The organism is Rhizobium sp. CBN3, assembly GCF_030518245.1.
Classification (GTDB): domain Bacteria; phylum Pseudomonadota; class Alphaproteobacteria; order Rhizobiales; family Rhizobiaceae; genus Rhizobium; species Rhizobium aethiopicum_A.
In genome coordinates this window covers 1-111284 of record NZ_JAULSE010000012.1, presented here as the reverse complement: position 1 = coordinate 111284, position 111284 = coordinate 1, and the positions used below count along the sequence as shown (strand labels likewise).

The 111284-nt window shown below is 62.1% G+C and carries 109 protein-coding genes, 3 tRNA genes, 1 pseudogene and 1 riboswitch (1 of these 114 running past the window's edge); of the genes and pseudogenes, 55 read left to right on the top strand and 58 right to left on the bottom strand.

Annotation, left to right across the window (positions count from 1 at the left end):
* The 3 genes from QWJ46_RS19215 to QWJ46_RS19205 all read left to right on the top strand — a co-directional run.
* Window positions 1-112, top strand: partial view of a hypothetical protein gene (locus tag QWJ46_RS19215; RefSeq protein WP_302753069.1) — the 3' end only. Its footprint begins 269 nt before the window's first position; only the last 112 of its 381 coding nucleotides appear in the window; its start codon lies off the left edge, out of view; its stop codon occupies window positions 110-112.
* Window positions 113-197: 85 nt separating this feature from the next.
* Entirely contained in the window at window positions 198-2747 is a 2550-nt protein-coding gene (secD, locus tag QWJ46_RS19210; RefSeq protein WP_184457239.1) for a protein translocase subunit SecD, read from the top strand.
* A 172-nt stretch (window positions 2748-2919) separates the two neighbouring features.
* Window positions 2920-3636: an ATP-binding protein gene (locus QWJ46_RS19205; RefSeq protein ID WP_184457237.1), complete on the top strand. Its 717-nt coding sequence runs from the start codon at window positions 2920-2922 to the stop codon at window positions 3634-3636.
* A 125-nt stretch (window positions 3637-3761) separates the two neighbouring features.
* On the opposite strand, the gene QWJ46_RS19200 is transcribed toward QWJ46_RS19205, so the two are convergent.
* The 3 genes from QWJ46_RS19200 to QWJ46_RS19190 all read right to left on the bottom strand — a co-directional run bounded on the left by QWJ46_RS19200 (window position 3762) and on the right by QWJ46_RS19190 (window position 5789).
* Window positions 3762-4199, bottom strand: coding sequence for a response regulator (locus QWJ46_RS19200; protein WP_302752949.1), 438 nt, complete (start codon window positions 4197-4199; stop codon window positions 3762-3764).
* A 29-nt stretch (window positions 4200-4228) separates the two neighbouring features.
* Window positions 4229-4933, bottom strand: coding sequence for a helix-turn-helix transcriptional regulator (locus tag QWJ46_RS19195; protein ID WP_302752948.1), 705 nt, complete (start codon window positions 4931-4933; stop codon window positions 4229-4231).
* 478 nt (window positions 4934-5411) lie between these two features.
* A complete protein-coding gene (locus tag QWJ46_RS19190) occupies window positions 5412-5789 on the bottom strand; it encodes a response regulator (protein WP_302752946.1) in 378 nt (125 codons plus the stop codon).
* A 194-nt stretch (window positions 5790-5983) separates the two neighbouring features.
* On the opposite strand from QWJ46_RS19190, the gene QWJ46_RS19185 reads away from it, so the two are divergent.
* Genes QWJ46_RS19185 through QWJ46_RS19170 form a run of 4 tightly spaced genes read left to right on the top strand, consistent with a single transcriptional unit; the run spans window position 5984 to window position 11841 of the window.
* Window positions 5984-8128: a PAS domain S-box protein gene (locus QWJ46_RS19185; protein ID WP_302752944.1), complete on the top strand. Its 2145-nt coding sequence runs from the start codon at window positions 5984-5986 to the stop codon at window positions 8126-8128.
* The gene (locus QWJ46_RS19180; RefSeq protein WP_064800648.1) at window positions 8115-8540 is read left to right on the top strand and encodes a response regulator; all 426 of its coding nucleotides are present in this window, start codon (window positions 8115-8117) and stop codon (window positions 8538-8540) included. Before QWJ46_RS19185 ends, QWJ46_RS19180 begins: the two co-directional genes overlap by 14 nt.
* A 4-nt stretch (window positions 8541-8544) precedes the next feature.
* Window positions 8545-10140 carry a response regulator gene (locus QWJ46_RS19175; RefSeq protein WP_302752942.1) on the top strand — a complete coding sequence of 532 codons (1596 nt, stop codon included), beginning with the start codon at window positions 8545-8547 and terminating at the stop codon, window positions 10138-10140.
* Between the two features lie 21 nt (window positions 10141-10161).
* Complete coding sequence (locus QWJ46_RS19170) at window positions 10162-11841, top strand: VOC family protein (protein WP_302752940.1); 1680 nt, start codon at window positions 10162-10164, stop codon at window positions 11839-11841.
* Here the strand turns inward: QWJ46_RS19170 and QWJ46_RS19165 are convergent.
* The 3 genes from QWJ46_RS19165 to QWJ46_RS19155 form a co-directional block, all read right to left on the bottom strand.
* Complete coding sequence (locus tag QWJ46_RS19165) at window positions 11807-12712, bottom strand: DMT family transporter (RefSeq protein WP_302752938.1); 906 nt, start codon at window positions 12710-12712, stop codon at window positions 11807-11809. The two genes, QWJ46_RS19170 and QWJ46_RS19165, sit on opposite strands and share 35 nt — an antisense overlap.
* 110 nt (window positions 12713-12822) lie before the next feature.
* A complete protein-coding gene (locus tag QWJ46_RS19160) occupies window positions 12823-14307 on the bottom strand; it encodes an FAD/NAD(P)-binding protein (protein ID WP_302752936.1) in 1485 nt (494 codons plus the stop codon).
* Between the two features lie 50 nt (window positions 14308-14357).
* Window positions 14358-14786, bottom strand: coding sequence for an OsmC family protein (locus QWJ46_RS19155; RefSeq protein WP_184457221.1), 429 nt, complete (start codon window positions 14784-14786; stop codon window positions 14358-14360).
* A gap of 144 nt (window positions 14787-14930) precedes the next feature.
* Here QWJ46_RS19155 and QWJ46_RS19150 point away from each other — a divergent pair, with 144 nt between their 5' ends.
* The 4 genes from QWJ46_RS19150 (at window position 14931) to ligD (ending at window position 18873) form a co-directional block, all read left to right on the top strand.
* On the top strand, window positions 14931-15191 hold the full coding sequence (locus QWJ46_RS19150) for a hypothetical protein (RefSeq protein WP_302752934.1): 261 nt from the start codon (window positions 14931-14933) through the stop codon (window positions 15189-15191).
* A 69-nt stretch (window positions 15192-15260) separates the two neighbouring features.
* Window positions 15261-15491, top strand: a complete 231-nt coding sequence (locus QWJ46_RS19145; RefSeq protein WP_184457217.1) for a DUF2188 domain-containing protein — start codon at window positions 15261-15263, stop codon at window positions 15489-15491.
* A gap of 18 nt (window positions 15492-15509) precedes the next feature.
* Window positions 15510-16361, top strand: a complete 852-nt coding sequence (locus QWJ46_RS19140) for a Ku protein (RefSeq protein ID WP_302752932.1) — start codon at window positions 15510-15512, stop codon at window positions 16359-16361.
* 1 nt (window position 16362) lies between these two features.
* Window positions 16363-18873, top strand: a complete 2511-nt coding sequence (gene ligD, locus QWJ46_RS19135) for a DNA ligase D (RefSeq protein ID WP_302752930.1) — start codon at window positions 16363-16365, stop codon at window positions 18871-18873.
* 80 nt (window positions 18874-18953) lie between these two features.
* Here ligD and QWJ46_RS19130 read toward each other — a convergent pair whose 3' ends face one another.
* From QWJ46_RS19130 to QWJ46_RS19110, 5 genes are all read right to left on the bottom strand, one after another.
* Window positions 18954-19757 carry a Ku protein gene (locus QWJ46_RS19130; RefSeq protein ID WP_302752928.1) on the bottom strand — a complete coding sequence of 268 codons (804 nt, stop codon included), beginning with the start codon at window positions 19755-19757 and terminating at the stop codon, window positions 18954-18956.
* Between the two features lie 93 nt (window positions 19758-19850).
* A complete protein-coding gene (locus tag QWJ46_RS19125; protein ID WP_302752926.1) occupies window positions 19851-20996 on the bottom strand; it encodes a right-handed parallel beta-helix repeat-containing protein in 1146 nt (381 codons plus the stop codon).
* Window positions 20997-21218: 222 nt separating this feature from the next.
* Window positions 21219-22241, bottom strand: coding sequence for an ABC transporter permease (locus tag QWJ46_RS19120; protein WP_302752924.1), 1023 nt, complete (start codon window positions 22239-22241; stop codon window positions 21219-21221).
* Window positions 22225-23760 carry a sugar ABC transporter ATP-binding protein gene (locus tag QWJ46_RS19115; protein ID WP_302753067.1) on the bottom strand — a complete coding sequence of 512 codons (1536 nt, stop codon included), beginning with the start codon at window positions 23758-23760 and terminating at the stop codon, window positions 22225-22227. The genes QWJ46_RS19120 and QWJ46_RS19115 overlap by 17 nt, the downstream gene beginning before the upstream one ends.
* Window positions 23761-23912: 152 nt before the next feature.
* Window positions 23913-24899, bottom strand: a complete 987-nt coding sequence (locus tag QWJ46_RS19110) for a sugar ABC transporter substrate-binding protein (RefSeq protein ID WP_302752922.1) — start codon at window positions 24897-24899, stop codon at window positions 23913-23915.
* A gap of 324 nt (window positions 24900-25223) precedes the next feature.
* Between QWJ46_RS19110 and QWJ46_RS19105 the strand changes: the two genes are divergently transcribed.
* The 9 genes from QWJ46_RS19105 to QWJ46_RS19065 all read left to right on the top strand — a co-directional run bounded on the left by QWJ46_RS19105 (window position 25224) and on the right by QWJ46_RS19065 (window position 34552).
* Window positions 25224-26234, top strand: coding sequence for a LacI family DNA-binding transcriptional regulator (locus QWJ46_RS19105; protein ID WP_302752920.1), 1011 nt, complete (start codon window positions 25224-25226; stop codon window positions 26232-26234).
* A gap of 218 nt (window positions 26235-26452) precedes the next feature.
* Window positions 26453-27184, top strand: coding sequence for a FadR/GntR family transcriptional regulator (locus QWJ46_RS19100; protein ID WP_302752918.1), 732 nt, complete (start codon window positions 26453-26455; stop codon window positions 27182-27184).
* On the top strand, window positions 27181-28767 hold the full coding sequence (locus QWJ46_RS19095; protein ID WP_302752916.1) for an ABC transporter substrate-binding protein: 1587 nt from the start codon (window positions 27181-27183) through the stop codon (window positions 28765-28767). The genes QWJ46_RS19100 and QWJ46_RS19095 overlap by 4 nt, the downstream gene beginning before the upstream one ends.
* Window positions 28768-28849: 82 nt before the next feature.
* The gene (locus tag QWJ46_RS19090) at window positions 28850-29809 is read left to right on the top strand and encodes an ABC transporter permease (protein ID WP_302752915.1); all 960 of its coding nucleotides are present in this window, start codon (window positions 28850-28852) and stop codon (window positions 29807-29809) included.
* A gap of 3 nt (window positions 29810-29812) precedes the next feature.
* Window positions 29813-30688 carry an ABC transporter permease gene (locus QWJ46_RS19085; protein ID WP_302752914.1) on the top strand — a complete coding sequence of 292 codons (876 nt, stop codon included), beginning with the start codon at window positions 29813-29815 and terminating at the stop codon, window positions 30686-30688.
* 19 nt (window positions 30689-30707) lie between these two features.
* Complete coding sequence (locus QWJ46_RS19080) at window positions 30708-31625, top strand: dihydrodipicolinate synthase family protein (protein ID WP_184457191.1); 918 nt, start codon at window positions 30708-30710, stop codon at window positions 31623-31625.
* A gap of 8 nt (window positions 31626-31633) precedes the next feature.
* A complete protein-coding gene (locus QWJ46_RS19075) occupies window positions 31634-32653 on the top strand; it encodes an ABC transporter ATP-binding protein (protein ID WP_302752913.1) in 1020 nt (339 codons plus the stop codon).
* Entirely contained in the window at window positions 32650-33603 is a 954-nt protein-coding gene (locus QWJ46_RS19070; protein WP_302752911.1) for an ABC transporter ATP-binding protein, read from the top strand. Before QWJ46_RS19075 ends, QWJ46_RS19070 begins: the two co-directional genes overlap by 4 nt.
* Window positions 33604-33613: 10 nt before the next feature.
* Window positions 33614-34552 (top strand): dihydrodipicolinate synthase family protein, encoded by a 939-nt coding sequence (locus tag QWJ46_RS19065; RefSeq protein WP_184457185.1) that lies wholly within the window; start codon window positions 33614-33616, stop codon window positions 34550-34552.
* A gap of 23 nt (window positions 34553-34575) precedes the next feature.
* Here the strand turns inward: QWJ46_RS19065 and QWJ46_RS19060 are convergent, their stop codons facing one another.
* Complete coding sequence (locus QWJ46_RS19060) at window positions 34576-34968, bottom strand: RidA family protein (RefSeq protein WP_184457183.1); 393 nt, start codon at window positions 34966-34968, stop codon at window positions 34576-34578.
* Between the two features lie 148 nt (window positions 34969-35116).
* On the opposite strand from QWJ46_RS19060, the gene QWJ46_RS19055 reads away from it, so the two are divergent.
* On the top strand, window positions 35117-35710 hold the full coding sequence (locus QWJ46_RS19055; RefSeq protein WP_184457181.1) for a TetR/AcrR family transcriptional regulator: 594 nt from the start codon (window positions 35117-35119) through the stop codon (window positions 35708-35710).
* Window positions 35711-35784: 74 nt separating this feature from the next.
* On the opposite strand, the gene QWJ46_RS19050 is transcribed toward QWJ46_RS19055, so the two are convergent.
* Window positions 35785-36012 (bottom strand): hypothetical protein, encoded by a 228-nt coding sequence (locus QWJ46_RS19050; protein WP_184457179.1) that lies wholly within the window; start codon window positions 36010-36012, stop codon window positions 35785-35787.
* Window positions 36013-36223: 211 nt separating this feature from the next.
* Here QWJ46_RS19050 and QWJ46_RS19045 point away from each other — a divergent pair, with 211 nt between their 5' ends.
* Window positions 36224-37480: an arsenic transporter gene (locus tag QWJ46_RS19045; protein WP_302752907.1), complete on the top strand. Its 1257-nt coding sequence runs from the start codon at window positions 36224-36226 to the stop codon at window positions 37478-37480.
* A 167-nt stretch (window positions 37481-37647) separates the two neighbouring features.
* The gene (locus QWJ46_RS19040; protein WP_302752905.1) at window positions 37648-37965 is read left to right on the top strand and encodes an ATPase inhibitor subunit zeta; all 318 of its coding nucleotides are present in this window, start codon (window positions 37648-37650) and stop codon (window positions 37963-37965) included.
* Between the two features lie 136 nt (window positions 37966-38101).
* On the opposite strand, the gene QWJ46_RS19035 is transcribed toward QWJ46_RS19040, so the two are convergent.
* From QWJ46_RS19035 to QWJ46_RS19010, 6 genes are all read right to left on the bottom strand, one after another.
* On the bottom strand, window positions 38102-38599 hold the full coding sequence (locus QWJ46_RS19035) for a DoxX family protein (RefSeq protein WP_302752904.1): 498 nt from the start codon (window positions 38597-38599) through the stop codon (window positions 38102-38104).
* Between the two features lie 17 nt (window positions 38600-38616).
* Window positions 38617-39372: a DUF2063 domain-containing protein gene (locus QWJ46_RS19030; protein WP_302752903.1), complete on the bottom strand. Its 756-nt coding sequence runs from the start codon at window positions 39370-39372 to the stop codon at window positions 38617-38619.
* 2 nt (window positions 39373-39374) lie between these two features.
* A complete protein-coding gene (locus QWJ46_RS19025) occupies window positions 39375-40262 on the bottom strand; it encodes a DUF692 domain-containing protein (protein WP_302752902.1) in 888 nt (295 codons plus the stop codon).
* Window positions 40263-40324: 62 nt separating this feature from the next.
* A complete protein-coding gene (locus QWJ46_RS19020) occupies window positions 40325-40612 on the bottom strand; it encodes a DUF2282 domain-containing protein (protein WP_302752901.1) in 288 nt (95 codons plus the stop codon).
* Between the two features lie 199 nt (window positions 40613-40811).
* The gene (locus QWJ46_RS19015; RefSeq protein WP_302752899.1) at window positions 40812-42164 is read right to left on the bottom strand and encodes a GAF domain-containing protein; all 1353 of its coding nucleotides are present in this window, start codon (window positions 42162-42164) and stop codon (window positions 40812-40814) included.
* Entirely contained in the window at window positions 42161-42625 is a 465-nt protein-coding gene (locus tag QWJ46_RS19010) for a pyridoxamine 5'-phosphate oxidase family protein (protein ID WP_302752897.1), read from the bottom strand. The genes QWJ46_RS19015 and QWJ46_RS19010 overlap by 4 nt, the downstream gene beginning before the upstream one ends.
* Before the next feature lie 307 nt (window positions 42626-42932).
* Here QWJ46_RS19010 and QWJ46_RS19005 point away from each other — a divergent pair, with 307 nt between their 5' ends.
* The 5 genes from QWJ46_RS19005 (at window position 42933) to QWJ46_RS18985 (ending at window position 47392) form a co-directional block, all read left to right on the top strand.
* Window positions 42933-43394, top strand: a complete 462-nt coding sequence (locus QWJ46_RS19005; RefSeq protein WP_302752895.1) for a cupin domain-containing protein — start codon at window positions 42933-42935, stop codon at window positions 43392-43394.
* An 87-nt stretch (window positions 43395-43481) separates the two neighbouring features.
* Window positions 43482-44297, top strand: a complete 816-nt coding sequence (locus tag QWJ46_RS19000; protein WP_302752894.1) for an arylamine N-acetyltransferase — start codon at window positions 43482-43484, stop codon at window positions 44295-44297.
* A 38-nt stretch (window positions 44298-44335) separates the two neighbouring features.
* On the top strand, window positions 44336-44953 hold the full coding sequence (locus QWJ46_RS18995) for a YceI family protein (protein ID WP_302752892.1): 618 nt from the start codon (window positions 44336-44338) through the stop codon (window positions 44951-44953).
* Window positions 44954-45129: 176 nt separating this feature from the next.
* Window positions 45130-46311: a Na+/H+ antiporter NhaA gene (gene nhaA / locus QWJ46_RS18990; protein WP_302752890.1), complete on the top strand. Its 1182-nt coding sequence runs from the start codon at window positions 45130-45132 to the stop codon at window positions 46309-46311.
* 259 nt (window positions 46312-46570) lie between these two features.
* Window positions 46571-47392 carry a hypothetical protein gene (locus QWJ46_RS18985; protein ID WP_302752889.1) on the top strand — a complete coding sequence of 274 codons (822 nt, stop codon included), beginning with the start codon at window positions 46571-46573 and terminating at the stop codon, window positions 47390-47392.
* A gap of 184 nt (window positions 47393-47576) precedes the next feature.
* Here the strand turns inward: QWJ46_RS18985 and QWJ46_RS18980 are convergent.
* The 10 genes from QWJ46_RS18980 to QWJ46_RS18935 form a co-directional block, all read right to left on the bottom strand.
* Window positions 47577-47652: transfer RNA gene (locus QWJ46_RS18980), tRNA-Phe, on the bottom strand.
* 180 nt (window positions 47653-47832) lie between these two features.
* Window positions 47833-48045: a DNA gyrase inhibitor YacG gene (yacG, locus tag QWJ46_RS18975; RefSeq protein ID WP_302752888.1), complete on the bottom strand. Its 213-nt coding sequence runs from the start codon at window positions 48043-48045 to the stop codon at window positions 47833-47835.
* Window positions 48046-48176: 131 nt separating this feature from the next.
* Complete coding sequence (locus QWJ46_RS18970; protein ID WP_011423951.1) at window positions 48177-48797, bottom strand: Maf-like protein; 621 nt, start codon at window positions 48795-48797, stop codon at window positions 48177-48179.
* A 33-nt stretch (window positions 48798-48830) separates the two neighbouring features.
* Window positions 48831-49049: a translation initiation factor IF-1 gene (gene infA / locus QWJ46_RS18965; RefSeq protein WP_003545338.1), complete on the bottom strand. Its 219-nt coding sequence runs from the start codon at window positions 49047-49049 to the stop codon at window positions 48831-48833.
* 123 nt (window positions 49050-49172) lie between these two features.
* The gene (locus tag QWJ46_RS18960) at window positions 49173-49649 is read right to left on the bottom strand and encodes a low molecular weight phosphatase family protein (RefSeq protein ID WP_184457153.1); all 477 of its coding nucleotides are present in this window, start codon (window positions 49647-49649) and stop codon (window positions 49173-49175) included.
* A gap of 5 nt (window positions 49650-49654) precedes the next feature.
* Window positions 49655-50128: a UPF0262 family protein gene (locus tag QWJ46_RS18955; RefSeq protein ID WP_184457151.1), complete on the bottom strand. Its 474-nt coding sequence runs from the start codon at window positions 50126-50128 to the stop codon at window positions 49655-49657.
* 8 nt (window positions 50129-50136) lie between these two features.
* A complete protein-coding gene (gene hisD / locus QWJ46_RS18950) occupies window positions 50137-51432 on the bottom strand; it encodes a histidinol dehydrogenase (protein WP_302752859.1) in 1296 nt (431 codons plus the stop codon).
* Window positions 51433-51489: 57 nt separating this feature from the next.
* Entirely contained in the window at window positions 51490-51921 is a 432-nt protein-coding gene (locus tag QWJ46_RS18945; RefSeq protein ID WP_064800610.1) for a DUF2948 family protein, read from the bottom strand.
* Window positions 51922-52078: 157 nt separating this feature from the next.
* Window positions 52079-53371, bottom strand: coding sequence for a UDP-N-acetylglucosamine 1-carboxyvinyltransferase (gene murA, locus QWJ46_RS18940; RefSeq protein WP_184457147.1), 1293 nt, complete (start codon window positions 53369-53371; stop codon window positions 52079-52081).
* A 92-nt stretch (window positions 53372-53463) separates the two neighbouring features.
* Complete coding sequence (locus tag QWJ46_RS18935; protein WP_010034782.1) at window positions 53464-53658, bottom strand: hypothetical protein; 195 nt, start codon at window positions 53656-53658, stop codon at window positions 53464-53466.
* Between the two features lie 156 nt (window positions 53659-53814).
* On the opposite strand from QWJ46_RS18935, the gene QWJ46_RS18930 reads away from it, so the two are divergent.
* Window positions 53815-53889, top strand: a tRNA-Thr gene (locus QWJ46_RS18930).
* A 22-nt stretch (window positions 53890-53911) separates the two neighbouring features.
* Here the strand turns inward: QWJ46_RS18930 and QWJ46_RS18925 are convergent.
* Window positions 53912-54352, bottom strand: coding sequence for a hypothetical protein (locus QWJ46_RS18925; RefSeq protein ID WP_302752854.1), 441 nt, complete (start codon window positions 54350-54352; stop codon window positions 53912-53914).
* A 261-nt stretch (window positions 54353-54613) separates the two neighbouring features.
* Here QWJ46_RS18925 and QWJ46_RS18920 point away from each other — a divergent pair, with 261 nt between their 5' ends.
* Window positions 54614-54856 (top strand): DUF982 domain-containing protein, encoded by a 243-nt coding sequence (locus tag QWJ46_RS18920; protein WP_285193378.1) that lies wholly within the window; start codon window positions 54614-54616, stop codon window positions 54854-54856.
* A 224-nt stretch (window positions 54857-55080) separates the two neighbouring features.
* On the opposite strand, the gene QWJ46_RS18915 is transcribed toward QWJ46_RS18920, so the two are convergent.
* Window positions 55081-55344 (bottom strand): hypothetical protein, encoded by a 264-nt coding sequence (locus QWJ46_RS18915; protein ID WP_302752850.1) that lies wholly within the window; start codon window positions 55342-55344, stop codon window positions 55081-55083.
* Between the two features lie 153 nt (window positions 55345-55497).
* Here QWJ46_RS18915 and QWJ46_RS18910 point away from each other — a divergent pair, with 153 nt between their 5' ends.
* Window positions 55498-55764, top strand: a complete 267-nt coding sequence (locus tag QWJ46_RS18910; RefSeq protein ID WP_302752848.1) for a hypothetical protein — start codon at window positions 55498-55500, stop codon at window positions 55762-55764.
* Between the two features lie 102 nt (window positions 55765-55866).
* Window positions 55867-57927, top strand: a complete 2061-nt coding sequence (locus tag QWJ46_RS18905) for an ATP-dependent helicase (RefSeq protein WP_302752846.1) — start codon at window positions 55867-55869, stop codon at window positions 57925-57927.
* A 48-nt stretch (window positions 57928-57975) separates the two neighbouring features.
* Here the strand turns inward: QWJ46_RS18905 and QWJ46_RS18900 are convergent, their stop codons facing one another.
* The 6 genes from QWJ46_RS18900 to mscL all read right to left on the bottom strand — a co-directional run bounded on the left by QWJ46_RS18900 (window position 57976) and on the right by mscL (window position 65332).
* On the bottom strand, window positions 57976-58914 hold the full coding sequence (locus QWJ46_RS18900; RefSeq protein ID WP_302752844.1) for an MBL fold metallo-hydrolase: 939 nt from the start codon (window positions 58912-58914) through the stop codon (window positions 57976-57978).
* Between the two features lie 241 nt (window positions 58915-59155).
* A complete protein-coding gene (locus QWJ46_RS18895; protein ID WP_302752843.1) occupies window positions 59156-60208 on the bottom strand; it encodes an enoyl-CoA hydratase/isomerase family protein in 1053 nt (350 codons plus the stop codon).
* Between the two features lie 83 nt (window positions 60209-60291).
* Window positions 60292-62253, bottom strand: a complete 1962-nt coding sequence (locus QWJ46_RS18890; protein WP_184459317.1) for a bifunctional diguanylate cyclase/phosphodiesterase — start codon at window positions 62251-62253, stop codon at window positions 60292-60294.
* Between the two features lie 115 nt (window positions 62254-62368).
* Window positions 62369-63403 (bottom strand): UDP-glucose 4-epimerase GalE, encoded by a 1035-nt coding sequence (gene galE, locus QWJ46_RS18885; RefSeq protein WP_184459318.1) that lies wholly within the window; start codon window positions 63401-63403, stop codon window positions 62369-62371.
* Window positions 63404-63607: 204 nt separating this feature from the next.
* Entirely contained in the window at window positions 63608-64774 is a 1167-nt protein-coding gene (locus QWJ46_RS18880; RefSeq protein ID WP_302752841.1) for a pyridoxal phosphate-dependent aminotransferase, read from the bottom strand.
* A gap of 120 nt (window positions 64775-64894) precedes the next feature.
* Entirely contained in the window at window positions 64895-65332 is a 438-nt protein-coding gene (gene mscL, locus QWJ46_RS18875) for a large conductance mechanosensitive channel protein MscL (protein ID WP_302752840.1), read from the bottom strand.
* A 221-nt stretch (window positions 65333-65553) separates the two neighbouring features.
* Between mscL and QWJ46_RS18870 the strand changes: the two genes are divergently transcribed.
* The gene (locus tag QWJ46_RS18870) at window positions 65554-69057 is read left to right on the top strand and encodes a hybrid sensor histidine kinase/response regulator (protein ID WP_302752839.1); all 3504 of its coding nucleotides are present in this window, start codon (window positions 65554-65556) and stop codon (window positions 69055-69057) included.
* A gap of 1 nt (window position 69058) precedes the next feature.
* On the opposite strand, the gene QWJ46_RS18865 is transcribed toward QWJ46_RS18870, so the two are convergent.
* The gene (locus QWJ46_RS18865) at window positions 69059-69616 is read right to left on the bottom strand and encodes a TetR/AcrR family transcriptional regulator (protein ID WP_302752837.1); all 558 of its coding nucleotides are present in this window, start codon (window positions 69614-69616) and stop codon (window positions 69059-69061) included.
* Between the two features lie 190 nt (window positions 69617-69806).
* On the opposite strand from QWJ46_RS18865, the gene QWJ46_RS18860 reads away from it, so the two are divergent.
* Window positions 69807-71009 carry an MFS transporter gene (locus QWJ46_RS18860; protein WP_302752836.1) on the top strand — a complete coding sequence of 401 codons (1203 nt, stop codon included), beginning with the start codon at window positions 69807-69809 and terminating at the stop codon, window positions 71007-71009.
* Between the two features lie 8 nt (window positions 71010-71017).
* Here the strand turns inward: QWJ46_RS18860 and QWJ46_RS18855 are convergent, their stop codons facing one another.
* Both QWJ46_RS18855 and QWJ46_RS18850 read right to left on the bottom strand, forming a co-directional pair.
* The gene (locus QWJ46_RS18855) at window positions 71018-71461 is read right to left on the bottom strand and encodes a nuclear transport factor 2 family protein (protein WP_302752835.1); all 444 of its coding nucleotides are present in this window, start codon (window positions 71459-71461) and stop codon (window positions 71018-71020) included.
* Between the two features lie 77 nt (window positions 71462-71538).
* Window positions 71539-71943, bottom strand: a complete 405-nt coding sequence (locus tag QWJ46_RS18850) for a GFA family protein (RefSeq protein WP_302752833.1) — start codon at window positions 71941-71943, stop codon at window positions 71539-71541.
* Window positions 71944-72001: 58 nt separating this feature from the next.
* On the opposite strand from QWJ46_RS18850, the gene QWJ46_RS18845 reads away from it, so the two are divergent.
* A complete protein-coding gene (locus QWJ46_RS18845; RefSeq protein ID WP_302752831.1) occupies window positions 72002-72502 on the top strand; it encodes a MarR family winged helix-turn-helix transcriptional regulator in 501 nt (166 codons plus the stop codon).
* A 369-nt stretch (window positions 72503-72871) separates the two neighbouring features.
* On the opposite strand, the gene QWJ46_RS18840 is transcribed toward QWJ46_RS18845, so the two are convergent.
* From QWJ46_RS18840 to QWJ46_RS18825, 4 genes are all read right to left on the bottom strand, one after another.
* Complete coding sequence (locus QWJ46_RS18840) at window positions 72872-73081, bottom strand: cold-shock protein (protein ID WP_003545273.1); 210 nt, start codon at window positions 73079-73081, stop codon at window positions 72872-72874.
* 327 nt (window positions 73082-73408) lie between these two features.
* On the bottom strand, window positions 73409-75625 hold the full coding sequence (locus QWJ46_RS18835; protein ID WP_302752777.1) for a 3-hydroxyacyl-CoA dehydrogenase NAD-binding domain-containing protein: 2217 nt from the start codon (window positions 75623-75625) through the stop codon (window positions 73409-73411).
* A gap of 67 nt (window positions 75626-75692) precedes the next feature.
* On the bottom strand, window positions 75693-76901 hold the full coding sequence (locus QWJ46_RS18830) for an acetyl-CoA C-acetyltransferase (RefSeq protein WP_184459328.1): 1209 nt from the start codon (window positions 76899-76901) through the stop codon (window positions 75693-75695).
* A 103-nt stretch (window positions 76902-77004) separates the two neighbouring features.
* Window positions 77005-78801, bottom strand: coding sequence for an acyl-CoA dehydrogenase C-terminal domain-containing protein (locus QWJ46_RS18825; RefSeq protein ID WP_302752776.1), 1797 nt, complete (start codon window positions 78799-78801; stop codon window positions 77005-77007).
* A 241-nt stretch (window positions 78802-79042) separates the two neighbouring features.
* Here QWJ46_RS18825 and QWJ46_RS18820 point away from each other — a divergent pair, with 241 nt between their 5' ends.
* The 4 genes from QWJ46_RS18820 (at window position 79043) to QWJ46_RS18805 (ending at window position 85853) form a co-directional block, all read left to right on the top strand.
* A complete protein-coding gene (locus tag QWJ46_RS18820; RefSeq protein ID WP_302752775.1) occupies window positions 79043-79726 on the top strand; it encodes a DNA-3-methyladenine glycosylase I in 684 nt (227 codons plus the stop codon).
* A gap of 337 nt (window positions 79727-80063) precedes the next feature.
* Window positions 80064-83831 (top strand): peptidoglycan-binding protein, encoded by a 3768-nt coding sequence (locus QWJ46_RS18815; protein WP_302752774.1) that lies wholly within the window; start codon window positions 80064-80066, stop codon window positions 83829-83831.
* A gap of 298 nt (window positions 83832-84129) precedes the next feature.
* Window positions 84130-85053 (top strand): sulfite exporter TauE/SafE family protein, encoded by a 924-nt coding sequence (locus QWJ46_RS18810; protein ID WP_184459332.1) that lies wholly within the window; start codon window positions 84130-84132, stop codon window positions 85051-85053.
* Window positions 85053-85853 carry a TIGR02186 family protein gene (locus QWJ46_RS18805; RefSeq protein WP_085858019.1) on the top strand — a complete coding sequence of 267 codons (801 nt, stop codon included), beginning with the start codon at window positions 85053-85055 and terminating at the stop codon, window positions 85851-85853. Before QWJ46_RS18810 ends, QWJ46_RS18805 begins: the two co-directional genes overlap by 1 nt.
* A 36-nt stretch (window positions 85854-85889) precedes the next feature.
* Here the strand turns inward: QWJ46_RS18805 and QWJ46_RS18800 are convergent, their stop codons facing one another.
* Both QWJ46_RS18800 and QWJ46_RS18795 read right to left on the bottom strand, forming a co-directional pair.
* Window positions 85890-86177 (bottom strand): YciI family protein, encoded by a 288-nt coding sequence (locus tag QWJ46_RS18800; RefSeq protein WP_302752771.1) that lies wholly within the window; start codon window positions 86175-86177, stop codon window positions 85890-85892.
* A gap of 12 nt (window positions 86178-86189) precedes the next feature.
* Window positions 86190-86798 (bottom strand): TetR/AcrR family transcriptional regulator, encoded by a 609-nt coding sequence (locus QWJ46_RS18795; protein ID WP_302752770.1) that lies wholly within the window; start codon window positions 86796-86798, stop codon window positions 86190-86192.
* Window positions 86799-87003: 205 nt separating this feature from the next.
* Here QWJ46_RS18795 and QWJ46_RS18790 point away from each other — a divergent pair, with 205 nt between their 5' ends.
* Both QWJ46_RS18790 and QWJ46_RS18785 read left to right on the top strand, forming a co-directional pair.
* Window positions 87004-87561, top strand: coding sequence for a dihydrofolate reductase family protein (locus tag QWJ46_RS18790; protein ID WP_302752768.1), 558 nt, complete (start codon window positions 87004-87006; stop codon window positions 87559-87561).
* Between the two features lie 312 nt (window positions 87562-87873).
* On the top strand, window positions 87874-88455 hold the full coding sequence (locus QWJ46_RS18785) for a transglycosylase SLT domain-containing protein (RefSeq protein ID WP_064800586.1): 582 nt from the start codon (window positions 87874-87876) through the stop codon (window positions 88453-88455).
* Between the two features lie 38 nt (window positions 88456-88493).
* Here the strand turns inward: QWJ46_RS18785 and pdeM are convergent, their stop codons facing one another.
* From pdeM to QWJ46_RS18770, 3 genes are read right to left on the bottom strand one after another with little or no spacing between them, the layout of a single operon-like run.
* Window positions 88494-89219, bottom strand: a complete 726-nt coding sequence (pdeM, locus tag QWJ46_RS18780) for a ligase-associated DNA damage response endonuclease PdeM (RefSeq protein WP_302753065.1) — start codon at window positions 89217-89219, stop codon at window positions 88494-88496.
* A 26-nt stretch (window positions 89220-89245) separates the two neighbouring features.
* Window positions 89246-91750 carry a ligase-associated DNA damage response DEXH box helicase gene (locus QWJ46_RS18775; protein ID WP_302752766.1) on the bottom strand — a complete coding sequence of 835 codons (2505 nt, stop codon included), beginning with the start codon at window positions 91748-91750 and terminating at the stop codon, window positions 89246-89248.
* A gap of 49 nt (window positions 91751-91799) precedes the next feature.
* Window positions 91800-92432, bottom strand: a complete 633-nt coding sequence (locus QWJ46_RS18770) for a YitT family protein (protein ID WP_184459336.1) — start codon at window positions 92430-92432, stop codon at window positions 91800-91802.
* Window positions 92433-92560: 128 nt separating this feature from the next.
* Here QWJ46_RS18770 and QWJ46_RS18765 point away from each other — a divergent pair, with 128 nt between their 5' ends.
* Window positions 92561-93061: an Rrf2 family transcriptional regulator gene (locus QWJ46_RS18765; RefSeq protein WP_302752764.1), complete on the top strand. Its 501-nt coding sequence runs from the start codon at window positions 92561-92563 to the stop codon at window positions 93059-93061.
* 21 nt (window positions 93062-93082) lie between these two features.
* Window positions 93083-93544, top strand: coding sequence for a carboxymuconolactone decarboxylase family protein (locus tag QWJ46_RS18760; RefSeq protein ID WP_184459338.1), 462 nt, complete (start codon window positions 93083-93085; stop codon window positions 93542-93544).
* 50 nt (window positions 93545-93594) lie between these two features.
* Here QWJ46_RS18760 and QWJ46_RS18755 read toward each other — a convergent pair whose 3' ends face one another.
* The 3 genes from QWJ46_RS18755 to QWJ46_RS18745 all read right to left on the bottom strand — a co-directional run bounded on the left by QWJ46_RS18755 (window position 93595) and on the right by QWJ46_RS18745 (window position 95852).
* Window positions 93595-93762 carry a hypothetical protein gene (locus QWJ46_RS18755; protein ID WP_184459404.1) on the bottom strand — a complete coding sequence of 56 codons (168 nt, stop codon included), beginning with the start codon at window positions 93760-93762 and terminating at the stop codon, window positions 93595-93597.
* 311 nt (window positions 93763-94073) lie between these two features.
* Window positions 94074-94709, bottom strand: a complete 636-nt coding sequence (locus QWJ46_RS18750) for a YitT family protein (RefSeq protein ID WP_184459339.1) — start codon at window positions 94707-94709, stop codon at window positions 94074-94076.
* A gap of 210 nt (window positions 94710-94919) precedes the next feature.
* Window positions 94920-95852 carry a methyltransferase gene (locus QWJ46_RS18745; RefSeq protein ID WP_302752761.1) on the bottom strand — a complete coding sequence of 311 codons (933 nt, stop codon included), beginning with the start codon at window positions 95850-95852 and terminating at the stop codon, window positions 94920-94922.
* A 142-nt stretch (window positions 95853-95994) separates the two neighbouring features.
* On the opposite strand from QWJ46_RS18745, the gene QWJ46_RS18740 reads away from it, so the two are divergent.
* Genes QWJ46_RS18740 through QWJ46_RS18730 form a run of 3 tightly spaced genes read left to right on the top strand, consistent with a single transcriptional unit; the run spans window position 95995 to window position 98133 of the window.
* Window positions 95995-96261: a DUF6460 domain-containing protein gene (locus tag QWJ46_RS18740; protein WP_184459341.1), complete on the top strand. Its 267-nt coding sequence runs from the start codon at window positions 95995-95997 to the stop codon at window positions 96259-96261.
* A gap of 1 nt (window position 96262) precedes the next feature.
* Window positions 96263-96781, top strand: coding sequence for a CAP domain-containing protein (locus tag QWJ46_RS18735; RefSeq protein ID WP_302752760.1), 519 nt, complete (start codon window positions 96263-96265; stop codon window positions 96779-96781).
* A gap of 8 nt (window positions 96782-96789) precedes the next feature.
* Window positions 96790-98133: an MATE family efflux transporter gene (locus QWJ46_RS18730; RefSeq protein WP_302752758.1), complete on the top strand. Its 1344-nt coding sequence runs from the start codon at window positions 96790-96792 to the stop codon at window positions 98131-98133.
* Here the strand turns inward: QWJ46_RS18730 and QWJ46_RS18725 are convergent.
* Together QWJ46_RS18725 and QWJ46_RS18720 are read right to left on the bottom strand one after the other, a co-directional pair.
* A complete protein-coding gene (locus QWJ46_RS18725; protein WP_302752757.1) occupies window positions 98109-99197 on the bottom strand; it encodes a quinone-dependent dihydroorotate dehydrogenase in 1089 nt (362 codons plus the stop codon). The two genes, QWJ46_RS18730 and QWJ46_RS18725, sit on opposite strands and share 25 nt — an antisense overlap.
* The gene (locus QWJ46_RS18720) at window positions 99194-99547 is read right to left on the bottom strand and encodes a DUF952 domain-containing protein (RefSeq protein ID WP_302753064.1); all 354 of its coding nucleotides are present in this window, start codon (window positions 99545-99547) and stop codon (window positions 99194-99196) included. The genes QWJ46_RS18725 and QWJ46_RS18720 overlap by 4 nt, the downstream gene beginning before the upstream one ends.
* Window positions 99548-99667: 120 nt before the next feature.
* Here QWJ46_RS18720 and QWJ46_RS18715 point away from each other — a divergent pair, with 120 nt between their 5' ends.
* From QWJ46_RS18715 to QWJ46_RS18695, 5 genes and pseudogenes are all read left to right on the top strand, one after another.
* Window positions 99668-100066 carry a hypothetical protein gene (locus QWJ46_RS18715; protein WP_184459345.1) on the top strand — a complete coding sequence of 133 codons (399 nt, stop codon included), beginning with the start codon at window positions 99668-99670 and terminating at the stop codon, window positions 100064-100066.
* Between the two features lie 89 nt (window positions 100067-100155).
* Entirely contained in the window at window positions 100156-100803 is a 648-nt protein-coding gene (locus tag QWJ46_RS18710; RefSeq protein WP_302752754.1) for a response regulator transcription factor, read from the top strand.
* A 341-nt stretch (window positions 100804-101144) separates the two neighbouring features.
* Window positions 101145-101816: a helix-turn-helix transcriptional regulator gene (locus QWJ46_RS18705; protein WP_302752753.1), complete on the top strand. Its 672-nt coding sequence runs from the start codon at window positions 101145-101147 to the stop codon at window positions 101814-101816.
* An 11-nt stretch (window positions 101817-101827) separates the two neighbouring features.
* Window positions 101828-102537, top strand: a pseudogene (locus QWJ46_RS18700) (thermonuclease family protein).
* Window positions 102538-102625: 88 nt separating this feature from the next.
* Window positions 102626-103039, top strand: a complete 414-nt coding sequence (locus QWJ46_RS18695; protein WP_064800572.1) for a tellurite resistance TerB family protein — start codon at window positions 102626-102628, stop codon at window positions 103037-103039.
* A 10-nt stretch (window positions 103040-103049) separates the two neighbouring features.
* Here the strand turns inward: QWJ46_RS18695 and QWJ46_RS18690 are convergent, their stop codons facing one another.
* Entirely contained in the window at window positions 103050-103925 is an 876-nt protein-coding gene (locus QWJ46_RS18690) for a transporter substrate-binding domain-containing protein (RefSeq protein WP_302752751.1), read from the bottom strand.
* A gap of 726 nt (window positions 103926-104651) precedes the next feature.
* Between QWJ46_RS18690 and QWJ46_RS18685 the strand changes: the two genes are divergently transcribed.
* Window positions 104652-106658 (top strand): methyl-accepting chemotaxis protein, encoded by a 2007-nt coding sequence (locus tag QWJ46_RS18685; protein ID WP_302752750.1) that lies wholly within the window; start codon window positions 104652-104654, stop codon window positions 106656-106658.
* A gap of 248 nt (window positions 106659-106906) precedes the next feature.
* On the opposite strand, the gene QWJ46_RS18680 is transcribed toward QWJ46_RS18685, so the two are convergent.
* A complete protein-coding gene (locus tag QWJ46_RS18680; protein ID WP_302752748.1) occupies window positions 106907-107287 on the bottom strand; it encodes a VOC family protein in 381 nt (126 codons plus the stop codon).
* Between the two features lie 351 nt (window positions 107288-107638).
* On the opposite strand from QWJ46_RS18680, the gene QWJ46_RS18675 reads away from it, so the two are divergent.
* On the top strand, window positions 107639-107926 hold the full coding sequence (locus tag QWJ46_RS18675; protein WP_302752746.1) for a hypothetical protein: 288 nt from the start codon (window positions 107639-107641) through the stop codon (window positions 107924-107926).
* A 23-nt stretch (window positions 107927-107949) separates the two neighbouring features.
* Here the strand turns inward: QWJ46_RS18675 and QWJ46_RS18670 are convergent.
* Window positions 107950-108023 (bottom strand) — tRNA-Gly (locus QWJ46_RS18670).
* Between the two features lie 61 nt (window positions 108024-108084).
* Window positions 108085-109179 (bottom strand): 2'-deoxycytidine 5'-triphosphate deaminase, encoded by a 1095-nt coding sequence (locus QWJ46_RS18665; protein WP_184459360.1) that lies wholly within the window; start codon window positions 109177-109179, stop codon window positions 108085-108087.
* 74 nt (window positions 109180-109253) lie between these two features.
* Window positions 109254-109332: riboswitch (SAM riboswitch) on the top strand.
* A gap of 42 nt (window positions 109333-109374) precedes the next feature.
* Here QWJ46_RS18665 and QWJ46_RS18660 point away from each other — a divergent pair.
* Window positions 109375-110559 carry an O-succinylhomoserine sulfhydrylase gene (locus QWJ46_RS18660; RefSeq protein ID WP_302752745.1) on the top strand — a complete coding sequence of 395 codons (1185 nt, stop codon included), beginning with the start codon at window positions 109375-109377 and terminating at the stop codon, window positions 110557-110559.
* 224 nt (window positions 110560-110783) lie between these two features.
* Window positions 110784-111176 (top strand): Co2+/Mg2+ efflux protein ApaG, encoded by a 393-nt coding sequence (gene apaG / locus QWJ46_RS18655; protein ID WP_011423893.1) that lies wholly within the window; start codon window positions 110784-110786, stop codon window positions 111174-111176.
* The last annotated feature ends 108 nt before the right edge of the window (window positions 111177-111284 follow it).

Genomic DNA, 111284 nt, shown 5'->3' with positions numbered 1-111284 from the left:
CGTCGATTTCACCGGCTGGAACGTGACCGCTCCTGTTGCGGCATTCGAACCTGCGCTTCATCCGGCAGTTTCCGGGACCCATCAGCCGCGCGCACCGCCGATCGCCGCCTGAGTCTGGCGCCGCGCGGCGCTTCCGACCATTGACGACATGCCGCCAGCGCTCGCGCGCCGGCCCCCGATTATCTAAGGAATACAACATGCGTACTTCACCATGGCTGGTGTTCACCTATACGGTGATCATCGTGATCGGCCTATTCATCGCCCTGCCGAACGTCCTGCCGCAGTCCGTCCTTCAGCGCATTCCGGCATGGCTGCCGCATGACCAGGTGTCGCTCGGCCTCGACCTTCGCGGCGGCTCCCACCTCGTTCTGGAAGTTGACGAAGCGGATCTGACCAAGGAGCGGCTGCAATCGCTGCTCCAGGACGCGCGCCGCGTGCTGCGTGAAAAGGGCATCCAGCCGAAGGCCGTCGTGCGCAGCCAGAACCAGATCGTCGTGACGCTCGCCGATGCCGGGCAGAGCGATGCCGCCGTCACCGAACTTAGGACGCTCGCCAATCCGATCAGCACAGGCCTCAGCGCTGGGAAGGCCGATCTCGATGTCACCGCGAACGGCGCGACCATCACCGTTGGCTTCTCGCCGGCCGGCATCTCCGCCAATGTCGACAACGCCGTCCAGCAGAGCCTTGAAGTCATCCGCCAGCGCGTCGACCAGGTCGGGGTCGCCGAGCCGACGATCCAGCGCATCGGCGGCAACCGCGTGCTCGTCCAGCTTCCCGGCGCGCAGGATCCGTCGCGCCTGCGTGAACTTCTGGGCTCCACGGCCAAGATGTCGTTCCACATGTTGGCGCCGAACAATCAGCCCGGCCCCGGCGTCACCATGATGCAGGATAACGAAGGCCGATCCTATCCGGTGCTCGACCGCGTCGAAATCTCCGGCGACCGCCTTTCGGATGCCCGCGTCAGCTTCGATCCCAACACGCGCGAACCCATCGTCAGCTTCCGCTTCGACAGTGCCGGCGCCACCCGCTTTGCCGAGATCACCCGCCAGAACGTCGGCAATCCCTTTGCCATCGTCCTCGACGACAAGGTGCTGAGCGCTCCCGTCATCCGCGAGCCGATCACCGGCGGTTCCGGCCAGATCTCCGGCAACTTCTCGGCCGACAGCGCCACGACGCTTGCCGCCATGCTGCGCGCCGGCGCGCTGCCCGCCAAGCTGACCGTCATCGAGGAGCGCACCGTCGGCGCCGACCTCGGCGCTGACGCCATCAAGATGGGCATCTATTCCGGCATCGTCGGCTTCGTCCTCGTCGCGGCCTTCATCTTCGTGCTCTACGGCACCTGGGGCATCCTGGCCAACGTGGCGCTGCTGATCCACACGATCCTGACCTTCTCGGCCCTGACGCTGGTCGGTGCGACGCTGACGCTGCCGGGTATCGCCGGCGTCGTTCTCGGCATTGGTCTTGCGGTCGACGCGAACGTTCTCATCAACGAGCGTATCCGCGAGGAAACCCGCAAGGGCCGGAGCGCCTTCGCAGCCATCGATACCGGCTTCCGCCGTGCCTATTCGACCATCATCGACGGCAACATGACAGCTCTGATCGCTGCGGCCATCCTGTTCTGGTTCGGCTCCGGACCCGTCCGCGGCTTTGCCGTGACCATGGCGCTCGGCCTGATCATCTCGATGTTCACCTCCGTCGCCTTCGTGCGCGTCGCGATGATCGAGATCACCCGCCGCAGCAAGGTGAAGGTGCTGAACATACGGCCGTTGATCCCCTTCAGCCCTTATGACAAGCACATCCAGTTCATGAAGGCGCGCTTCTTCGGCGTCACTGTTTCGGCGCTTCTTTCGATCGCCTCGGTCGTGCTCTTCATCCATCCGGGCCTCAATTACGGCGTCGACTTCCGCGGCGGCATCCAGATGTCCGTCAAGACCCAAGGGGCGGCTGATCTTGCGAAGTTCCGCGAGGGTCTCGATAGTCTCGGCCTCGGCGAAATTACGCTGCAGTCCTTCGGCGACAAAAACAGCATTCTCGTTCGCGCCCAGCGGCAGGAAGGCGGCGAAGAGGCGCAGACGGCGGCGGTGACCAAGCTAAAGGCCGAAGTCGCCAAGATCGATCCGAGCGCCACTGTCGAAGGCACTGACGTCATCGGTCCGAAAGTCAGCGGCGAGCTTGCCTCGGCCGGCATTCTGTCGGTCGTAATCGCCAGCTTGGCTATGCTGATCTATATCTGGGTGCGGTTCGAATGGCCGTTTGCCGTCGGCGCCATCGTTACGCTGGTGCTCGACGTCACCAAGGCGATCGGCTTCTTCGCCATCACCGGGCTCGATTTCAACCTGACGGCCATCGCCGCCATCCTGACGCTCGTCGGCTATTCGGTGAACGACAAGGTCGTCGTCTACGACCGCATGCGCGAAAACATGCGGCTCTACAAGTCGATGCCGCTGCGCGAGATCATCGACAAGTCGATCAACGAGACCCTGGCGCGAAGCCTTTACACCAATGCGACGGCCTTCCTCGCCCTGGTGCCGATGGCGATCTGGGGCGGCAGCGCCGTTTCGAGCTTTGCGATCCCGATGGTCTTCGGCATCCTGGTGGCCGGCGCCTCGTCGATCTTCATCGCCGCGCCGATCCTGCTGTTCCTCGGCGACTGGCGCCGCCGCCACGCCAAGGCGGCAGCGGCAACCGAGGCGGCGGGCGAAATCATTCCGCCGGAAGAGGGTCGCTCGCGCAAATCAGCGAGCTGAAAACGGGTTGTTAACGCATCCTTGAAGAGGGCGCCGGTTGCAGAGCCGGCGCCCTCTTTTTATTGTTGCCTATTGCCAGGATAAAATTATGCAGCAATTCAAGATATTACAGCGTCCGTCGCGCGGCTGAAAAGGGGCGCGACGCCGCAGCAGAGATCGGGGAAACCGCGAGATGTCACCCAACCCGACGAAACCACTTGAGACCACTATTGCCGGCGACAACGAGGAGCGCATCAAGCGCTTTCTCGCAATCGCCTCGCACGACCTGCAATCGCCGCTGCGCCACATCGCCATGTATGCCGAGCTGCTGCTCGACGATCTCGAGGAGACACTCGACGGCGAACAGCTTCAGAGCCTCAAGATGATCCTGGAAAAGGCGCAAGCCGCACAACGCCTCACCAAGGCGCTGATGAGCCTTGCCGGCGGAGCGCCGCAGGTAACGCTGGAAAAGGTCGACCTGAAGGCCGTGGCCGAACAAATCTGGAGCGAACTCATCGAGGAGGCGGGAGCGCGCGACGCGACGCTCGCCGGTCAGGGACTCCCCTCCATCCGCACCGACCCCGCGCTGTTCGGCCTGGTGCTGAGGCAGCTCATTTCCAACGCCCTCACCTATCGCAGCGCATCGCCGCTGCATGTGGCGATCGCGGCTGAGCAAGAGGGGGCGAACTGGTTCATCCGGATTTCCGATAACGGGACCGGCATCGATCCCGCCTATCGAGAGCGGATCTTCGAGCCATTCTGGAAATTGCCGAAGGCCGGGGCAGCCCCTGGCGCCGGCCTCGGCCTGACGACAGCGCAGGAGCTTCTGAAGGCGCTTGGCGGCGATATCAGTCTCGAGCATTCCGACGCAAACGGCAGCCGCTTCACCATCCGCCTTCCCGCCGGCTGAGGCAACATGTTGCAATCGCTCACCTTCGTTTGCCGTGCTTGAAGCGCATCGCCATCTCAGATTCGGTGGACGTGCTTCCTTTGCGCATGTCGCTACCGTAAAACCTTCGCGCTGTTTTGCGCGGCTCAAATGCTGTAATCGTCCTTCCAGAAATCCGGCACATCGTAGTGCACATATTCGCGGATGATGTGCTGCAGCGTCTGGACGTCGATTTCGTCCTTGCCGATGCGGAAGTCGACGCCGTAATCCGGGAATTCCTGGAAATAGCCGCCCGATATGTCGGTCGAGACGACGCCGATCGGGCCGGTATAGCCGATGCCGCGCAGCTCCGGCACCGTCTCGCGGAAATCGGCATTGGGCAGAAGGCGATTGTCGAGCAGGATGAGATCGAAGCCCGCCGCGCGGATCTTTTCCAATGCGTCTCCGATCGACGGCGAATATTCGACTTCGACCGCCGGCTCGGAGAGATCGGCGATCTTTTTTTTGAGCGCGCGGAATTCGATGAACTCGTCGTCAACGAAGAGAACCTTGACGGCATTCTGTCGGACCGTTTTGGTGATCATTTCATTTTCCCCAGTCCCGAAGCCGATTGTCACGAAACCAAACCATTCCTCAAGGCGATTGCCACCATGTGGACGCGGTTCACGGCGTCGAGCTTACGCGCGGCCGCAGTGATATGCGAATTGACCGTATGTTCGGACAGACCGAGGATGATGGCGATTTCGGCCGAGGTTTTGCCTTCGCTTGTCCACTTGACGATTTCCGCTTCGCGCTGGGTCAACCGCCCGGACATCTCAGGCGTCAGGATTTCCTCGTAGAGCTTGTCGAAAATGCGCATGGCATCAAGAAGCATGTCGGCGATCTCACCCTGATCCGGCTCTTCACGCTCGCCGCTCAGCACGAGGCAATATCGCCGCCCTTCGGGCGTGAACAGCGGAATGAAGAGGAAGACGCCACTGCGGAATTCGTTGAAAAGCCGATCGGAGGGATAGGTGTCCGGCTGCGCACTCCTGCCATGAACCGGCGTCGCCAAAAACTGGGCGCTCTTTGCCCGGACGGTCCCGAGCGCCTCCCTCAACGTGGCAATGAAAAGGCCGACCCGTCGCTCGGCGACATTGGTGATGACGATATCGCGCTCGCCAAAAGGAGTCGAAGCCTCGGAAATGCGGGCAAGCGCGAAATTATCGAAGTGGTAATGCTGCGCCGCCGCTTTCAGCAGACGGAAAAAATCGGTGCGGTTGATCGCCCGGCTCAGCTCCGGTCCGGCATGAAAAGGAGTTGCCGCGGCATTGTTCATTCCCACTCTTCCTCTCCTCCCGCCATGCCCCCGATCCCCAAATCTTGGGATATACGTCTTAAACGTGAACAGCTACAAAAATTGCGAGACGGTTGATGAGAGATATCGAAACGGGGACTTTCGGTATACAAGGCGGATATCATCAATTATCTCAACTACAGGTGATGCACGGGCAGATATACTGAGGGGCAGTAATTCTTACCTGGGTGTCGTAAATCTTCCGCGTTCAACATCCATGAATGCGAGAAGGCAGTGCCAGACGTAAGCGCGAGAGAGCCGACAGGCCCATTCAGCTAAGGGGTTGGCTGGAAGTTCGTGGCGGCGAACACGGGTCAATCGGCTCTCTCAGCGCTTATTTTACGTTCCGTCCGTTTCGTTTCGGTTGCATCTTGGGATGCGCACTCGGCCTTGTCAATTGCGGTTCGTCACGTCGCCAGGACCAACGCCAGGAAACTCACCATTCGGCTTCCGCTGTTTCCTACACTTCCAGATTGAGAAGGATCGCAGCGAGGTCAAGCGGCTTCTCAAGGTAAAAATCGGCACCGGCTTCGAAAGCACGCATGCGATCCTCATCGGCATCCGACCCGCTGCAGACAGCGAGACGCATTGTTCTGAACCGGTCATCGCCGCGCAGCGTGCTTACCAGGCTGATGCCGCTGTCGAGGGGCATATAGAGATCGGCGACCAGCAGCTCCGGCGGAGCCCAGCCTTCAGCCACGCGCTGCTTCAGCGCCTCCAGCGCCGTCTCGGCGGTCGAGAAACAAAATAGATCGACGTCTATATGCTGCTTCTTGCGGATATAGTCGAGATAGAAGAGATCATCCCTGCTGTCGTCGACGTAAACTATCGTAGGCATCCGGCACCGTGATCTGGGTATAGTTCGAATGAACCTCGTTGTCTTCCGACGTCACGATATCGCGATTTCACGAAAATTCGATCTGTCCGATCGAAAAATCATTTCGGAAAAAGCGCGACGGCGGCGGCCGCTGCCTATTGAGTATTCCTCGATTTCGGAAAAAATGGCCGCGCGAACCGAGAGAGGATACACGGGTGCAGGATAAGGGCAACGTGGACCTGCAGGACCAGCGGAGGCGATGGCGCTACCGTGCCTTTGCAATTGCAGTCGGCTGCCTGCTGTTCCTTCTCGGGGTGAGCGCCCTTGCCGGCTGGCTGTTGCAGATCAAGCTCATCATTTCGCTCTTCCCCGGCTTTCCGTCAATGGCCTTCAACACCGGGGTCTGCTTCATACTATCCGGCCTTGGGCTTGCCGCCTCGATGCTTGATGGCCGCCGCTCTCGGATAGCGGCAACGATCATGACAGGGGTCGCAGCGGCGATCGCGGCGGCCCGGCTGGTGGAAATCGCTACGGTTGGGCGTGCCGTCCATAACGTCGACCAGTTGGTCACCCGCCTGGTGATTCCGCCCGATTTCATCGCCGAGATCGGCGGCGGCATGGGCCCCAATACGGCGCTGATCTTTCTCATTGCCAATCTTTCGCTGCTGCTCTCGCTTCATGTGGAGAAGTCGAAAAACCAGGTCGTGCAGGAGCTGACGAGCTATGTCGTCGTCACGCTCGGCATGATCGCGCTCGCCGGCTATCTCACCGATGCCGAACAGGGCTACCGCTGGGGTCCCTATGCGGCGATGGCGTTGCACACGGCGGTCGGCATGGTGCTTTTCGGCGCGGGCCTGCTTGCCCGCGCCTGGTGGATGCAGCCGGCAAACCGGGCGCAGATTCCGCTCTGGATTCCGGCGGCGGTCTGCTTCACCGGCCTCGTCGTCGATCTTTATACGCCGCTCGGCCTTGCCAACGGCATTCTTTACGTGCCGCTGGTGCTGACGGCGCTCTGGTTCGGCAACAGGAATGCGCCGCTCTTCTTCGCCTTTGCCTGCACCGTGCTCCTCATGCTCGGCTTCTTCGCCGTCAGGCATGACGAGGCGGCATTCTGGCAGGAGATCGCCAACCGCACCATCACCGCCGCCACGCTCTGGCTGATCGCCATCCTCGTCTTCTATTTCCTGCGCAACAACAACAACCTGGAAGCCGAACGCGTTCGCTTCGGCGCGCTGGCGCGTAGCACGCCCGATGCCGTCCTCGTCATCGACGGGCGCGGAACGATCAAGAGTTTCAATCCGGCAGCCGAAAGCATGTTCGGCTATTCGCCGCAGGAAACGGTCGGCCGGAACATCAAGATGCTGATGCCTGAGCCTTATCATTCCGAGCATGACGGCTATCTCGCCCACTACCGGCAGACCGGCGAGGAGCGCATCATCGGCACGACGCGCATGGTCTCCGGGCGGCGCAAGAACGGCATCGTCTTCCCGATCGAAGTGTCCATCAGCGTTGTCGTCAGCGGCGACACCAAGACCTTCGTCGGCATCGTACGCGATATCAGCGAGCGCGTGCGGCAGGAAGAACGGATGAAGACGACGCTCGCCCAGCTCGAGGCCTACACGGCCGAGCTCGAGCGCAGCAACCACGACCTCGACGAATTCGCCTATATTGCCTCGCATGACCTGAAGGAACCGCTGCGCGGCCTGCACAACCACTCGCGTTTTCTCCTCGAAGATTATGAGGACAAGCTCGACGCGGACGGCGTGCGCCGGCTGAACCGGCTCGTGCGTCTGAGCCAGCGGATGGAGAAGCTTGTCAACGACCTGCTCTACTTCTCCCGGCTCGGGCGGCAGCAGCTGGCAGTCAAACGCACCGATATCAGCCTGATCGTCAAGGATGTGGTCGCGACAATGGAGCTGCTGCTGGAAGAGCGGCATGCCAGGGTCGTCACCGACGGCCGGCTCCCTGACGTGGTCTGCGACGCGCCGCGGCTGACCGAAGTGTTCCGCAATCTCATCACCAATGCGATCAAGTACAACGACAAGCCGGCGCCGCTGGTCTCGATCGGCTATCTCGAGCGGTTCGTTGGCAAGGACGGCACGGTTGCCCGCAACGTGTTTTTCGTTAGGGATAACGGCAAGGGAATACCCCAGGAATTCCATGAGGATATTTTCCGCATTTTCAAACGGCTCGAAAAGTCGCAGGATTCCGACGACGGAACTGGAGCAGGCCTTACCTTCGTCCGCAAGATCATCGCGCGGCACAACGGCGATATCTGGCTGGAGTCCGAAGTCGGCGTCGGCACTACGTTCTATTTCACCCTGGGAAGAAAACGCGAGGGGCAGAATGCAGCAGCGTGACACGCAACCGATTTTGATCGTCGAAGACAGTGAAGACGATTTCGAAGCGACGATGCGGGCCTTCAAACGCACCAACCTGCGCAACTCGATCCGCTGGGCCGCCTCGGGTCAGGAAGCACTCGACATGCTCGGCGTGATGGTGCCGAAACCAGGGCTGATCCTGCTCGATCTCAACATGCCGGGACTCGACGGCCGCAAGACGTTGGAAGCGATCAAGTCGAACGACGGCTGGCGCAAAATTCCGGTGGTGATCCTGACGACGTCAGACGATGAACGCGACATCGAAGGCTGCTACGCGCTCGGCGCCAACACCTATGTGCAGAAGCCGGTCGATCTCGACGGTCTCTTCGCCGCGATCCAGCGGTTAAAGGAATATTGGTTCGAAATCGCGATCCTGCCGCTCGAGGACTGACGGTTTGGCGGAAGACTGCTGCATTCTCATCATCGACGACAACATCGACGACCGCGAGGTCTATCGGCGCATTCTGGGCCGCGTCTCCAGCACGGCCTATAACGTCCTCGAGGCGGAGACGGGTGAAGAGGGCCGCGCTCTCAACAGCCGGAAACGGCCGAACTGCATCCTGCTCGACTATTCGCTGCCGGGGCGCGACGGGCTCGGTGTTCTTGCCGATATTTTGGAGGACGATCCCGTCGCCAACGTCATCATGCTGACCGGTCAAGGCAGCGAAACCGTCGCCGTCGAGGTGATGAAGAGCGGCGCGCGCGACTATCTCACCAAGGATTCCCTTTCACCCGAAACGCTGCATCGCTGCATCCAGAACGCCATCATGCACGGCATGCTGGAAGCCCAGCTGGAGCAGAAGCGGCAATCGCTTGAGATCTTCACACGCGCCATGGCGCATGATCTGAAGGAGCCGCTGAGGACGATCAAATCCTTCAGCCGGATCCTGCACGGTTCTGCAGTGCTTCCGGCCGAAGACCGCGAGCTGCTCGATTATGTCTTGAGCGCCGCCGACCATATGGAGGACCTGATCGTCAAGGTCTCGAATTTCACCAAGCTCGAGGCCTATGGCGGGCCGCAGCTGACGCAGGTCTCGCTGTCCGATGTACTCAACCAGGTGGAAGACAATCTGCGCCAGCAGATGGAGAGCCGCGGGGCTGTCGTCATTCGCGGTGTGCTGCCGGAAGTGATGGGTGATGCGACGCTGCTGACCCAGCTTCTGCAAAACCTGGTGTCGAATGCCATCCGCTATTGTGATCAAAAGATTCCGGAGGTCCAAATCTCGGGCGAAGCGCATGGGGATAGCTGCCGCCTGACGGTGCGTGACAACGGACCGGGCATCGATCCCCAGCACCGCGAGCTGATCTTCCAGCCATTCAAACGGCTCGTCGGCCGCGGCATCGAGGGCACCGGACTCGGCCTGGCCATCTGCCGCCGCATCGCGCAGCTGCATGGCGGCTCGATCTGGTGCGAAGCGGACAAGGGACCCGGCGCCGCCTTCATCGTCGAGATGCCGCTCGCCGAGGCACGGCCCGCGCCGCCCACCGCGTCAACCGTTCCGCCCAGCCTGAAGCCCGCGGAGCAGCCGGGCGAAGGTTCCGGCAGGCTTGCCGAAGTGCTGCTGGTCGAAGACAGCCCCGCCGACATCCAGATTCTGAAGATCAAGCTGATGCGGCGGGAGAAGGTGACCTTCAACCTGCATGTTGCCACCAACGGGCGCGAGGCGATGCGGCTGCTCGAAGAGCGCGCCGGCATAGCCGATGTGCCGCAAATCGACCTGATGCTGCTCGACATCAACATGCCGATCATGGACGGTTTCGAGGTGCTGAACGCGCTTTCGGCCGATGCCCGTCTGAAACGGATTCCCGTCTGCATTCTCAGCACATCAAGCGATGAGACCGACAAGCAGCGGGCAAGAAATCTCGGCGCGCGCGCCTATATGGTGAAGCCGCCGACCCTGCAGCAACTGGAAGAGGCGCTCGAAGATGTCGATCATTTGGAACTGCTGCAGCGCGGCGATTCGCTTGCGCTTTGCGCGGAACAAAACTAAGCGGTGGTCATTGGCAACGGTATGACTTTCGCAGCTCTCATACTCGCGCTCCTGACGACGCTTCAATCAGGACAGCTCTCGATGGTATCAGGCATACATCACGTTACAGCCATCACCCGAAAGGTGCAGGCGAACGTAGATTTTTACGCCGGCTTTCTCGGCATGCGCCTCGTCAAGCAGACGGCCGGCTACGAGGATGCGACGCAGCTCCATCTGTTCTACGGCGATTCGGCAGGCACGCCGGGTTCGCTCGTCAGCTTCCTCGTCTGGGAGGATGGCGCGCCCGGCCGGGCGGGTTACGGCCAGATCAGCGAAATTTCGCTGGCGATCGATCCGGCGAGCGTCGGCTACTGGTTGACGCGCGCCATGAGCTTCGGCCTGCGCTCGGAAGGACCCGCCGATGAATTCGGCGAGCCCGTTCTCAGGCTGAAAGACCCCGACAATATCATCCTCAAGCTCGCGGGCGCAAAGAACCTCACATCGCCTGCTGTCTGGGACGGCGCCTCGATCCCGGTCGAGCATGCCGTCAAGCGTGTGCGCGGCGCAACCATGCTGACGGAAAAGCCGGCCGAGAGCCGCAGCTTCCTCGAGCGCCATTTCGGCTACCGCTTCCAGGCCAACCGCGGCACGATCGACAGGCTGGTGTCGCAATCGGGCGACGTCATCGACGTGCGCGATGCGCGCGGTTTCTGGTCCGGCGCGCCGGGAACCGGCACTGTCGATCATGTCGCCTTCCGGGCCGCCGATGAGGAGGAGCTGCGTTCGGTTTCCGAGGCGCTTGAGAAGACCGATGCATCGCCGACCAACATGCACGACCGCAAGTATTTCCGCTCGCTCTATGCCCGCGAGCCGGGCGGAACGCTGGTGGAGCTTGCAACCGACAAGCCCGGCATGACTGTCGACGAAGAGCATGCGGCCCTCGGCACCAAGCTCTTCGCGCCGCCGGGCGCGATCACCAGTCTCGACGACCTCAAGGTGGTTCTGCCGCAATTTTCGATGCCCGGCCAGCCGCGCATCAATTACCGCGAGCTGCCGTTCGTCCATCGCTTCTACACGCCGCCGAATCCCGACGGCAGTGTCTTCGTGCTGCTGCACGGCTCGGGCGGCAATGAGACGACACTGATGCCGCTCCTCAACAAGGCGGCGCCGCGCGCGACCCTGCTCGGCGTCCGTGGCCGTGCGACGGAAGAGGGTTTTCCGCGCTGGTACAAGCGCATCACCCCCTTCTCCTTCGACCAGAACGACATCAAGACCGAGGCCGAAGCCTTTGCGGCCTTTATCGAAGGCGCCGTCAAATCCTATGGCCTCGATCCCAAGAAGATCGTCTATGTCGGCTATTCCAACGGCGCCAACCTGTTGAACTCGCTGCTCTACCTGCACCCGAACCTCGTTCACAAGGCGGTGCTGCTACGCTCCATGCCGGTGCTCAGCGACTATCCGCATGCCGATCTGAAGGGCACGGACCTGCTGGTCATCAGCGGCAAGACCGACGCCTACGGCAAATATGCGAGCGAGCTGGAGGAAAGGCTGAAGAGTTCGGGCGCCACCGTCGATTCCGGCGTTATCCCCGGCGGCCATGATCTCGGCGACGCAGATGTGCCGATCATCCAAAAGTGGCTGCTTCAGAGGATGGGGGATGATCCATCGCCGCTAGAGCAGCAGGCGGTCAGGCCGACGAGCGAGCCGTTCGAGCAACCATGATGCCGGCGAGTACCACCGCAGCACCCAGCGCCTGCATCGTCCCGATCGCCTCGTTGAGCAGCGCCCAGGCGAGGATTGCTGCGACGACCGGCTGCAACAGCAGCGTCAGCGATGAAAAGGCGGGCGGCAGATAGGCCAGTGCATAGGTGATCGCCACCTGCCCGCCGGCATGGCTGACAAAGGCGAGGCCGAAGAGGATCGACCAGCCGTAGAGGGTCGCCGGCAGCATCTGCCCTTCGAAGAAGAAGGCTATCGGGAAGATGCAGACGGCAGCCGATGCCGTGCTCCACAGCATGATGCGGATCGTATCGAACCGGCTGCGCAGCCTGCCGATCGCCAGGATATAGCAGGCATAGAAGAAGGCGGCGATCATCGCTGTGCCGTCGCCGCTCAGATCCCCGTGGCCGAGCCCTGCCGGTCCGCCTTTCAAGATAACGACACCGGCGAGCGCCAGGCCCAGTCCCAGCAGGAAAACGCCGCTGGTTCGCGCCTTAAAAAACAGGACGGCGATCAGTGTGACGAAAACAGGCGCGAGGTTTGCAAGCAGCGTCGCGTTGGCGACCGAGGTCATGGTGAGCGAAAGATGCCAGGCGGCGAGGTCGAGCGCCAACATGAGGCCCGGAAGAGCCAGCAGGCCATAATCGGAAAGGCTTTGCGGCTTCGGCCCCGCATCCTTCTTCACGAGCGAGACGATCAAGATCGGGATCAGCGCCAGTGCCACACGCCAGAAGGCAGTGGCCATCGGCCCGGCTTCGGACAGTCGGACGAAGATCGGCGAACCGCCGATCGCCGCCCCGCCGAGAACGAGCGCCGCAAGGGCCAGACGATTGGAAGGCGAGGCTTCGGCGAGGGTGAAAGCAGGCTGCGACATGATCTCGATATTTCTGATTGCCCGCAGACCGGCGGCGAGCCATTAACTGCCGAGTGAGTAGCAGAAGTCGTCCGCCGGCGACAGTCGAAGAGCGACATCGGGACAAAAATTCAGACCGGATGCCTGCTCTCCACGATCAATCGCAGCTTTGCGGCGATTTCGCCTGCAACGAAGAAGGCATGCTCGGTCACCTGCGGCAGCCCCATCAGTTCGCCGAAAGTGCCGCGCGCCAGCGGGCCGGAGATCAATAACGAAGGCTCCGCCTTGCCCGACGGACCAATCGCCTCCGACTGCTCGGTGCAGGCAAGGCCGAGGCCTGTGGGATCGAGCGACAGGTGGCCTCTTGCGGCAAGCGCCGCGAGCCAGGGCTGGGTTTCGAGAATGCCGCCATGCGCCGGCCCGGTGGTGACGACGACGGCGTCATAGCTCCGCTCCAACGGCTGGCGCCGGTGGCGCGGCTGCAGGCTGCAAACGATAAGCTCGCCTTCAATGCGCGCATCGGCGACCGACCCGGCAAGGATTTCCAGGCGGCCGGCGGCAGTCGCCGCGTCGAGCACGGCTTCCACCTGCGGCGCGATGCGGAACCGATGCACATCCCAATAGGGACGCAGATGACGGACGAGACGGCGCCGTTCGGCGACCGGCAGCGCCTGCCAGAGATCGTGTCCCTGCGCCCGCACCTGATCAATCACGCCGTGCCAGCTTATGCCCTGCGCCTTCGCGGCCTCTATGTCGGCGCGGATCCTGACAAGCAGCGCAAGGGCGGAATGCGCGGCATGGGAGACGAAGTCTCCAAAGAGCTGCTGCGGTATCGGCGCATGGCCGCGCGAACGCAGGCCGCGGCGCGAGATCGCCGTCACAGGCCCATCATGACCGCACTCGGCAAGAGAGGCGATGACATCGGCGGCGGTCAAGCCGTTGCCGATGACCAGCACCCGGTCATGCCGGCCGATCACGCCGAGCGCGCCCGGCTTGGTGGTATCGGCGACGAAGCGGGGATGGGCCGCCAAGCTGGCGGCAAGCCGGCCGGGCGCTGCCGGCGGCGGATGGCTGGTGGCGATTGCAACTATATCGGCCTCAGTCACCCCGCCTTTGTCGTCCTGGATCGACCAGCGGCCGCCCCGGCGCTCAAGACCGATCACGCGGGCGCGGTTGTGCAGCACGACGCCTTCTTCCTGCAGCGGCTTGAGAAGCGAGGCGACATATTCGCCGAAGAGCCGGCGCCGGGGGAAGAGCATGCCGTCCGGTTGCCTCGCCCCTGGATCGTCCGCGACGGCATCGCGGGCTTCGATCCAGGCCTGGAACTCGCCCAGATCGTCGGGCTGCAGGCTCATCTTGGCGGCGGGAACATTGATACGGTGTGCCGGATCGTCCGTATCATAGGCAAGGCCGCGGCCGAGCTCCGCGCGCGGTTCGAAGACCATGATGACCGGGGGCTCACCGCAATTTGCCCTGGCGAGATGATAGGCGACGCCCGCGCCGGAGAAGCCGCCGCCGATAATGGCGACGACGGGTTGTTCAGACATCGGGAGAGGCTTCAGATGCATGACGGCCGGGATATTCACTTTCGATGCCCGAGCATAGATGCCGGACATTTCCCACGCAATCTCCCTCTCCCCAATTGTCTAGGTTTCGAGTGCGGCCCCTATCTCGCTATCGTGGTCGAGAATTCGGGAGTGCCGCGGATGGTGTTGCTGACCGTGCAGATCTCGTCTTCGGCGGCATCGACGATCTTGCGGCGGGTCTGTTCGTCGACATCGCCCTTGATCGAGAAGACGATGTTGAATTTCGCAACGCGTGAGAGCCCTTCCGGCGCCTTCTCGCCGGTGACGTCGGCCGTGATCTCGCTGATCCTGTCGAGAACCCCCATCTGACTGGCTGCAATGCGGGCACTGAGCACGAGACAGGCCGAGAGCGAGGCATAGAGCAGATCGAGCGGACTGAAGCCCGGCTGAGAGGGTGCGGTGACGATATCGATCTCACCCTTGGTGGTGGACGTGACATGCGGAAAGCCGGTACGGCCGAGAGTGGCGATAGCACCTGTCGGACGGGGGCGAGCCTTGAGATCGGCCATGAAAAAATCCTCTGACAACAGCCTCGCAGAGATAGCGAGTTGCGCCTCGGCCTGCAACGGCGGCGCAACGCTTGGCAACGGAACCTTTCCATTCGTTATCAGTTCACTACACCTGAACGAAATCAGTGACAAAGGTGCATAGCGATGCCGCATGCCCGCAACATGCATCGCCAGAACCGGCGGATGGACGCCCGCGACCGGCTGATCGTCGCGCTCTATGCACAGCTGAAGGCAGAGCGGGAAACGCGCGAGACGCTGGAATGGGCGATCCGCAACGGCGCCATCTCGCAGGAGGTGCTTGAGGCTATCGCGGCCGATCCGGTTCCCGTCGTCACCAGCGAGGACATCGCCTCCCTCGAGAAAATCATCGCGCTCGATGAAAGGCGCAAACCAAATCGGAACTAGGCGTGATGCCGAAGCGTGCGCGGTTTTCGGCCGGCATCATGCCATCGAACTGAAAAGAGGAGATCCGAAATGGCTGACATCACCTATCAGGTCGTGCCGCATGACAATGGCTGGGCCTACAAGCTCGGCGACACGCTGTCGGAAACCTATGCGACGGCCGAGGAAGCAATTATCCACGCCAAGGATGCTGCGTCACGTCAGAAAATCGGCGACGGCGACGCGTTGCTCGCCTATCCTGCACCCGACGGCGGCTGGGCGTTCCAGGAACTCGAAACAGATAAGAGCAACAGTCGTCTGTGATTTGCAACGGAGGATGGCATGGCCGCGCGGGCAAGCTGGAAGGGTCATCTGAAGGTAGGCGACCTTGCTTGCGCCGTCGGGCTCTACACAGCCATCTCCTCCTCCGACCGCGTTTCCTTCAACATCATCAACCGCAGGACCGGCCACCGGGTGGAACGGCAATTCGTCGACAGCGAGACCGGCAAACCGGTCGAGCGGGACGATCAGGTCAAGGGTTATCAGATGGAGAATGGCGACTACATCGTCATCGAAGGCGATGAGATCGCAGAGATCGTGCCGGAGAGCGACAAGGTGCTCAACGTCAAGGCTTTCATCGCCTATGACGATATCGACAAGCTTTATTTCGATCGCCCCTATTACCTCGCACCTGCCGACGAACATGATGAAGAAACGCTGTCGCTGATCGTCCGCAGCATGCGCGACGGCAAGGTCGCGGCGCTCGCCCAAGCCGTGCTTTTCCGGCGCATCCGAACGCTGCTGATCCGGCCTCATGAGGGCCACATCATCGCGACCACGCTGAACTTCGACTATGAGGTGCGCTCGGCCGAGGCAGTCTTCAAAGACATTCCCGACATCAAGTTCGACAAGGAGATGCTCGAGCTCGCCGGTCACATCATCGAGACCAAGCACGGGAGCTTCGATCCGAGCGCCTACGAGGACCGCTACGAGGCGGCCCTCGTCGAACTGGTGAAGGCAAAGATCGACGGCCGGGCGCCGCCGAAGAAGAAACCGGCGCCCGAAGGCAAGGTCGTCGACCTGATGGAGGCGCTGCGCCAAAGCGCGGGGATGAGCGGCAAGACGGCGAAGAAGGCGTCGGCAAAGAAGAAGGCGCCGGCGCGCAGCGATAGCCAAAGGAAGAAGGCAGGCTGAGATGGCCCTCGAGACCTATCAGGCGAAGCGCAATTTCAAACTCACTCCGGAGCCACGTGGTCGCTTGGGCCGCAGCAGCGGCAACAGTTTCGTCATCCAGAAGCATGACGCAACGAGGCTGCACTATGACTTCCGGCTGGAGATGGATGGGATGCTGAAGAGCTGGGCGGTGACCAAAGGGCCGAGCCTCAACCCCGAGGACAAGCGCCTTGCCGTACACGTCGAAGATCACCCGCTTTCCTATGGCGATTTCGAAGGCATCATTCCAAAAGGTCAATATGGCAGCGGCACTGTCATCGTCTGGGATCGCGGCACCTGGACGCCGCTCGGCGATGCGCACATGGACTATCGCGAGGGCCATATGGAATTCGAGCTCGATGGCGAAAAGCTGAAGGGTCGCTGGCACCTCGTGCGCATGCATGGCCGGCCGGGGGAAAAGCGGGAGGACTGGCTGCTGATCAAAGGAGACGACGCCGAGGCGCGTCGCGACGGCGACATTCTCAAGGAGCGGCCGGAATCGGCAAAGACCGGCCGCCAACTCGAAGAGGTGGCGGAAAATCCGGATGCGACCGGGGAGTTCAAGTCGAAAGACGGCAAGGCGATTGCCGCCAAAACACCGGCGGCAAAGGCCAAATCTCCGGCGCCCCGAGAACGCGACTGGCCGAAGGGTGCACGCAAGGGCGCAATGCCCGATTTCATCGAACCGGCGCTTGCCAAGCTGAAGCCGAAGCCGCCGGCTGGTGACCGCTGGATCCATGAAATCAAGTTCGACGGCTACCGGCTGCAGGTCAGGGTCGAGAACGGTAAGGTCAAAATGTTGACCCGCAGCGGCCTCGACTGGACGGAGAAATTCGGCAGCGAGGTGCTCGAGGCCTTTGCCGCCCTGCCGGTGCAATCGGCGGTGATCGACGGCGAAATCGTCGTCGAGCGCGATACCGGCGCCTCGGATTTCTCAGCGCTCCAACGCGATCTCAGCGAAGGCCGTGATGATCGCTTCGTCTTCTATGCCTTCGATCTTCTGCACCTCGACGGCCACAGCCTGGTCAATGTGGCGCTGATCGATCGCAAGCAGTTGCTCGAAAGCCTGCTGCCCGACGACAACGACAAGCTGCGCTACAGCGGGCATTTCAACGAAAGCGGCGGCCTGGTGCTCGACCATGCCTGCCGGCTCAGCCTCGAAGGGGTGATTTCCAAACTGCGCGACAGCAAATACACGTCGGGACGCAAAGGCGATTGGATCAAATCGAAATGTTCGCACCGGCAGGAATTCGTCGTCGGCGGCTACGTGCCGTCGACATCGATGAAGAATGCGATCGGCTCGCTGGCGATGGGCTATTACCAGGACGGCGAACTCAGGCATGTCGGGCGCGTCGGCACCGGGTATACGGCGGCAACCGCTCAACTGCTTTACGAGAAATTGTCGCGTCTGACGCAGAACGAGAATTCATTTGACGACAAGCTGACATCAGAGGAGCGGCGCGGGCTGATCTATGTGAAACCGCAGCTGGTTGGCGAGGTCGAATTCCGCGCCTGGTCGGCTGATGGCAATCTGCGCCATGCGGCCTTCCGCGGCCTGCGGGAAGACAAGCCTGCGAAGGACGTGACGCGTGAGACGGAAAAGACCATGGCCCCTGCCCTGCCGAAATCGGCTGTGAGACTCACCCATCCCGACCGCATCTACTGGCCGGACGAGGGTGTTACCAAGGAGGGGCTGGCCAATTATTACGCCCAGGTCTGGCGCTTCATGGCGCCTTTTGTCGTCAACCGGCCGCTGGCGCTCCTGCGCCTGCCGGACGGGATCAATGGCCGGCAGCGGTTTTTCCAGAAGCACGCCTGGAAGGGCATGAACCCGCATATCCAGGAGATTACCGACCCCAAGGACAAGCAGGGGGAGAAGCTGCTCAGAATTACCGATTTCGACGGCATCGTGGCGCTGGTGCAATCGGCCGCGCTTGAAATCCACCCCTGGGGCACAACGACCGGCAATTGGGAAAAGCCCGATATGATCACCATGGACCTCGATCCCGGCGACGAGGTGGCGTGGGCAGATGTGATCGCCGCTGCTTACCAATTGAAGGAGCGGCTGGAGGCCGAAGGCCTCGCCGCCTTCGTCAAGACCTCGGGCGGCAAGGGGCTGCATGTGGTGACGCCGCTCACGCCGAAGGCCGGCTGGGCCGAGGTGAAGGGCTTCGCCAAATGGCTTGCCGACAGCATGTCCGCCGACGATCCCGACCGTTATCTGGCGACGGCGACGAAGGCCAAACGCAAGGGGAAGATCTTCATCGACTATCTCCGCAACGGTCGCGGCAATACGGCGGTCGCACCCTATTCGACACGGGCACGGCCGGGTGCTGCGGTCTCGATGCCGCTGGAATGGAGCGAACTCACGGCCGATGTCGGGCCAGCCTATTTCACGGTTGATAATACGCCAACCCGGCTCGACGCGTTGCCGCAAGATCCCTGGGACGGATTTTTCGCCGCGGCGAAGCCGTTGGAAAAGAAGAAGCGGTAGAAGAAGCCTTCCCAGCTCCAACCTTTTGGATTTACGCAATTCCGGACGGAAAACCGCTTCGCACTTTTCCTGGAATTGCTCTAACGCGACTTCCGCCCGCCTTCCGCCGTCAGGCTCTTCTTCAGCGCATCCATGATGTTGATGACGTTGCCGGTCGATTTTACTGGTGCGGGTTTTTTGGCGGGTGCGGCCTTCTTCAGGCTCTTCTGCTTGTTGCGGATGATCGATTTCAGCTGCTTCTGGATCGGGTCCTGCACCATGGTCGGGCTCCAATCCTTCGTCTCTTCCTTCACCAGCCGCTTCATCAGCGTCAGCAGCTTGCTGTCGACCTTCGCCTTATCGTCGATTTCGGCCGAGGGTTCGCGCACCTCGTCGCCATAACGCAGAGTCCAGAGCACGATGCCCTTACCTTGAGGCTCCAGGAGAACGGCGCGCTCGCGGCGATAGAGAACAAGGCGGGCAATGCCGACGACGTCATTTGCCTTCATCGCCTCGCGGATGACGCAGAAGGCTTCCACTCCGACCTTGTCCTCCGGCGCCAGGAAATGCGGCTTGTCGTACCAGACCCAATCGATCGAGCCGCGCGGGACGAAACTCTCGATATCGATGGTGCGGGTGCTTTCGAGCCCGACCTCCTCGATCTCCTCATCTTCGAGAATGACATAGTCGTCCTCCCCGCGTGGGAAACCCTTCACCTGGTCACGGTCAGCCACCGGCTTATGGGTGACGCTGTCGACATAGCGGCTTTCGACACGATTTTTCGTCTGGCGATTGAGGACGTGGAAGCGCACCTTGTTGCTTTCGGTTGTCGCCGGCGTCAGCGAGACGGAGGCGGTGACGAGCGAGAGCTTGAGATAACCTTTCCAGAACGTCTGACGTGCCATGACTGTCCTGCCCTCCCGAAGCGATGGAACTTGGCAATCAACGGCAAAAACCGGCCTTCGGTTCCAGGCCCGGCATTGCCGGCAGCACTTGGCTCAGATCGAGAGATACCGCTTCTGCCACGGCAGCTTCTTTTCCTCCCATGCGCGCGGCGTGAACTTGTCATAGGCGGTTTCGGCGATCGCGAGCATCCAATTGCGGCCCTTACGGGCCAACAGCACGCAAGACAATTCCATGCCAGGCGCGACGGCAATCGACGGCCGGTTGGCGCCAGGAATATCCAATCCCTTGTCGCGCCACTGGATGACGATCTCATCGGGCTCGGATGTCCATTCCCCCGAGGCAACCGAGGCCTTGCCGTCGGAATTGAAGCGGAGCGGCGGCGCCACGACGTTCAGAAAGCTGCCGTCATTATGATAATTGCCGTCGATCTGACCGCTGGTGGCTTCACCCTTTCCCTTCAGAACCATGTCCTGGCCGCATCGCATGAATATGTTGCGCCGGAAGCTCCCCGACCATGGCCGATTGGCGAAGAAGGCGATGTCGCATCCGTTGATGACGTTGTCGTGGATGTCGATGTCCTTGCGAAAGGCCCGCTCCTGGTCGGAAAAGCCGCTCAGGCTGATGCCGCGATTGTTGTTCTCGATCCAATTGTCATAGACATGATGGCCGGTACGGTCTGCCTTGTCGCCGATGCCGTAGCCGAAGGAATAGTCGTTCATCCTGCCGTCGCGCATGATGTTGCTGCGCACCACGGCATCATCGCCGACCGATGAAAAGGAGAAGTTCTTGCCGCCGATGAAATTGTACTCGACGAGATAGTTGCGGGTTTTATCGCAGACCAGGGCACCTTTGTTCGAGGTGCTCGTCGGCGACTGCAGGAAGAGGTTGCCGCGGATCACGACGTCCGAACTGATATTGTCGTCGCTGTTCTGATAGGCGAACTGGCAGCAGTCCGCGCCCTCGCCCGGAGCCGCCCCCATGCGATTGTTTTCCAGAAGAACGTTCTTCGTCTTCGTCAGATAGATGCCGTCGCCCTTGACATTCTCCGTTTCACAGCGCCTGACGACGAGGTTGTTGCCGTTGTGAAACTTGAAGCCACGAGGCGAGTTCTTGACGATGACGTCTTCGACCACCGTATCGGAAAACACCTGATAGGCGACGCCGATATCCTCTGCCCCGTCGATGACCTCAGCCCGGGTAGACGCGCCGTGAACTTTTTTTCGCAGGACTGCAGGCATCGGATCTCCATCGACGCGGTTACCGCAGCGCTGCGCATCTTCTCAGATGCGCCAAGGGTGCGGCTAGGCTTTGAGCTGCTGCAGCATTATCCTTAAATCAATTCCGATCTAAGACATACGCTGTCGCGTTGAATTAATGCAGGGCATGTGGCAGGAGTTTGACGGCCTGCCTCGACTTCACACGCTGCCATGCGACCTCAGAGGCCCACGCCTGGCGGTCGGTCACCGCGTTTCGAGTATCCGCATCAACCGGCCGCGATAGCTGTCCAAGATGACGGCAAGCACGATGACGGCGCCGATGACGATCGGCTTGATGTTGTCGTCGGCGCCCAGCAGCTGCAATCCCGTCGACAGCACCTGCAGAATGCAGGCACCGACCAGCGTTCCGACGATCGAGCCCTTGCCGCCCGAGAGGCTGGTTCCGCCGATGATGACCGCGGCGATCGCATTCAATTCATAACCGATGCCCGCAACCGGACTGCCGACATTGAGGCGGAGCAGATAGACCATGGCCGCGATGCCGGCCGTCAGGCCGGAGATGGTGAACACCGCGATCTTGTAGCGTTTCGGCTCATGTCCCGACAGCCGCACAGCCTCTTCGTTGGTGCCGATCGCGAAGACGAAACGCCCGAACACGGTGTAACGCAGCACGAACCAGCCGACGAGGACGACGACGATCGCAATCAGAAAGATCGACGGGAAGATCCCCCCGAAGATCAGATTTCCGAAATCGACAAACGGCTGTGGCAGGCCGGTGATGGTGGAGTTGTCGCTGACGACGCGGGCGAGACCGCTGGCGACATTCAGCATGCCGAGCGTGACGATGAAGGACGGCAGCTTCCACTTTTCGCAGACCCAGCCGTTGATGGCACCGAGGACCGCGCCGGTGCCCATCGAGGCGAGTGAAGCGAGCACAATCGCCTGCCAGGGCGAGAGCCTGGGGTCGTTCATGATCGTCGCGCCGATCACCGTGCAAAGGGCCAGCAGCGAACCGACCGAGAGATCGATGCCGCCAACCAGGATGACGAAGGTCATGCCCGAGGCAAGCACAGTGTTGATGGCAATCTGCACGAAGATCTTCAGGAAATTCTCCGGCGTGGCGAAATAGGGCGCCGTCGCCGAGAAGAAGATGACGATCAGGATGAGGGCGATGGCAACGCCTGCCTCTTTCATCGAGATCCGGATCAGCTTGTCCCAGAAGCCTGTTTCTTTCGCTTCGACCTTGGTTTCAATGTTGCCGGACACGACTGTACTCCTTGTAAGCGAGTGAGAGGATCCTGCTCTCTTCGAATTGACCCCGCGCGATTTCGCCGGCGATCTTGCCGTCCGACAGGACGATGATGCGATGGCAGATGCCGATGAGCTCCGGCAGATCCGAGGATACGACCAGAACACCCTTTCCTTCCGCGGCAAACTTCCAGAGAAGCTCGTAGATTTCTGCCTTGGCGCCGACATCGATGCCGCGGGTCGGCTCATCGAAAATCAGCACTTTCGGACCACGGAACAGCCATTTGGCGATGACCACCTTCTGCTGGTTGCCGCCCGAAAACGTTCTGACCAGCTGATGGACGGATGGCGTTTTGATGCGCAGCTCGCGCACGAGGCGCTGTGCGTTTTCGTTCTCCATCCTGCGGCTGATCAGCCCCTTGCGGGAGATCTTGCCGAGATCGGTGACCGTGGTGTTTTCCGCGCAGCTCATGTCGAGCATCAGGCCCTGCAGCTTGCGGTCTTCGGTCGCCAGGCACAGGCCGGCGGCAACCGCATCTTTCGGCGAATGGATCGCAACCGGCTCGCCATCGATGCGGATTTCGCCGCCGGCTTTGGCGTCGGCGCCGAATATGGCGCGGACCGCCTCCGTCCGGCCGCTGCCGACAAGCCCGGCAATGCCGACGATTTCTCCCTTTGCCACCGAAAACGACAATTCCGGGCTGTTGCGCGTCACCTTCAGGCCGGAGACGCCAATCGCCTCGCCGAACACTGCGCTGTCGCTGCGAAAGACGCCGTGATCCGAGAGCGTTCGCCCGACCATCAGCTCGACGATATCGGGGATGGCCAATCCCGACAGCGGACGCGTGATGACATGCTGGCCGTCGCGCAGCACCGTGACATCGTCTCCGACTTCGAAAATCTCCTCGAGCCGGTGCGATATGTAAAGCGTCGTCACCCCACGCGCCTTCAGACGCTTCAGGATTTCGAACAGCCGGTCGACTTCCTTGGACGTCAAGGTTGCCGTCGGCTCGTCGAGAACCAGCAGCTTGCTTTCGTAGCAGAGCGCCTTGGCGATCTCGAGCAGCTGCAGCTGCGCGACGCTGAGGCGACTGGCGAGCGTCGTCGGCGCCACATCAAGGCCGACTTCCGCCAGCAGTTCGGCCGCCCGGCGGTTCATCTGTCGGTAATCCACCAGGCCGTATCGACGCGGAAGATGCTCGAATAGCAGATTTTCGGCGACGCTGAGATTGGAAAGGGGGTGGAGTTCCTGATGGATGATGCGGATGCCGGCCTTGAAGGCCTCCAGCGGCGAGGCAGGATGATAGGGCCTGCCGTCAAACGAAATGTGGCCATCGTCCGGCTTGAAGACGCCGCCCAGCAGGTTGATCAAGGTCGACTTGCCTGCGCCGTTTTCGCCAAGCAGGACGTGGCCCTTGCCGCGGCCGATCCGCATGGAAACGTTCCTGAGCGCGACGACGCCCGGGAAGCGCTTGCCGATCCCTTCCAGCTTCAGGATGTGGTCATCTGCTGCGTCCGACACGTCCACCTCGTGCATGATCTGTTTGAATTCGATGGCCATCATCCACACATGCGCACTCCGAAAGCCGCAACGAGCGCCATCGGGGTGATCACCATGCAGTCGGGTGGCAGCGGAGCGCCGGCAGCAGCCGGCGCTTCCTTTTGTCTTAAACCAGTCGGCGATGGCGATTATTTGAGGTCGCCTGACGTGACGAGCTTGATGTCGGTCTTGACCCAGCCGGTGAACTTTTCGCCGGCAAGTTCACGCATGCCATAGTCGATGCCCATGACCGCCATCTGCGCGCCATATTGCTCGACGGTGGCAAGCATCTTGCCGTCCTTGATCAGCGGCTGCACCGGCGGGATGTTGTCGAAGCCGACGACCTTGATCTTGCCGGCCTGGCCGGTTGCATCAAGAGCCTTGACGACGCCCAGCGCCATGGAATCGTTGGCCGCCATGACACCTTGAATGTCCTTATACTTCGTCAGGAAATTCGTCATGACGGTGTTGGCTTCTTCCGTCTCCCAATGGGCGGTCTTGCTGTCGAGAAGCTCGAGCTTGCCCGACTTGACGGAGTCCATGAAGCCTTCCTTGCGCTCCTTGGCGTTGTCGGCCTCAGGATTGCCCTCGAGAATGACGACCTTGGCGCCCGCCCCCAGATCCTTGGCCAGCGCGTCGCCGGCGAGCTTGGCGCCTTCGCGGTTGTCCGGGCCGAAGAATGCCAGGTCGATGCCGGCTGCCTTCTTGGCATCGGCATCGAGCGGCACGTCGATGTTGATGACCTTGACGCCTGATTTCACGGCCTTTGCAAGCGGCGTGGCCATCGCCTTCGAATCGGCCGGAGCGACGACGATGATGTCGTATTTCTGCGTCACGAAGTTCTCGACGGCATCGACCTGAGCGGCAAAATCACGCTCGTCCTTCATGCCGACGGCCTTGAAGTCGAACTTGTCCTTGTTCTCGGCCGCATATTTATCGGCACCGGCCTTCATCTGCTTGAAGAACTCATTGGACAGAGACTTCATGATCAGGCCGACCTTCGGCTTGCCGGCCGCGAAAGCGGGCGACACGCCGCAGGACAGTGCGAGCACCAAGGTGCCGGCAAGTCCAAGCTTCAATGCCGCACGGCGCGGCGAACGCATCAGGACGGATTCACGCTTCGTAGATTGGGACATTTCTCTCCTCCGAACGGTTCCGGGCCTATCCTCACCTGAGTACCCTCATGATGAACCGTTTCCAACAGCACTTGAGTAACAACGGTCCGCGGGATTGTCAAGGCAGCCAAAATGGCTCGATATAGGAGAACGCGGCACCAATCCTGACTTTCTCGAGACTCGATGGTGAACCGTTTCCATTGAATGCCGGTGTTCCTCGTGTTATGCAGACGACGTCAAATTGACTGCGGCCCTTTGACGAAGGCGATGGAGACCGTTAGCTGAAGCCCGATCGGGTGCCTCCGCGTCCCCGAGACTAAAAATGAAGGGACATGTTCTTCCATTATGCCAAAGGTCGGAATTCGAGACGTTGCCAAACTTGCCGGCGTTTCCACCGGAACTGTCTCGCGGGTCCTGAATGACCATCCCGCCGTGACGGATGAGCTGAGGGGACGCGTCAGACGCATCATCGACGAGCTCGGCTATATGCCGGACCCGTCGGCCCGAAGCATGCGCAGCAAGGTCAGCCGGCTCATCGGCATCGTCATTCCCGATCTCACCAATCCGTTCTTCTCGGAACTCGTGCAATCCGCCGAACAGGCGGCGGCGAGCCATGGCTACAACATCATCGTCATGACGTCTTTTGAAGATGCGGCCAAGGAGGCAGACCGCATCGGGCAACTGACAAGCCGGAAAGTCGACGGCATCATCCTCGTTCCCAGCAATGATTTCCATACGCTAAAGCTGCCGAAGGGACTGCCGATCGTCGTCGTCGACCGTCTCATGCCCGGATATTCCGGCATCGCCTCCGACCACCGCGCCGGCGTACGTCTCGGCGTCGAGCATCTTTTGCAGCTCGGCCACCGCCGCATCGGCTTCATCTCAGGCCCCAGACATTCCGTGCCTGCCAATGACCGCCTCAAGGGTTACCTCGACGCCATGGGGCAACCCGACGACGGCGGACCAAGCCAAGGGTCGCCGCTGATCGCCGAGGGGGCTTTCGACTATGAAAGCGGGCGATCGGCGGGAAACTATCTGCTGGCGCGCGCCCGCAGCGAAAGGCCGACCGCCATCTTTGCAAGTTCGGATCAGCAGGCGATCGGCTGCATGAGAGCGGCGCATGATCTGGGAATACCGATACCCGCAGCGCTTTCTATTGTCGGATTCGACGGCATCCCGCTCTCGAGCATGACCACGCCGCGGCTGACAACCGTCAAGCAGCCGATTCAAAAGATTGCCGCAGCGGCGGTCGCCGTCCTGTTGAACCGGCAACCGACACCAGACCTCGACCACCCGATCCTGCTCGCCTGCGAGCTTTCGCAGGGGGAAACGACCGCTCCACCGCAACCCGATTGAGCGTCGGCGGCAGGCCTTTCGTATAGTTTTCCGCCGCTCACTTGGGCTGCGGATCCGTCGCAACGCGCGGCGATTCCTCCCATCACCACCATGACTACCGCCGGCGCTCCAAGCGTCCGCGTCCGACCTTGCGCCGACATCCCGAAGTGAATCCTGTTGACGGATATCCTACAAGTGGATATGTCTCTAGCATCTCCACTTCAGACGAATGAGAACGCATGTCGCTGAAATCCATGAAGCCCCTCACCCGTGCGCCCCTTCTCCACGTCTCCGTGCAGGAAAGCCTGCGCGCCTATATAAGCGACAACGGATTGAAGCCCGGCACGCTGCTTCCGGCCGAATCCGACCTGGCGAACCAACTCGGTGTCAGCCGCAATTCCCTGCGCGAAGGCATCAAGGCGCTGGAATCGCTGGGTGTGCTGGAATCGCGCCGGGGTGTCGGCATCTTCGTAAAGGCATTCTCATTCGAGCCGCTGCTCGACAATCTCGCTTATGGCCTCGGCGGCGCGTTGCGCCAGATCGAAGAAGTGATCGAGATCCGCCGCACCCTCGAAGTCGGGCTGATCGGCAAGACGCTTGAAATGATCGGCGACGACGATATCGCCGAGCTGCGCGCCACGGTGGAGCGCATGCGGGTGCATGCGGAGCGTGGACAATCCTTTGCCGACGAAGACCAGCGTTTCCATACCCTGCTCTTCCGCTGCCAGAACAACGTGACCCTTGCCCGGCTGATCGACGTGTTCTGGCTCGCCTTCTACAAGGCGTCCGATTTCGTCAACCTCGACAACATCGACCCGGTCGCGACCTGGAGGGATCACGCGGCGATCGTCGACGCCATCGAGGCTAAGGACGTCGCGGAAGCGCAGAAGCGCCTGGACCGCCATTATGACGGCATTTCCCGGGTGATCGCAGCCAACAAGAAAAGTGCAAATCTGGGAGGAGCACAATGAAACGACTGCAAAGACTATCATCGGCCATCGCACTGACCGCTTTGATGGCGACGACCGTCGTCCCGGCCTTCACCGGCCCCGCGCAGGCAGCCACGCTGTCCGGCGGCTTCGATGTCGGGCCCGGCGGTTTCCAGGGCAATTTCAATCCGCTCGCCGCGACGGGCGGCTTCACGTGGCTCAGCGTCTATTTCGAGCCGCTGGTGACCTATGACGAGAAGCTCGAGAAGGTCGTCGGCCAGCTCGCCTCGTCCTATGAGGTCAGTCCCGACCAATTGACCTACACCTTCATGCTCGCCGACGCGAAATGGCATGACGGCAAGCCTTTCACGGCAAAGGACGCCAAGTTCACCATCGAGCTCGCCAAGAACGCCAAGGCCGGCTCCGTTCTGGCGGCGCGGCTGAATGCCGTTTCCTCGGTTGAGGCCAAGGACGACAAGACCCTGATCATCAAGCTCTCGGCCCCGTCCGCAAGCCTGATGGACACGTTGACGAAGGTGATGATGCTGCCGGAGCACGTGCTTTCGCAGATCCCTGCCGATCAGCTCGCCAAGAACACATGGTGGTCCACCACGCCGATCGGCACAGGGCCGTTCAAGTTCAGCAAATATGTCACCGATCAATATGTCGAACTTGTCGCCAACACCGACTACCGCGGCGGCAAACCGGCGCTCGAAAAGATCATCAACCGCTATTTCGCCAATCCGGCAGCGGCGATCGCCGCACTGCGCGCCGGCGAGATCCAGTTCACCTATGTCGATTCCAACGATCTGAAGGCCTTCAACGACAATAAGGATTTCCGCGTCATCGAAGGCAATTCCTTCGTCGTCAACTATCTCGGCTTCAATCACGACTCGCCGATCTGGAGAGATGTTCGGGTCCGTCAGGCGGTGATGTACGCGATCAATCGCGATGCAATCATCCAGAGCCTCTACGGCGGCGCGGCGAAACCTGCAAACTGCGCCTATGTCGCCGATCAGGTGGTGCCGAAAGGCATCGAGACCTATGCCTATGACCCGGAGAAGGCCAAGCAGCTGCTGAAGGAGGCCGGCTGGGATGAGATCAACGGCAACAAGCCGATCACCCTTCTGACCTATTACACGACGCCGCTTGCCACCAATGTCATGGCGGCGGTGCAGGCGATGCTCGCCCAGGTCGGCATCAACGTCACGCCGCGCGCCGTCGATACCCCGACCTATAACAGCATCGTGCTCAATCCCACACCCGACGTCGCGCAGTTCCAGATGGTCTATGCCGGCCTGCAGAACGGCCCGGATCCGGGGAGCATCAATGTCGGCCTCAACGAAAAGCAGATCCCGCCGGCGGGCCCCAACGTCGCGCGCGTGCGCATGCCGGTGCTGACGGCTGCTCTCGACGCAGCGCTTGGCGAGACGGATGCGGCAAAGCGCGACGGCCGCTACCAGGAGGTCTGCCAGGTGATGAACAAGGAATTGCCCTGGGGTCCGCTGTGGGTGGCGAAACGTTATGGCGTCGCCTCCGCCAGGCTGAAGGACTTCGTCTGGACCCCGGCCCCCGGCGGCGGCCCTTATCAGGCGCATCCGGAGAAATGGGCGATCGCCGAATAGGGCGTCACGCATCCTGAGAAGCAAAGGGCGGGTCCGCGCGTCTTTCGAGGTGCAGTGGGCCGCCCGCACAGGAACGGATTTCATGCTGAGATACAGTCTCCGGCGGCTGCTGATCGGAGTGGGCATGCTGCTTGCCTTGAGCGTGCTGATCTTCGCCATGCTGCGCCTCACGCCCGGCGATCCGATCGACGCCTATATCGATCCCAATATTCCGATGTCCTCGTCGGATCTTGCCGAGCTGCGCGCCACGCTCGGACTCGATCAGCCGCTGCCGGTGCAGTATCTTGGCTGGCTGCGCCAGGCGCTGACGGGCAATCTCGGCTATTCGATCAAGCGGCCCGACCAGCCGGTGCTCGGCCTCGTGCTCTCGCGCGTCGGCCCGACAGTCCTCTTGATGGGATCCGCGATCGTGATCGCGATCGTTGCGGGAATCGCCACCGGCATCGTCGGTGCGGTTCGCCGCAATTCCGTCGCCGACCTGTCCTTGTCAGTCTTCGCAGTCACCGGTATTTCCAGCCCACCCTTCCTCAGCGCTCTTGTCGGCCTCTATTTCTTTTCGGTCTATTTCAACTGGATGCCCTCCGGCGGCATGCTGACACCAGGCCAGGAATTTTCCGTCGCCGACCTTCTCCATCACCTGATCCTGCCCGCGACATTGCTCGCCGTCGCCCAGACAGCGCTGATCATGCGCTATATGCGCGCCTCGATGCTGGAGGTCCTGAACCAGGACTATGTGCGCACCGCCCGCGCCAAAGGCGTCTTCGAATTCTGGGTCATCACCAAACACGCTTTGCGCAATGCGCTGCTTCCCGTCATCACGCTGATCGGCTCGACGATCGGGCTGGCGATCGGTGGCGCGATCTTCATCGAAAGCGTCTTCAACTGGCCGGGCATGGGCCTGCTCATGGTCGATGCGGTGGAGGGCCGTGACTATCCGGTCATCATGGGTTCGACACTGGTGATCGGCGCCTGCGTGATCTTCGTCAATCTTCTGACCGACCTTGCCTATGCGGTGGTCGATCCGCGGATCAAGGTGGGCTGAGCGATGCTGGCACGAAGCCCCGCCCGCAGCCCGGGTCCGATCGTACGCTCCCTGCATCGCTTCCTGCTCAACCGGACCGCCTTGCTCGGCCTCTGCATGATTGCGCTGATGATCGTCGCGATCCTTTCCTATCCGCTGTGGTGGAGCTTCAAGCCCAACGACATCGATCTGCTGGCGATGAATGCCCAGCCGGGACCGACACACTGGTTCGGCACCGATGGGGTCGGCCGCGACATCCTCGCCCGGGTCCTGGACGGCGGCCGCATTTCGTTGCTGGTGGCCCTCACCTCGACGGTCATTTCCGCCATCATCGGCTTTCTGGTCGGCGCCGTCTCGGCGCTTGCCGGCCGCTTTGCGGATGCGGTCACCATGCGTTTCGTCGATCTCGTCATGACGCTGCCGCCGGTCATCTTCCTGCTGGTGCTCGCCTCGATCGCCGGCACCGGCATCTGGCCGACGATCTTCGTCATCTCGCTGCTTTCCTGGCCTCTGCTGGCGCGAATGGTGCGTTCGCGGCTGCTCGAACTTCGCGAACGTGACTTCGTGATGGCGGCAAGAGGCATGGGGGCGGGCCTGCCGCATCTCCTCCTCCGTCACGGCCTGCCGAATTCAATCGACATCCTCGTCGTCTTCGCGACGCTGCAGATCGCCAATGCCATCCTGCTCGAGGCCGGGCTTTCCTTCCTCGGGCTCGGCATTGCGCCGCCGGCGGCAAGCTGGGGCAACATGCTGAATGCCGCCCGCTCTACCGCCGTGCTCGAACAATACCCCTGGCAGTGGCTGTTTCCCGGCGGGTTCCTGGTGCTTGCCGTCCTTGCAATCAACTTCATTGGCGATGGTCTTCGCGATGCCTTCGACCCTCGCGCCGAATTAAACTGACGATCGAAAGAAAGCGAAAATGAGCAAATTCAAGGGTGTCGTTCCTCCCGTCATAACCCCGCTGAACAAGGACTACACGGTCGATTACCCGTCCTACACCCGGGTGCTCGAAAATCTGATCGAGGCCGGATGTCATGGCCTGTTCGTGCTCGGTTCGACCAGCGAGGTGATCTTCCATGACGAAAAGAGCCGGGAGGAGATCATCGAGCATTCGGCCAAGGTCATCAACGGTCGCGTACCGCTAATCGTCGGCGTCATCGACCCGACCACCGACAGGGTCATCAACCATGCCAGGACCGCGAAATCGGCCGGCGCCGACGCGGTCGTCGTCACGGCGCCGTTCTATACGGTCACCAGCCAGGCCGAGATCATCGATCACTTCCGCTATATCCGCGACGCCGTCGACGTACCGCTGATCGCTTATGACATTCCCGTCTGCGTGCATGTGAAACTGCAGCGCCAGACCAGCGTGACGCTTGCGAAAGAGGGAACGATCATCGGCATCAAGGATTCGAGCGGCGACGACGGCAATTTCCGTTACGTGCTGCTCGATCTCGCCGACCACAAGGACGTCTTCCTGATGACCGGCTCCGAAATCGTCGTCGATACGGCGCTGCAGATGGGCGCCCATGGGGTGGTGCCTGGCATCGCCAATGTCGATCCGCACGGTTACGTCAGGCTCTGGAATGCCGCCCAGCGCGGCGACTGGGCCGCGGCCCGCAAGGAGCAGGAGCGCCTCTGCCGGCTCTTCGAAATCGTCTGGGTCGGTGCAGGCCGCGTCAGCGGCGGCGCCGCCGGCATCGGCGCCTTCAAGGCCGCGATGAAGAGCCTCGGTATCATCGATACGGCGCTGATGCCGCGTCCGCGGGCAGCCCTCAACGAGGCCGAAACGGCAAGGATCGACGAAATCCTGCGCGCGACCGGCCTGCTTCCCTGATGGACGCCATGCAACAGACCGCCGACACCATTCTCGACGTCAAGGGACTGCGGACCGTCTTCCGTATCCGCTCGGGCGAAGTGACGGCGGTCAACAGCATCGATCTGACGGTGGCCGCCGGCGAGACGCTTGCTCTCGTCGGCGAGTCCGGTTCGGGCAAATCGGTCACCAGCCTTTCGGTCATGCGGCTTCTGACCCGCAATATCGGTGCGATCGCCGCCGGCAGCATCCATCTGAAGCGCAAGAACGGCGCCGTCAGCAATCTTGTCTCGCTCGCCGAACACGAGATGCGCGCCATCCGCGGCAATGATGTCGGGATGGTCTTTCAGGAGCCGATGTCGAGCCTCAACCCGGTCTACACCATCGGCGACCAGATTTCCGAGCCGATCCGCATCCATCGCCGGGCGGACCGGAAGACCGCGATGGATGCGGCCGTCGCCCTTCTCGACAGCGTCGGCATTCCCGATGCCCGGCGCCGCGCCGGTCAATATCCGCACGAGCTCTCCGGCGGCATGCGCCAGCGCGCCACGATCGCCATGGCGCTTGCCTGCGACCCGACGCTGCTGATCGCCGACGAGCCGACGACGGCGCTCGACGTCACCATCCAGGCGCAGATTCTGGCCCTGCTGCAGAAGCTGCAGCGCGAACGCGGCATGGCCATGCTCTTCGTCACCCATAATCTCGGCGTTGTCGCCGAAATCGCGCATCGGGTAGTGGTGATGTATGCGGGGCGGATCGTCGAGACCGGGCCAGTGGCCGAGGTTTTCCGCAATCCGAGACATCCCTATACGATCGGCCTCATGGCCTCGATGCCGAAACTCGGCGATGCAAGCCGGATGAAGCAGGCGGGTGAAAGGCTGGCGGCCATTCCCGGCGTCGTGCCGAGCCTGATGAACATGCCGGCCGGATGCGCTTTCCAGCCGCGCTGCAAATTCGCCATCGACGCCTGCCGCCTGGCTCTGCCGCCGCTTGCCGAGGTCAATCCGTGCCACCAGAGCCGCTGCATTCGCTGGCAGGAGATCCGATGAACGACCCCCTTCTCTCCGTCCGCGACCTTGGCAAACATTATACGTCCCGCGGGACCAGACTGACAATTCTACAGGCTATTTCCTTCGATATCGGCAAGGACGAGGTGGTCGGGCTGGTCGGCGAATCCGGCAGCGGCAAGACGACGATCGGCCGATCGGTCCTGCGGCTGGTCGAACCGTCGGCCGGCAGAGTCCGCTTCGACGGCACCGAACTCACCACCTTGTCCTCATCCGAAATGCGGCGTCTGCGGCCGCGGATGCAATATATCTTTCAAGACCCGTTCGCGAGCCTGTCGCCGCGCATGACGATTGGCGAAATCCTGACAGAGGGATTGAAGATCCAGGGCCTGGGGACGGCAAGAGAGAGATTGGAACGCGCCCGCCGGGCGCTCGAACAGGTCGATCTTCCGCCGGAGGCCGTCAACCGGTACGCCCACGAATTCTCGGGCGGCCAGCGGCAGCGGATCGGCATCGCGCGTGCGCTGACGCTCGCGCCGGAATTCATCGTCGCCGACGAGCCGGTCTCGGCGCTCGATGTCTCGATCCAGGCGCAGGTGATCAATCTTCTGCGCGACCTGCAGCAGCGCCTTGGTCTGACCATGCTGTTCATCAGTCACGACCTCGCCGTCGTCGAATATATCTGCGACCGGGTGATCGTGCTCTATCTCGGCCGGATCATGGAAATCGCGCCCAGTGCCGAGCTTTACGCCAGGCCGCTGCATCCCTACACGCGGGCGCTTCTTTCTGCGATCCCCTCGCCCGATCCCGATGCGCCGCGCGACCGCCAGATCCTGAAGGGCGATATTCCGAGCCCCGCCAATCCGCCGAGCGGTTGCGTCTTCCGCACGCGCTGTCCGAATGCCCTGCCCGCCTGCGGCGAGACCGTGCCGGAGCTGCGCGAAATACAGCCCGGGCATTTCAAGGCCTGCATCCGTGATGACCTGAACTGAAGGACTTGCGATGACCACCACACCCCGGCGCCACCCGATCGCGGGCAACTGGGCAAGCCTGCTCTTACCGATCGCCGAAGACGACAGCATCGATTTCGAAAAGCTCGCCGAGGAAATCGACATACTGATCGCCGCCGGGGTCGACGGCATCTATTCGAACGGTACGGCGGGAGAATTCCACAATCAGACGGAAGCCGAGTACGAGCGAATTCAGGACGTGCTGGCGTCGCGTTGCCGCGCGGCCGGAATGCCGTTCGTCATCGGCGCCTGTCAGCCGGATCCGATCATCATGCTCGATCGGCTGCGCCGCGCAACTCTTCATAAGCCATTGGCGATCCAGGTGATCCTTCCCGACTGGTGGCCGCTCACCAATCTCGAAGCCACCGATTTCCTGAAGCGCGCGTCGGAGGCGGCGGAAGGAATCCCGCTCATCCTTTACAATCCGCCGCATGCGAAACGTGTCCTGTCGCCAGCCGAGCTCAGCGAGGTTTGCGGCCCCTGCCCTTCAGTGGTCGGGATGAAGATCGCCGATGGAGACGACGCCTGGTATTCGCAGGCACGAGCGCATCTTTCCGAATTTTCGCTGTTCATTCCCGGCCACCATCTCGCAACCGGCATGAAGCAGGGCGTCGCTGCCGGGGCGTTTTCGAATGTTGCCTGTCTTCATCCCCGCGGCGCCCAGGCCTGGACAGAGCTGATGCACCGGGATCTCGACGCAGCGCTTGATATCGAAAGCCGCATCTGCGCCTTCATGGACGATCACATCGTCCCGTTTCGCCGTGACCGCGGCCATTCCAACGCAGCGCTCGACAAACTGCTTGCCGCGATCGGCAACTGGGGTCCGGTCACCACAAGGCTGCGCTGGCCTTACCGCTTTATCGCTGAGCAACAAGCGGTAAGTCTGCGCGATCATGCGCGCCTGATCATCCCCGAGCTCTTCGCTCAGTAGGACCGAACGGGAGCCCTGTGGGATCATGCCGGAATGCGGGCGATGACCTTGATCTCAAAATCGAAGCCCGCCAGCCAGTTCACGCCGATCGCGGTCCAGTTCGGATAGGGCGGCTTGCTGAAAGTCTCCTGCTTGACGGCCATGATCGTTTCAAACTGGTTCTCGGGATCGGTATGGAACGTCGTCACATCCACTATGTCGTCAAAGCTACAGCCGGCAGCCTCCAGCGTCGCCTTGAGGTTTTCGAAAGCCAGCCGGACCTGGCGCTGGAAGTCCGGTTCAGGTGTTCCATCGGAACGGCTGCCGACCTGGCCGGAGACGAACAGAAGATCGCCGGTTCGGATGGCGGCCGAATAACCATGGTCCTCGTAAAGGGCATGTCTGTTCGCCGGAAAGATTGCTTCGCGTCGGTTCATTGTCATCTCGTTTCCTATCATTGGATGAGCAGCAGGCGGAGCTTCACAGGTCCCTATGCCATCTGATATACGGTGCGTATATGAAATAGGCCACATACGGGCGTATGTCAAGCTTCATATACGCACCGTATGTGAAATTGGAGATGAGATGGCAAAAAAACGCAGCCAGACGATGGAGGAAAATCGTGCGAAGCTGATCGCGGCTGCCCGAAAAGCCTTTGCCGAGAAGGGATATGCCGCCGCCTCGATGGACGAGCTAACTGCCGAAGCCGGCCTGACGCGGGGGGCGCTGTACCATAACTTCGGAGACAAGCGCGGGCTGCTTGCAGCAGTTGTCGATAAGATCGACACCGAAATGGCATCGCGCGCCCAGGAGATTGGCGCCCGTGCGGGTGACGACTGGCAAGGTCTGCTCGCAGAAGGCGCGGCTTATATCGAAATGGCGCTTGATCCGGAGGTCCAACGCATCGTTCTGCTCGACGGGCCCGCCGTATTGGGTGATCCATCGCAATGGCCGAGCCAGAGCAGCTGCCTTCAGGCAACCAGGCAGACAATCGATCGCCTTATCGTCCAGGGCGCCCTCAAGCCGGTCGACGCGGAAGCAGCCGCCCGGCTGCTCAACGGCGCTGCTCTGAATGCCGCCCTCTGGATCGCTGCCAGTGACGAGCCGCAGGATGTGCTGCCGAAAGCTGTCGAGGCCTTCGACGCTCTGGCTGCAGGCCTTCTCAAGGCGTCCGCATAAGCTTGCGACATACTGGCGGCAAATCGGGTCTTGTTGGGAGAGATGCGGTGCGGAGTGGCCAAAACTGTCGTCTGTCACCAGTAGCTCCCGAAAACCAGGAAAACCGCACCGACCGCGATGACAACCAGCGCCGGCCAGTTCCGCGCCAAGCTGAGGAACCTCAGGCCTTGGCGTCGCGGTTCGAGCGTGGCGCCGCCTTGCGGCATCAGGTGCGGATCACTCGGCTTTCGACGAAGCGTCGGCCGCAAGAGAAAAACAAGGCCACCAATTATGAGAGCGGCACCAATCAGAACTGCCCACATCGTCACCTCCGTCGGAGATACGTGGTGCGAGTTAAACCAGATCCTGCTGTGATTGTTCCGCTGGCCGATTGGGCTGCTGCTTCTGGTATTTGCGGCTTTTCAAGACAAACGGATTTGTCACTGCCCGACCAAACATGTATTCGATCGCCGAAAAGCTCTTGCATCAACCTTGGCGGCTGTTCTGCCGCGCCCCAACCGAACGCGATTGCAAATGACTGAACATGCCATGACCTGGGGGATCGCCGGCCTCACTGCGATGGGCGTCGTCGTCCGTCCCTTTCGGTGGCCGGAAGCGATCTGGGCCGTTTTCGGCGCCCTGCTCCTGCTCGCCTTCCGCCTGCTCGGACCCCATGATGCCCTGGCGGGCGTCGCCAAGGGCGGCGACGTTTATCTCTTTCTGATCGGCATGATGCTGCTCTCCGAACTTGCCCGGCGCGAAGGCCTGTTCGACTGGATCGCCGCCATTGCAATCGCCTACGCCCAACGATCACCCCGCCGTCTCTTCGTGCTCGTCTATCTTGTCGGCGTGGTTGTCACCGTCTTTCTTTCCAACGATGCGACGGCCGTGGTGCTGACGCCGGCCGTCTATGCCGCCTGCCGGACGGCGCGGGTGAAGGACCCGATGCCTTATCTGTTGATCTGCGCCTTCATCGCCAATGCCGCGAGCTTCGTCCTGCCGATTTCCAATCCGGCCAATCTGGTGATCTTTGCCGGCGGTGATATGCCGCCGCTGTCCCGCTGGTTGTCGACATTCATGCTGCCATCGATAATTTCGATCGTCGCCACGTTCCTCTGCCTCTACTGGACGCAGCGCCGCGCCCTTGCAGAAGATACTCTTGCCGCCGACACGCAGCGGCCGCCCCTCTCCCGCAGCGCCCGCCTGGCCGGATGGGGGATCCTGCTGACGGCCATTGTTCTTATCGCTGCGTCGGCCGTGCATGTCGATCTCGGCGTGCCGACCTTTGTTGCGGGCACGATCACCACCGCGATCGTTCTGATGCTGACGCGTCAAAGCCCGGCCGAGACGATGAAGGGCATCAGCTGGAGCGTTCTGCCGCTGGTCGCCGGCCTGTTCGTCATCGTCGAATCTCTCGATCACACCGGCTTGACGAACATTCTCTCCGATCAGCTGGCTGCGCTTGCCTTGTTCTCGCAATCGCAGGCGATCGGCACGGCGGGCCTGCTCGTCGGCGTGATCTGCAACCTCGTGAACAATCTTCCGGCCGGCTTGCTTGCCGGCAGCGTGGTGCAGGCCGCCGGTGTCTCCGACAAGATCGCCGGCGCCGTGCTGATCGGCGTCGATCTCGGGCCCAATCTGTCGGTGACGGGGTCGCTGGCGACGATCTTGTGGCTGTCTGCCCTGCGCCGCGAAGGCCTGCATATCGGCGCCTGGACGTTTCTAAAACTCGGAACCGTCGTCATGTTCCCCGCACTCATTCTGTCTCTGGGGTCGCTCCTCCTGTTTTGAGTGTCTACAGGCGCTACGCATGCCGCCTAACCTTTTGGATCTACGCAATTATCTGGTAAAATGGCGCGAGCGGCCTTCATGCAGGCAATTTCCGAAGCAAGAATTTACTTGCGCAGCGAATGCGACACATTCGAACGACTGACGGCCATTCAGCGGGAGGATCGACGATGGGCATCATCGACGAGCGTGAAGAAGCACTCGAGAAAGAGTACATCGTCAAGCTCGAGCGTTCGTTCCATATCAAAGCGAGGCGCGACCGGATGCTGGCACGCTGGGCGGCCGAGCTCATCGGACGAAATGACTTCGACGTCTATTTCGACGAAGTCATTTCCGCCGGGTTGCTGGAGTCAGGAGATGAGCACGTCTTCAGAAAGATTCTCAGCGACCTGCAATATGCGGGCGTCGCGGTCAGCGCTCAGACGGTTCGCGAAAAAATGAAGCAGCTTCTGCTTGACGCGGCAAGGTCCCTCGAAGACGCCGACTAAAGCCTTTCGGGCGATGTGCGCCAGCCTGCCGGCACTTTCGTGCAGGAGACATCTCATGACCGTCTCTTCCCCTCCGGCGCAGGCCCTCATGCCAGCTGAGCGCCTCCTCAGGGAGATGAGGCGTCTGGTCGCCGCGTCATTTGCGGCGCTGCAAGACAAACGGATCAACCGCGATCTTGCCCCCGCCGAACACGACCAATGCCAGCGCCATTGCCGCCCAGGGCAAGTGAAAGTTCGCCCAGCCCTCCGGGATGGTGAGCTGGATAATCGCCGTCATCAGCAGCAGACCGAGAGCAGCGAAGCGTGTGGCGAAGCCGAGTATCAGCAGAATTGGCAGGACCAATTCTCCGATTCCGGCGGCCGTCGCCATCGTCAGCGGAAACGGGTAGGCGACTGCGCTGCCGAAGATATGAAGCTTGAACTCCTGCTCGAAAAGATATCTTGCCCCCGATGAAAGCGTCAGGAAGCCGTCCCATTTCGTCAGCCCCGACTTGAAGAAGGGAATAGCCAGCGCAAAACGCAATGCCAGCAGCGGCAGTGACCTGGGAACTGAGGCGAGCAGGCTTTCCGCGCGTGTGACGAGGGCGGCAGCGGCAGCGCCAAAGCCGTGCGAAGGGGCCACTTCGGTTTTCATGTGGAGTTTCCTTTATACTATTGAAGGGTGCTGAACGCGCCAAGACCTGCAAGGCCGACCAGCGCCGTTCCGAAATCGAATCCCGGGGCAGCCGCAGATGCCGCCTCTGCCGCCTCGCCGAGAGTGGCGGCGTTGAACAAGGCGGCTGTAAAAACGGCGTCCCGCGGCGGCAGGACATGAACATGGACCGACATCTCCGGTCGCACGACCAGGACCGCTTGCCCGCCCCAGTCGGAGACCGGCGAAACCATCTCCTCTTGATGTGCGCTCCAGATCGAACCAACCGGAAAATTCGACAGGATCAGGTGCGCCGAGGGGTGTGGGACGAGCCGCAAATCCGAAAGCATCTCCGGCGCCACGGCTCTGAGTGCCGCAAGATCGAGAGGCGCGCTGTCGGCGGCGTGGTAAGCCTCCGTCCAGGCGGCCTCGAGCCGTGCGACATCGGGCAGATAGACAAGCGTGTCTGCAGGCTCAAAAGCTGTGATGAAGTCGGGGAAATCCTCGCCATATTCCATGATCAGCGGCGAGGCCGGCTTGTGATCCTGAGCGTAGGCCCGCGCCATGGCCGCAAAGAACTCCGAACCGACGAGCCTCTCAGTTACCGGAAAGCGTTGCGCCAGCGCCTTTGTCAGCCCGACGAACATATTGTTGCGGTATACGGCAAAGCGTGCCGCGTCGGGCTTGCCTCGCGCGTTGACGACGCCTTCCGGCACCGGCCGCTCGGCATGCAGCAAGGCATCGGCGAAGGCGGTTTGGCAGGTTGCGAAATCCATCGTCACGCCGCCCGGATCCGGCGCCCGCCGCGGCGAAACGTTTCGGCGGCGAGCATCGCATCCACACGTTTCGCCTCTGAATACAGTGTGGCGAAATCCGGAACATTATTGTCCCATTCAATCAGCGTCGGGAGTGCGCCGGTGCGCGCGAGGGTATGTTTGTAGAGCGCCAACACGTCGCTCTTCACGGCTGTCGCATGCGCGTCAATCAGCAGCCGGTCGCCGGCGGGGTCGACGGTTTCGTCGTAACCGGCGAGGTGAATCTCACCGACGAACTCGACCGGAAAACGATCTATATAGGTAGCGGCATCGAGCCGGTGGTTCACCGCCGAGACCATCACATTGTTGACGTCGAGCAGAAGGCCACAGCCCGTCCGCTCAGCGATCGTCGCCAGAAAATCCACTTCGTCGATCGTACTGTCCGCGAACAGTATATAGGTGGAAGGGTTTTCCAGCAGCAGTTGCCGCCCGAGCGCCTGTTGCGTTTCGTCGACATGGTCGACGACGCGCGCCAGCGTTTCTGCCGTGTAGGGTAGCGGCAACAAATCGTTGAGATATCCCGTGTCATGCGTCGACCAGGCCAGATGTTCGGAAAAGCTCTGCGGCCGATAGCGATCGAGCAAGCTGCGAAGCCGCTTCAGATGCGCCTTGTCGAGCCCACGCGCCGCACCGATCGATAAGCCGACCCCGTGCAGCGACAGCGGATAGTGTTCCGTGATGGCTTCGAGGTAGCGATGCGGCGGCCCGCCTGCGCCCATGTAGTTCTCGGCATGGACCTCAAAGAAGCCGACATCCGGCAGATCGGCCAGAATAGTCTCATAATGCTCGGGCTTTAGGCCGAGGCCGCCCCGCGCCGGCAGCAGGACAGGTCGGGTTGTCGAAGCAGTCATCGCATTCTCCCGGTTTGGCGAGAAAAGACGGAGGCCCGGCCATCGGACCTCCGCTTTCGTTGTCAGCCTTTCGTCGGCTCGAGCTTACCCATGTGCCCCTTGACGTTCATGCTGGTGCAGGTGCCGGCTGGGACTGCCTTCCAGGCGTTGCCCTGATAATCCATCGTCGATGTCCCCGCGCAGGTCGTGCCGGCACCGGCGGCACAATCATTGTGACCCTTGAGCGCGATGCCATAGCATTTCTCCTTGCCCACCATTTTCTCCGCCGGCAGCGGTGCGGCGAAGGCAGCGGATGAAATCGCAGTGGCGAGCGAGCCTGCGAGGGCGAGGCTGAGAGTGGAACGGTTCATGGATGGTCTCCTCTTGCAAAGATCCGCGCACCGGTCATCGGCCGCGTAATCCCTCTTTCGAGCCGACGAACCCGCTTGTTACAGGCATGACGAACACGAATTGGTGATCGGCCTTCGCACGATGGTACGGCTTTGTTCGTTGGACAGTGGCGGGGCTCGTTTGGCGCAGGCGCCGCCGGAGGATTGCGCCGCACTCAGCTTAGGGGGTTTCACCTGCGACGGCTTCAAGGACCAGCGGTCCTTCCGCCTCCAGTTTGACGCGGCCCCGGCCGACGCGGGCGAGGCGGATGGGCGCCTGCTTTTCTTCGAGCCGGCGGCGCAACAGCAAGAGCCGAGTTTCGAGATTGTCCTTGATCTCCGGCATGCGTGCGCCGGCCGTCAACCGCATTTCCCGGTTGGTGAACTCGCTTCTGCCGTCGCTCAGATGCCAATCGAGCATCAGGCGCAGCAGAGTGCCGGCAACGCCCTTCACGATGTAAGTGCCATCGATGAACACGCTGTCATCGAAGCGGTGATGGACAACGCGGATTTCTCGGCCGGCGGCAACAGGCTCGGGCGTGCTGATCGCAGGTCTCTGTTCGGCGGCAGCCGCTGCCCGCTCGCCGGCCCTGAGGGCGCCGGCAGCCTGTCCCGCCAGTATCTCGAGAGCAGCTTCGTCCTCTTCACGGAAGGCGAGCCGCTCCGTGCTCTCGATGAAGAGCACGCCCGTCACCGCGCCGCCGGCGATCATGGGAACGGCAATCTGGCTCATTGCCGTCGGCAAATGCGGGAAAGCGATCGTGCGCGTCGTATTTTCAGCCCCTTCCGCCTCCAGACCGATGGCTTCGCCAAACCGGCGCACACGGCTCATGTCACTGACCTTGATCGTCTGTCCACCCGCTGCCGCAGCCCCGATCAATCCTTCGCCGCCTGCGATTTCGGATCCGAGGCCCGAGCGCTCGTAGCCGATGCTGCCCGTCGTGATCAGGCAGCCGCGATGACTGTCGTGGATGAGCACGAGCGCATTGCCGTATCCCAGCACGTGCTTGACGCCGACGAGCAGGCTGTCGATGATCTCATCGGCCTCCGACTGTCGCTCGATCGCCTTGGTCGCCTTGGAAAGATCAGGAAGGCTGACAGGCGCCCGGCTGCTCGGCGGCGAAGCTGTTTCCACCGGCGAGGGAACCTTCTCAATTCCATACACCCGGAAAATATCGGCGCTCCTCAGCCGCATGACATCCGACATGCCGATCTGCGCGCTGCTCGCCTTGAGCTGGCGGGCGATCTTGTCGAACAGCGCGCCGGCATCGACCGAACGAACAAAACCAATGTCGAGCAGAAACTGGTCGCCGGTGAACCCGTCCACCAGGATCAGCGTGACCTTTGGATTGGCGCGTATATTCGCCGCCGTCTTGGCGAAGAACTGGTTGGAGAGCGCGACATGCTCCTCATCGACCCGCACCACATGGGAGAGATAGGATATGTTCGGCATGCCGTCGGCCGAGGCCGTGGCGATGATGGAGGGAATGACACCCTCGAAGCAGGCGGAAAGATCGGAAAGCCGCAGTTTCATTGGGACCGCGCGCCAACATGGGTGCCCGCCAACATGCCGGCGAGCGGACCGGGCGTCTGGACATAGATTTCACTGATCACCAGCCGGGCGACCCGCGCCTCGCGCGCCGTCAGCCATGGCGCGATAAGACGCCGGGGGACGCCGAGCGATTCGAGCTCGTTCGTCGCCGCGGCGATGAAATGATCGGCGCGATCGAGGTCAGAACTCTGGATCTCTCGCATGCCGGCGCTCCCCTTCAGCTGGAAACTTACATAATCGGCGGGGGTTACGAAGGTGGCGGCGATCCGCCCGGTCTGGCGGATACCGATTTCGAGCCGCGGCCACTGCCAGGCTGAAAAGATGACGTCGATCGTTTCCCGGTCTTCCAGAAGATGGAAGCCGACGCCGCGTCCCGCCGAAGGACGGCCGGTCTCGTCAGCCACCGCGATGATGCACATCAGCGGCCTGTTGAAAAAATCCACGAGCCTGTCGTCAAGCCTCACTGCCGTCCCCCATTGCTTGCCCCAATCCTCTTTAGCAAACTTTTAGGATTCCCGGTACGGCTTGCACATTCATTTAGGAACGCCGGTTTTTTCGCTGCGCTATAGAAGCGACGTACCGGCTGAACGGCCTCGACTATTATCACACCCCCGGTGTTCGGCGGCCCCGTGCCGCCGGGCGAAAGACAATCGCGCCCGCCCCGCATAGCGGAGCGGGGCACGGATTTCTGCGTTTCGCCGCAGGCGAAACCGCCGGCGGTCGATGCGGGACGAATTTGGAGAAAGAGAAATGGAGAAGTTTGATCATGCGGCGGTTTCGCCGCCGGCGCACGGGATGGCGGTAATGGCCTTCGGCAAGCATGTCATCCGTATTATGGCGGGCAATACCGGCGGTTCGCTCGGCATGTTCGAAGCCTGCGTGCTGCCTGGCGAAGGTCCGCCATTGCACGTGCATGAGCGCGAGGACGAGTTGTTTCGCGTTCTCTCCGGCCGCTTCGGCTTCTGGTGCGCCGGCGATTATGTCGAACTCACGGAAGGCGGCTCTATCGCCTTGCCGCGCGGTGTGCCGCACCGGTTCCGCAATGTGGGGCAGACCGAGGGCCGCCTCATGGTCGTCGTCACGCCGGGCGGGTTCGAAAGCTTCTTTCCGATCGTAGAACTCTGCAAGCCCGAAACACCCGAGCAGATCGCCTCGATCGCCAAGGGCTTCGGCCTAACCTTCCCACCCGAGGACGATCGCAAGGTCGCCTGAACCAACAGAACCACGCCCCGAACCTGAACAACGGCTCATTTGAAAGGAGACCGAACGATGACACATGTACCTTCGAACGAAAACGCAATGACCCTGACAGCCGCGCAGCTCGATGTCTATCTGGCCCGGATCGGGGTCGAGCGGCCGTCGCGCCTCGACATCGACAGCTTGTCGCAGTTGCATCGCGCCCATCTCATGAGTTTTACATGGGAGGCACTGGACGCCTTCATGGGGTGGCCCTCCGCGATCACCCCGGCTGCGGCATTCGCCAAGATGGTCGAGAGGCGGCGCGGCGGCTGGTGTTATGAGATGAACGGCCTCTTCGGCGCCGCGCTTGCGGCACTGGGCTTCCGTGTGACCCGCCTTTGCGGCGCCGTCGACCGCGAAAAGCTTGGCGACATCGCCATCGGCAATCATCTGACGCTGCGTGTCGACCTCGACCGTCCCTATCTCGCCGAGGTCGGCATAGCGGACGCCATCATCGAGCCGGTGCCGCTTGTAGCCGGGCCGATCAGCCAACGCGGCTTCGATTTCTCCATCATGCCGGCCGACGGGAGCTGGCTGCGCTTCAATAATCATGTACTCGGCATCGCGAAAAGCTTCGATTTCCGGCTCGACCACAGCGACGAAGCCGCGATGGCCGCAACACAAGGCTGGCTGATACAAGATCCCGGCTCTCCGTTCACCAATGCGCTCGCGGTGTTGCGGCACACAGCGGACGGCTATGTCGCCCTCCAGAACGACCGTCTGCGCCGTGTGACGGCGAACAGCCTCAGCGAGGTGCGCATTACGAGCGCCAGCCATCTTGGCGACACGTTCGAGACAGTCTTCGATCTCGACATTCCCCTGCCCGACCGCGTCTGGGAGCGCCTCCAGACAATCCGCCGCGACAAAGCGGCGTGAGCCGACAACCTCATCATTTCCCATCCGAGGAACTATCAATGCTTCGCATAACTGCACTCGCCCTTGCTCTTACCTTGAGCACGACCTTCGCCCTTGCCGCCGCCACCGATCCTGCGCCGGGCGGACCCTACAAGACCGATCCCTCGCATTCGAGTTTCAATTGGTCGTTCGACCATTCCGGCCTGTCCCACTACACCGCGCGCTTTACCGGAGTCGATGCGCGGCTCGACTGGAAGCCCGAAAAACCTGAAGCCTCCACGCTTTTGGTCACGATTGATCCGCTTTCGGTCCGCACCGACTATCCATGGCCCGAGAAGGTCAACTTCGATGCGGAGATCGGCGGAGACGAGAGCTTCCTGGCGGCCAAGCCGATCACCTTCGTTTCCAGGAAGATCCATGTAACGGGCAATAAGACCGGCACCGTCGAAGGCCTCCTGACCATGCGCGGTGAGACGCACCCGGCAACGCTCGACGTCACCTTCAACGGTTCAATGGCGGAGCACCCGATGATGGGCGTGCCGAAGATCGGTTTCTCGGCGACCGGCAACATCCGTCGCAGCGAGTGGGGATTGGATTTTGCAATCCCCGAACTCGGCGACATCGTCACCTTCGCTATAGAAACGCAGATGGTGCCGGCTGGTTACTCATTCCAGTGAGAAGCGAAGCGAGCCGCAGGTCCAACCGGACCTGCGGCTCTTTGCCGATTTCGCTGGAAATGGCGATGCGACCCCTTTATCTTGCAGGGATGGCGTGTGCTGCGTGCGCCACGGGCTTTCCCGAAATCGACGGAGACTGAAGATCAACCTTCCAAAACAAAAGGGAGCGCTGACCGGTGTCGCAGCCTATCTCTCCAGGTCTCATCCGATCCACCCTTCGCCAGTTCCTCGATAGCGAAGCGTCAGGCGGTCTGGTCCTGATGGCAGTCGCCTTGGCGGCAATCGTGACGGCGAACTCACCGCTTGCAGAGGGTTACTTCCACGCGCTTCACATCTATCTGGGGCCGCTCAGCCTGCTGCACTGGATCAATGACGCGCTGATGGCGCTGTTCTTTCTGCTCGTCGGCCTCGAGATCAAGCGCGAAATGCTGGACGGCCAGCTCTCCAGCTGGAGTCGCCGCATTCTGCCGGGTGCAGCCGCCGTGGGAGGCATGCTCTTCCCCGCCCTGTTTTATCTCTTGTTCAACTGGGAAAACCCGGCGGCCCTGCGTGGCTGGGCTATCCCGACGGCGACGGACATCGCGTTCGCCCTGGGCGTCATCTCGCTGTTCGGACCGCGCGTGCCTGCCTCGCTGAAGATCTTCCTGGCGGCACTGGCGATCATCGATGACCTCGGAGCCGTCGTGATCATCGCGCTGTTCTACACGAACGATCTCAACCTCCTGGCGCTTGCCGGGGCTGCGGCAGTGCTCGCGGCGCTCTATGGCATGAACCGTGCCAGGATTCTGAAGCTCTGGCCGTATCTGCTGCTCGGCGCCGTGCTGTGGGTGCTCGTCTTTGCATCCGGCATCCACGCGACGCTGGCCGGCGTTCTCCTCGCTCTGACGATTCCGCTAAAGGTGACCCCTGGCACGCCCGAAGCAAGCCACGAGCAGTCGCCGTTGCACCATCTTGAGCACATCCTCCACAAGCCCGTCGCATTCGTCGTCGTTCCGATCTTCGGCTTTGCCAATGCCGGCGTCTCCTTCTCCGGCGTCTCGGCAGCCACGTTGACGGAGCCATTGACGCTCGGCGTGGCGGCGGGCCTATTGCTCGGAAAACTGGTCGGCGTCCTCACCACGGTCTTCCTGCTCGTCAAAATCGGTCTCGCCGACCTTCCAGCCAAGGCGAGCTGGGGGCAGATGACCGGTGTGGCCGCCCTCTGCGGCATAGGTTTCACCATGAGCCTTTTCATCGGGCTGCTTGCATTCAACGATCCCGACGTCCAGGACCATGTGAAGATGGGCATCCTGCTGGGGTCTCTGCTGTCCGGTCTGGTCGGCGCGGCGATGCTCGCAACATTCAATCGCCGATCCTGAGAGAGCGGGGCTGCAGGTCTCCATGAAGAACCCGGCCGATATCGCCCTTTGTTAATCAAACGTCTACAACAAAAGCCTGCTCGAATTGTACGCAAATTTTGGATAAAGTCGGCCAGTCGCTGGCCTAGCAGTGACTTTTGTCTATTCGCTATTTCTATTATCCCGAACCAGCATCGCTTACACTTCGGTTTAAATGTCGATATCATTACGTTCAGCCTCACTGCAGAATAGATGCCGCAGCTACAGTGTTGAAGATCTCATGACGGACGCCGCCTTTGCGGCAGCTCTGCGTGAATCCGCCTCCGAGTTACTGGCAATCCATCGCAGAGCGCCGAGAATAGTGCGTTATGTTGCCGATCTGCAGAAGTGGCTGCTCAGCCAGGCGGCGTTGGCATTGCATTTTGAGTGGAAGCTCAACCCGTCCTGTCCACCTTTGACCGCTTCCAACCTCGCAAAGTTTCTGGTTGAGAACCGCATCGCCAGCCACAACACCGTCGTCGCACATATGAAGGAGATGGCGTATTACAAATTATTCGAGCCGGTAGAGACGACCGATCGGCGCGCCAAGCCGTTGCAGGCGAGCGCCTATGCTGAAAGCTTGATCCGGCAATGGTTCGAGGGGCACCTTCGTTCCCTGGACGGCATGGACGCGGGAGATCGATGTCTGCGGTCGGAAGCGGATGAGACAATCCTGTATCGCGCGCAGCCGCGTATCGCACGTCGGCTGTTTAATCATCCCGATTGGTATAGGCCGCCCGAAAGCATTACGCTGTTCGTCAGGTCCGAATCCGGAAGCAATATATTGCACGACCTCATGTCGCGTGTGCCACTGGCACCGGTCGTAGATGAACGCACCTGGGTTGGCGATGTCTCCGCACGATTGATCGCAGCCGGCTATGTCATTTCCCGCAGTCATGCCAGCAGATTGCTGGCGGCCGCGCAAAATCAAGGATTGCTAGGATGGGAGGCTACCCAAATGAGCGGGGATTGCTGGATTTCCGCGCGATTCGTCCTCGACTACAGACGCTGGCAGGCCACGAAATTCTCGGCGATCTCCGAAGTGTTGGCGAGCATCGAGTAGATGCTTGGGATAGCGTCTCCTCAGGAACGCCGAACCGATGTGAGGCGGCCCAGCCCAGTTTGCCGTCCTTTCGTCAGGCAGCGGCCTTAAGCGAACTTGAAGGACAGACGCACTTACAGGCCAAGCCTCCGAATGATGAGACAAGTTAGAGACCGGACGTATGAGACTGCTTTGGGAGACTGTGTGGTGCCCAGGGGCGGAATCGAACCACCGACACGCGGATTTTCAATCCGCTGCTCTACCAACTGAGCTACCTGGGCCAACCTGCTTCGCGAGGGTGCTTTTGATGAAAAGAACCGCGGGGCCTTGGTTCGCCCCGGAAGCGAGCGGGGTTATAGCATCTTGTTCGGCCATGGCAAGCGTCAAATGACTCTTTTTTGACGGTCTTACCGATTTTACGGATTCATGTGGAAAAATAAGAGCTTCGGGGAGGAAATCCCCTAGTTTTCCTCGTCGGGATAATCCGCCTTCGCTTCGTCGTCGGCCACCGGAATGGCGTAGGAGCCGGTCAGCCAGCGGGAGAGATCGACCTCGCGGCAGCGGTTGGAGCAGAAGGGGTAATGTTCGCGGTTCGATGGTTTGCCGCATTCCGGGCAAGGGCGCGTCTTGCGCAGCGGTTCGACCTTAGCGGTGGCTTTCTTGTCTTCGGGCATGATCGGTTCGTCCTAAAGCATGGCGCGCAAAATGGTTAGCGGTTGCGACAACGACACGCATAAAAACAAAGCCTTAAAGCGCGACACGCGGATCTGAAAGATCGTGACGCGCTTTAAGCATCGGCCGTCGGTCAGCCCTCGGGCCACCGGCTATGCACATCGAAGCCTTCGCCGGTCAGAAGCAGAATGGTTTCATATAGCGGCAGGCCGACGACATTGGTGTAGGAGCCCACCATCTTCTGCACGAAAGTGCCGGCAAGGCCCTGGATGCCGTAAGCGCCCGCCTTGCCGCGCCACTGGCCGGAGGCCAAATAGTTCTCGATCTCGAAACCGGACAGCCGCTTGAAGCGCACCTTGGTCTCGACGATCTTCTGGCGGATCTTGCGATCGGGCGTCACCAGGCAAATGCCGGTATAGACGAGATGGTTGCGTCCCGACAGGAGATGCAGCGAGCTCAAGGCCTCGTCGGCGAATTCAGCCTTGCCGAGAATGCGCCGGCCGACGGCGACCACCGTATCGGCGGAGAGGATATAGCTCCCCTTCCAGGTGATATCGCCCTTGATGGCGGCAAGTGCTGCCTCGGCCTTCTCAGCCGACAGCCTTCGGGCGAGCGAACGCGGATGCTCCGACTTCTTCGGCGTCTCGTCGATATCCATCGGCATCAGGCGCGAAGGCTCGATGCCGGCCTGGTTGAGCAGGTCGACGCGACGGGGCGAGCCCGAGGCCAGAATGAGCTTGTATTTCAGCGCCATGAAACCTCGACCATCGGCGGACGGTGGGCAGACTTACTTGAAACGATAGGTGATGCGGCCCTTGGTCAGATCGTAGGGCGTCATTTCCACAAGCACCTTGTCGCCCGCGAGAACGCGAATGCGGTTCTTGCGCATGCGGCCGGCGGTATGGGCGATGATCTCGTGTTCGTTTTCAAGCTTCACGCGAAACGTCGCATTCGGCAGAAGTTCGGTGACGATTCCCGGGAATTCGAGGACTTCTTCTTTCGGCATATAGAGGTTTTCTTCCTGTGGGTTGCAGAGGCAGCGCAACGCGCGCCTTTAAAATTTGGGCGGAAACTACACAATCAACGCAGGTTTGTGAACCTTGTTGATCAGGCTTTCCTTTATTTGTTTTCATGCCGATTGCGCGGCAATGCCATTTCGTTTGAGCAGCCGGCTTTCGATGAGGCCGGCCAGGTGATCGCGAACTTCGCGATAGCTGTCCAGTATCTGCTCGCGCGTGCCGCTGACGACCGTCGGATCCATGGTCGGCCAGTAGACGACGTCGATCGCGTTCGACCGCGTCAGCTCGAGTGCGGCGTGATGGGCCTGCGGCGACAGCGTGATGATCAGATCGAAATAATCGTCCTCGAGTTCATCAAGCGTCTGCGGCTGGCGGCGCCCAAGGGAAAGCCCGATTTCCTCGAGCACGACATCGACGAAGGGATCGCGCTCGCCGGCGCGAACGCCGGCAGACCTTATATAGGTATTGGCAGGCAGAATGCTACGGGCGATTGCTTCGGCCATCGGCGAGCGAATGGCGTTCAGACCGCACATGAAGAGGATGGCGCCCGGCCTCTTTCCCTCCTCGATGTCGGCGCCGAGATCCATCACCGTCACCCGCGCCAGTAGAGCACGCAGACCAGGGTGAACAGGCGCCGGGCGGTGTCGAAATCGACCTCTATCTTGCCCGCCAGCCTGTCCTTCAGCGTCTGCGAGCCTTCATTGTGGATGCCGCGCCGGCCCATGTCGATCGCCTCGATGCGGCTTGGCGTGGCCGATCGGATCGCTTCGTAATAGCTTTCGCAGATCATGAAATAATCCTTGACGATCCGCCGGAAAGGGGTGAGCGACAGGATATGGGTGGCGACATCGCCGCCTTCTTCCGTCTTGATGGCGAACACCAGCTTCGAATCCATCAGCGAGATGTTCAGCCGGTAAGGACCGCCGGTATGACCGAGCGGCTCGAACCTGTTCTCCTCGATGAGATCGAAGATGGCGACGGCGCGTTCATGCTCGACATCGGGCGTCGAACGGCCGATCGTATCGTCGAGGACGACGTCGCAAAGCCGGAAATCGCCCGCCGCCATCCCCTCACCTAATCGAGGTTGAGGCGGATCGCGACCGACCGCGCATGGGCATCGAGGCCTTCGGAGACCGCAAGCGCGATCGCCGCCGGGCCGAGGGTGCGCAGCTCACCCGGCCCCAGGCGCAGGATCGAGGTTCGCTTGACGAAATCGAGCACCGAAAGACCGGAGGAGAAGCGCGCCGAACGCGCCGTCGGCAGCACATGGTTCGAGCCGCCGACATAATCGCCAATGACCTCGGGCGTATGAGCGCCGATGAAGATCGCGCCGGCATTGCGGATGCCGTCGAGCAGCCGGTCGGGGTTGGCGAGGGCGAGCTCGACATGCTCGGCTGCGATGCGATTGGCGAGCGGAATAGCCTGCTTCAGATCGCCAACGAGGATGACGGCGCCGAAATCCCGCCAGCTTGCCGCTGCCGTCTCGGCGCGGTTCAGCGTCTTCAGCTGGCGTTCGACCGCCTGCTCCACCGCCTTGCCGAATTCGACATTATCGGTGATCAGGATCGCCTGAGCGCTGGCATCGTGCTCGGCCTGCGCCAGAAGGTCGGCGGCGATCCAATCGGGATTGTTGTCCCTGTCGGCAATCACCAGCACCTCGGAGGGGCCGGCAATCATATCAATGCCGACAATGCCGAAGACGTGGCGCTTGGCGGCGGCGACATAGGCATTGCCGGGACCGGTGATCTTGGCGACTGGCGCGATCGTCTCGGTGCCATAGGCGAGAGCGGCGATCGCCTGAGCGCCGCCGACACGATAGATCTCGGTCACGCCGGCCAGCCTGGCGGCAGCGAGCACCGCCGGATTGACAGCGCCGCCTGTTGCAGGAACGGCGATAACGACGCGCTCGACGCCGGCGACCTTGGCCGGCACGGCGTTCATCAGCACCGAGCTCGGGTAACTCGCGGTGCCGCCCGGAACATAGAGCCCGACCGCCTCGATCGCCGTCCAGCGCGAGCCGAGACGGACGCCGAGATCGTCCTCGTAAATATCGTCCTTCGGCAGCTGCCGGCGATGGTGGCTCTCGATGCGCAAGGCGGCGAGCTTCAGCGCGCCAAGCACCTCGGCGGGCACCGCCTCGATCGCGGCGTCGATCTCCTCAGGCGTGACGCGCATCGGCACCGCGGCGAAATCGATGCCGTCGAATTTCAGCGAATATTCGGCCAGCGCCACATCGCCGCGCGCCCTGACATCATCGATGATAGCGCGGGCGACGGCATTCACATCCTCGGACACTTCGCGCTTCGTCGTCAGAAAAGCGGCAAAATGCTGCTCGAAACCTTCCGATGCCTGATCCAGCCAGATTGCCAAGAGCTGTATTCCTTCTCAACTCGAACCGCGATGTTCAAACTTCAGGCGTCAAGCCCTTCAGGGGTGGCGGGGTTTGGAAGCCGCCTGCCATGCGCCGCCGATATCGGCCATCTGGACCTCGATGCATTCGACGTCGAGCGCAATCGAGGCCGTGCCCGATAGCGCCAGCTCGATCGTGCCATCCGGCCCCTCGCCCTTTTTCTCGAAACGCAGCGCCAGCAGCGACAGCACCTCATCGCGTTTGCCGCGATCGATGCCGAGCGAACGGACGGCAAGCACGCGCTTGAACACCAGAGCGGCGCGGCGGCGCTCGAAACCTCTGCGCTTGCGCGCAGCACTTTCCCAGACGAAGCGGTTGGCGGCAAGCGCGAACTGGGCGCCGCGCGGCGACCAGTCGATGTCGCCGACCTTGAAGACGCTATCCTGCATATGCGCAGATATGATCGCGAGGTCCTCGTCATCAAGCGCAACAAGCTTCAGGTCGGTCATTCAGGCTCAATCCCCAGAGCATGTTGCCGAAAAATGCGAGCGGTTTTCGGACGACATCATGCTCTTGCTGTTTAACAGGCATCGCCGGAATGGCGATGCGTCAGACAAGGGAAATAAGATGCTGCGGCCGATTACGCAACCGGAATGAAGGTGTCTCTTATTCGCTGATGCGCTGGACGACGGCGCCGCAGCGGGTCAGCTTCTCTTCGAGCCGCTCGAAACCGCGGTCGAGGTGATAGACACGGGAGACCGTGGTTTCGCCCTCGGCGGCAAGGCCGGCGATGACGAGCGAGACGGAGGCGCGCAGATCGGTCGCCATGACGGGCGCGCCGCGCAGGCGCTGGACCCCCTCGATTTTCGCCGTCTGGCCGGAGAGCGTGATCCTGGCCCCGAGCCGGGCAAGCTCCTGCACGTGCATGAAGCGGTTTTCGAAGATGGTCTCGGTGACGTGCGAGATGCCGGAGGAGCGGGTCATCAGCGCCATGAACTGCGCCTGCAGATCGGTGGGGAAGCCCGGGAACGGATCGGTGACGATATCGACCGGCTTGATGCCGGCGCCGTTACGCCTGACGCGCATGCCGTTATTGGTGGCGGAGATTTCGGCGCCGGCGCGGCGCAGCGTTTCCACCGCGGTTTCAAGCAGCGCCACATCGGTATTTTCGAGCACGACGTCGCCGCCGGCCATGGCGACGGCCATGGCGTAGGTGCCGGTCTCGATGCGGTCCGGAAGCACGCGGTGGCGGGCGCCGGAAAGCGAGGTGACGCCTTCGATGGTGATGGTCGAGGTGCCGGCGCCCGATATCTTGGCGCCCATGGCGTTCAGGCAGTTGGCGAGATCGACGACTTCGGGTTCACGGGCGGCGTTGCCGATGACAGTCGTGCCGCGGGCAAGGGTCGCCGCCATCATCAGCACATGGGTGGCGCCGACCGAAACCTTCGGGAAGGTGTAGCGCGCGCCGATCAGACCGCCGTCGGGCGCCCTGGCATTGATATAGCCGGCATCGATCTCCATGGTCGCACCAAGCGCCGTCAGGCCTTCGATGAAAAGATCGACCGGGCGCGTGCCGATGGCGCAGCCGCCCGGCAGCGACACGCGGCAATGGCCCTCACGCGCCAAGAGCGGACCGATGACCCAGAAGGAGGCGCGCATCTTCGAGACGAGTTCATAGGAGGCGGTGGTATCGACGATCGTGCGGCAGGTGAAATGGATCGTGCGGGCGTAGGAGTCTTCCTGGCGCTCGCGGCGGCCGTTGACGGCTACGTCGACGCCGTGATTGCCGAGGATGCGCATCAGAAGCTCGACATCGGCCAGATGCGGCACGTTTTCCAGCGTCAGCGTATCACTGGTCAGAAGCGAGGCGATCATCAGCGGCAGTGCGGCATTCTTGGCGCCGGAAATGGGAATGATGCCATTCAGCTCATTACCGCCGACAATTCTGATACGATCCATGTGCGCTTACTTCCTGAAAGTTCTGTCTTGAAAGAAGGAGTGAGGTGTTTAGGGGATTTACGAGGAGGCTTCAATTCGCCCCGGACGGAACATTACGATTCGTCCATTTTTGCGGCGGGCAATCCATTTGTCTCATCGGCCTGGCCGGAACGGCGGGCACGCACCTGCTGCTTGCGTCTCGAGAGATTTTCCCTGAGCTTTTCGGCGGCGCGCTCGCGGCGCAGTTTCGCCTGTGCCTCGATCGCCTCTTTACGGCTCTGCTGGCCGGTTTCGGTCTTGTCGTTCATGTGAACAGAATTAGCCGAATTCGCGCCGATCCAAAAGTCCCCTGCACCTCTATCCACGCGAAGTTGGATTTTGCGGCTTGCGCTTATCGTCAAGCTGTGGCAATAGCCGCCCCGTTCCCGCAATTGAGCCGGCTGGCTCCATGCGGATCTGGTCCTGCTGCCGTAGCTCAGTGGTAGAGCACACCCTTGGTAAGGGTGAGGTCGGTGGTTCAATCCCACTCGGCAGCACCAGTTTTCTCTTAGGCCGCGGACACTATTTCGCGCTCGTTCCGCCAGCCTGGCGACAAACGGGAAGCAGAATGCTGCCATTAGCATAGACGGGAATTTCAGTGACTTCGAGATAATAAGGTAGGAACGGGGATGACTCCCACCGTTGGATCAGTTCGCCGGTTACCACCACCTCACCTGGGATTGGCGCGTGGGGTAGCGCATTAACCCCATCAAAAATGCCCTCGACATACCATCGATCAAGGCTTTCTGATACTATCCAGGCGGCGATATCTATCGTCTCCCCCTTCACCAGTCGCTCAAGGTTGTTGCGTAAATATTCCCGCTGCATTTTGGGGATGATTTCAATGGAGATACGCGTCAGGAGAGCGTCTTCGGCTGATATCTCTGCGCCGCCGGCGAACGCCGGCATTGCCAGCGCCACTGAGAGAAAAGCAGCCTGAATCAAATTTCGATCGAAACCCATGTCGAGCCCCCAGCTTTCCGAGCACGGTAGCGGTAGCAGCGCGCTAGCGCCATACAACTTATCTGCGACTACTCAAAATTGCTCCGGTCGCGCACACCCAGGCGATCCGCCTCACTCAAGCTGGCATTCGCCTGATCAGCAACAAACGATTCACCATTGTTGACGGCAAAAATCGCGCTAGAATGCCTACCATGGCGGCGTCCGTCCTGAGAATGGGAGGCGCAGCATCCTGTTTCTGTCGACAATCGTGGAGGAGCATCGATGGCAACTGAACGATGGAACAGCCCGGTCACGGTCGGTTTCGAAGATGCCGATGCGCGAACGGTTACCGGGCCGTTCGATGCGTTGAAATGCCTGGCTGATTTCTGGCCGAGTTCGCGCGGGCTTCATTATATCAAGGCGCGCAGCACCTGCCGGGCAGCGCTCGACGGGCGCAAGAGCGTGGAGGAGGCGAGAGCCGAGTTCCTGGCGGCGGCCGAAGAGGCGAAGCTGAAGCTGCATTGACCCAACAAGGGCATCAGGTCGTTTCCGATTTGGTCAGCAAACCGTGCCGGAACGATACATTGTTTAATTTTCACTTAACCCTGCATCGAGGGGGTGCGGGGTTTTGGCGCAAAGGGCGTTGCGCCTGAGCCAGCTGTTTCGATAGAAAACATCCAGCCGTCATGATGACGGTCAGAGGCTCGTCATCCGGAAACGCAGGCGAGCCTCGTTCGAGCGGATCGGTTTCAGCAATCCGCGCCGGCCTCATTCTCCATCTCGATATATCCCACACCGATGATCGTGCCGTCAGCCGCGCGGATGAAGGACGGCAGGTAGTGCGGCTCCGCCGGCTCGCAGGCGACACTGCCGGTATATTCGTTGAGGGCGATCTGATCCTTCGGCAAAGCGGAATAATCCATGCCCGTCTCGAGCGATGCATAGGCTGAGCCGGCAAAGACGCCGCAGCCGATGATCAGGGTGGACGCCCAGAGGCGAAGAAGCGTCTGCATGATGGTCTCCAGCGTTTCGGGTCGGCTTTTCAACACCTGGGGCGGCGCTTTGGTTCCCTCAACGCCGCAACAGCCCACTGCGCATCAGTCAGCCCTTGGTGAAAGAGGCCACGCTTTCCATATCTGTCGGCAGTCTGAAGAGGGATGACTGCGATGAAAGCGTTTCTGCCCGCCTTGTTTGCCGGGGTATTGCTAGCCGGCTGCTCCTCGGCCGATACGGCCGCGCTCGAACCGATTCCCGGCAGCATCACCTATGGCGGCCAGCCGCGAACCAAGCTCACCAAGTCGCCGGTCGGCAGCGCGGTCTATAACCAGTTCTACAACGAGACGGGCCAGCGTGTGGAGGAAACCTATATTCTTCAGCCGGACCGCAGCCTGAAGCTGGTACGACGCGAAGTGGGACCGGATTTCCCTGATTGAGGATCGCCGCGCCGCAGGCTTGACAGCGGGCGAAATCGCGAACATTCAAGGAACATCTAATCTTCTCGCAGTGATTCTGCGGGAGCCCGACCGGACGGCTGGATGTATCTCGAAAAGCTCAATCCCCAGCAGCGCTTAGCCGTCGAGCACGGCACGCTCACCGACGGCAGCCATATTGCCGGGCCGCTGCTGGTCATTGCCGGCGCCGGCTCCGGCAAGACCAACACGCTGGCGCATCGCGTCGCCCATCTGATCGTCAAGGGCGCCGATCCGCGCCGCATCCTGCTGATGACCTTCTCGCGCCGGGCAGCCGCCGAGATGGCGCGGCGTGTCGAGCGCATCTGCCGCGATGTGCTGGGTGCCAATGCCGGCGTCATGGCCGATGCGCTGTCCTGGTCCGGCACCTTCCACGGCATCGGCGCGCGGCTGCTGCGCGATTATGCCCAGCAGATCGGCCTCGATGCCGATTTCACCATTCACGACCGGGAAGACAGCGCCGATCTGATGAACCTCATCCGGCACGATCTCGGCTTCTCCAAGACGGAAAACCGCTTTCCGGCCAAGGGCACTTGCCTTGCGATCTATAGCAGGGCGGTGAATTCGGAGACCGCACTCGATCAGGTGCTGCGCGACGCCTTTCCCTGGTGCGCGGCGTGGGAGCAACAGCTGCGTGAGCTTTTCGCCTGCTATGTCGAGGCGAAGCAGGCTCAGAACGTGCTCGATTACGACGATCTCCTGCTCTACTGGGCGCAGATGGTCGGCGAGAGCGTGATTGCCGAGGATATCGGCAGCCGCTTCGACCATGTGCTCGTCGATGAGTATCAGGATACGAACAGGCTGCAGGCCTCGATCCTGCTGGCGCTGAAGCCCCAAGGGCAGGGGCTGACCGTCGTCGGCGACGACGCGCAGTCGATCTATTCCTTCCGTGCGGCGACGGTGCGCAATATCCTCGATTTTCCCGGTGCCTTCAGCCCGGCCGCTAATGTCGTCACCCTCGACCGTAATTACCGCTCGACGCAGCCGATCCTGGCGGCGGCTAATGCCGTGATCGATCTGGCCTCAGAGCGCTTCACCAAGAATCTCTGGACCGAGCGGCAATCGGCGGAGCGGCCGCGCCTCGTTTCGGTACGCGATGAGGCCGAGCAGGCGCGTTATATCGCCGACAAGGTGCTCGACAACCGCGAGGAAGGCCTGAAACTCAAACAGCAGGCCGTGTTGTTTCGCGCTTCGCACCACAGCGGGCCGCTGGAGGTCGAGCTGACCCGGCGCAACATTCCCTTCGTCAAATTCGGTGGCTTAAAGTTTCTCGATAGCGCCCATGTCAAGGACATGCTGGCCGCGCTGCGTTTCGCCCAGAACCCGCGCGACCGGGTGGCCGGCTTCCGGCTGATGCAGATCCTGCCGGGCGTCGGGCCATCGACGGCGCAGAAGGCGCTCGACCTGATGGCCGAGGATGCGCGCCCGATATCGGCGCTGGCCGAAATGCCGGCGCCGCCGCGTTCCGGCGAGGACTGGACTGATTTCGTTGCCATGCTGCAGGAGCTGAAATCCGGCAAGGCCGGTTGGCCGGCGGAGATCGGACTGGCGCGGCAATGGTACGGCCCGCATCTGGAACGGCTGCATGAGGACGCCGCGACCCGGCAGGCCGATCTCCTACAGCTCGAACAGATCGCCGGCGGTTATGCCTCGCGCGAGCGTTTCCTCACCGAACTCACGCTCGATCCGCCGGATGCGACCAGCGACCAGGCCGGCGTGCCGCTTCTCGACGAGGATTATCTCATCCTTTCCACCATCCATTCCGCCAAGGGTCAGGAATGGACGAGGGTCTTCATGCTGAATGTCGTCGACGGCTGCATTCCGAGCGATCTCGCCGTCGGCGCCACCGCCGAGATCGAGGAAGAACGCCGGCTGCTCTACGTCGCGATGACGCGGGCGAGAGACGGCCTAGATCTGGTCGTGCCGCAACGCTTCTTCACTTATGGGCAGAACGCGCAGGGCGACCGGCACGTCTATGCCTCGCGCAGCCGCTTCATTCCCGCGACGCTGCTGCAGTTCTTCGAGGCCTGCAGCTGGCCGCAGGTGAAATCGGACGCCGCCGCTCAAGCGCAGGTGCGGCAGGTGCGCATCGATGTCGGCGCCCGCATGCGCGGGATGTGGCGATAGAGCGCGCCGCATGAAGCGTAGTTCATGCGACGCGTTTGGGTTGGGCGCTCAGTAGTCCCAGAAGACCGGCACCCAACGGAAGGCTTCCCCGTCCACCGCTACCCGGCCGACGGACGGGAACGGCAGGTGCGTGGCCACCAACTGTTCGCCGGTCGCCGCCAGCTCCCGCAAAAGATCGAGGCGAACGCGAGCCGCTTCTTCGGGATCATGTTCGAAACCATTGTACCAGTCGGGGTGCTCGAACCCGACCGCGAACACCGCATCGCCGGCGAATGTCAACCTGTCACCGCCGGACGCCAGGCGAACCACGCTATGTCCGGGGGTGTGGCCGCCGGTGCGACGAACGACCACCCCGGGCGCCACCTCGGATTGCTCGTCGAACAGCGTGAGATGGCTGCCATACTCGCTCAGGAACCGTTTTGCCGTCGCCCGAAGCGCGTCCGGGAAGCCGGGCGGCATGGACACGTGGCTGAAATCGGGTGCTTCCCAGAACTTGGCCTCGGCGGCCGCCACGTGGATCCTGAGGTCGGGGCGCAACCGGTCCTTGACCCCTTCGACCAGCAAGCCGCCGATGTGATCCATGTGCAGGTGCGTCAGCACCACGTCGGTCACGGATGCCAGATCGATGCCGGCGCCTTCCAGTCGCTTGATCAACTGACCCGCGCGCGGCAAGTTCAAGTCCGGATCCAGCCCCAAGCCGGCGTCGATGAGGATGGTCTGCCCGCCGCTGCGCACCAGGACCACGTTCAGCGCCCAGTCGAAAGCGTCCCGCGGCAGGAACATATCGTCCAGCCAGACTGCCCGGTCGGCCTCCTCGGCGTTATGTCCCAGCATCGCGGTCGGAAGCGGCAGCACACCATCGCTGATGATCAGCACTTCAATTTCGCCGATCCGCACCGCGTAACGCGACGGAACCAATTCTTCATGTTTCGGACTGCCAGGCTCCTGCTGACCAGGCGTACGGGTTCTTGCTTCTGCCTGCGACATGATGCGCTCCTGTTTTGATCGAGAGATGTCGGTTATGGGTCACGTCGCGGACACTATGCCGAAGCGTATCTGGCGGTCGATCAGGTCAAGGGAGAGAGAAACCTAGGCTTTAGGACAGGGCGGCCTATGGTTTCGTCGCGTCGCGCCCGGAGATTTGGTATTGAAGAGACTGGCAACAGGAAGCAAAAGGCTCTCACCCGCCCCACGGTGCCGCGCATTCGGCATTCAGAGGATGACAGCGTCAGAGTGATAGCGGCGGGTCGGCCGGTTTCAAGAAACGTTCGACAGTTGCCGGCTCCACAGCCTCGACTGATGCCGGCGACCATTTCGGATTGCGGTCCTTGTCGATGACGGCGGCGCGAATCCCTTCGAAGAAATCGGGATTATGCAGCATCTGCAGGCAGGCGCTGAGCTCGCGGCCAAGGCATTCGGCAAGTGAGGCGCTGCGGCGGCCGGCTCTCAGAAGCCGCAAAGCGAGCTTCAAGCTGGTCGGCGAGCGCGTCAGTAGCACGCGGCGCGTCTCGGCAGCGAACTCGCCCTCCTCCCCGGCGAGCGCCGCTAGGATCTCCTCGACGCTGTCGAAACGAAACGCGCGATCGATCACCGCCGCGTTCTGCCGCAGTCGGCTCTCGCCCTGGAGTTCGGCAAACGCCTGCAAGCAGGTATCGACATCAATCGACGAACTGCCGAGCGGCAGGCTCGACAGTGCTTCGATCACTTCGCCAAGCCGCGAAGAGGCGACCTGAACATCGGCGAGACAGGCATAGATCGCGTCCACAGCAGCAATGTCGAGCCCGGTCAGGCCGAGCCATGTTCCGGCTTCGCCGGGTGCCTTCGGCAGCAGCCATGTGGCGCCGACATCGGGGACATAGCCGATGCCGGTTTCGGGCATGGCAAGCCGCGTGCGCTCGGTGACGATGCGATGGCGGCCGTGCGAGGACAGACCGACGCCGCCGCCCATGGTGATGCCGTCCATCAGCGCGACATAGGGTTTGGGATAGACGGCGATCATATGGTTGAGGCGGAATTCCTCGCGCCAGAAGGTTCCGGCGAGATCATTGCCGGCGCGGGCGCTTTCATGCAAGGCACGGATATCACCGCCGGCACAGAAGCCGCGTTCGCCTTCGCCCGTTATCACGACGCTCGCCACGTCGGATTCGGAGGCAAAGCCCTGAAGGGCTTCGGCAAGCGCGCGGATCATCGGCAGCGTCAGACTGTTCAGCGCCCGCGGCCGGTTGAGCCGGATGATGCCGGCAGTGCCCCGCCGTTCGATGATCACTTCGCTGTGCTGCATGGTTCACCTCGTCTGTTGAACCATGCATAGACGAGGATGCGGCATCGCTCCAGAGTATTTGCGGGCGAGCACCGATCGATTGCTCAGGCCGACAGGGCGTCTCGGGCTGACGCTGCGGCTTCGCAGCGGCCCGCATATTCGATGGCGAGTTCCAGCGGCAGAGGCCGTGAGAAATAATAGCCCTGCGCCAGACGCACCCCCATCGCCTTCAATCCCTCGGCGATCGCTTCGCTTTCCACGCCTTCGGCGACCGAGGCGATGCCGAGATTCTGACAGAGGTTGGCGACCGAGCGAGTGATGTTCATGCAACGGGCGTCGCGATCGAAATTCATCACGAAACCCTTGTCGATCTTCAGCTTGTCGAAGGCAAGGCGATGAATATGGCTGAGGCTCGAAAAGCCGGTGCCGAAATCATCGAGGGCGATCGAGATGCCGGCGGCGCGCAGCATCGTGATCACCCGGTCGGCCGTGTCGAAATCGGAGAGCAATGCGGTTTCGGTGATTTCGAATTCGATGCGCTTTGGGTCGACGCCGGAGCGGGTGATCATGGCAAGCAGCGCCATCGAGGTCTCATGATCGCAGATATCGCGGGCCGAGAGGTTGAAGGAGAGCCTCAGATGCCGCGGCATGATCGCCAGCGCTTCGAGCGCCTGGGCAAAAAGGATGCGCGTCATGCGACCGATCACGGCCGTGCGCTCAGCGGCGGGAATGAAGGCTGTGGGACTGATGCGTCCGAAACGGGCGCTATCCCAGCGGGCGAGCGCCTCATAAGCGACGACGCGGCCGCTCTTCAATTCGACGATCGGCTGGTAATCGAGCTTCAATTCCCCGGCGAAATCGTTTGCCTGCAGCTCGAGTTCGATCAAGTGGCGCTGCGTCAGGATCTTTTCGTGTTCGGCAGAGAAGAATTCGACGCCGCTGCTGCGCTTGCTCTTGACCTGGTAGAGGGCGAAATCGGCCTTCTCGTAGAGATCTTCGGCGGTGTATTCGCCGAGATCGGGATAGACGATACCGCAGGAGCCGAAGACGCGCACCGAGCCGTCGGGGATTTCGATGGGATCACGGACGGCGGCGCAAAGCGCCTGGCCGAGATCGGCGACCGCCTGGTGCGTCATCGATGAGGGGAAAATGATGCCGAATTCGTCGCCGCCGAGACGGGAGACGATACCCCCCTCGCCAACCAAAGCAGTGAAGCGTCGGGCCGTTTCCTTGAGCACGAGATCGCCGGCGGCATGGCCGAAAACGTCGTTGACGGGCTTGAAGCCGTCGAGATCGATAATGCCGAGAACGGGCGGCGAGAACGGATTCTTCTGCAACCGTTCTTCCAGGGAGAGAAAGAAGCTGCGGCGATTGGCAAGGCCGGTCAGCTGATCATGCAGCGCGTTGCGGCTGTTGACGAGGTTCAGCTCCTCGGCCTCCGCCTGCTTCTTCTTCAACTCCTCGGTCAGTTGCACCAGGCCGACGAAATTCTGGAAATAGCTGTTGATCACCCTGAGGAAGGGTAGGATCAGGAAGAGGCCGCTGACGGCGGTCGCCACGAAAACGGGATTGCCGGAGAACATGAAGGTGGTGATCATGGCGGAGAAGGTGATGACCGTGGTCATCGCCGCAGCCATCGGCAGATGCATCAGGCAGAAGATGCAGGAAATGCCGGTCACGACGAGGAAATAGGCGATCTGGCCTTGCTGCGACGCATCGCCATATTGGTAAAGCGCGATCGACCAGCTGCCGAAAGCGACGGTCAGGATGCCGGCGCCCGATATCGTCACCTTCATCAGGCGATAGGCCCGCTCGGCGGTGATGTTTTCCTTGCCCCTGATCTCCCACCAGCAGAGACGAAAGAAACAGACGACGCTGAGCGCCAGGGGAATGTAGAGCGACAGCCACAGCGGCGCGGATTTCAGATGGGTGATCGCCACCGCCAGCGCATTGATGATCAGCAGGATATAGAGAATGGGGATCTGCGACGACAGGGCCTGGAACTGCGCCATCAGAAGCGTCGGATTGTCTTTTTGCAGCTGCAATGAAGCCAGAAAGTTCTTCATCTTCTCTTATCCGTCGGCCGGAGCCAGCCAGAGAAAGTTGGTGTTTCCTTATTCACGTCACATCATGCGAGACCGCGGGTGCGGAGGTAACCGGGCCGTTGCCGCCAGGCGCCGATTAAAAGGATGCGGCGGCAAGTGCCCGGTGGATGCTGTGCAGGTCGTCGACGTTTCTGTTCGACAGGAAGAGTTCCCAATCGAGCGAACTCTGGACGATGGTCTCAAGCGAATCGTAGCGGGGCTTCCAGTCGAGCACCTGCCGGGCGAGCGAAGGATCGGCGACGACGCTGGCCGAATCTCCGGCGCGCCGCGGCGCCATGTGAATCTTGAAGGAATGCCCGTGCAGGCGGGTGACCATGTTCAAAACGTCGAGCACGGAATAGCCGCTGCCATAACCGCAATTGGCGACGAGCGGGCCCTTGTCCCTGCGCAGGTGCTGCAGCGCTTTCAGATGCGCATCGGCGAGGTCGGTGACATGGATGTAGTCGCGCACACCGGTGCCGTCATGGGTGGGATAGTCGATACCGTAGACATGGACGCTGTCACGCTTGCCGAGCGCTGCCTCGCAGGCAACCTTGATGAGGTGCGTGGCGCCCGAAGTCGACTGGCCGGTGCGGTGGTGCGGGTCGGCGCCGGCGACGTTGAAGTAGCGAAGCGCGACATAGTTGAAATCATAGGCGGCGGCGGCATCGCGCAGCATGAATTCGGTCATTAGCTTCGACTGACCGTAAGGATTTTCCGGATTGAGGGGTGCCGTCTCCTTGACTGGCAGGTCCGTCTGCTGCTGGCCGTAAACGGCGGCCGTCGAGGAGAAGACGAAATTGCGGATGCCAGCCCTGACCGAGGCGGAAAGAAGCGCCCGGGTCTTGCCGGAATTGTTGTCGTAATAGGAGAGCGGATCGGCGACCGAAACCGGCACGACGGCGGAGCCGGCGAAATGGATGATCGCCTCGATGTCGTTTTCGATGAAGATCTTCTTCAGGATGTCGGGGTCGGCGATGTCGCCGAGATAAAAACGCGCCGCCGGCGCCACCGCCCAGCGGAAGCCGGTGGAGAGACGGTCGAGCACGACCACATCCTCGCCGGCATCGATGAGCGCCCAAACCATGTGACTGCCGATATATCCGGCGCCGCCCGTCACCAAAACCGCCATGCCCCACACCCCACTTCCATTTATAAGCAGGGGCATCAGGCGCCGGTTTTCTTTCCAATTTTCTTATCACGGCCCCGTCAGAAGGCTTTTGAACGGGTATGTTTAGAGTCGTGGTTAGAGGCCGATTTCGGTCTTTGCTACAGTTTTATCGATCGGGCGATTCCGGCACGAAATCGTCCCGGCAGTGCGTGCGCCCCGCCCCTCTCAGCGCTTGAGAATATAATCGCAGAGACGCTCGGCCGCGATCGCCACCTGGGCGGGGTCGCGCAGGAAACAGGCGCGCAGGAAGAGCTCGCCGCCGGCGCCGAAGGCAGTCCCGGGAGCAAGGCCGACGCCTGTCTTGTCGACGACGTCGATGGCGGCGCTGCGGCTATCGGCAACGCCGTCGATCTTGAGGAACGCATAGATCGCGCCGTCCGGCTTCAGCGTCTCGACCCGATTGGTGGCAATCAGCGCGTCGCAGAGGACATCGCGCGACCGCGCCGCCTTGGCGATATTGGCGGCGACGAAATCGTCGCCTTGATCGAGGGCTGCGACGGCGCCTTTCTGCATGAACTGCGCCACGCCCGATGTCGAATATTGGATGAGATTCTCGAGCACCTGGCCCATCTCGGGCGGTGCGACGATCCAGCCGACGCGCCAGCCGGTCATCGACCAGTTTTTCGAGAAGGAATTGACGAAGACGATCTTGTCGTCCGGCTCCATCACGTCGAGGAACGAGGGCGCGCGGCCGCCGGCGAAGTAATAGAGGGCGTAGATTTCATCCGCCATGATCCAGAGATCATGTTTACGGGCGAGCGCCAGGATATCGCCGAGATCTTTCTTCGTCGCCGTCCACCCCGTGGGGTTCGACGGGGTGTTGATGAAGATGCCTCTGGTCTTGGATGTGATGGCGGCTTCGACGCGGTCGAGATCGACCGTCCATTTGCCGCCTTCGAACTGCAGCGTGACGCCGACCGAGCGCGCGCCTGCTATTTCGAGGGCTGCGGCAATATTCGGCCAGGCGGGGGTGAGATAAACGAATTCATCGCCAGGCGAAGTCAGCGCCTGCACGCAGATCTGGATCGCCTGCATGCCGGAGCCGGTGACATAGAAATGCTCGGCCGGAAGGCGGAGGGAAAAATGCCTGACATAATAATCCGACAGCGCCCGGCGAAGCTCAGGAATGCCGCGCTGCCAGGTATAGAAGGTCTCGCCTGACGCAAGCGCATCCATCGCCGCCCTGCTGATGAAATCCGGCGTCGGAAGGTCACCTTCGCCCACCCAGAGCGGCAATAGGCCCTCGCGGCCACGGGCATAATTGACGACTTCGACGATCCCGCTTTCTGGCGCCGCTATGGCGCGCGGGCTGAGGCTTTTCACGATCGACATGCATATCTCCGGTTTCCGCCTTCATAGCGGATTTGTGCCGGCAAATCCTATGATAACAAATGATGGCATATCGATTTTCGTGATGAATAGCGGCCCGCTCGAACGCGGGCCGAAGACCGGTCAGACGGCCGGGCGGTTGGCCAAGAGATCGCGGATCTCGGTCAGCAGCTGGACGTCGGCCGGCGGCGGCGGCAATTGTTCCGGCTCCTGCTTTTCCTGACGCTCGACCTGCAGGCGCAGATAATTCACCGCCTTGACCATCAGGAAGATAATCCAGGCAAGGATCAGGAAATTGATGAGGACGGTGAGGAAGCTGCCATAGGCGAAGACCGCCCCTTGGGCGCGGGCGGCGGCCAGCGTCGGCGCGTTGACGGCCGACGACAGCGGCAGGAAATAATTGGAAAAATCGAAGCCGCCGAAAATGGCGCCGACGATCGGCATGATCAGGTCGTCGACCAGAGATTTGACGATGCCGCCGAAGGCGCCGCCGATGATGACGCCGACGGCCAGATCCATGACATTGCCGCGAGCGATGAAGGCCTTGAAATCGTTGAGCATCGGTTGCGTCTCCCTTCGATGCATTTCAGAGAGTATGCGATGGGTTTCATTAGCACCATCTTCACTGCAATTAATCAATCGGCAATCGCAATTATTTGGCGATACCCCCCGCGGTCTTTGACTTAAGGCCTAGACGGGCGGGAATTTTCAACGCCTCTGAAATGACTTAAGCTGAATGGGTTGCGGGAGGTCCCGGCGGGTTTTCCGCCGGCGGAGGGTCAATGCTTCCAGGCTGGGTCATATTCGCGTCTGCCTTCGGCTATCTGCTGCTGCTTTTCGCCGTGGCAAGCTATGGCGACCGCAAGAAGCGCGGCCCAGGCGCTCTCGAAGGCGGATGGCCGGTGGTCTACGCACTCAGCCTGGCGATCTACTGCACCTCCTGGACCTATTTCGGCAGCGTCGGGCTTGCCGCACAGCGCGGGTTGGAATTTGCCGGCATCTATATCGGCCCCATTCTGGTCTTCACGCTCGGCATGCCGCTGCTTCGCCGCATCATCGAGCTTGCCAAGGCCGAGAAGCTCACCTCGGTTGCCGATTTCGTCGCCGCGCGCTACGGCAAGAACCCGACGGTCGCCACCATCGTGGCGCTGATCTCGCTGATCGGCACCATTCCCTATATCGCGCTGCAGCTGAAGGCGATCTCCAGCACCGTCAGCGCCATGGTCAATCCGTCCGATTACGGCATCGGCAGCGGCAATCTCTATTTCCTCGATCTGCCGCTGCTGGCAACGCTGGTGCTTGCGTGCTTCGCCATCATGTTCGGCACCCGGCACACGGATGCGACCGAACACCAGGACGGGCTGATCCTCGCCGTCTCGATGGAATCCGTCGTCAAGCTCGTCGCCTTCCTGACGGCCGGCATCTGCGTCATCTGGTTTCTCTTCGACGGCCCGAGCGATCTCTGGCAGAAGACCGTCGACAATGGGCTTGTCATGTCGGCGCTGAGTTACCACACGCCGATCAGCCGCTGGATCACCCTGATCCTCCTGTCGGCCTTCGCGATCATTCTGCTGCCGCGGCAATTCCACGTGACGGTCGTCGAAAACCGGACGCCGAAACAGCTGAAACTCGCAGGCTTCCTGTTTCCCACCTACCTCATCGCCATCAATCTCTTCGTGCTGCCGGTAGCGATCGGCGGGCTGCTGACCTTCGGCGGCGCGGGCAATGCCGATTTCTACATGCTGTCGCTGCCGCTCGCCGGTGAGATGCCGGTGGTGTCGCTGATCACCTTCATCGGCGGCTTTTCCGCGGCAACGGCGATGGTGATCGTCGATTCCGTGGCGCTGTCGATCATGGTGTCAAACGACATCATCATGCCGATCTTCCTCAGGCGCAAACTCGCCGGCCGCGCCAGCCAGCGCGACAATTTCGCCAAGACGCTGCTCAATATCCGCCGCAGCGCCATCTTCGCGGTGCTGCTGTTCGGCTACGCCTATTACCGCTCGACCGACAGCACCGCCGGTCTTGCCTCGATCGGCCTCCTTTCCTTTGCCGCCATCGCGCAGATCGCCCCGGCGCTCATCGGCGGGCTGATCTGGCGGCGGGCCAATGCCCGCGGCGCGATCCTCGGGCTTTCCTCCGGCTTCGTCATCTGGATCTACCTGCTGTTCCTGCCCTCGCTCGGCGGCCCCGACTATTCCTATGTGGCGAGCGCCGTGCTCGGCTTCATCTTTCCGGGCACGACGCTGTTTGCCGCGCCCGATGCCGACCCGTTGGTCAATGCGACCGTCATGAGCCTGCTCGTCAACACCGCCTTCTTCATCGTCGGCTCGCTCACCCGCAATGCCAGGCCGCTGGAGCGCATCCAGGCCGGCATCTTCGTCAAGCGGCATTCACGCTCGCAATTTGCGACGCGCGGCTGGAAGACCCGCATCAGCGTCGGCGATCTCAAGGCGGCGATCTCGCGCTATCTCGGCGAAGAACGCATGCAGCGTTCGCTGACGACCTACGAACAAAGCTCCGGCCGCAAGCTGGAAGACGAACAGCCGGCCGACATGGCGCTGATCCATTTCAGCGAACAGCTGCTCGGCAGCGCCATCGGCTCGTCCTCGGCCCGGCTGGTACTGTCGCTGATCCTGCAGAAGATCGAGGATGCCTCTTCCGACACCGCCTGGCTGCTCGACCAGGCGAGCGAGGCACTGCAATATAACCAGGACATGCTGCAGACCGCGCTTTCGCAGATGGACCAGGGCATCGCCGTCTTCGACAGTTCCAACCGGCTGACCATCTGGAACCGGCGCTTCCGGCAATTGCTGGATCTGCCGGAAAGTGCCGGCCAGGTCGGTTTCCCCCTGTCCGAGATCGTCACCACGCTCAGTCAGCGCGGCGATATCGCGCCCGGCGATCTCAGCCAGACGGTGCGGCATTTCCTGACGCTCGACAAACCCTTCTCGCTGGTGCTCGGCGGCGGCGAGCGGATCATCGAAGTGCGCTCCAACGCCATGCCGGACAAGGGGATCGTCGCCACCTTCACCGATATCACCCAGCGCGTCAGCGCCGACCAGGCGCTGAAGCAGGCGAATGAGACGCTGGAGCAGCGCGTCGCCGAACGCACGGCGGAACTGACCCGCGTCAACCGCGAACTCGGCGAGGCGCGCGCCGCCGCCGACGAGGCGAATATCGGCAAGACCCGCTTTTTCGCCGCCGCCGGCCACGATATTCTGCAGCCGCTGAATGCCGCCAGGCTCTATTCCTCCGCACTGGTCGAGCGCATGGCGCAGTCCGATAACAGCCCGATCGTGCGCAATATCGACTCCGCGCTGGAATCGGTCGAAACCATTCTCGGCGCCGTGCTCGACATATCGAGGCTCGATACCGGTGCGATGCGGCCGCGGCTTGCCTCCGTCGCACTTTCCGATCTGCTCGAACGGATCGAGACCGATTTCGCGCCGATCGCCCGCGAAAAACAGCTGAAGCTGGTGGTCATGCCGACATCGCTCAGGGTCCGCTCCGACCCCAACCTCCTGCGCCGGCTGGTGCAGAACCTGGTTTCCAACGCCATCAAATACACGATAACCGGCAAGGTTCTGGTGGGCGCGCGGCGGCGCGGCAACCAGGTGATCATCCAGGTGATCGATTCCGGCATCGGCATTCCGCCGTCGAAATTCCGCACGGTGTTCAAGGAATTCGCCCGGCTGGACGAAGGCGCCAAAACCGCCTCCGGCCTCGGGCTCGGCCTTTCGATCGTCGACCGCATCGCCCGCGTGCTAAACCATCCGGTCGAGCTACAGTCGACGCATGGCAAGGGCACTGAATTTCGCATCGCCATGCCGCTCGACATCTCGCGCCCGGCCGAGGCCGCAGCCGCCGCCGTCCCCGCCGACCGCCCGGGGCAGCCGCTCAAGGGGCTGAAGATCCTCTGCATCGACAACGAGCCGAAGATTCTCGAAGGCATGCGGCTGCTGCTCAGCGGCTGGGGTTGCGAGGTCACGGCGCTGGATTGCCTCGCCGAGGTGATATCGAGCGACGGCCGCGACGGGCCGCCGGATCTCGCCATCGCCGACTATCATCTCGACGACGGAACCGGCATTGCCGCGATCCTGCATCTGCGCCGGCAGTTCGGCGCCGATATTCCGGCTTTGCTTGTGACCGCCGACCGCACGCCTGAAGTGCGCAGCGAGGCCGAGCGATATGGCATCGCCGTCCAGCACAAGCCGGTGCGGCCGGCAGCACTGCGCGCCTATATCACCCAGATTTCCGGCCTCAAGCGTGCGGCCGCAGAGTAAGTCAGTCCGCCGTGTTCATGACGCGGGCGACGAGATCGCTCACTCGCGCGGTATCCGGCACGTCGCCGAACAGGATGCGGTACATGATCGGCGCCACGAGCTGATCCATGACGCGATCGACATCCGGAAAGCGCTCGCCGCGGGCCTTTGCCCGCTCGGCGATGACGACGATCTGCTGGCGGGTATATTCGCAGCATTTGCAGGCATTGGCGCCCGCTTGCGCCGCTAGCACATCACGGATCATCTCGCGGCCCGGCCCGGAGGACATTTCCTCGGCATATTGCTCGGCCCAGGCCTGAAGATCGGCCTTGCCGCTGCCGGCATCGACCGGCTGCATATCCGGCCGCAGCCGCTCGACGGCGACATCGGCAAGCAGCGCCTGCAGGTCGCCCCAGCGGCGGTAGATGGTCGACGGCGTCACACCCGCCCTTCCGGCGATCAGCGGGATGGTCACCTCGGCGCGGCTCATTGCGGCCAATAGCTCGCGCACCGCCTTGTGCACGGATGCTTGAACCCTAGCGCTTCTGCCGCCCGGACGGGGATTGTCTTTCACTGCCATGCCTGCAACCCGACTTTTGCCTCTATATGCATGTCGTCGGCCCAAAACCGCTGCACACTTTTGGGCGACATGCATCGATTCCGAAAGTTCAAAATCTTTGACAGCACCATAAACGCAAATAATTTGCCTTTACGAGGCGCCTACATTACATGAAGCTAACGCAACGGCTTAGCTTTAAGGGGGCTTATATATGCTCGCCGCAACCAAATCCAGAGAGAATGCGCCGCGCCCCTCGATCGGCTTTCATGCGCTGACGCTCGCCACCTTCTTCGGCGCTTCCGCAGCGCCGACGCCGCTTTACCGGATCTATCAGGAGAATTTCGCGCTCTCGCCGGTGCTGATCACAGTGGTCTTCGCCGTCTACGCCTTCGCGCTTCTGGCAGCGCTGCTGACGGCTGGTTCGATCTCCGATCATCTCGGCCGCAAGCCGGTGATCTTTTTCGCCCTGGTGCTCGAAATCGTCGCCATGGCGCTCTTCGTCGTCGCCAGCGGCCCCGGCTGGCTGATTGCCGCGCGGATCGTGCAGGGTATTGCAACCGGAATCGCCGGCGCTTCACTCGGCGCCGCGCTCGTCGATGTCGACCGGGCCAAGGGGCAGATTGTCAATTCCATCGCGCCGCTCTGCGGCATGGCGGTGGGCGCGGTCGGCACCAGCGCCCTGATCCAATACGGCCCCTTCCCGATGCACCTCATCTACGCGCTGCTGCTTCTTGCCTTCACGCTGCTGGCAGCCGCCATATGGCTGACGCGCGAGACCGGCGGCAGGCGGCCGGGCGCGCTCGGCTCGCTGATGCCGCGCGTTACCGTTCCGCCGCAGGTGAAGCGGCCGCTGTCGCTGGTGACACCGATCAACATCGCCAACTGGACGCTCGCCGGTTTCTATCTCTCGCTGGTCCCGTCGCTGGTCGCCGGCACGACCGGCAGCGGGGCGCCGCTGACCGGCGGAGCCGTGGTGACCGCGCTGATGGCAAGCGGAGCGATCACCGTCTATCTCAGGCGCGCCAAGAGCGCATCGGCCAATCTCGCTTTCGGCGTTTCGGCCAAGACGCTGGGCATCCTGACGGTCGTTGCCGGCGTTCATCTTGCCAATGTGCCGCTGCTTCTGATCGGCACCGTCTTTACCGGCGCCGGTTTCGGCACCAATTTTCTCGGTTCGATCGGCACCATCATGCCGCTCGCCAAGGCGGATGAGCGGGCCGGGCTGCTGTCGGCCTTCTACGTTCAGAGTTATCTCGCCTTCAGCCTGCCGGCAATCCTTGCCGGCTTCCTGGCGAAATCGGCCGGTTATGCGCTGACAACCGATATCTATGCGACGGCAATCCTGCTGTTGATGGGCGCCGGACTGATCGGCATTCGGGCCGGCCGCCGGAAGGCGGCGGAGAATGCCGTCTGAGGCGCAGTTTACGGCTGCAGATCGAGCAGTGCGCGACCGCTGCCATCCATGGCGAAGGGCACCGAGGCGTGCTGGTGGGCGACCAGCCAGCGGCCACCCTGCTTGACGAGGCCGAGGGTCTGGCGGAACCAGAAATCGACCTCGGCGCCATCGGTCTTCGTCCCGGTCATGCGGGTGAGGCCGCTCCAGAAAGCGACATTCTCGCCGAGCGTCAGCTTGGCATCGCGCACTTCACCGCCGATCGGGCCTTCCCAGGTGTCGAACCAGGCCCGCAGGCCCGCCTCGTCCTTGCCATTGCTGACCAGCGGCGGCGCCAGAGAAAACTCGACGGAATCCTCCGCCTCATAGGAAAGCGCCTCCTCGGCGTTCTTTTCCCCCAGCGCCTTGGCCCGCATCATCAGCATGGCGATAACCGCCTCTTCCTCGTGCCTGGTATTCGCTTCGTCTTTCACATCAGTTCTCCTTATCCGCTATGGACCGAGGACGAACGGGAGGATGACGATCCGACAAGGAGGCATTTCCATTTGCTTCAGAGATAACTCGTCACTTCAGGTTCGTTCCACCAGGCATCATGCCTGCCGTCGTAATAACGGACCGGCAGGGCCGCCAGTTCCTCAGGGGTGATATCGTCGAGACAGGCAATGTTGATCGAGACATAGGCGCCGCCGATCGCCTCGACATAACCGTCGCCGAAGGCCGGTACGCCGCAGGTGCGGCAGAAGCGGTGATGGCCGCTCATCGTGTTGAACTGGTAGTCCGATGTCTCCGCCGCGTCGCACATCAGCCGAAAATCCTCCGGCTTGACGTTGGCGCCCCAATAACGCCGCTTGGCGCAGATCGAACAATTGCAGCGGCCGGTGCCTTCTTCGAGGTCTATATCGACCTCGTAATGCACTTTGCCGCAATGGCAGCTTCCCTTGTAGGTTTTCTTCATGGCGGCCTCCTCCTTCGGCATTGCCTTGATCATTTGAATATGACAATATGTTGTCACTATGGATGAGATACAAAATAGACAACATGTTGTCAAACGAAATCGACCGGAGCGGACGATGGAAGGGGATGCCTTTTCCGCTTTCGCGATCACCGCCCTTCGCCTTGCCGGCCATCTGACGGCGGCGGGCGACCAGCTGGCAAAGCCTGCAGGGCAGACAAGTGCGCGCTGGCAGGTGCTGGCGGCGGCAAGGCGCGGCGACATGTCGGTGGCGCAGATCGCCCGGGCGCTCGGCCTCGCCCGCCAGGGCGTGCAGCGGCTTGCCGATGTGCTCGCGGGTGAAGGGCTGATCGCCTACGCCGACAACCCGCAGCATCAACGGGCCAAGCTGGTGCGGCTGACGGCGGAAGGCGCGGCTCGGCTTGGCATGATCGAGATCGCGCAAGCCGGATGGTCCGATGGGCTCGGTGCCGCCTTCACGGCGGCCGAGCTCGATGCGGCGCGGGCAGTGATGGCGCGGGTGATGGCGATGCTGGAGGGTGACGGGGCGGCTGGGAGCTGAGGCGCGAAGAATTCTGTCGTGCCGTGTGGCACCCCCCCTCTGCCCTGCCGGGCATCTCCCCCACAGGTGGGGAGATTGGCTGGGCGCCAAGGCTTCTCCTATCTTATCCGTTCCGGCAAGACGAGAAAGAGGTCCGGGGAGCCGGCTACTTGCTAATCTCCCCACTTGTGGGGGAGATGCCCGGCAGGGCAGAGGGGGGTGTCGCGGACGCATTTCCTGGGAAAGGACACAGCAGCCACCCAAATACGAAAAAAGGCCGGGTTAACCCGACCTTCCCTTCCATCTCGACGGACCGTGCCAGTACATCCGTGGTCACGATCCGGAGATGATATTCAAAGCCCGCGCGTCCAGCAGGACGCGCTGAAAGGCTCAGGCCGCCTGGAGGCGGTCTGCCGACATCTTGCCGGACTTGTTGTCGCGGACGAGCTCGTAAGACAGCTTCTGGCCATCCTTGAGATCGCGCATGCCAGCGCGTTCAACGGCGGAGATGTGGACGAAAACGTCGGCTGCGCCGTCATCCGGCTGAATGAAGCCGAAGCCCTTGGTTGCGTTGAACCACTTTACGGTACCAGTGCTCATGACGATATCCTTTTCGAATCGTTCATAGAAGATTGCAGCCCGGACAAATGCCCAAGCGGCGATGAAAACCGATTTTGGAGGAAGTTCGCCAGGAACGACGCGAACGCCGTTTCAAAGTTCATCTAGCAAGATCGATGCAGCAATGTTTAATCGGGAATTGTGTCGACGGCAAGGCGTCAGCAAGGAAAAGTTGAATTCGACGGCTTGGGCGAAATTGGAAGATCCTTCAGCGTTGTGCCGTGCCCACCCCCTCTGCCCTGCCCGGCAAAGGGGGTGTCACGGCACAACGGCAAAGATGGTCCCCAAAGCCAAGACCGCGAAAGCGGCTTACGCCGCCTTCCCCATCTTTGCATGGGGATCGAACCGCCCATAAAACGTCTCGTCCTTGGCGGCCATATCTTTCAGCAGCGGCGTCGACTTGAAGTGAGATCCGTAAGTCTCTGCTAACTTTTCGGCCAGTTCGACGAAAGCTTTGACGCCGATGCCGTCGATGTAGCTCAACGCCCCGCCAGTATATGGCGCGAAGCCGAAGCCGAGGATCGAGCCGACATCGGCTTCGCGCGGATCGGTGACGATGCCTTCCTCGACGGTGCGGGCGGCTTCGAGGGCGATGGTGACGAGGAAGCGTTGTTTGAGCACGTTGACGTCGACCTCGTCCGCCTTCTTCTGCGGGTAGAAGCTCTTCAGCTCCGGCCAGAGCGACTTCTTCGCCGGCTTCGGCGGATAGTCGTAGAAGCCCTTGGAATTCTTGCGGCCGAAGCGGCCCTCCTTTTCGACCATACGGGAGATGAGCTCCATATGCCTGGGGTCGATGGCCTTCTCGCCGAGATCGGCGACCGTCGCCTTGAGGATTTTCAGCGAGAGGTCGATGGCGACCTCGTCATTCAAAGCCAAAGGACCCACTGGCATGCCGGCCATTTTGGCGGCATTCTCGATCATCGCCGGCGGCACACCCTCGATCAGCATGTCGTAGCTTTCCGACATGTAACGCAGCACGCAGCGATTGACGAAGAAGCCGCGGGTGTCGTTGACGACGATCGGCGTCTTCTTAATCGCGGCGACATAATCGAGAGCGACGGCGAGCGCCCGATCGCCGGTCTCAGCGCCGAGGATGACTTCGGTCAGCATCATCTTTTCGACAGGCGAGAAGAAGTGGATGCCGATGAAATCGGCCGGGCGTTTGGAACTCTTCGCAAGACCCGAGATCGGCAGCGTCGACGTGTTGGAGGCGAAGATCGCGCCTTCCGACAGCACGGCTTCGACCGCCTCGATAACAGCCTTCTTCACCTCGCGATCCTCGAACACGGCCTCGATCACGAGACCGGCATTGGCGAGTTCAGCATAATCGGCCGAAGGCGTGATGCGGGCGAGAAGGGCTGCCGCCTCTTCTTGCGTCAGCCGCCCCTTACCGACAGAATCCTTGACCAGGCCTTCGGAAACGGCCTTGCCCCTGGCGGCCGCTTCCATGTCGCGGTCGATCAGCGTCACCGGAATGCCGGCGGCGGCGGTGACATAGGCGATCGAGGCGCCCATGAAGCCGGCGCCGACGACGCCGACATGCTTGAGTTCCGTCTTCGGAATGCCGGCCGGGCGGCGGGCGCCCTTGCCGAGTTCCTGCATGGAGATGAACAGCGAACGGATCATCGAGAAGGCTTCGCGGCTCTGCAGCACCTCGGTGAAATAACGCTGCTCGATCTTCAGGCCGGTGTCGAACGGCACCTGCAGGCCTTCATAGACGCATTTCAGGATGGCAAGCGCTGCCGGATAATTGCCCGATGTCTCCCGGCGCAGGATCGCCGGCGCTGCCGGCCAGAGCTGGGCGGAGGCCGGCGTCCAGATGCCGCCGCCCGGCGCCTTGAAACCCTTCTCGTCCCAGGGCGCGACCGGCTTCAGGCCGTCCTTGATCATCTGCTTGGCGGCGGGGATCAGCTGATCCGGCTCGACCACCTGATGCACGAGGTTCATCGCCTTGGCGCGCGAGCCGGTCAGCGACTGGCCCGTCGTCATCATCTGCAGCGCGTCCTGGGCGTTGGCGAGGCGCGGTACACGCTGCGTGCCGCCGGCGCCGGGGAAAATGCCGACCTTGACTTCCGGCAGCGCGATCTTGACGCTCTTGGCATTGGAGGCGACGCGGCCGTGGCAGGCGAGCGACAATTCGAAAGCGCCGCCCATGCAGGTGCCGTTGATCGCCGACACCCACGGCTTGCCCGAGGTTTCAAGCTTGCGGAACAGGCCGGACATGCGGCCGACCAGACCGAAGAGGGTCTGCACCGCCTTTTCCGGGCTCTTTGCCTTCTCCTCCTGATAGGAGCTGAACATCGACTTGATCATCGACAGATCGGCGCCGCCGGAGAAGGAGGATTTGCCCGAGGTGAAGACGACACCCTTGATCGCGGCATCAGCAGTCGTCGCATCGATGATGGCGTTGAGTTCTTCCATCACTTCGGCGGTGAAGACGTTCATCGACTTGCCGGGCATGTCCCAGGTGACGAGCGCGATGCCGTCGGCGTCGGTTTCGAGCGTGAAATTGGTGTAGGTGCTCATCTTGGGAATTCCTCTCCCTGAATTCTCTTGCGGTGAAGCCTCCCCATGAGGGAAGGGCTAGCTGCCATCAAACGCGTTCGATAACCGTCGCCGTGCCCATGCCGGCGCCGATGCAAAGCGTCACCAGCGCGGTGTTGAGGTCGCGGCGTTCGAGCTCGTCCAGCACGGTGCCGAGGATCATGGCGCCAGTGGCGCCGAGCGGGTGGCCCATGGCGATGGCGCCGCCATTGACGTTGATCCTGTCGTGGTCGATGTCGAAGGCCTGCATGTAGCGCAGCACGACGGCGGCGAAGGCTTCGTTCAGCTCAAACAGGTCGATGTCCGACAGGCTCATGCCGGTCCGTTTCAACAGCTTCTCGGTGACGTCCACAGGCCCTGTCAGCATCAAAGCCGGATCGGAGCCGATATTGGCGAAAGCCTTGATCCGGGCGCGCGGCTTCAGCCCCATGCTTTGACCGCCTGCCTTGGACCCCAAGAGCACCGCAGCGGCGCCGTCGACGATACCCGAGGAATTGCCGGCGTGATGCACATAGTTGATGCGTTCGATCTCGGGATGGGCTTGGATACCGACGGCTTCGAAGCCGCCCATCTCGCCGGGCATCTGGAAGGACGGGTTGAGGGAGGCGAGCGCCTGCATATCGGTGCCGGGGCGCATATGCTCGTCCTTATCGAGGATCGTCAGGCCATTCTGATCCTTAACGGGGACGACCGATTTGTCGAACCAGCCCTGCTCCCAGGCGTTGGCGGCGCGTTTCTGGCTCTCGACGGCGTAAGCGTCGACATCGGTCCGGCTGAAGCCGTATTTGGTGGCGATGAGATCGGCCGAGACCCCCTGCGGCATGAAATAGGCGGGGAAATTCACCGACGGATCCATGAACCAGGCGCCGCCCGACATGCCGAGGCCGACGCGCGACATGCTTTCCACCCCGCCCGCGACAATGATGTCGTCGGCGCCCTGGGCGATCTTGCCGGCGGCGAAATTGACGGCATCGAGGCCGGAGGCGCAGAAGCGAGAGATCTGCATGCCGGGCGCACGGGTGGAATAACCGGCTTCGAAGGCGGCAGCCTTGGGAATGACGGCGCCGGCATCCATGACCGGGTCGACGCAGCCCATGATGATGTCGTCGACGGTCTCAGTATCGAGCCCGTTGCGGTCGCGGATCGCTTCCAGCGTCTTCGCCGCAAGGCGGACGGAAGGCACCTCATGCAGGGCGCCGTCCTTCTTGCCGCGGCCGCGCGGCGTGCGGACGTGATCGTAAATGAAAACCTCGGTCATAGTCTCATCTCCCTGGCGGCAATCTAGCTTGCCTCGAATCTTGGAAGGAGGAGAGAAGACCCCTCCCCAGCCCTCCCCACAAGGGGGAGGGAGTCCATGCGGCTCAAAACGCGTCCGCGGCCAATTCCATCATCGTGTCGGCGCCGCTTTCGATGCGGGCCTTGCGAAGGGCGGTTTCCGGCATGATCCGCTCCATGAAGAATTTCGCGGTGATCAGCTTGTTCTTCAGGTAATCCTCGCGACTCGCATCGCCTGACGCAAGGCCGTCCTCAGCGGCCTTTGCCATCTTCGCCCACATATAGCCGAGAACGACGAGACCGAAGAGGTGCATGTAATCGGTCGAGCCGGCGCCGGCATTGTCGGGCTTGGCCATGGCGTTCTGCATGAACCACATGGTCGCGCCCTGGACGTCGTTCAAGCCTTTCTTCAGGTGCTTGGTGAAGAAGGAAAGCTTTTCGTCGCTGCGGTTCTCCTCGCAGAAATCGCCGATCTCCTTGAACAGCGCCATGGCGGCGCGGCCGCCGTTGAGCGCGAGCTTGCGGCCGACGAGATCGAGCGCCTGGATGCCGTTGGCGCCTTCATAGATCATGGCGATGCGGGCATCGCGCACATACTGGCTCATGCCGTGTTCTTCGATATAGCCGTGGCCGCCGAACACCTGCTGGGCCATGACCGCGTGGTCGAAGCCCCTGTCGGTCATCGCGCCCTTGAGGATCGGCGTGACGAGGCCGAGAATATCGTCCGCCGTCTGTCGCTCCTCCTCGTCGGTGGCGCGGTGGGCGATGTCGGATTTCAGCGCGGTCCAGAGCAGGAAGGCGCGGCCGGCCTCGTTGAAAGCCCGGATAGTCATCAGCGTCCGGCGGATGTCGGGATGGACGATGATCGGATCGGCCTTCTTATCAGGCGCCTTGACGCCGGACAGCGAGCGGCCCTGGATGCGGTCGCGGGCATAACTCGCCGCGTTCTGATAGGCGATCTCGGAAATGGCGATACCCTGCAGGCCGACCATCAGTCGAGCTTCGTTCATCATCACGAACATGGCGTTGAGGCCGCGATTTTCGGCGCCGATCAGGAAGCCGGTCGCCTCGTCGTAGTTCATGACGCAGGTGGCGTTGCCGTGAATGCCCATCTTGTGCTCGATCGCGCCGCAGGTGACGGCGTTACGCGCGCCAAGGGCCCCGTCCTTGCCGACGAGGTATTTCGGGACGATGAAGAGCGAAATGCCCTTGGTGCCCTCGGGCGCCCCTTCGATGCGGGCCAGAACCAGATGGACGATGTTGTCGGTCAGGTCGTGCTCGCCGGCGGAGATGAAGATCTTCTGGCCTGATATTTTATAGCTGCCGTCCGGCTGCGGCACGGCCTTGGTGCGCAGCATACCGAGATCGGTGCCGCAATGCGGCTCGGTCAGGTTCATCGTGCCGGACCAGGAGCCGTCGACCATCTTCGGCAGATAGGTTTCCTTCTGCTCCTGCGTGCCATGGACGAGGATCGCGGCGATCGCGCCCTGGGTCAGGCCGGGATACATCATCAGCGACATGTTGGCGGCGGAGGTATATTCGCCGACGGCGGCATGCAGCGTATAGGGAAGCCCCTGCCCGCCGAATTCCTCCGGTACCGCAAGGCCGATCCAGCCGCCTTCGCGATAGGCGTTATAGGCATCCTTGAAGCCCTTCGGCGTCGAGACGCTGGCGTCGTCCTGACGTCTGCAGCCTTCCTGGTCGCCGGAATAATTGACCGGAAAAAGAACTTCTTCCGCCACCTTGGCCGCCTCGCCGAGGATCGCCTCGATCATATCGGGAGTCGCATCGGCAAAACCGGGAAGATTGTTGTAGCGTTCGAGGCCCAGCACGTCGTTCAAAACGAAAAGCGTATCGTTCACCGGGGCCTTGTAGACTGGCATCTCTCAAATTCCTCCCATTCAAATAACCGGATCGCGCCGGCCTTGGTCATCGTCTTACAAAATATTGACGTTTGCGTAAACGTCAAATTCTGCCTCTCGATCGCCTTTTCATTAAAAAATTCGAGAGCGCGAATCCGCAAGCCGTGGATGCGTAGGCAGGAGACGTCATCTCATCTTCCTTGTCCATTGGGGAATGGCGTATAAGCGCAAGCGTCTTTCACTATCCATCAGGTGGGCCGGCATGATCAGTTTCGAGGCGATAAGGCAGCGCGCGGAAGAACGAAAAGGCGGAGCGGCAGGCCTCCAGGCCCTGCTGCAGAATTACCGGCCGGATCACGACCGGCTGCGCGCCATGCCGGACGACCGCATCCTGGCCGACATGACCCGCCGCATCTTCTACAGCGGCTTCGTGCAGAAGGTGATCGATGCGAAGTGGCCTGGTTTCGAGGCGGCGTTTTCCGGCTTCGATCCGGCGGCGCTGAATATCGCGCCCGACGATTACTGGCATGAGCTGACATCGGACGAGCGGATCATCCGCAACGGCGCGAAGATCATGTCGGTTAGCGCCAATGCCGCCTTCGTCAGAGAGCTGGCGAGGGAACATGGCAGCGCCGGCGCCTTCTTCGCCGACTGGCCGCGGGAGGACCAGATCGGCCTTCTCGAGCTCTTGAGCAAACGCGGCAGCCGGCTCGGCGGCATGACCGGCCAATATTTCCTGCGCGGCATCGGCCGCGACAGCTTCGTCGCCACGCTCGACGTGCTCGCCTGCCTGAGATCGGCCGGCGTGCCGCTCTCCTCCTCCGGCACGACCAAGAAGGATCAGGAGCTGATCCAGCAGGCCTTCAACGACTGGGCCGAGGAGACCGGCCTTTCCTTCATCCATCTCTCGCGCATCAGCGCCTATTCGATCGATGCGGCGCACTGAAATTCCGGTCGGATGATGTCCATCCGATCCGGCGAATTTCACGGCAATTGCCGCCTAAAATGGCCTTTCGGATGCAAACGTTAAAAAATTCTCATCGATCTTAACGGCTTGTTTACCACGTTTCGTGAAAGGTGCGGATTGAGCCGTAGTGATCCGCATTCCTTTTCCCCGTCTCGCGTTTCCCAAGGATGCCGCTACATCGTTCAGCGTGAGGAAAGTCTAATGGACTATCTTCTCATGGATGAGGCGCTCCGGTCCGTGACAGGCGCGGGCCACAGACGCAAAAGCCACGGATCGAGCTCTGACGAGAGGTCGAGCAGTCGAAGCGAGCAAGAAGATGAACGGATCGCGATCAAATCCTTCCCGACAGTCCGACAGGACCTCGCTCGATGCGCTGAACCGCACGATCGAAGGGCTGGAGGCGCGCATCGAAGGGCTGATGGGCAGCGGACGCGATCAGCGGCCGCGCACGCCAACGGCCGAGCGCGATCCTTATGCGGCCTCCAATGCGCCGCGCCCCACACGAGCGCCGCTCGAGCCGCGGCCGGATCCGCTGGCGGAAATTCGCCAGCGCCAGCGCGCATTGGAAGCGGGCCGCGAGCGCTCCTATGGGCGCGAGCAGGCCACCCAGCTGCGCGACCCCGCGCCGCGCGCCACCGCGCCACTCTCCGCCCCTGCCTTGCGCGCCGGCGACGACACGATGACCGAGATCGCCCAGGCGCTCGTCAACCTGCGCCAGGACCTGAAGCGCGACATTTCCGAGGGCGTGACCCGCGAGATGAGTGCGCTGCGCGCCGAACTGCGTGAGATCAAGGCTACTGCCGGAGACAGCCGCTTCGCCGAAGATATCCGCGCCGACATGGGCCGTCTTGCCCAGAGCATCACCCAGTTGACCGGACGCTCGAGCGGCCCGGAGGCCGCCGGCTTGCGCGAGGATTTCGAGGAGCTGCGATCGCTGATGGACGGGCTGGCGCGCGAGGAATCGCTGCGCCATATGGAAAATCGCTGGGACGGCGTCGAGAGCCGGCTTGCCACACTCGATACCGAGGGGCTGCAGGAAGAGCTCGTTTCGCTGGCCTACCGGCTCGACGATATCAAGCGCCATATCGGCGGCATGGGCGAAAGCCCGGCGGTGCGGGCACTGGAAGACAAGCTCATCGCCATCGCCACGGCGATGGAGCAGTTCGGCAACATGATCCAGCCGCATGACCGGGTCATGTCCGAGCAATTCGCGGCCATGGACACGCGGCTCGACGAGATCAGCCGGGCGATCGCGGCCAGCGGACGCGCGGCTGCCGGCAACGATCCGACGCTGTTGCAGCGGCTGGAAAGCCGCCTCTCGTCGCTCGCCGACCAGATCGACCTGATGAGCCATGACGCGGCCACCCGCGCAAACCCGGCCGACGAGCTGGCGATGCGGCTTGAGGCGCTGACGGAGCGCGTCGAGGAATTGACCAAGGCGGAAGCGACGTCCCGGCTCGACGAGCGGCTGGAACATCTCTCCTATCTGTTGGAGCGCACGCAGAAGGCGGCCGCGCAACCCGACCTCACCGGCCCGCTTTCCGACATCTCCCGCAAGATCGATGCGCTCGAGAATGGCGCGGTCAATGACGTGCTGGCGCAGCGACTCGATTATCTCGCCCGGCGGATCGACGAGATGGCCCATCAGCAGCCCGCACCTGCCGCGGCGATCGATGACAGGGCCTTCCAGCGTCTCGAAGGCCGGCTGAGCGACATTGCCGCCCGGTTGGAAGAAACAACAGCGGCGCCGCCGACCGATCCGCGGGCGCTGAAAAATCTCGAAGACCAGATCGCCAACCTTTCGGCGCTGATGAGCGAGCCGCGCGAAAGTGCCGCGATCCCGGCCGACCTCGACCGGCGCATGGGCGCGATCGAAGATTATATGGCGACGAGCGACGAATATATCATCGAGGCGGCGCGGCAGGCGGCGGAAGCCGTCGTCGAGGCCTATTCGCGCAATGGCGGCCTTCAGGGCGGCGTGCCTGCCGCCGACATGTCGGCATTGGCGGCGCTGGCCGAGGATCTGCGCCATCTCGAGGATATCAGTCGCGACAGCGAGGAGCGCACCCACAAGACCTTCAAGGCGCTGCACGAGACGCTGGTCCATATCGCCGACCGTCTCGACGGCATGGAAGAGCGCGGACGGCCGATCGCTCAGATGCCCGTGGCCGACGTCGATTTCGATGTCGACCCTTATGCGCTGATGGTGGCTGAAGCCGCCCGCACGCCGGACGCGGCCCCGGCGGCGAAAGCCTCTCCTGTCATCCGCACGGCAGAGGTCGCGGCGGAACCTGCCGCCCCAGTCCAGCCCCCCGCCATGAGCGCGACGAGCGCAATCGCCATCGAAGCCGCAACGAGGACGCCGGAGGGCCCGATACCGGCGCCTGTAAAAACCAGCCTGCTCGCCAGCCTCGGCAAGCGGCTGCGGCCCGCCAAGAAGGCCGAGGCGCAGGCGAACGAACGACCGGTGATCGACCCGGCGCCATCAATCGATCCCGCCGACGTGGTGCAGACGGATGCCGCGAACGAACTGCTCGAGCCGGGTTCGGGCGCGCCCGACGTCAAGAAGATTCTCGAGCGAGTGCGCGCCAGCCAAAGTGCTCAACGCGGCAAACCTGCCGTCGAGACCGATCGCGCCGATTACATCGCCGCTGCACGCCGGGCGGCGCAGGCAGCCGCAATGGAAGTCGACGCCAATCCGAAGCAGGCGGCAGCCAAGGCCGAGAAGAAGGCCGCGAATGCCGACAAGGCCGGCAAGACCGATAAGGCCGGCAAGACCAGCGCCTTTTCGCGCTACCGCCGGCCGATCCTTCTCGCCGTCGGCGCCGTGCTGCTCGCCATCATGGCCTTTCCGCTGGCCCGGACGCTGACGAGGGGCGAGCCGGTGCCGCAGTCGCCGGCGGAGATCTCGGCACTGACGGGGGCAACGGAAAATCCTCAGCCGGCCCCGCCTGAGGCGACACCCGCCCAGCAGGACACCGGCGCCGCCGATATGAACGCCGCTGCAACGGCGAGCGCGCCGGCCACCGATCAGGCGCAACCAGAAACAGCTCCGCCTGCCGCCGGCGATCATCTGACCGATGCAACGCCGCTCGACGGCGAAGGCGCTGCAACCTTTGCTCCCGCCGGTTCGTCCGGCACAACGCAGGAAACATCGAGCTTCACTGCGAACAGCCCGATCGCAGCGGCGCCCGGGCCGCAGGCAGCGATCACCATTCCCGACAGCGTGCAGCCGAAATCACTTGCCGATGCGGCACAGGGCGGCGATGCTCTGGCGCTGTTCGAGATCGGTGCGCGCTATTCGGACGGCCGCAACGGCATGAGCGTCGATCAGAAACAGGCCGCAAGCTGGTACCAGCTTTCGGCCGACAAGGGTTTTGCGCCGGCCCAATACCGGCTCGGCAGCATGTACGAGAAGGGCAACGGCGTCGAACGCGACGTCGCCAAGGCGAAGGGCTTCTACGAGCAGGCGGCGAACCAGGGCAATGCCAGCGCCATGCACAATCTCGCCGTCCTCTACGCCTCCGGCGCACTCGGCCAGCAGGATTATGCGACGGCGGCCTCCTGGTTCACCAAGGCCGCCAATCTCGGCATCACCGACAGCCAGTTCAACCTGGCGATCCTGTGCGCGAGGGGCAACGGCGTTCCGGCGGATCTCGAAGAATCCTATAAGTGGTTCGCGATCGCCGCCAAGGCCGGCGACAAGGATGCAGCACAGAAGCGCGACGAAGTGGCCAATGCCATGAAGCCCGACCAGCTCGAACGGGCGCGCGCCAAGGCAGACCTCTGGAAGCCCGAACCGCTCGACCATCGCGCCAACGGCATCGACATTCCCGACGAATGGGCCGGCACCGGCATGAAGACGGCAACCGTCGACATGAAGAAGGCGATCCGCAACATCCAGGCGATCCTCAACAATAACGGCTTCGACGCCGGCGTGCCGGACGGCGAAATGGGGGCAAAGACTGTCGCCGCGATCAAGAGCTTCCAGAAGTCGATTGGCCAGGCGCCGGACGGCAAGGTGAGCGACGCGACCGTGAAGGCGCTGCTCGAACGCAACAAGCAAGTCGCCAAGGCGATCTGAGGCGCGTCGACGGAGGTTGAGCCGCCGGTGAGACCCCTCTCCAGGGGAGGGTCTTCGCCGGCTTCGCGGCGCTTTGCCGCAGGCTTTTCCGAATTTTTCCAACCCTCGTCACAAAACCTGAAAAAAGCCCGATTATGCCGGACATATCGATCCGCGCATCGCCGAATCTCCTGCCATCGATCTCCATCAATCAGGGCCGATCGAAAGCCTCTGGCAACGATTTCACAGTATGGTGTGCATTCGAACGGGGACGTGACAGGAACCGCCCGGCAGGCGCGGTCATCATTCGGGGTCGGTTGTGACAATCTATCTGCCTATCGCAGAATTGTCGGTGAACATCTTCATCATTCTCGGCATGGGGGCGGCCGTCGGATTCCTGTCTGGAATGTTCGGCGTCGGCGGCGGTTTTCTCATCACTCCGCTATTGATCTTCTACAATATCCCCCCCGTCGTCGCCGTCGCGACCGGCGCCAACCAGGTCGTGGCGTCGTCGATTTCAGGTGCGATCACCCATTTCCGGCGCGGCACGCTCGACGTCAAGCTGGGCACGGTGCTTCTGGTCGGCGGTCTTTCAGGGGCGACCGTCGGCATCTGGATCTTCTCGCTGCTGCGCGCCATCGGCCAACTCGATCTGATCATCTCGCTGATGTATGTCGTCTTCCTCGGCACCGTCGGCGGTCTGATGCTGCTCGAAAGCATCAATGCCATGCGGCGGGCCGCACGCAACGAGCCACCCGTACCGCGCAAACCCGGCCACCAGCACTGGGTGCACAAGCTGCCGCTCAAGGTGCGCTTCAAGAAATCGAAGATTTTCCTCAGCGTCATTCCGATCGTTGCGCTCGGCTTTGCGATCGGCATCCTGACCTCGATCATGGGTGTCGGCGGCGGCTTCATCATGGTGCCGGCAATGATCTACCTTCTGCGCATTCCGACCAATGTCGTGGTCGGCACCTCGCTCTATCAGATCATCTTCGTGACCGCCTATACGACGATCGTGCAGGCGGCGACGAACTTCTCCGTCGACATCGTGCTTGCCTTCATCCTGATGGTGGCGGGTGTCGTCGGGGCGCAATACGGCGTGCGCGTCGGCCAGAAGCTTCGCGGCGAGCAGCTGCGCGCTCTGCTCGGCCTGCTGGTTCTGGCGGTCGGCCTGCGTCTGGCGATCGCGCTGGTCGTAACCCCTGCCGACGTCTACTCGGTGGTGATGGGGACCGGCAACTGATGCGCCTGCTTGCCTCAATCCTCCTGTTCCTGTGTCTGCTGCCGGCGGTTGCCGGGGCGCAGTGGCTGCCGGGGCAGGCAACGGAAGCGGTGCGCGAGGGGCTGGAGATCGGCACCTCGACCAGCGAAATCGCCATTACCTCGGATTTCCACGGCGCCGATCTGACGATCTTCGGGGCGCTCTCGAACACCGACCAGCTGCTGCTTGCCATCGGCCAGTACGACGTGGTCGTGGTGCTGGAAGGCCCGCGCGAGGACGCGACGGTACGCAAGAAGGAACGCGTGTTCGGCATCTGGGTGAACAGGCGCTCGATGACCTTCGAGGCGGTGCCGCACTCCTATTCGATGTCGAGCTCGCGCATGATCGACGATCTGACGACGCCGCTGGAACTGACCGATCAGGGGATCGGCATCGATCACATTCCGCTGACGCCGGTCGGCTTCGTCGGCGACGGCAGCAATCTCGGCGAGTTCCGTCAGGCTTTCCTGCGGCTGCAGCAGGGCGGCGCGCTTTATGACCGCAACCCGAGCGGCGTGCGGTTCGTTTCATCGAACCTCTTCAAGGCGAGCCTGCGCCTGCCGGCAAATATTCCGAACGGGGTGCATACGGTGCGCGCCTATCTCTTCAAGAGCGGTAATCTCATCACCGATAAATCGCTGCCGCTGCGCGTCATCAAGACGGGCATCGAACAGACGATTACCGATGCGGCCCATGATCAGCCGATCCTCTACGGCTTTGCGGCCGTGGCGCTCGCCGTCGTCACCGGTTGGGGTGCCAGCCTGATCTTCCGCAAGGAATGATCCGGCTCCCGACGGCAAGATCGTCGCGGCCGTATCTTATGTCTTCAGGAAGGCGAGCCGCTCATCGACGCGGGCCGGGGCAATTTCCAGAATATCGGCGCTGACGACGCCTTCTGCCACAAAGGGATCTTCCTGAATTCGGGTTTCGAGGTCGGCGCGCGAGGTGTTATGAGCGACGACCGCTCCGCCTGCGCTCGGCTGAAGGCCGCCGGCGAGAAGAAAAATCCCATCGTCGAAGCCGCGTTTGAGCCAGGCATTGTGCGCCTCCATCAGAACGGGCGCTTTGGCCTTGCCGTCAGAAAACTTCAGCGTAACGAAAAACATCCAGAGGCTCCTTTAGGAATGCTGTCGGGAATGGGTTTCGGGAAAGACGGGTGTTCCGGGCCGCTGCGCCGCCAGCCACGCGCGCATGTTTTCCACCTCGTTTCGAACAAAGATTTCGTCGTGATAGGCCGCCGCGAGCGTCGCAACCCCTTGGCTCCGCATCAGAATGTGCATGGCCAGCGCATCAGCTTCAGCCTCGCGGCCGAATGCGCTGAATTGACGTGAGAGCCACTGGCGAAACAGATCGAAAAGCTCGGCAGCGCGGCCCTTGGCAATGTGATCGAGCTTGGCGAGTTCGCCGCAAAGCGTGCCGACCGGACAACCATAGGCCATGATCTTCGTCTGATTGACAATGAGGAGATTGACGAAGCTGAGAATGCGCTCGTCAGCCGCCTCGGTTTTCGCTTCCCAGACATCGAGCATTGACCTGGTTTTGAGGAGGCGATGGGTGATCACCGCATCGAGAAGCTCGTCCTTCGTCTTGAAGTGATAATAAAAATTGCCTCGGGAGAGTCCGACCACTCCCGCAATGTCGGCAAAGGACGTCGCTTCGAAGCCTCTTTCATAGAAAAGCTCGTCGGCGGCTTCCACTATCTGCTGTCGGGTGGCCGCAGCGACCATTTTTATTCTCCCGTTTGTCCGCCAAGCTACGACTCGTAGGTCAACCGACCTAGAAGGTATTAGGACAATTGACCTAGAAGAGTCAAGCGCCGGAACTTCGTGTCGGCGGACCGTCTCGCCTCTCGCACCACTTGCGTATCGCAATCAGTTGAGTTATCGTAAACCAGTTGCTTATTGAAAGCAGTTTTGCCCGAGGAGGATAAAAATGCGGAAGCTTGTCGTCTGGAACCTGATGACGCTCGATGGCCATTTCGAGGGAACGAAACCATGGGAGATCGACTTCCACGATCTCGCCTGGGGACCGGAGCTCAAGCGGTATGCCGAGCAGTTCGGCGAGGAAGGTGATCTTCTGGTCTTCGGCCGCAAGACCTATGAAGGCATGGCCGCCTACTGGCCGACCGCCGAGGACGAAGACAAGATCAAATCCTATATGAACGGCATTGCCAAGATTGCCGTCTCCCGAACGATGACCGATCCCGGCTGGAACAATGCCCGTATCGTCAGCGATCCGATCCCCGAATTGACGAGGCTGAAGCAGGAAGACGGCAAGACGATTTTCATCTTCGGCAGCGCCGCACTTGCCGACAGCCTGCTGAAGGCCGGTCTCATCGATGAGATCAGGGTCTGCGTGGTGCCGGTCATTCTCGGCGGCGGCAATCCGCTCTTCAAGCCGGCCGAGGCCCAGGTGCCGTTGAAACTCCTTGAATCCTCGACCACGCAGAGTGGCGCGGTGATCCTGCGCTACGAGCCGGTCAAGGCGTAGCGGGCTGCAGATCATGTCTGTCTAGTTCCTGAAGAAAACCCCTCCCCAACCCCTCCCCACAAGGGGGAGGGGCTTGAATGCTGCGCCGATCTTATCCCTTTCACCGTCTCATCCGCGGAAGCGTTGATGTTTGTCGTGGGCGGTGCCTGCATAGCCCCTCCCCTTTGTGGGGAGGGGTTGGGGAGGGGTCTTCCCCGTGGCTCAACCCGGTCGGTCGCGATAGCCCTACCCCTCAAAAAAGCTCGTATTCGACTAAAAACCGGTTTTTAACATTTACGAGTTAGTAATCTCTCGGAAACGAGAGGTTCTATTATGCGTACTCGTATCGTTCTGACCGCCGTGGGTCTCGCGCTGCTTGCCGGCTGCGCGACGGCGCCGAAGCAGACGAGGAACATCTGCGCCGTCTTCGACCAGCGCGAAGGGCTCTTCTCCAGCTGGCAGAGGGCGGCCGAGCGGACGGAGAAGAAATACGGCGTGCCCGTGCCGATTCTGATGGCGACGATGTACACCGAATCCGGTTTCCAGCCCTATGCGCGGCCGCCGCGCACCAAGCTGTTCGGCTTCATTCCCTGGACCCGGCCGTCGACCGCCTACGGCTATTCGCAAGCGCTCGACGGGACATGGGATCACTATCAGTCGCAGACGGGAAACTGGGCGGCGCGGCGGACGAATTTTACCGACGCGATCGATTTTATCGGCTGGTATCATTACCAGAACAGCGTGGACACCGGCATTCCGCTCAACGATGCCTATAACCTCTATCTTGCCTATTATTCCGGGCCGACGGGATATAAGCGCGGCGACTGGCGCTCGAACGGGCAATTGCAGCAGACGGCGCAGAAGTTCGCACGGATGGCCGGGACGTATCAGCAACAGTTGCAGGGGTGTGATTGAGTTCAAAAGCGTGCCGTGTGGCACCCCATCGACAGGCGCTATCCCCGCAAATTCCCGTAGCGGACCGAATAGATCCTGTCTCGTCCCAAGAGGTGCGCGATCAGCGAAGCTTTGTCGAACAGGCCCTTCATCGCCTGATGGCCGAGATCGAGACCACCGCTCATCACGCCGAAGGCCGGCATCAGGAGGCGAGCGCCGTCGGTGGCGAAACAGGGGCGGCGGATCGATCTTTCGCGTCGGCGCACGGTCGCCGAAGGATGCAGATGGCCGGCGATCTCGCCGCTCTGTAAACCATTTCTCGGCTCGTGGCGGAAGGTCAGGCCGGCATAGTGCACCTCGTCGACGGAGGCGCCCGGGAGATCGACGATGCCATCGGGATCGTGATTCCCATTGACCCAGATCCATTCGCGGCCGCGCGCCATGCCGACGATCAAAGCGCGGAAATTTTCCGGCAGATGCTTCGAGCCGATGCGGTCGTGAAAATTGTCGCCGAGCGAGATGACGAGCTTCGGATCATAGCGGGAAATGACGGCGGCAAGCACGGTCAGCGTCGCCAGCGTGTCATAGGGCGGCAGCATCATGCCACGGCGCGCGAAGGCTGCGCCTTTTTCGAGATGCAGGTCGGAGACGACGAGCAGGCCAGCATCCGGCAGATAGAGGGCGCCGAGCGGATCGCAGACGGCGGCAATGCCGTTCACCGATGTCTCGATGCCGGGGATCGCAGCCAATCCGGATATGTTGCGCGCCAGCGCCAGGCGGTTCATCACAGTCGTATTTTTCCCAGTCATCATTATGCCAGAGCTTCGGCGATCAGATCGTCGGCCGCTTCGGCGAGCAGCGCATCATGGGCCTCGCCCGGCACCGCCTCGCGTCCGATCTCCAGCATCACCGGCACGGCGAGCGGGGAAATATGATCGAGCGGGCGGTGAGTGATGTGACCCCTGATTCGCATCAGCATATCGCCAAGACGGCTTATATCCAAAAGCCCGGTCGCCGCATCCTGGCGCGTTGCCTGCAGCAGGATGTGATCCGGCTCATGGCTGCGCAGCACGTCATAGATCAGATCGGCCGAAACAGTGATCTGGCGGCCGCTCTTCTCCTTGCCCGGATGGCGGCGCTCGATCAAGCCCGCAATCACGGCGCAATTGCGGAAGGTGCGCTTCAGCAGGAAGGATTCGGCGAGCCAGGCTTCGAGATCGTCGCCGAGCATATCTTCGTCGAAGAGGTCGGAGAGGCTGAGCCGGCCATTGGCGATCATCAGCCCCATGTCCTCCAGGCCCCAGACGGCCAGCGAATAATCGGTGGCGACGAAGCCGAGCGGCCTGGCGCCGGCCCGCTCCAGCCGGCGGGTGAGCAGCATGCCGAGCGTCTGGTGGGCGAGACGGCCTTCGAAGGGATAGGCGACCATGTAACCGCGGCTGCCGCGCGGGAAGGTTTCGATCAGGAACTCGTCGCGCTTCGGCAGCATCGACTTGTCAGTCTGCAGCGATAGCCAGTCGCGCACCTGATCCGGCAGGTGGCGCCAGCGATCGGGATCGGCAATCATCGCCCGCACCTGCTCGGCGAGATAGGTCGATAGCGGAAACTTGCCGCCATTATAGGCGGGGATCTTCGGATCGAGGGAAAAAGCCTGCGAGGCCAGGCATTCGTTTTCGCGGATGCCCTCGAAGCGCAGCACCTTGCCGGAGAAGACGAAGGTGTCGCCGGGCGACAATTGCTCGAGGAAATATTCTTCGACCTTCCCCAGCGTGGCGCCACCGCGGCCGATCCTGCCGCCCTCGCCGCGCTTGACCATGCGGATGTTCAGCATCGGGCTTTCGACGATGGTGCCGAGATTGAGGCGGTATTGCTGCGCGACCGCCGGATTGGAGACGCGCCAGCGGCCCTCCTTCGTCTTGCGGATGCGGGCGTAACGCTCATAGGTTCGGAGCGCATAACCGCCGGTCGCGACGAAATCGACGACGCGCTCGAAAGTCTCCCAGCTGAGATCGGCATAGGGCGAGGCGGTGATGATTTCGTCATAGAGTTCCAGCATGTCGAAAGGTTCGGCGCAGGCCATGCCGAGCACGTGCTGGGCGAGCACGTCGAGCGCGCCGCGGCCGACGGGCGGCGTGTCCTGGGCGCCGATATAATTGGCATCCAAGGCTGCCTGGCACTCCATGACCTCGAAACGATTGGCCGGCACCAGGATCGCCTTCGAAGGTTCGTCCATGCGGTGGTTGGCGCGGCCGATCCGCTGGGCAAGCCGCGAGGCGCCCTTCGGCGCGCCGACATGGATGACGAGATCGACATTGCCCCAGTCGATGCCGAGATCGAGCGTTGAGGTGGCGACCACGGCACGCAGCCGGTTTTCGGCCATCGCCGCCTCGACCTTGCGGCGTTGCGCCACATCAAGCGAGCCATGGTGGAGCGCGATCGACAGGTTGTCGTCATTGATCGTCCAGAGTTCCTGGAACAGCATCTCCGCCTGGCTGCGGGTGTTGACGAACAGCAGCGTCGTCTGGTGTTCGAGGAGCTGCTTGTAGACATCGGGAATGGCATAGCGGGCGGCATGACCGGCCCACGGAATGTGCTCTTCGGTCGACAGGATCGAGATATCGGGTTTGGCACCGCCTTCGACGACGACGAGACCGGCGTGATGTTCCCTCTCCTCCTCCTGGGCGACGAGCCATTTCTGCAGGTCCATCGGCTCGGCGACGGTCGCCGAAAGCCCGATGGTCTTCAGTTCGGGGGCGAGGCGGCGGAGGCGGGCAAGACCGAGCGACAGCATATGGCCGCGCTTGGAGGTGACGAGCGAGTGAAGCTCGTCGAACACGACATATTTCAGGTCCTTGAAGAAGCGCTCCGCCTCGCGGTTCGCCAGCAGCAGGGCGACCTGCTCCGGCGTCGTCAGCAAAATATCCGGCGGATTGAGCTTCTGGCGCTGGCGCTTGGCAATCGGCGTATCGCCGGTGCGGTTCTCTATCGTGACGGGCAGGCCCATCTCAGCGACCGGTTTCATCAGGTTGCGCTCGATATCGATCGCCAGCGCCTTCAGCGGCGAGACATAGAGCGTGTGGATGCCGGTAAAGGCGGAGCCTGGCGGAATGCGGCCGCGGCGGGTGAGATCGGTGAGCGAGGGCAGGAAGCCGGCCAGCGTCTTGCCGGCGCCGGTCGGCGCAATCAGCAGCGTGCTGTGGCCGGCCTCGGCGCGGGCGAGCAGCTCCAGCTGATGGGCGCGCGGGCGCCAGCCCTTTTCCGCAAACCAGCGGGTAAAGGCGGCAGGAAGCAAGGTATCGGAATCGATCTGGTCCACGCCCTGAAAGTAGTGAAAAGCGGGCGAAAAAGAAGAGCTGGGTCGCCGCTTACATCGCGATATAGCGGTCCTTGCGGTGATTGATGGCGAGTGTCAGGTTGAGCACGACGGCGCCAAGCACCGAGCAGGCGATGATGAAGGGGCTGGCGACGAAGAAGGAGAGCGCCAGCACGATGCCGTCGAAGCCGAGCTGGACGAGGCCGGCGCGCCAGCCGAGACGATCCTGGATATAGAGGGCGAGAATGCCGATGCCGCCGAGGCTGGCGCGATGGCGGAAGAGCGCCAGCATGCCGGCGGCGATGACGAGACCGCCGAAGAGCGCGCCGGCAACGGGATGGACATGCGTCACGCCGATGAAGCCAGGCGCGAACTCGGACAGGACCGAGGTCAGCCCGATGGCGACGAAGGTCTTGATGGTGAAGGCCGGACCAAGACGACGGAAGGCGAGATAGTAAAAGGGCAGGTTTACCGCAAAGAAGCAGAGACCGAAACTTATCCCCGTGGCGTAATGGGCGAGGAATGCAAGCCCCGCGGTGCCGCCGGCCAGCAGCCCGGCGCCGGAAAGAAGGGAGACGCCGAGCACGGCGAGCATGCTGCCGGCGATGATGCCCTGCGCGTCGTCGAACAGCGAATGTCGATCGGCGCTGGAATTCAGAAGGCCTGCGAAGGCGTTGGATGCCATGATGTTCCCCTGTCGGCTTTGCCGTTTTCTATCCGGCGCAGGGATAAAGACAAGTGCCCAGCGAGACGCTGTTGACAGCGCGCATAATCGTGGATATCTTTTATCCACGAATTGAGGAGACGGCGTCGATGAAAATGAGCGATGGAGTCGAGCAGGCCATTCACAGCGTCGCCATGCTCTCCGGCCTCTCCGAAGGCGGCGTGCTTTCGGCCGCGGCGCTGGCGGAATTCCACGGCGTTTCGACGAGCTATCTGCTCAAGCATCTGCAGGCACTGTCGGGCGCCGGCATCCTCGATACGGTGCCGGGGCCGAAGGGCGGCTATCGGCTGGCGAAGGCGCCGGCGGAGATTTCGCTGCTCGACATATTGCTTGCGGTCGAAGGGCCGGCGCCAGCCTTCCGCTGCGCCGAAATCCGCCAGCGCGGACCGAAGCCGGTCTCCGACCGCTTCTTTTCCAAGCCCTGCAACATCAGCGCGGCGATGCTCCGAGCCGAGCGGGTCTACCGGGCCGAACTCGCCAAGACGAGCATTGCCGATCTCGGCGTCGAACTCGCTGCCCTCGACGACGGATCGATCGCAGCCCGGGGCTGCGCCTTCCTTGAAATCCATGAACGCAAAACGGCTCGTTGAGCCACAACACAGGAGAAAGACATGCAACCGCGTTTCAACTTCGCCAAAGCCGCTCCGGATGCCTACAAAGCCGTCGTCGCGCTCGAACAATATGTCCAGTCTTCCGGGCTGGAGCGCCGCTTCATCCATTTGATCAAGCTGCGCGCCTCGCAGATCAACGGCTGCGCCTACTGCGTCGATATGCATGTGAAGGAAGCCCGCCATGACGGGCTCAGCGAACAATGGATCAACCTGATGTGCGTCTGGCGGGAATCGCCGGTCTATGACGCGCGCGAAAGGGCCCTGCTCGGCTGGGTCGACGCGGTGACCAATATCGCCAAGACAGGCGCGCCGGACGCAGATTACGAGGCGCTGAAGGCGCATTTCTCCGAGAAGGAGATGACCGAGATCACGGTGGCGATTGGTGCGATCAACATCTGGAACCGGCTTGCTGTCGGCTTCCGCTCGCAGCATCCGATCGATCAGGTGACGAAGGCCGCGTAATCGATATTGACGGAACCGACCCGAAGATTTCGGGTCGGTCGAATATCAGGTCAATCGTGATCCGCAGCGGCCCGGGCGGCAACGGCTTCAGAGCCATTGTCCGAGAGGTCGATGCTGTTGAATATGTCGCGGACGACCTTGGTAATTTCCTCTGCGGAAGCGCCCTTGGCGTATTCTTCCTGCATGCGGCGTCTTACGAGTTTTTCCAAATCTGACATGGTTCACCTCATCAAATCCGGCGCGACAGGAGTGTCGCGCCGGGGCTGATCTGAGGCAAGTTACGATTTGTTTAGAGTGGGTTACCGATTTGTAAGGTTTGAGTTTGGCCGGCGCGCCAAGAAAAAAGTCCCCTCCCCAACCCCTCCCCACAAGGGGGAGGGGCTTACCGTGCGGCCTTCGCAACATTCATCCTCCATCGAAGAGTGTGTAGACGGCTCGTTGGTTTGCAAGACGATGCCCCAGCTTAGCCCCTCCCCCTTGTGGGGAGGGGTTGGGGAGGGGACTTTTCTTGGGGATGAGGCAGCCACCCCTACAACGCAATATAGCGGTCGGCGCGGTGATTGATGGCGACGAAGAGATTGAGGACGATGGCGCCGAGGACTGAATAGAAGACGACGGGCGGCGTGGTGACGAAAAAGGCGGCGGCGAGGACGCACATGTCGATGGCGAGCTGGACGAGGCCGGCGCGGATGCCGAAACGTTCCTGCAGATAGATGCCGAGAATGCCGACGCCGCCGAGGCTGGCGCGGTGGCGATAGAGCGCCAGCAGCCCGAAGCCGAGCAGCAGGCCGCCGAGGAGTGCGGCCCAGGCCGGGTGGATGCTCGAAATCGAAAAGAAGCGTGACTGCACGTCTGATAGCACCGAGGTCAGGCCGATGGCGATGAAGGTCTTGAGGGTGAACACCATGCCGAGGCGCTTCCAGGAGAGATAGAAGAACGGCAGGTTGAGCAGGAAGAAGGCGATGCCGAAATTGACGCCGAAGGAATAGTGCAGGAGGAAGGCGACGCCGGCGGTGCTGCCGGTGAGAAGGCCGGCACTGGCGAGCACATAAAGGCCGAGGGCGGCGATTAGGCTGCCGGAGAAGATACCCTGCACATCTTCAATCGGCGTATGACGCGTCGCGCTGCTGTTCCAGACGCCAAGGGCATTGATTCGCTGTGTCATATCCCAGTCTCCACGGCAGACGAGTTCGCGAACGCCTCGGAGGAACTCCTGACGGCGGTGACGTTTTTCCAGTGTGAAATGAACCGGCGGGCCCGGCCTGTATCGCCGCGCTCTTGGCGGATATCACTGCAATATCAGCCTTCTGCCATTGCGATCAAGCGATATAGGTAAGCCATGCTGACCTATTAAAAAATAGCAAGAAATATTCGCTCACGCGGCCTTGCGCGTAAGGAACAGAATGCCGGAAACCGGTTTTCCGCCATCTTTGCGAATGACCGTCCTGACGATCTTGAGGATTTCGAAGCCGTGGCGGGAAAGCAGCTGCCTCACATAGGCTTCCGAATGGGCATAACGCAGCGACGGGGCGAGATGGAAGCCGTCGCCGTCGCCCGCATCCTCGACGGAAAAGGCGAAGTCCGCACCGACGGCGGCAAGTTCGCCGACGATCGCAAAGACGCTCTCGAGGTTGCCGAGATACATCAGCACGTCGGCGGCGGTCACGAGGTCGGCCCGCCGGCGCCCGGCATCATCGAACAGGCCGGAGCGATCGGACGCAAGCGACAGATCGGCCTGAGCGAGGTGATCATAGACCTGTTTCTCCGCGGCCTTGGCCAGCATGTTCTGCGATAGGTCGAAGCCTTCGAGGCGGTCGGCGCAAGCGCCGATCTCGGGGCCGAGCAGGCCGGTGCCGCAGCCGAGATCGACGGCGCATGCGTAATGCCTGCCGGTGGAGGCGACGAGGGAGGCAAGCTTCTGCGGCACGCTGTAATCGAGTTTTTCGACGAGCGACGTTTCGAAACGGTCGGCATAATCGTCGAACAGGCGCTCGACATAGCGGCTCGGCGGCCGGTCGGGGATGGCAGCGTCGCCGAGAAGGGCAAGCTTGAGGGTGGCGCCGAATATATCCTCGGGATCGAGGGCGAGCGTCCGGCGATAGGCCTCGATCGCGGCTTCCCCCCTGCCCGCTTCTTCGCGATAGGTGGCGAGGCGATACCAGCCGGCGGCCCAGGCGGGCACGAGCTCCAGCGCCTGCTCCATCAGCTCGGCCGCTGCCTCCGCCTCGCCGCCTTCTTCGAGCATCCTGGCATAATCGGCGCGGCGGTCGGCGATGACATCGCCTGAGGAAAGCTGGTGGGACTGCATGACGGACCTATCGTTTCGCTGGCATTTGGCGGCGGCCACAAAAAAACTCAAGTCCTATTTCAGAGGCGAAGCGGCCAATTCCGGAAAGGGCTTGCAGGCGGCGCACCGCGACCTTATTCCATGGGCAAACAGGAGATGGCGCATGTCCGATCAGGTGAACAGGTTCCTCGGCGATTCGCTCGGCCGCACATTGATTAAACTCATCGTGGTGTCGCTGATCGTCGGATTCGTCATGACCGTGTTCGGCCTGACGCCGTGGAACATCATCTATGGGTTCCGCGACTTCATCCTGGACCTATGGCACCGGGGCTTTGCCGCGCTCGGGCGCGTCGGCGACTATCTCCTGCTCGGGGCGACGATCGTCATCCCGCTCTTCCTCATCCTTCGCGTTTTCAGCTATCGCCGGTAACATGACATCGATCGATCTTTCCAGGCGCAGCCTGCTCACTCTCTCCGGACTTGCACTCGCCGCCGGCATCGCCGGCTGCACCACGACCCCGCGAATTGCCGGCACGCCCTCGAACGGCGAGGACGAGACGGCGAGCGTGCTGCCGCTCGTCAACCAGTTGAGGGCGAAGAACGGCCTGCCGCCGCTTGAGGTCGATCCGGCGGCGCAGACGGCCGCCCTTTTCCAGGCCAAGCGCATGGCGAGCGCCGGCAAGATGGCGCACCTCATGGGCATGACCGACAGTTTCGGGACCCGCGTCAAGGCGAGCGGCGTGCGGCTGCCAGCGGCCGAAAACATTGCTTCCGGCCAGCAGAGCGTCGACGCCGTGGTGACGGCCTGGATCAATTCGCCGCATCATCTGGAAAACATGCTCGGGCGTTATGACGGCCTCGGCGTCGCCGTCGCCCATAATACGTCTTCCAGGAACCTGCCTTACTGGGCCATGGTGCTTTCCAGCCGAGGCGATTCCGCCTCGACATGAGGCAGGTCATGGATACGCACAGCAACGACGCCTTCGCTTTCGACGTGACGCATCGGCTGGTGCTGTCGATCGCCGTTCCGATGACGCTCGGCTTCATGACGACGCCGCTGCTCGGGCTGACGAGCACCGCCGTCGTCGGTCATATGGGCGATGCGGAAGCGCTGGCGGGGCTGGCGATCGGCGCCATGCTCTTCGATCTGATCCTCGGCAGTTTCAACTTCCTGCGCGCCTCGACGACGGGGCTGACGGCGCAGGCTTATGGCCGGCGCGACCGGCACGAACAGCAGGCCGTCTTCTGGCGGGCGCTGATTTCAGCCCTCGGCTGCGGCCTGGCACTCCTCTGTCTTTCGCCGCTGCTCGAGACGGCGGGATTGCGGCTGATGGGCGCGGAAGGGGCGATCGCCGAGGCGACCGGCACCTATTTCGCGATCCGCATGCTGGCGGCACCGGCGGCGCTGGCGAATTACGCCATCCTCGGCTTCGTGCTCGGGCGCGGACAGGGCAGTGTCGGACTGCTGCTGCAGGCGCTGATCAACGGTATCAACATCCTGCTTTCCATCTATCTCGGCCTATCGCTCGGCTGGGGCGTGGCGGGGGTCGCCTGGGCAACCATGGCCGGTGAAACGATCGGGGCGATCGTCGGACTTTTCATCGTGCTTAGCGGCTTTGCCAAGGCGAAGCGGCCGGCGTGGCCGGAGATCTTTTCGCGGCACCGGCTGGCGGAGCTTTTCGCCCTCAACCGCGACATCCTGATCCGCACCTTCGTGCTGATCGGCGCCTTTACGATCATGACGCGGATCGGCACCGGCTTCGGGGCGGTGACACTGGCCGCCAATGCCGTGCTGATGAATTTCTTCCTGCTGTCAGGCTATTATCTCGACGGGCTTGCCAATGCCGCCGAGCAGATTACCGGCCGGGCGATCGGTGCGCGTTATCGGCCGGCCTTCGACCGCGGGCTGAAGCTGACAACCATCTGGTCGTTCGGATTGGCGGCGTTCGCTTCCGCCTTCTTCTTCCTCGCCGGACCCTGGCTGATCTCGGTGCTGACCACCTCGCCCGAGGTGCGCCAAGCCGCCGAAACCTATCTGCCCTGGGCTGCCATCACCGGCCTGACGGGGGCGCTTGCCTTCCTGATGGACGGAGTCTTCATCGGCGCGACATGGTCTGTCGACATGCGCAACCGCATGCTGATATCCTTTGCCGGCTACCTCGCCATGCTCGCCGTCTTCGTGCCGCTCTTCGGCAATCACGGCCTATGGCTCGGCATGAACGCCTTCCTGCTGTTCCGCGGTTTCTTCCTGGCCATGCTGGTCAAGCCGCGCGCCGATCAGACTTTTCGCGCTGCCCAGTAATCGAGCCTGCTGTCGCGCAGTTCGCGGATCGAGCCGACCTTTTCGCGGTCCATGAGCTTGGAGAGGCCGCGGACGATATCGCCGGGCAGGCCAGGACCTTCATAGACCATGCAGGAATAGAGCTGGACGAGGTCGGCGCCCGCCCTGATTTTTTCCAGCGCGGTTTCGGCCGAGGAGACGCCGCCGACGCCGATGATCGGCAGATCGGGGCCGACGCGCTTGCGCATCCGGGCAAGCACCGCCGTCGATTTTTCGAACAGCGGCACGCCGGAAAGGCCGCCCGCCTCCTTCGCCTGTCGCTGGTCCTTGAGACCGTCGCGCGACAGCGTGGTGTTGGAGACGATCAGCCCATCCAGCGCATGCGCGAGCACTTCCGCCGCGATATCGTCCATGCCTTCCTCGGTCAGGTCAGGGGCGATCTTCAGAAAGACGGGGATCTCCCGGCCGGATTTCTCCGCCATCTCGTCTCGCGCCGCAAGCACGGCCGACAGCAGCGCCGCGAGGCTTTCGCGCGCCTGCAGGTCGCGCAGGCCAGGCGTGTTCGGCGAGGAGATGTTGGCGGTGAAATAACGCGCCACGGAATAAAAACGTCGGATGCCGGCGACGTAATCGGCGATGCGGTCGTCGCTATCCTTGTTGGCGCCGATATTGACGCCGACGATGCCGGTGCCCGTCAATGCCGCGAGCCGCCCGAAGGCGGCCTCATGGCCTTCATTGTTGAAACCGAGGCGGTTGATGACGCCTTCATCCTCGACCAGGCGGAAGATGCGCGGGCGCGGATTGCCGGCCTGCGGCTTCGGCGTCACGGTGCCGATCTCGGTAAAACCGAAGCCGAGCTTCAGGAGCGCTTCGGGCACCTCGGAATTCTTGTCGTAGCCGGCCGCCATGCCGAGCGGGTTTTCGAAGGTGAGGCCGGCGACGGTCTGGCGAAGGCGCGGATCGGCAGTGATCCGGCAGGCAGGCACGAGGCCGGATTTCAGCGCGGCGATCGACATGCCGTGCGCCGTTTCCGGATCGAACAGGAAGAGACCCTTGCGGGCGACGCGCTTGAAGGGATCGATCATGGCTGCAGCTCCGGGAAGATATGAACGCCGTTCTCATCGAGCGGCAGCTGCGCCTCCCAGAGCACGGCCGCAAGCGGCAGATCGGCGTAGAGATGCGGGAAGAGATCGCCGCCGCGGGAGGGTTCGAAGAGGAGCTTGTCACCGAAGCCGCTGGCATCGACGGCGACCAGCACGAGGCCGGGCTGGCCGGCGAAATGCAGGGCCGCGGTCTGCTTCACCTGGTCAACCGTCGAGAAATGGATGAAGCCGTCCTTGAGATCGATGCTGGCGCCATGAAAAACACCGCTTTGTCTGGCTTGCTGCCAGAGCGTTTCCGTCACGATCTTGTAAAGCGTCGGTGTCACGGTCATCATGGCCTCGCGATTGCTGATCCTTGGGTCATGAGCGCTTTGCCGGAAAGAGGCGGCGATGTCCACGCCCCGGCACTCAAAAAGCGGGGCCAGCCCAGGCAAAATCCGGAGGATGAGACGATGAAGATTTTGGTTCTCGCACTTGGCGCTGTTCTCCTGCCGCTTGGCGCCGCGGCGGCCGAGACCGATACGAGCCGATTCCAACTGGAGAAGAGCGGCGACCATTTCGTCCGGCTGGACCGCCAGACCGGCGCCATGTCGATCTGCCAGGACAAGGACGGCGCCCTCGTCTGCCGTATGGCGGCCGATGAGCGGGCGGCCTATGAGGACGAGCTCGACCGGCTTTCAGAGCGGGTGACCAAGCTGGAACAGGCAGGCCTCATCCAGCGGGCGCTGCCGAGCGACGCCGAGATCGACCGCTCGATCAGCATCATGGAGCGGATGATGAAGAGTTTCATGGGGATGGTGAAGGAGTTCCAGGCTGACGAAAAAGCCAATCCCCTTCCGCAGAAGACATGATCTGATATAGTCATTTCAGAAAGCATGCATGCAACGCCGAGGGGACGGCGCGCGTGCGGCATGATCGGACTCTTGGGAGGGAGTTTTCGATGCAGGAACAGACCATCATCATCGCGGACGATCATCCGCTGTTTCGCGATGCGCTGCGCCAGGCGGTGATCGGCATGGAAGGCCGGCAGACCATCGTCGAGGCCGGTGATTTCGCCGCCGCCCGCGCGGCTGCGGGCGCAAATCCGGATGCTGACCTGATACTGCTCGACCTCGCCATGCCCGGCGTCAGCGGTTTTTCCGGCCTGATGGCGCTGCGCGCAGAATTCGCCAGCCTGCCGATCATCATGGTTTCGGCGAGCGACGACGCCACGACAATCCGCCGGGCGCTGGAGCTCGGCGCTTCCGGCTTTATTTCCAAATCCTCGGGCATCGAAGACATCCGCCGCAACATCCAGACGGTGCTTGCCGGCGATATCGCCACGCCGGAAAGCTATCGCGACGGCCAGGAGCAGGATCCCGATGTCGCCGATCTGATCCACCGCCTGCACACGCTGACACCGCAGCAGAGCCGGGTGCTGACCATGCTTGCCGAAGGCCTGTTGAACAAGCAGATCGCCTATGAACTCGGCGTCTCCGAAGCGACGATCAAGGCGCATGTCTCGGCAATCCTGCTGAAGCTCGATGTCGACAGCCGCACGCAGGCGGTCATCCAGCTCGGCAAGATCAACATGGCGATGGTGGCCTGAGGGCCGCCGAAACCGCCGATGGCAGGATTTTATTCCTCCTTTACCTTTACGGGCGCCGCACGGTCGGTTACTATTCCGTCCGGCTACAACATCGGCCCGAAAATCGGAATCGATTTTCGGGCCGATGTGTAGATTTAAAGAGTTAGAGCGCCCTTTGTGCGGACGCATGGCGCTCTGGAGCGGTTCAGCTTTTCACGGAAGCGCAGAGCCGCTCTAACCTTTTGTATTTACGCAATTCCCGGCGAAAGCGCTTCGCGCTTTGCCTGGGAAAACCGCTTGGCGCTTTTCCTGGAATTGCTCTAAAGCGCGGCCTGAGACAGGCTGCACGGAATCGGGCGCATATGCTGTCACACAAGCAGATCTGGGAGGCGATCGACAGGCTTGCCGAACGGCACGAGCTGACGCCATCCGGTCTTGCGCGCCGCGCCGGACTCGACCCCACCTCGTTCAACAAGTCGAAACGGCTTTCCGCCGATGGGCGGCTGCGCTGGCCGTCGACGGAATCGATCGCCAAGGTGCTTGACGCGACAGGGGCGAGCATGGAGCAGTTTCTCGCCTTCATGCAACCGGCCGCCAGTTCCGCCGGAGAGCGGATCGGCGAGCGTGCCGCCCCCCCGCCGGGCAGCGCCATTCCTCTGCTCGGCTTCGCCCAGGCCGGCGCCGGCGGCTTCTTCGACGATAGCGGCTTTCCGGCCGGTCATGGCTGGGACGTCGTGGAGTTTCCGGCCAACCCGTCGCAGCGATCCGGCGTCTATGCGCTGGAGGTGCAGGGCGAAAGCATGATGCCGCTTTATCGCGACGGCGACGTGCTGATCGTTGAGCCCGGGGCGCAGGTGCGCCGCAACGACCGCGTCGTCGTGCGCACAGGCGCGGGCGAAGTGATGGCCAAGGTGCTGCTGCGCCAGAGCCCGCGCTCGATCGAGCTGATGTCGCTCAATCCCGAACATCCCAACCGCACGCTCGATCTTGCCGATGTCGATTGGATCGCCCGCATCATCTGGGCCAGCCAGTAGGAAGATATTCCATGCGCCCTGCCGCCGTCTTTACAGGTATTACGGGGATGGCGGTGGTGGTCGGCCTGCTGATGGCAGGCGAAGCGAGACTTCGCGGCGGCACCGCAGGGGAAGAAACCGGAGCCGCAGAGGAACGTCGGCCGCGGCGCCGAATGTTGCCTCCAGGGCCGCCGAACCGGCAGCGACAATATCCGACGAACGTGCCGAAATGATCGCCCGCTCGGTGGAACCGGCGGCCCCGCCGCCTGCGGCGGCGCCTGATGGCACGGCGCCTAAACCCGCCACTATCCCGCAAGCGGCGCCGTCATCCAGCCAAACTGCAGGTCCTGCCGAGAAAAAGGCGATGGAGCTATCGCGGCCGCTGGTCGAGAACGCCGGCAGTCTTTCCTTCGGCGAGCGCAGGCTCCAGCTTGCCGGCATCGTCCCCACGCCGGCCGACAGGATATGCGGGCCGGCAGGCCGGCAATGGCCCTGCGGCATGATGGCGAAGACGGCGCTGCGCCAGCTCTTGCGCAACCGCAGCCTCACCTGTGATCTCGATACGGCGGAATGGAAGGGAACGGCGATCGCCGCCTGCCGGCTCGGCACGCAGGATCTCGGCGCGTGGCTTGCCGAAAGCGGCTGGGCGGAAGCAGAGGCGGGTTCGCCGCTTGCAGCCGTCGCCGAGAAGGCGAAACAGGCGCAGAAAGGCATTTACGGCGGCGATCCGCGCCGCAAGTGACAGGCCGTCCGCCGGGGCGAGATGCTGCCGATCTCTTGTAATGGCGGCCGCCAGTTCCTAATCTGGGCTGATCAAAAAGGAATCAGAGATGAATAAGCCGCTTTCCGCCCATGATGCGCTGATCTACGTGATGGTGATGGCGTCGGCCGTCGATAGCACCATGAACGATAAGGAGATGGAAAGGATCGGTCAGCTGATCGGCTTCCTGCCGGTTTTCAGGGATTTTGATGACGACAAACTGATTCCGATCGCGCGCGACTGCGCCGCGCTGCTGGCCGGGCCTGAGGGCCTCGACGTCGTTCTCGAAACCGTACGCGATACCCTGCCGGCAAAACTCTACGACACGGCCTATGCGCTTGCGGTCGAGGTGGCCTCGGCCGATCTCTCGGTCAAGGCGGAGGAACTGCGGCTGCTCAGCCTGCTGCGCGACCGCCTCAGCCTCGACAAGCTCACCTGCGCAGCGATCGAACGCAGCGCGATTGCCCGCTTCCGCAAGGGATAGGTGTGGAGGCTCAATAAAGCCCGTAGGGAAAATAGCGCAGATAGATTTCCTGAAGACGGCCGTTGCGCGACAGCGTCGCAAGCGCATGGTCGATGGCCGAGGTCAGCACACTGTCCTTCTGCCGCAGCATAATCGTCATGCCCTCGCCGAGGAATTGTTCCGATAGGTAGGGGCCGTCGAACAGCGCGCAGCATTTATCGGAGGCCGGCGAAGAGACCCAGAAAGAAAGCTGCAGCGCATCGGCGAAGGCAGCATCGACCTTTCGCTCCTTCAGCGCCGCGAGCAGGGCGTCCTTCGTGTCGAAAGCCTGCGCTTTCAGCGCCGGAAAAAAGGCGGCCAGCATCGCCTCGTGCACCGTGCCTTTGACGACGCCGACCGGACTGTTCGAGAGCGCTGCGGCGGTCTTTCCATCGAGCGGAGCACCAAGATTGCGCACGAAGCGCGCCGGCAGCATCAGATATGGCCGGGAGAAGAGAAATTGCCGGCGTAGCTCCGGGGTCACCGCAAGGCCTGCGATGACGGCATCACCCTGCGAGGCGGCGAGCGCATCCTTGAGATCGGCGAAAGGGATCGCCTGGATCTGGCACTTGTCCGAAATCTCCAGCTCGCTGCAGATTTCGCGGGCGAGATCGACGTTGAAACCGGAAAGCTTGCCGTTCTGATCGGTGAAATTAAACGGCGGGAAATCGACCGACGTCAGAAAGCGCAGGCGGACCAGCGAGGAGAGATCCGGTCTGGCGAGACGCTCGCGGGCATCGAAGAGCAACGGCAGCGAGGGCGCAGCTTGCTGGGCGAATGCCGCAAAGCTCGAAAGCAGCGCCGCCAGAAACAGGCCGGCCGCTAAAAAAGCCCTAGGAATCGGGGATGCCTGCCGGGATTCAATCATGATGATCCAGTGTCGGGGTTGGGATCGCCGAGATGTAACAGAGTCACGCCCGGCGGGGAATATCCAAGGAGTGAAGTAGCGGATGAGGCTCACGAACTCATCGGCTGCGGCATCGTCCCACGCCCCTGATCCTGAGGCGCACAGGCCAAAGGCGGAGCCTCGAAGACACGCTCCAGCGTCGCTCCTTGCATCGCTCCACAGCAGCGCACCCGCCTCGTCCTTCGAGGCCCCTGCGGGGCGCCTCAGGATGAGGCTCTCTAGAGCGATGGCGCGAACCTTCACGGGCACCTGCTCCGAGGACGATATCCTGAAGGCTGGGTTGCGGCATTCTCCTGCTCCCTTTGCCCGGGCATCCTCCAACGCTCCTCATTGGCCGCGGCATCCTCCCACGTCCCTCATCCTGAGGCGCGTAGGCCAAAGGCCGGAGCCTCGAAGGACACGCTCCAGCGTCGCTTCTTGCATCCCCCGATCGCTGAGCTCTCTTGGGGGTTGGCGCAAACCTCCTGCTCTCCTCAAATTAAGGGCGGGACTGCGCCTGCGCGTTAGCGCGGAATTAAAGAATATCGCCTCTATTTGTCGCGACGATACGGACCCCCGCCAGCCGAATGCATGATGCATGCGTCAACTCCCTTTCCGGCGCCGCGACAATCAGGCAGCGCTCTTTACAAATCCAATTTCCAAACACCGGACGCCCGGCGCGGCCGGCCAGATCGGGTGACATTTCCCATGTTGAAGCATCTGAAAATCCGCACCAAAATCATATCGGTCGTGGCGCTGCTTGGGCTGATCACGATGGCCGGGCTGGTCTATGTCATCTCCGACTTCCGCCAGGCGGACGCCGCCTATAGCGCCTTTATCGATCATGAGGCGCAGGCCTCGATGCTGAGCGCGCGCGCCAGCGCATCGGTGGTGGCCTCGGTGCTGCAGGTCACCCTGCTGGCCGACATGAAACCCGATACGCCGGCCTTCCAGACGGCTCTTGCCACACCGAGCAAGCTGCCGCAGGCCCGCGACCGGATGAAACAGGCCCTCGCACTGGTTCCGAGCCGCAAAGCGGCAATCGACGAAATCCAGGCCGGCATCGATGAAATCGAAGCTTTGGCCAACAAGATCATCGAGCAGAGCAAGGCCAAGGACAGCGCCGGCGCGCTCGCGAATGTCGCGCTGATCAATGCCAAGCTCGACGCGCTGACGCCGAAGATGATCGCCAACAACGATGCGATGATGGCATTGCTCAACGACGGCGGCGACGGGCTTTCCGCGTCCGTCAACGGCCAGATCACCTTCTGTTTCGTCCTGATCGGCATCGCTGTTCTCACCGGGATCGGCTTCGCCGTCGCCGTGGCGCAGAAAGGAATTGCCGGCCCGATGACGAAGCTCAGCCTGCGCATGACGCGGCTTGCCGAGGGCGACACCAATAGCGATATCAGCGGTCTCGATCGCCGCGACGAAGTCGGCCAGATGGCAAAGGCGGTTTCGATCTTCCGCGACAATGCGATCGAGCGTCGCCAGATCGAGGCACGCGCCGAGGCAGACCGCAGCGTCAGCGACGGCGAGCGCCGCGAACGCGACGCGCAGAAAGCCCGCGAGGCAGCCGAGCTCGAACGCGCCGTCGCAGCCCTTGGCGATGGCCTGCGCCGCCTTGCCGCCGGCGATCTCGCTTCGCATATCGACCAGCCCTTCGTCGCCCATCTCGATGCGCTGCGCCAGGATTTCAACCACTCGATCGAGAAGCTTAACGAGACCATGCAGGCGGTCGGGGCCAATGCCCGGGCGATCGGCGCCGGCGCCAACGAGATCCGTTCCTCCGCCGACGAGCTTTCCCGGCGAACGGAACAGCAGTCGGCCTCGGTCGAAGAAACCGCAGCGGCGCTGGAAGAAATCACCACGACGGTGCGCGACGCCGCCAAGCGCGCCGAGGAGGCGAGCCAGCTCGTCACCCGCACGCGTCTCGGCGCCGAAAGATCCGGCGAGATCGTCCGCAAGGCCGTCTCCGCCATGCACGAGATCGAAATATCCTCGGGCGAAATTTCCAACATCATCGGCGTCATCGACGACATCGCCTTTCAGACCAACCTGCTGGCCTTGAATGCCGGCGTCGAAGCCGCGCGCGCCGGCGAAGCCGGCAAAGGTTTTGCCGTCGTCGCCCAGGAAGTGCGCGAGCTCGCCCAGCGCTCGGCCAATGCCGCCAAGGAGATCAAGTCGCTGATCACCAATTCCGGCATGCACGTGCAGACCGGCGTCACGCTGGTCGGCGAGACCGGCAAGGCGCTCGACGTGATCGTCACCGAGGTGCAGGAAATCAACCAGCACGTCCACGCGATCGCCGAAGCCTCCCGCGAACAGTCGATCGGGCTGCAGGAGATCAACACCGCCGTCAACACCATGGATCAGGGGACGCAGCAGAATGCGGCGATGGTCGAGCAATCGACGGCCGCCAGCCACAGCCTCGCCACCGAAGCGTCGGCGCTGAACACCCTGCTCGGCCAGTTCCGGCTGACCGGCACCGGCGCCTTTGCCGCAGCAGCACCGGTCGCTTCGGCCCGGCCGACGGCCGCAGCACCACGCGCCGCTGCGCGCCCTCTCGCGAAGGCGCCGATCCGCGTCGCCAGGGAAGGCACCGCCCGCCCGGCCGCCTCGCCGGCGCGCGCGCTCGGCCAGACACTCGCCAACGCCTTCGGCGCAGGCAGCAGCACACCGAAAAGCCAAGAGGGTGACTGGACGGAATTCTGAGGCGATTGAGACAAGCATACTCCGCCTCAGCATTCGCCGCCTGCCCCGCATCCGCCTGCCGACACCTTCTCCCCGCACGCGGGGCGAAGGGGTTATGCCGCAACCTCTCGGTTCCCCACTAGCCTCTCGTTTGGCACGTCCCCTCGCCCCGTTTACGGGGAGAGGGCTAGGGTAAGGGCTAGGGTGAGGGGCAGCTATCGGCGCAAACCGGAAGCTGCTTTTTCTCCCTGCAGGCGCTGCTGCCCACTCTAACCCGGCCGCCAACCAACCTCGACGAGGATATTTCCAGGCGCCGTGCAATAAAACAACCAGCCGCCGCGCATGGCAACCGGCGGACCGGAGAGCACCGCGCCCGCCGCAACAAGCCCGGCATGAACAGCATCGACCTCCTCCCTTTCGGGCAGAATAAAACCAAGATGATAGGTCTGACGCTGCAGTTCGACCTGGTCGGCGGTGCCGAACTTGGCGATCGCGTGGCTGAGGACGATTTCGAGGCCGGCATCGTCGGCCAGGATCGCCAGGCCGTTCTGGCCGCGCATATCCTTCAGTGTCAGGCCGAAATGGCGGATGAAAAAATCCGCTGTCGCAGCGATATCGGGTACGTGAAAATCGATATGGTTCAGGCGCATAACAGTCTCCGTTTGAAAAAATCCCGGGACTGCCTTTTGCCGTCTCCGCACGCCGCCGGGATCCCGCATCTTGATGCGGACCACGTCGCGGGTTCTCGTGCCATGGGCCACGGAGCAGAGCTTCTTGTGAGCGCTGGTGACGCTCGACGGAAGGGATCGGGCTTACCTCAACCGATCCTGCCTTTTTCGACACTCCGATCTAACAGACGGCGCCGGTTTCGGCAATGCATTGATTTCCTGCGTTCCGGGCAGCGCCTCTCGAACGCGTGAAGCGGAGGCGCCGTTTCATCTGGTGCGTCTGTTGCGATCGGGAGTAAGATCGCGACGTTCGGCGTATCGGAAGGGATGGATATGAAACCGGCAATCATCGGCCTCATCGGCCTCATCGGCACTCTCGTCCTTACGGGATGCAACACCGTCAGCTACAGCGGGCCGGGCCTCGAACCCATCCCGGGCAGCATCACCTATAACGGCCAGCCGCGCAGCAAGCTCACCAAATCGCCGCCCGGCTCCTCCTTCCCGCATGATTTCACCGACCAGTATGGCCGGGAGGTAGAGGAAACCTACATCATTCAACCGGACCGAAGCCTAATCATCGCGCATCGGCAATATAAGCCGATCCGATTTTTCGGGGATTAGAAGGGCATTGCCAGAAGGGTGAATGGAGCGGGTGAAGGGAATCGAACCCTCGTATTCAGCTTGGGAAGCTGCTGCTCTACCATTGAGCTACACCCGCGATGCGCTGAGATTTCCAACAGATGGGGGCTGCTGTCAAGTCGCCGCCCGTCAGGCCGGCGTCAGATGCGGAAATGTTTGGAAAGCTTGAGGCCCTGGGCCTGGTAATTGGAGCCGAGGCCGGAGCCGTACAGGCTGGCGGGTTTTTCCTGCATGTGCTCGTAGACCAGGCGGCCGACGATCTGGCCGTCTTCGAGGATGAAGGGCACTTCGTGGCTGCGCACCTCGAGCACGGCGCGGCTGCCGCGCCCGCCTGCCGGCGCATGGCCGAAGCCCGGATCGAAGAAGCCGGCATAGTGGACGCGGAATTCGCCGACCAGCGGATCGAAGGGGGTCATCTCGGCGGCATAATCCGGCGGCACATGCACGGCCTCACGCGAGACGAGGATATAGAATTCGTCGGGATCGAGGATCAGCTCGTTGCGGCCGCGGCTATAGAGCGGTTCCCAGAAATCGAAAATATCGTGCTGATCCTTCTCGTCGACATCGACGACGGCGGTGTGGTGTTTGCCGCGATAGCCGATCAGGCCGTCCTTGTCGCCGGTGAGGTCGATCGACAGCGCGATGCCGCCGCCCGAGACGTTCGGCTGCTTGCTGGCGACCAGCGTCTCGCTTTCATGCAGCTTCAAAAGTTCCGGCTCGCCGAGCACGGACTGGCCGACGCGGAAGCGGATCTGCGACAGGCGCGAGCCGCGGCGCACGACGATCGGGAAGGTGCGCGGGCTGATTTCGAGATAGAGCGGGCCGGAATAACCTGTCGGGATCTTGTCGAATTCCTGGGCGTAGTCGGTGATGACGCGGGTGAAGATATCGAGCCTGCCGGTCGAGCTCTTTGGATTGGCCGAGGCCGACATCTCGGCCGGCAGCGCCAGGCTCTCCATCAGCGGCACGATGTAGACGCAGCCGGTTTCGAGCACCGCGCCCTGGGACAGATCGATCACATGCAGGCTCAGCCGATCGAGCTTGTCCGACACCAGATGCGAGGGCCCCGGCATGAAGGAGGCGCGCACACGAAAAGCCTTGCTTCCTAAGCGCAGGTCAAGGCTTGCCGGCTGGATCTGATCGCGGTCGAGCTCCCGCTCGGAGTTCAGACGCCCCGTTTCGAACAGCGCCGCAATCGCGCGGTCGGCCAGAATTCCAGTTTCGCGAGCCATCATGCCCCATCCATCATTTTGCCGCCGACAAAACCAAACTCGGGGAATTGACGCAAGCAGCTAACAGCAGTATTGCAGAATTATCCCGTGGTGATTTGGCCGGTCGGCTTGCAGCCACGTTAAACAAGTGGCTAAAAAGACCGGGTTGAAACCGGTCTGCTTTTGCGGCCGGTTTTTTTGTTATGTGAAGGTGATGGCATGAGCAAGACCTGGCGCCCGGCAACCCAACTCGTCCATGGCGGCACGCTGCGTTCGCAATATGGCGAAACGTCGGAGGCAATCTATCTCACCCAGGGTTTCGTCTATGACACGTCGGAAGCGGCCGAAGCCCGCTTCAAGGGCGAAACGGACGGCTTCATCTATGCCCGCTACGGCAGCCCCACCAATGACATGTTCGAAAAGCGCATGTGCGCGTTGGAAGGCGCCGAAGATGCCCGCGCCACCGCCTCCGGCATGGCGGCCGTCGCCGCCGCCGTTCTCTGCCAGGTCAAGGCAGGCGACCATATCGTCGCCGCCCGCGCCCTGTTCGGCTCCTGCCGCTGGGTCGTGGAAACGCTGGCGCCGAAATACGGCGTCGAGTGCACGCTGGTCGACGGCCGGGATCTCGCCAACTGGGAAAAAGCGATCCGCCCCAACACCAAGGTGTTCTTCCTGGAAAGCCCGACCAACCCGACGCTCGAGGTGATCGATATTGCAGGCGTCGCCAGGCTCGCCAACCAGGTCGGCGCCAAGCTGATCGTCGACAACGTTTTTGCGACGCCGCTCTTCCAGAAGCCGCTCGAACTCGGCGCTCATATCGTCGTCTATTCCGCCACCAAGCACATCGACGGCCAGGGCCGCTGCCTCGGCGGCGTGGTGCTCGCCGACAAGGCATGGATCGACGAGAACCTGCACGACTATTTCCGTCATACCGGCCCGGCCATGTCGCCGTTCAATGCCTGGACGCTGTTGAAGGGCATCGAGACACTGCCGCTGCGCGTGCGCCAGCAGACCGAGAATGCGGCGAAGATCGCCGATTTCCTGGCCGAGCAAGGCAAGGTCGCCAAGGTGATCTATCCCGGCCGCAAGGATCACCCGCAGGCCGAGATCATCGCCAAGCAGATGACCGGCGGCTCGACGCTCGTCTGCTTCGAGCTGAAGGGCGGCAAGGAGGCGGCCTTTGCACTGCAGAATGCGCTTGAGATCATCAAGATCTCCAACAATCTCGGCGACAGCAAAAGCCTGATTACCCATCCGGCAACGACGACGCACAAGAACCTGACGGAAGAGGCACGTGCCGAACTCGGCATTTCTCCGGGCACGGTGCGGCTTTCGGCCGGCATCGAGGATACCGAAGACCTGATCGAGGATTTCGCGAAGGCGCTCGCCAAGGTATCGGCCTGATCGACTGGAATAGCGGCCGAACCCATTCGCGGTTCGGCCACTGTCGGCCGGGGAACAAGTTCGCCGGCACTGGCGTTCCGAAGTAAAATTAACGCTGACAGTTAGGCTTAACGATCGAAAACCATTCGATCATCACCATTTGACCGCCGATCAACGTTCCGTTTCTTGACGGACAGGGCCTCTTTATAAGATACGGGTAACATATCTTGACTATGGTGCAAGGCATGTATCGCGCCCTCACAAGAGATATCGAAGTCGTGGTCGAACCGTTCTATCTGGAGGAGCAATCCGATCCGGAAGACGATCGCTATGTCTGGGGTTACCGGATCGTCATCAGCAACAATTCCGGCGTCGCCGTTCGCCTCGTCAACCGCTACTGGAACATCACCGATCAGAACGGACAGGTGGACGAAGTGACCGGCCCCGGCGTCGTAGGCGAACAGCCGCGGCTCAGCCCCGGTGACACCTACGAATATTCCTCCGGCTGCCCGCTCGACACGCCCTCAGGCCTGATGTTCGGCCATTATCAGATGGAAACGGATGAAGGCGAGCTGTTCGACGTCGACATCCCAGCCTTCTCGCTTGACTCGCCGGGGCTGTTGCGCGTGCTGAATTAGAGCGTGCTGCAATTTTCCGGAATCGGGGATTCGCAAATCAGCGGAAATGTGATTCCCTATGCATGCCGGGAAAGGATGGCCGGCATGGATGACGCGACCCTATTCCGC

What these genes read in the sequence shown, in the direction of transcription:
- QWJ46_RS18800 (WP_302752771.1), bottom strand. Translation starts at nt 86,177, where the DNA reads ATGTTTTTCGTTACGCTGAAGTTTTCTGACGGCAAGGCCAAAGCGCCC.
- QWJ46_RS19155 (WP_184457221.1), bottom strand. Translation starts at nt 14,786, where the DNA reads ATGGCCGATCTCAAGGCTCGCCCCCGTCCGACAGGTGCTATCGCCACT.
- QWJ46_RS18695 (WP_064800572.1), top strand. Translation starts at nt 102,626, where the DNA reads ATGAATAAGCCGCTTTCCGCCCATGATGCGCTGATCTACGTGATGGTG.
- QWJ46_RS18845 (WP_302752831.1), top strand. Translation starts at nt 72,002, where the DNA reads ATGGATGAGATACAAAATAGACAACATGTTGTCAAACGAAATCGACCG.
- yacG (WP_302752888.1), bottom strand. Translation starts at nt 48,045, where the DNA reads ATGCCCGAAGACAAGAAAGCCACCGCTAAGGTCGAACCGCTGCGCAAG.
- QWJ46_RS18890 (WP_184459317.1), bottom strand. Translation starts at nt 62,253, where the DNA reads ATGAAGAACTTTCTGGCTTCATTGCAGCTGCAAAAAGACAATCCGACG.
- QWJ46_RS19200 (WP_302752949.1), bottom strand. Translation starts at nt 4,199, where the DNA reads ATGATCACCAAAACGGTCCGACAGAATGCCGTCAAGGTTCTCTTCGTT.
- QWJ46_RS19095 (WP_302752916.1), top strand. Translation starts at nt 27,181, where the DNA reads ATGAAACGACTGCAAAGACTATCATCGGCCATCGCACTGACCGCTTTG.
- QWJ46_RS19085 (WP_302752914.1), top strand. Translation starts at nt 29,813, where the DNA reads ATGCTGGCACGAAGCCCCGCCCGCAGCCCGGGTCCGATCGTACGCTCC.
- QWJ46_RS19090 (WP_302752915.1), top strand. Translation starts at nt 28,850, where the DNA reads ATGCTGAGATACAGTCTCCGGCGGCTGCTGATCGGAGTGGGCATGCTG.
- QWJ46_RS18760 (WP_184459338.1), top strand. Translation starts at nt 93,083, where the DNA reads ATGCAACCGCGTTTCAACTTCGCCAAAGCCGCTCCGGATGCCTACAAA.
- QWJ46_RS18770 (WP_184459336.1), bottom strand. Translation starts at nt 92,432, where the DNA reads ATGGCATCCAACGCCTTCGCAGGCCTTCTGAATTCCAGCGCCGATCGA.
- QWJ46_RS19075 (WP_302752913.1), top strand. Translation starts at nt 31,634, where the DNA reads ATGCAACAGACCGCCGACACCATTCTCGACGTCAAGGGACTGCGGACC.
- infA (WP_003545338.1), bottom strand. Translation starts at nt 49,049, where the DNA reads ATGCCGAAAGAAGAAGTCCTCGAATTCCCGGGAATCGTCACCGAACTT.
- QWJ46_RS18660 (WP_302752745.1), top strand. Translation starts at nt 109,375, where the DNA reads ATGAGCAAGACCTGGCGCCCGGCAACCCAACTCGTCCATGGCGGCACG.
- QWJ46_RS18905 (WP_302752846.1), top strand. Translation starts at nt 55,867, where the DNA reads ATGTATCTCGAAAAGCTCAATCCCCAGCAGCGCTTAGCCGTCGAGCAC.
- QWJ46_RS18665 (WP_184459360.1), bottom strand. Translation starts at nt 109,179, where the DNA reads ATGATGGCTCGCGAAACTGGAATTCTGGCCGACCGCGCGATTGCGGCG.
- QWJ46_RS18815 (WP_302752774.1), top strand. Translation starts at nt 80,064, where the DNA reads ATGAACGGATCGCGATCAAATCCTTCCCGACAGTCCGACAGGACCTCG.
- QWJ46_RS19140 (WP_302752932.1), top strand. Translation starts at nt 15,510, where the DNA reads ATGGCCGCGCGGGCAAGCTGGAAGGGTCATCTGAAGGTAGGCGACCTT.
- QWJ46_RS19030 (WP_302752903.1), bottom strand. Translation starts at nt 39,372, where the DNA reads ATGGATTTCGCAACCTGCCAAACCGCCTTCGCCGATGCCTTGCTGCAT.
- QWJ46_RS18795 (WP_302752770.1), bottom strand. Translation starts at nt 86,798, where the DNA reads ATGGTCGCTGCGGCCACCCGACAGCAGATAGTGGAAGCCGCCGACGAG.
- QWJ46_RS19025 (WP_302752902.1), bottom strand. Translation starts at nt 40,262, where the DNA reads ATGACTGCTTCGACAACCCGACCTGTCCTGCTGCCGGCGCGGGGCGGC.
- QWJ46_RS18720 (WP_302753064.1), bottom strand. Translation starts at nt 99,547, where the DNA reads ATGACCGTGACACCGACGCTTTACAAGATCGTGACGGAAACGCTCTGG.
- QWJ46_RS19145 (WP_184457217.1), top strand. Translation starts at nt 15,261, where the DNA reads ATGGCTGACATCACCTATCAGGTCGTGCCGCATGACAATGGCTGGGCC.
- QWJ46_RS18915 (WP_302752850.1), bottom strand. Translation starts at nt 55,344, where the DNA reads ATGCAGACGCTTCTTCGCCTCTGGGCGTCCACCCTGATCATCGGCTGC.
- QWJ46_RS19060 (WP_184457183.1), bottom strand. Translation starts at nt 34,968, where the DNA reads ATGAACCGACGCGAAGCAATCTTTCCGGCGAACAGACATGCCCTTTAC.
- QWJ46_RS18685 (WP_302752750.1), top strand. Translation starts at nt 104,652, where the DNA reads ATGTTGAAGCATCTGAAAATCCGCACCAAAATCATATCGGTCGTGGCG.
- QWJ46_RS19165 (WP_302752938.1), bottom strand. Translation starts at nt 12,712, where the DNA reads ATGTCGCAGCCTGCTTTCACCCTCGCCGAAGCCTCGCCTTCCAATCGT.
- QWJ46_RS18870 (WP_302752839.1), top strand. Translation starts at nt 65,554, where the DNA reads ATGCTTCCAGGCTGGGTCATATTCGCGTCTGCCTTCGGCTATCTGCTG.
- QWJ46_RS18900 (WP_302752844.1), bottom strand. Translation starts at nt 58,914, where the DNA reads ATGTCGCAGGCAGAAGCAAGAACCCGTACGCCTGGTCAGCAGGAGCCT.
- mscL (WP_302752840.1), bottom strand. Translation starts at nt 65,332, where the DNA reads ATGCTCAACGATTTCAAGGCCTTCATCGCTCGCGGCAATGTCATGGAT.
- QWJ46_RS18745 (WP_302752761.1), bottom strand. Translation starts at nt 95,852, where the DNA reads ATGCAGTCCCACCAGCTTTCCTCAGGCGATGTCATCGCCGACCGCCGC.
- secD (WP_184457239.1), top strand. Translation starts at nt 198, where the DNA reads ATGCGTACTTCACCATGGCTGGTGTTCACCTATACGGTGATCATCGTG.
- QWJ46_RS18765 (WP_302752764.1), top strand. Translation starts at nt 92,561, where the DNA reads ATGAAAATGAGCGATGGAGTCGAGCAGGCCATTCACAGCGTCGCCATG.
- QWJ46_RS18985 (WP_302752889.1), top strand. Translation starts at nt 46,571, where the DNA reads ATGACGGACGCCGCCTTTGCGGCAGCTCTGCGTGAATCCGCCTCCGAG.
- QWJ46_RS19070 (WP_302752911.1), top strand. Translation starts at nt 32,650, where the DNA reads ATGAACGACCCCCTTCTCTCCGTCCGCGACCTTGGCAAACATTATACG.
- ligD (WP_302752930.1), top strand. Translation starts at nt 16,363, where the DNA reads ATGGCCCTCGAGACCTATCAGGCGAAGCGCAATTTCAAACTCACTCCG.
- QWJ46_RS18755 (WP_184459404.1), bottom strand. Translation starts at nt 93,762, where the DNA reads ATGTCAGATTTGGAAAAACTCGTAAGACGCCGCATGCAGGAAGAATAC.
- QWJ46_RS19190 (WP_302752946.1), bottom strand. Translation starts at nt 5,789, where the DNA reads ATGCCTACGATAGTTTACGTCGACGACAGCAGGGATGATCTCTTCTAT.
- QWJ46_RS19035 (WP_302752904.1), bottom strand. Translation starts at nt 38,599, where the DNA reads ATGAAAACCGAAGTGGCCCCTTCGCACGGCTTTGGCGCTGCCGCTGCC.
- QWJ46_RS18735 (WP_302752760.1), top strand. Translation starts at nt 96,263, where the DNA reads ATGACATCGATCGATCTTTCCAGGCGCAGCCTGCTCACTCTCTCCGGA.
- QWJ46_RS18725 (WP_302752757.1), bottom strand. Translation starts at nt 99,197, where the DNA reads ATGATCGATCCCTTCAAGCGCGTCGCCCGCAAGGGTCTCTTCCTGTTC.
- QWJ46_RS18830 (WP_184459328.1), bottom strand. Translation starts at nt 76,901, where the DNA reads ATGACCGAGGTTTTCATTTACGATCACGTCCGCACGCCGCGCGGCCGC.
- QWJ46_RS18680 (WP_302752748.1), bottom strand. Translation starts at nt 107,287, where the DNA reads ATGCGCCTGAACCATATCGATTTTCACGTACCCGATATCGCTGCGACA.
- QWJ46_RS19080 (WP_184457191.1), top strand. Translation starts at nt 30,708, where the DNA reads ATGAGCAAATTCAAGGGTGTCGTTCCTCCCGTCATAACCCCGCTGAAC.
- QWJ46_RS19150 (WP_302752934.1), top strand. Translation starts at nt 14,931, where the DNA reads ATGCCGCATGCCCGCAACATGCATCGCCAGAACCGGCGGATGGACGCC.
- QWJ46_RS19045 (WP_302752907.1), top strand. Translation starts at nt 36,224, where the DNA reads ATGACTGAACATGCCATGACCTGGGGGATCGCCGGCCTCACTGCGATG.
- QWJ46_RS18675 (WP_302752746.1), top strand. Translation starts at nt 107,639, where the DNA reads ATGAAACCGGCAATCATCGGCCTCATCGGCCTCATCGGCACTCTCGTC.
- QWJ46_RS18840 (WP_003545273.1), bottom strand. Translation starts at nt 73,081, where the DNA reads ATGAGCACTGGTACCGTAAAGTGGTTCAACGCAACCAAGGGCTTCGGC.
- QWJ46_RS18785 (WP_064800586.1), top strand. Translation starts at nt 87,874, where the DNA reads ATGCGTACTCGTATCGTTCTGACCGCCGTGGGTCTCGCGCTGCTTGCC.
- galE (WP_184459318.1), bottom strand. Translation starts at nt 63,403, where the DNA reads ATGGCGGTTTTGGTGACGGGCGGCGCCGGATATATCGGCAGTCACATG.
- QWJ46_RS18925 (WP_302752854.1), bottom strand. Translation starts at nt 54,352, where the DNA reads ATGGGTTTCGATCGAAATTTGATTCAGGCTGCTTTTCTCTCAGTGGCG.
- pdeM (WP_302753065.1), bottom strand. Translation starts at nt 89,219, where the DNA reads ATGAACCGCCTGGCGCTGGCGCGCAACATATCCGGATTGGCTGCGATC.
- QWJ46_RS19020 (WP_302752901.1), bottom strand. Translation starts at nt 40,612, where the DNA reads ATGAACCGTTCCACTCTCAGCCTCGCCCTCGCAGGCTCGCTCGCCACT.
- QWJ46_RS18935 (WP_010034782.1), bottom strand. Translation starts at nt 53,658, where the DNA reads ATGAACGACAAGACCGAAACCGGCCAGCAGAGCCGTAAAGAGGCGATC.
- QWJ46_RS19040 (WP_302752905.1), top strand. Translation starts at nt 37,648, where the DNA reads ATGGGCATCATCGACGAGCGTGAAGAAGCACTCGAGAAAGAGTACATC.
- QWJ46_RS18945 (WP_064800610.1), bottom strand. Translation starts at nt 51,921, where the DNA reads ATGACCGACCTGAAGCTTGTTGCGCTTGATGACGAGGACCTCGCGATC.
- QWJ46_RS18920 (WP_285193378.1), top strand. Translation starts at nt 54,614, where the DNA reads ATGGCAACTGAACGATGGAACAGCCCGGTCACGGTCGGTTTCGAAGAT.
- QWJ46_RS18730 (WP_302752758.1), top strand. Translation starts at nt 96,790, where the DNA reads ATGGATACGCACAGCAACGACGCCTTCGCTTTCGACGTGACGCATCGG.
- QWJ46_RS19180 (WP_064800648.1), top strand. Translation starts at nt 8,115, where the DNA reads ATGCAGCAGCGTGACACGCAACCGATTTTGATCGTCGAAGACAGTGAA.
- QWJ46_RS18865 (WP_302752837.1), bottom strand. Translation starts at nt 69,616, where the DNA reads ATGGCAGTGAAAGACAATCCCCGTCCGGGCGGCAGAAGCGCTAGGGTT.
- QWJ46_RS19050 (WP_184457179.1), bottom strand. Translation starts at nt 36,012, where the DNA reads ATGTGGGCAGTTCTGATTGGTGCCGCTCTCATAATTGGTGGCCTTGTT.
- QWJ46_RS18740 (WP_184459341.1), top strand. Translation starts at nt 95,995, where the DNA reads ATGTCCGATCAGGTGAACAGGTTCCTCGGCGATTCGCTCGGCCGCACA.
- QWJ46_RS18805 (WP_085858019.1), top strand. Translation starts at nt 85,053, where the DNA reads ATGCGCCTGCTTGCCTCAATCCTCCTGTTCCTGTGTCTGCTGCCGGCG.
- QWJ46_RS18750 (WP_184459339.1), bottom strand. Translation starts at nt 94,709, where the DNA reads ATGACACAGCGAATCAATGCCCTTGGCGTCTGGAACAGCAGCGCGACG.
- QWJ46_RS19000 (WP_302752894.1), top strand. Translation starts at nt 43,482, where the DNA reads ATGACCCTGACAGCCGCGCAGCTCGATGTCTATCTGGCCCGGATCGGG.
- QWJ46_RS19100 (WP_302752918.1), top strand. Translation starts at nt 26,453, where the DNA reads ATGTCGCTGAAATCCATGAAGCCCCTCACCCGTGCGCCCCTTCTCCAC.
- QWJ46_RS19205 (WP_184457237.1), top strand. Translation starts at nt 2,920, where the DNA reads ATGTCACCCAACCCGACGAAACCACTTGAGACCACTATTGCCGGCGAC.
- QWJ46_RS18850 (WP_302752833.1), bottom strand. Translation starts at nt 71,943, where the DNA reads ATGAAGAAAACCTACAAGGGAAGCTGCCATTGCGGCAAAGTGCATTAC.
- QWJ46_RS18690 (WP_302752751.1), bottom strand. Translation starts at nt 103,925, where the DNA reads ATGATTGAATCCCGGCAGGCATCCCCGATTCCTAGGGCTTTTTTAGCG.
- QWJ46_RS19065 (WP_184457185.1), top strand. Translation starts at nt 33,614, where the DNA reads ATGACCACCACACCCCGGCGCCACCCGATCGCGGGCAACTGGGCAAGC.
- QWJ46_RS19015 (WP_302752899.1), bottom strand. Translation starts at nt 42,164, where the DNA reads ATGAAACTGCGGCTTTCCGATCTTTCCGCCTGCTTCGAGGGTGTCATT.
- apaG (WP_011423893.1), top strand. Translation starts at nt 110,784, where the DNA reads ATGTATCGCGCCCTCACAAGAGATATCGAAGTCGTGGTCGAACCGTTC.
- QWJ46_RS18970 (WP_011423951.1), bottom strand. Translation starts at nt 48,797, where the DNA reads ATGGCGCTGAAATACAAGCTCATTCTGGCCTCGGGCTCGCCCCGTCGC.
- QWJ46_RS19005 (WP_302752895.1), top strand. Translation starts at nt 42,933, where the DNA reads ATGGAGAAGTTTGATCATGCGGCGGTTTCGCCGCCGGCGCACGGGATG.
- QWJ46_RS19105 (WP_302752920.1), top strand. Translation starts at nt 25,224, where the DNA reads ATGCCAAAGGTCGGAATTCGAGACGTTGCCAAACTTGCCGGCGTTTCC.
- QWJ46_RS18820 (WP_302752775.1), top strand. Translation starts at nt 79,043, where the DNA reads ATGATCAGTTTCGAGGCGATAAGGCAGCGCGCGGAAGAACGAAAAGGC.
- QWJ46_RS19125 (WP_302752926.1), bottom strand. Translation starts at nt 20,996, where the DNA reads ATGCCTGCAGTCCTGCGAAAAAAAGTTCACGGCGCGTCTACCCGGGCT.
- QWJ46_RS19195 (WP_302752948.1), bottom strand. Translation starts at nt 4,933, where the DNA reads ATGAACAATGCCGCGGCAACTCCTTTTCATGCCGGACCGGAGCTGAGC.
- QWJ46_RS18825 (WP_302752776.1), bottom strand. Translation starts at nt 78,801, where the DNA reads ATGCCAGTCTACAAGGCCCCGGTGAACGATACGCTTTTCGTTTTGAAC.
- QWJ46_RS18860 (WP_302752836.1), top strand. Translation starts at nt 69,807, where the DNA reads ATGCTCGCCGCAACCAAATCCAGAGAGAATGCGCCGCGCCCCTCGATC.
- QWJ46_RS18955 (WP_184457151.1), bottom strand. Translation starts at nt 50,128, where the DNA reads ATGGCGGCGGGCGATTTCCGGCTTTGCGACGTCGTCCTCGACGATACG.
- QWJ46_RS19115 (WP_302753067.1), bottom strand. Translation starts at nt 23,760, where the DNA reads ATGCACGAGGTGGACGTGTCGGACGCAGCAGATGACCACATCCTGAAG.
- QWJ46_RS18910 (WP_302752848.1), top strand. Translation starts at nt 55,498, where the DNA reads ATGAAAGCGTTTCTGCCCGCCTTGTTTGCCGGGGTATTGCTAGCCGGC.
- QWJ46_RS19110 (WP_302752922.1), bottom strand. Translation starts at nt 24,899, where the DNA reads ATGTCCCAATCTACGAAGCGTGAATCCGTCCTGATGCGTTCGCCGCGC.
- QWJ46_RS18710 (WP_302752754.1), top strand. Translation starts at nt 100,156, where the DNA reads ATGCAGGAACAGACCATCATCATCGCGGACGATCATCCGCTGTTTCGC.
- QWJ46_RS18995 (WP_302752892.1), top strand. Translation starts at nt 44,336, where the DNA reads ATGCTTCGCATAACTGCACTCGCCCTTGCTCTTACCTTGAGCACGACC.
- QWJ46_RS19130 (WP_302752928.1), bottom strand. Translation starts at nt 19,757, where the DNA reads ATGGCACGTCAGACGTTCTGGAAAGGTTATCTCAAGCTCTCGCTCGTC.
- QWJ46_RS19160 (WP_302752936.1), bottom strand. Translation starts at nt 14,307, where the DNA reads ATGTCCGGCATCTATGCTCGGGCATCGAAAGTGAATATCCCGGCCGTC.
- QWJ46_RS18960 (WP_184457153.1), bottom strand. Translation starts at nt 49,649, where the DNA reads ATGGATCTCGGCGCCGACATCGAGGAGGGAAAGAGGCCGGGCGCCATC.
- QWJ46_RS18880 (WP_302752841.1), bottom strand. Translation starts at nt 64,774, where the DNA reads ATGTCGATCGTGAAAAGCCTCAGCCCGCGCGCCATAGCGGCGCCAGAA.
- QWJ46_RS19055 (WP_184457181.1), top strand. Translation starts at nt 35,117, where the DNA reads ATGGCAAAAAAACGCAGCCAGACGATGGAGGAAAATCGTGCGAAGCTG.
- QWJ46_RS18835 (WP_302752777.1), bottom strand. Translation starts at nt 75,625, where the DNA reads ATGAGCACCTACACCAATTTCACGCTCGAAACCGACGCCGACGGCATC.
- QWJ46_RS18895 (WP_302752843.1), bottom strand. Translation starts at nt 60,208, where the DNA reads ATGCAGCACAGCGAAGTGATCATCGAACGGCGGGGCACTGCCGGCATC.
- QWJ46_RS18790 (WP_302752768.1), top strand. Translation starts at nt 87,004, where the DNA reads ATGCGGAAGCTTGTCGTCTGGAACCTGATGACGCTCGATGGCCATTTC.
- murA (WP_184457147.1), bottom strand. Translation starts at nt 53,371, where the DNA reads ATGGATCGTATCAGAATTGTCGGCGGTAATGAGCTGAATGGCATCATT.
- QWJ46_RS18715 (WP_184459345.1), top strand. Translation starts at nt 99,668, where the DNA reads ATGAAGATTTTGGTTCTCGCACTTGGCGCTGTTCTCCTGCCGCTTGGC.
- QWJ46_RS19170 (WP_302752940.1), top strand. Translation starts at nt 10,162, where the DNA reads ATGACTTTCGCAGCTCTCATACTCGCGCTCCTGACGACGCTTCAATCA.
- QWJ46_RS18705 (WP_302752753.1), top strand. Translation starts at nt 101,145, where the DNA reads ATGCTGTCACACAAGCAGATCTGGGAGGCGATCGACAGGCTTGCCGAA.